Source organism: Lachnoanaerobaculum orale (assembly GCF_003862485.1).
GTDB lineage: Bacteria > Bacillota > Clostridia > Lachnospirales > Lachnospiraceae > Lachnoanaerobaculum > Lachnoanaerobaculum orale.
Window position 1 is genome coordinate 964,280 of record NZ_RRCM01000001.1, and the last position, 115,343, is coordinate 1,079,622.

Annotated in this window: 103 protein-coding genes, 5 tRNA genes, 3 rRNA genes and 3 pseudogenes (1 of these 114 cut by a window edge); 104 read left to right on the forward strand and 10 right to left on the reverse strand. The window is 37.9% G+C overall.

Annotation, left to right across the window (positions count from 1 at the left end):
- Window positions 1–38 precede the first annotated feature (38 nt).
- Complete coding sequence (locus EHW90_RS04710) at window positions 39–1,796, reverse strand: IS1634 family transposase (RefSeq protein ID WP_124951402.1); 1,758 nt, start codon at window positions 1,794–1,796, stop codon at window positions 39–41.
- Window positions 1,797–2,233: 437 nt separating this feature from the next.
- Here EHW90_RS04710 and EHW90_RS04715 point away from each other — a divergent pair, with 437 nt between their 5' ends.
- From EHW90_RS04715 to EHW90_RS04755, 9 genes are all read left to right on the forward strand, one after another.
- Entirely contained in the window at window positions 2,234–3,115 is an 882-nt protein-coding gene (locus tag EHW90_RS04715) for an Rpn family recombination-promoting nuclease/putative transposase (protein WP_124951628.1), read from the forward strand.
- 225 nt (window positions 3,116–3,340) lie between these two features.
- A complete protein-coding gene (locus EHW90_RS04720; RefSeq protein ID WP_124951630.1) occupies window positions 3,341–4,792 on the forward strand; it encodes an acyl-CoA carboxylase subunit beta in 1,452 nt (483 codons plus the stop codon).
- A 9-nt stretch (window positions 4,793–4,801) separates the two neighbouring features.
- On the forward strand, window positions 4,802–5,533 hold the full coding sequence (locus EHW90_RS04725; protein WP_124951632.1) for an OadG family protein: 732 nt from the start codon (window positions 4,802–4,804) through the stop codon (window positions 5,531–5,533).
- Between the two features lie 11 nt (window positions 5,534–5,544).
- On the forward strand, window positions 5,545–5,904 hold the full coding sequence (locus tag EHW90_RS04730) for a biotin/lipoyl-containing protein (RefSeq protein WP_124951634.1): 360 nt from the start codon (window positions 5,545–5,547) through the stop codon (window positions 5,902–5,904).
- Window positions 5,905–5,920: 16 nt separating this feature from the next.
- On the forward strand, window positions 5,921–7,072 hold the full coding sequence (locus EHW90_RS04735; RefSeq protein WP_124951636.1) for a sodium ion-translocating decarboxylase subunit beta: 1,152 nt from the start codon (window positions 5,921–5,923) through the stop codon (window positions 7,070–7,072).
- Window positions 7,073–7,081: 9 nt separating this feature from the next.
- Window positions 7,082–8,497 (forward strand): oxaloacetate decarboxylase subunit alpha, encoded by a 1,416-nt coding sequence (locus tag EHW90_RS04740; RefSeq protein ID WP_124951638.1) that lies wholly within the window; start codon window positions 7,082–7,084, stop codon window positions 8,495–8,497.
- A 56-nt stretch (window positions 8,498–8,553) separates the two neighbouring features.
- Window positions 8,554–9,894, forward strand: coding sequence for a TrkH family potassium uptake protein (locus EHW90_RS04745; RefSeq protein ID WP_124951640.1), 1,341 nt, complete (start codon window positions 8,554–8,556; stop codon window positions 9,892–9,894).
- Between the two features lie 73 nt (window positions 9,895–9,967).
- Window positions 9,968–10,654 (forward strand): potassium channel family protein, encoded by a 687-nt coding sequence (locus EHW90_RS04750; RefSeq protein WP_124951642.1) that lies wholly within the window; start codon window positions 9,968–9,970, stop codon window positions 10,652–10,654.
- Window positions 10,644–11,219: a GNAT family N-acetyltransferase gene (locus EHW90_RS04755; RefSeq protein ID WP_124951644.1), complete on the forward strand. Its 576-nt coding sequence runs from the start codon at window positions 10,644–10,646 to the stop codon at window positions 11,217–11,219. The genes EHW90_RS04750 and EHW90_RS04755 overlap by 11 nt, the downstream gene beginning before the upstream one ends.
- 37 nt (window positions 11,220–11,256) lie before the next feature.
- On the opposite strand, the gene EHW90_RS04760 is transcribed toward EHW90_RS04755, so the two are convergent.
- Window positions 11,257–12,474 carry an LL-diaminopimelate aminotransferase gene (locus tag EHW90_RS04760; RefSeq protein ID WP_124951646.1) on the reverse strand — a complete coding sequence of 406 codons (1,218 nt, stop codon included), beginning with the start codon at window positions 12,472–12,474 and terminating at the stop codon, window positions 11,257–11,259.
- A 214-nt stretch (window positions 12,475–12,688) separates the two neighbouring features.
- Here EHW90_RS04760 and EHW90_RS04765 point away from each other — a divergent pair, with 214 nt between their 5' ends.
- From EHW90_RS04765 to murQ, 7 genes are all read left to right on the forward strand, one after another.
- Complete coding sequence (locus tag EHW90_RS04765; protein ID WP_124951648.1) at window positions 12,689–14,776, forward strand: glutamine synthetase III family protein; 2,088 nt, start codon at window positions 12,689–12,691, stop codon at window positions 14,774–14,776.
- A 48-nt stretch (window positions 14,777–14,824) separates the two neighbouring features.
- Window positions 14,825–19,354: a glutamate synthase large subunit gene (gene gltB, locus EHW90_RS04770; protein ID WP_124951650.1), complete on the forward strand. Its 4,530-nt coding sequence runs from the start codon at window positions 14,825–14,827 to the stop codon at window positions 19,352–19,354.
- A 12-nt stretch (window positions 19,355–19,366) separates the two neighbouring features.
- Window positions 19,367–20,872, forward strand: coding sequence for a glutamate synthase subunit beta (locus EHW90_RS04775; protein ID WP_124951652.1), 1,506 nt, complete (start codon window positions 19,367–19,369; stop codon window positions 20,870–20,872).
- A 189-nt stretch (window positions 20,873–21,061) separates the two neighbouring features.
- Window positions 21,062–21,415 (forward strand): PTS lactose/cellobiose transporter subunit IIA, encoded by a 354-nt coding sequence (locus EHW90_RS04780; RefSeq protein ID WP_060931579.1) that lies wholly within the window; start codon window positions 21,062–21,064, stop codon window positions 21,413–21,415.
- A gap of 26 nt (window positions 21,416–21,441) precedes the next feature.
- On the forward strand, window positions 21,442–22,284 hold the full coding sequence (locus tag EHW90_RS04785; protein ID WP_060931580.1) for a MurR/RpiR family transcriptional regulator: 843 nt from the start codon (window positions 21,442–21,444) through the stop codon (window positions 22,282–22,284).
- 21 nt (window positions 22,285–22,305) lie between these two features.
- Window positions 22,306–23,751 (forward strand): glycoside hydrolase family 1 protein, encoded by a 1,446-nt coding sequence (locus EHW90_RS04790; protein ID WP_124951654.1) that lies wholly within the window; start codon window positions 22,306–22,308, stop codon window positions 23,749–23,751.
- The gene (gene murQ / locus EHW90_RS04795; RefSeq protein ID WP_124951656.1) at window positions 23,738–24,652 is read left to right on the forward strand and encodes an N-acetylmuramic acid 6-phosphate etherase; all 915 of its coding nucleotides are present in this window, start codon (window positions 23,738–23,740) and stop codon (window positions 24,650–24,652) included. Before EHW90_RS04790 ends, murQ begins: the two co-directional genes overlap by 14 nt.
- A gap of 143 nt (window positions 24,653–24,795) precedes the next feature.
- On the opposite strand, the gene EHW90_RS04800 is transcribed toward murQ, so the two are convergent.
- Window positions 24,796–26,511: an IS1634 family transposase gene (locus tag EHW90_RS04800; RefSeq protein WP_124951658.1), complete on the reverse strand. Its 1,716-nt coding sequence runs from the start codon at window positions 26,509–26,511 to the stop codon at window positions 24,796–24,798.
- A gap of 300 nt (window positions 26,512–26,811) precedes the next feature.
- Here EHW90_RS04800 and EHW90_RS04805 point away from each other — a divergent pair, with 300 nt between their 5' ends.
- The 32 genes and pseudogenes from EHW90_RS04805 to EHW90_RS04960 all read left to right on the forward strand — a co-directional run bounded on the left by EHW90_RS04805 (window position 26,812) and on the right by EHW90_RS04960 (window position 56,763).
- A complete protein-coding gene (locus tag EHW90_RS04805) occupies window positions 26,812–27,123 on the forward strand; it encodes a PTS sugar transporter subunit IIB (RefSeq protein WP_009445530.1) in 312 nt (103 codons plus the stop codon).
- A gap of 1 nt (window position 27,124) precedes the next feature.
- Entirely contained in the window at window positions 27,125–28,474 is a 1,350-nt protein-coding gene (locus EHW90_RS04810; RefSeq protein ID WP_124951660.1) for a PTS sugar transporter subunit IIC, read from the forward strand.
- Window positions 28,475–28,497: 23 nt separating this feature from the next.
- Window positions 28,498–29,601 (forward strand): DUF871 domain-containing protein, encoded by a 1,104-nt coding sequence (locus EHW90_RS04815; RefSeq protein WP_124951662.1) that lies wholly within the window; start codon window positions 28,498–28,500, stop codon window positions 29,599–29,601.
- Window positions 29,601–30,470 carry an N-acetylglucosamine kinase gene (locus EHW90_RS04820; protein WP_124951664.1) on the forward strand — a complete coding sequence of 290 codons (870 nt, stop codon included), beginning with the start codon at window positions 29,601–29,603 and terminating at the stop codon, window positions 30,468–30,470. Before EHW90_RS04815 ends, EHW90_RS04820 begins: the two co-directional genes overlap by 1 nt.
- Before the next feature lie 66 nt (window positions 30,471–30,536).
- Complete coding sequence (locus tag EHW90_RS04825; RefSeq protein WP_124951666.1) at window positions 30,537–31,565, forward strand: RNA ligase family protein; 1,029 nt, start codon at window positions 30,537–30,539, stop codon at window positions 31,563–31,565.
- Window positions 31,566–32,214: 649 nt separating this feature from the next.
- A 16S ribosomal RNA gene (locus tag EHW90_RS04830) occupies window positions 32,215–33,746 on the forward strand.
- A gap of 225 nt (window positions 33,747–33,971) precedes the next feature.
- Window positions 33,972–34,089 (forward strand): 5S ribosomal RNA (gene rrf, locus EHW90_RS04835).
- Between the two features lie 96 nt (window positions 34,090–34,185).
- A tRNA-Ala gene (locus EHW90_RS04840) sits at window positions 34,186–34,258 on the forward strand.
- Between the two features lie 314 nt (window positions 34,259–34,572).
- Window positions 34,573–37,457: ribosomal RNA gene (locus EHW90_RS04845) — 23S ribosomal RNA — on the forward strand.
- Together the 16S, 23S and 5S rRNA genes with 4 tRNA genes alongside form the textbook arrangement of a ribosomal RNA operon.
- A gap of 214 nt (window positions 37,458–37,671) precedes the next feature.
- Window positions 37,672–37,744 (forward strand) — tRNA-Asn (locus EHW90_RS04850).
- Between the two features lie 21 nt (window positions 37,745–37,765).
- Window positions 37,766–37,836 (forward strand) — tRNA-Cys (locus tag EHW90_RS04855).
- 22 nt (window positions 37,837–37,858) lie between these two features.
- A tRNA-Leu gene (locus tag EHW90_RS04860) sits at window positions 37,859–37,942 on the forward strand.
- Window positions 37,943–38,217: 275 nt separating this feature from the next.
- Window positions 38,218–40,281 carry a C40 family peptidase gene (locus tag EHW90_RS04865; RefSeq protein WP_124951668.1) on the forward strand — a complete coding sequence of 688 codons (2,064 nt, stop codon included), beginning with the start codon at window positions 38,218–38,220 and terminating at the stop codon, window positions 40,279–40,281.
- Between the two features lie 117 nt (window positions 40,282–40,398).
- A complete protein-coding gene (locus EHW90_RS04870) occupies window positions 40,399–42,039 on the forward strand; it encodes an ABC transporter substrate-binding protein (RefSeq protein WP_124951670.1) in 1,641 nt (546 codons plus the stop codon).
- An 80-nt stretch (window positions 42,040–42,119) separates the two neighbouring features.
- Entirely contained in the window at window positions 42,120–43,043 is a 924-nt protein-coding gene (locus EHW90_RS04875) for an ABC transporter permease (protein ID WP_124951672.1), read from the forward strand.
- A gap of 7 nt (window positions 43,044–43,050) precedes the next feature.
- A complete protein-coding gene (locus tag EHW90_RS04880) occupies window positions 43,051–43,950 on the forward strand; it encodes an ABC transporter permease (protein ID WP_124951674.1) in 900 nt (299 codons plus the stop codon).
- 1 nt (window position 43,951) lies between these two features.
- Complete coding sequence (locus EHW90_RS04885) at window positions 43,952–44,959, forward strand: ABC transporter ATP-binding protein (RefSeq protein ID WP_124951676.1); 1,008 nt, start codon at window positions 43,952–43,954, stop codon at window positions 44,957–44,959.
- On the forward strand, window positions 44,922–45,872 hold the full coding sequence (locus tag EHW90_RS04890) for an ABC transporter ATP-binding protein (RefSeq protein WP_124951678.1): 951 nt from the start codon (window positions 44,922–44,924) through the stop codon (window positions 45,870–45,872). Before EHW90_RS04885 ends, EHW90_RS04890 begins: the two co-directional genes overlap by 38 nt.
- 14 nt (window positions 45,873–45,886) lie before the next feature.
- Window positions 45,887–46,747, forward strand: a pseudogene (locus EHW90_RS04895) (YitT family protein).
- Window positions 46,748–46,869: 122 nt separating this feature from the next.
- The gene (locus EHW90_RS04900) at window positions 46,870–47,664 is read left to right on the forward strand and encodes an Rpn family recombination-promoting nuclease/putative transposase (RefSeq protein WP_124951680.1); all 795 of its coding nucleotides are present in this window, start codon (window positions 46,870–46,872) and stop codon (window positions 47,662–47,664) included.
- Between the two features lie 146 nt (window positions 47,665–47,810).
- On the forward strand, window positions 47,811–48,173 hold the full coding sequence (locus EHW90_RS04905; RefSeq protein ID WP_124952640.1) for an SMI1/KNR4 family protein: 363 nt from the start codon (window positions 47,811–47,813) through the stop codon (window positions 48,171–48,173).
- Window positions 48,163–48,705 (forward strand): RNA 2'-phosphotransferase, encoded by a 543-nt coding sequence (locus EHW90_RS04910; protein ID WP_124951682.1) that lies wholly within the window; start codon window positions 48,163–48,165, stop codon window positions 48,703–48,705. Before EHW90_RS04905 ends, EHW90_RS04910 begins: the two co-directional genes overlap by 11 nt.
- Window positions 48,706–48,741: 36 nt before the next feature.
- Window positions 48,742–49,205, forward strand: a pseudogene (locus EHW90_RS13780) (hypothetical protein).
- Window positions 49,206–49,247: 42 nt separating this feature from the next.
- On the forward strand, window positions 49,248–49,715 hold the full coding sequence (locus EHW90_RS04920) for a hypothetical protein (protein WP_124951684.1): 468 nt from the start codon (window positions 49,248–49,250) through the stop codon (window positions 49,713–49,715).
- A gap of 64 nt (window positions 49,716–49,779) precedes the next feature.
- A complete protein-coding gene (locus EHW90_RS04925; protein WP_124951686.1) occupies window positions 49,780–50,256 on the forward strand; it encodes a hypothetical protein in 477 nt (158 codons plus the stop codon).
- A 27-nt stretch (window positions 50,257–50,283) separates the two neighbouring features.
- Window positions 50,284–50,775, forward strand: a complete 492-nt coding sequence (locus EHW90_RS04930) for a hypothetical protein (protein ID WP_124951688.1) — start codon at window positions 50,284–50,286, stop codon at window positions 50,773–50,775.
- A gap of 123 nt (window positions 50,776–50,898) precedes the next feature.
- Window positions 50,899–51,105 carry a 50S ribosomal protein L31 gene (rpmE, locus tag EHW90_RS04935; protein WP_009447101.1) on the forward strand — a complete coding sequence of 69 codons (207 nt, stop codon included), beginning with the start codon at window positions 50,899–50,901 and terminating at the stop codon, window positions 51,103–51,105.
- A gap of 75 nt (window positions 51,106–51,180) precedes the next feature.
- Window positions 51,181–52,107: a DUF1385 domain-containing protein gene (locus tag EHW90_RS04940; RefSeq protein WP_124951690.1), complete on the forward strand. Its 927-nt coding sequence runs from the start codon at window positions 51,181–51,183 to the stop codon at window positions 52,105–52,107.
- Between the two features lies 1 nt (window position 52,108).
- Window positions 52,109–52,948: a peptide chain release factor N(5)-glutamine methyltransferase gene (gene prmC, locus EHW90_RS04945; protein ID WP_124951692.1), complete on the forward strand. Its 840-nt coding sequence runs from the start codon at window positions 52,109–52,111 to the stop codon at window positions 52,946–52,948.
- 14 nt (window positions 52,949–52,962) lie between these two features.
- Window positions 52,963–54,033, forward strand: a complete 1,071-nt coding sequence (gene prfA / locus EHW90_RS04950) for a peptide chain release factor 1 (RefSeq protein WP_009447104.1) — start codon at window positions 52,963–52,965, stop codon at window positions 54,031–54,033.
- A gap of 12 nt (window positions 54,034–54,045) precedes the next feature.
- Entirely contained in the window at window positions 54,046–55,071 is a 1,026-nt protein-coding gene (locus EHW90_RS04955) for a branched-chain amino acid aminotransferase (RefSeq protein WP_124951694.1), read from the forward strand.
- 57 nt (window positions 55,072–55,128) lie between these two features.
- Complete coding sequence (locus EHW90_RS04960; protein WP_124951696.1) at window positions 55,129–56,763, forward strand: nucleoside kinase; 1,635 nt, start codon at window positions 55,129–55,131, stop codon at window positions 56,761–56,763.
- Window positions 56,764–56,807: 44 nt separating this feature from the next.
- Here EHW90_RS04960 and EHW90_RS04965 read toward each other — a convergent pair whose 3' ends face one another.
- The 3 genes from EHW90_RS04965 to EHW90_RS13455 form a co-directional block, all read right to left on the reverse strand.
- Complete coding sequence (locus tag EHW90_RS04965; RefSeq protein ID WP_124951698.1) at window positions 56,808–57,983, reverse strand: ribose-phosphate pyrophosphokinase; 1,176 nt, start codon at window positions 57,981–57,983, stop codon at window positions 56,808–56,810.
- 183 nt (window positions 57,984–58,166) lie between these two features.
- Window positions 58,167–58,427, reverse strand: a complete 261-nt coding sequence (locus tag EHW90_RS13785) for a helix-turn-helix domain-containing protein (protein WP_314611121.1) — start codon at window positions 58,425–58,427, stop codon at window positions 58,167–58,169.
- A complete protein-coding gene (locus tag EHW90_RS13455; RefSeq protein ID WP_243113916.1) occupies window positions 58,372–58,725 on the reverse strand; it encodes a hypothetical protein in 354 nt (117 codons plus the stop codon). Before EHW90_RS13455 ends, EHW90_RS13785 begins: the two co-directional genes overlap by 56 nt.
- Before the next feature lie 155 nt (window positions 58,726–58,880).
- Between EHW90_RS13455 and EHW90_RS04975 the strand changes: the two genes are divergently transcribed.
- The 16 genes from EHW90_RS04975 to mgtA all read left to right on the forward strand — a co-directional run bounded on the left by EHW90_RS04975 (window position 58,881) and on the right by mgtA (window position 79,945).
- A complete protein-coding gene (locus EHW90_RS04975) occupies window positions 58,881–60,344 on the forward strand; it encodes an MFS transporter (protein WP_124951700.1) in 1,464 nt (487 codons plus the stop codon).
- A gap of 28 nt (window positions 60,345–60,372) precedes the next feature.
- Entirely contained in the window at window positions 60,373–62,661 is a 2,289-nt protein-coding gene (locus tag EHW90_RS04980; protein WP_243113917.1) for a glycoside hydrolase family 2 protein, read from the forward strand.
- Window positions 62,662–62,907: 246 nt separating this feature from the next.
- The gene (locus tag EHW90_RS04985) at window positions 62,908–64,233 is read left to right on the forward strand and encodes an ABC transporter substrate-binding protein (RefSeq protein WP_124951704.1); all 1,326 of its coding nucleotides are present in this window, start codon (window positions 62,908–62,910) and stop codon (window positions 64,231–64,233) included.
- Window positions 64,234–64,307: 74 nt separating this feature from the next.
- Window positions 64,308–65,201, forward strand: coding sequence for a carbohydrate ABC transporter permease (locus EHW90_RS04990; protein ID WP_124951706.1), 894 nt, complete (start codon window positions 64,308–64,310; stop codon window positions 65,199–65,201).
- 11 nt (window positions 65,202–65,212) lie between these two features.
- The gene (locus EHW90_RS04995) at window positions 65,213–66,073 is read left to right on the forward strand and encodes a carbohydrate ABC transporter permease (RefSeq protein ID WP_124951708.1); all 861 of its coding nucleotides are present in this window, start codon (window positions 65,213–65,215) and stop codon (window positions 66,071–66,073) included.
- 24 nt (window positions 66,074–66,097) lie between these two features.
- Complete coding sequence (locus EHW90_RS05000) at window positions 66,098–67,069, forward strand: metallophosphoesterase family protein (protein ID WP_124951710.1); 972 nt, start codon at window positions 66,098–66,100, stop codon at window positions 67,067–67,069.
- 40 nt (window positions 67,070–67,109) lie between these two features.
- On the forward strand, window positions 67,110–67,799 hold the full coding sequence (locus tag EHW90_RS05005) for an MBL fold metallo-hydrolase (protein WP_124951712.1): 690 nt from the start codon (window positions 67,110–67,112) through the stop codon (window positions 67,797–67,799).
- Between the two features lie 25 nt (window positions 67,800–67,824).
- Window positions 67,825–68,655, forward strand: coding sequence for a glycerophosphodiester phosphodiesterase family protein (locus EHW90_RS05010; RefSeq protein ID WP_124951714.1), 831 nt, complete (start codon window positions 67,825–67,827; stop codon window positions 68,653–68,655).
- 29 nt (window positions 68,656–68,684) lie between these two features.
- Window positions 68,685–70,868, forward strand: coding sequence for an extracellular solute-binding protein (locus EHW90_RS05015; RefSeq protein ID WP_124951716.1), 2,184 nt, complete (start codon window positions 68,685–68,687; stop codon window positions 70,866–70,868).
- A gap of 20 nt (window positions 70,869–70,888) precedes the next feature.
- The gene (locus EHW90_RS05020; protein ID WP_124951718.1) at window positions 70,889–71,950 is read left to right on the forward strand and encodes a hypothetical protein; all 1,062 of its coding nucleotides are present in this window, start codon (window positions 70,889–70,891) and stop codon (window positions 71,948–71,950) included.
- Between the two features lie 17 nt (window positions 71,951–71,967).
- Entirely contained in the window at window positions 71,968–72,645 is a 678-nt protein-coding gene (locus EHW90_RS05025) for an MgtC/SapB family protein (RefSeq protein ID WP_124951720.1), read from the forward strand.
- A gap of 280 nt (window positions 72,646–72,925) precedes the next feature.
- Window positions 72,926–74,296 carry a DUF512 domain-containing protein gene (locus EHW90_RS05030; RefSeq protein ID WP_124951722.1) on the forward strand — a complete coding sequence of 457 codons (1,371 nt, stop codon included), beginning with the start codon at window positions 72,926–72,928 and terminating at the stop codon, window positions 74,294–74,296.
- Window positions 74,289–75,620 (forward strand): ribosome biogenesis GTPase Der, encoded by a 1,332-nt coding sequence (gene der, locus EHW90_RS05035; protein WP_124951724.1) that lies wholly within the window; start codon window positions 74,289–74,291, stop codon window positions 75,618–75,620. Before EHW90_RS05030 ends, der begins: the two co-directional genes overlap by 8 nt.
- Entirely contained in the window at window positions 75,620–76,258 is a 639-nt protein-coding gene (plsY, locus tag EHW90_RS05040; RefSeq protein ID WP_124951726.1) for a glycerol-3-phosphate 1-O-acyltransferase PlsY, read from the forward strand. Before der ends, plsY begins: the two co-directional genes overlap by 1 nt.
- On the forward strand, window positions 76,255–77,250 hold the full coding sequence (locus EHW90_RS05045) for an NAD(P)H-dependent glycerol-3-phosphate dehydrogenase (RefSeq protein ID WP_124951728.1): 996 nt from the start codon (window positions 76,255–76,257) through the stop codon (window positions 77,248–77,250). Before plsY ends, EHW90_RS05045 begins: the two co-directional genes overlap by 4 nt.
- 1 nt (window position 77,251) lies before the next feature.
- Complete coding sequence (gene mgtA, locus EHW90_RS05050) at window positions 77,252–79,945, forward strand: magnesium-translocating P-type ATPase (protein WP_124951730.1); 2,694 nt, start codon at window positions 77,252–77,254, stop codon at window positions 79,943–79,945.
- Between the two features lie 22 nt (window positions 79,946–79,967).
- On the opposite strand, the gene EHW90_RS05055 is transcribed toward mgtA, so the two are convergent.
- The gene (locus EHW90_RS05055; protein WP_124951732.1) at window positions 79,968–81,710 is read right to left on the reverse strand and encodes an Rqc2 family fibronectin-binding protein; all 1,743 of its coding nucleotides are present in this window, start codon (window positions 81,708–81,710) and stop codon (window positions 79,968–79,970) included.
- A gap of 285 nt (window positions 81,711–81,995) precedes the next feature.
- Between EHW90_RS05055 and alaS the strand changes: the two genes are divergently transcribed.
- From alaS to EHW90_RS05145, 18 genes are all read left to right on the forward strand, one after another.
- The gene (gene alaS, locus EHW90_RS05060; protein ID WP_124951734.1) at window positions 81,996–84,653 is read left to right on the forward strand and encodes an alanine--tRNA ligase; all 2,658 of its coding nucleotides are present in this window, start codon (window positions 81,996–81,998) and stop codon (window positions 84,651–84,653) included.
- 9 nt (window positions 84,654–84,662) lie between these two features.
- Window positions 84,663–85,388, forward strand: coding sequence for a glucosamine-6-phosphate deaminase (gene nagB / locus EHW90_RS05065; protein WP_124951736.1), 726 nt, complete (start codon window positions 84,663–84,665; stop codon window positions 85,386–85,388).
- Entirely contained in the window at window positions 85,379–86,530 is a 1,152-nt protein-coding gene (gene nagA, locus EHW90_RS05070; protein ID WP_124951738.1) for an N-acetylglucosamine-6-phosphate deacetylase, read from the forward strand. Before nagB ends, nagA begins: the two co-directional genes overlap by 10 nt.
- A gap of 245 nt (window positions 86,531–86,775) precedes the next feature.
- Window positions 86,776–87,561, forward strand: coding sequence for a GTP-sensing pleiotropic transcriptional regulator CodY (gene codY, locus EHW90_RS05075; RefSeq protein WP_009447173.1), 786 nt, complete (start codon window positions 86,776–86,778; stop codon window positions 87,559–87,561).
- A gap of 111 nt (window positions 87,562–87,672) precedes the next feature.
- A complete protein-coding gene (locus EHW90_RS05080) occupies window positions 87,673–87,990 on the forward strand; it encodes a hypothetical protein (RefSeq protein WP_124951740.1) in 318 nt (105 codons plus the stop codon).
- Window positions 87,991–88,022: 32 nt separating this feature from the next.
- Entirely contained in the window at window positions 88,023–88,475 is a 453-nt protein-coding gene (locus tag EHW90_RS05085; RefSeq protein WP_124951742.1) for a hypothetical protein, read from the forward strand.
- Between the two features lie 16 nt (window positions 88,476–88,491).
- Window positions 88,492–88,827 carry a hypothetical protein gene (locus tag EHW90_RS05090; RefSeq protein WP_124951744.1) on the forward strand — a complete coding sequence of 112 codons (336 nt, stop codon included), beginning with the start codon at window positions 88,492–88,494 and terminating at the stop codon, window positions 88,825–88,827.
- 17 nt (window positions 88,828–88,844) lie between these two features.
- A complete protein-coding gene (locus EHW90_RS05095) occupies window positions 88,845–89,696 on the forward strand; it encodes a CbrC family protein (RefSeq protein ID WP_124951746.1) in 852 nt (283 codons plus the stop codon).
- 32 nt (window positions 89,697–89,728) lie between these two features.
- A complete protein-coding gene (locus tag EHW90_RS05100; protein WP_124951748.1) occupies window positions 89,729–90,178 on the forward strand; it encodes a hypothetical protein in 450 nt (149 codons plus the stop codon).
- A gap of 19 nt (window positions 90,179–90,197) precedes the next feature.
- Window positions 90,198–90,746 carry a hypothetical protein gene (locus tag EHW90_RS05105; protein WP_124951750.1) on the forward strand — a complete coding sequence of 183 codons (549 nt, stop codon included), beginning with the start codon at window positions 90,198–90,200 and terminating at the stop codon, window positions 90,744–90,746.
- Entirely contained in the window at window positions 90,746–91,603 is an 858-nt protein-coding gene (locus EHW90_RS05110; protein WP_124951752.1) for a DUF2262 domain-containing protein, read from the forward strand. Before EHW90_RS05105 ends, EHW90_RS05110 begins: the two co-directional genes overlap by 1 nt.
- Before the next feature lie 18 nt (window positions 91,604–91,621).
- The gene (locus EHW90_RS05115) at window positions 91,622–92,062 is read left to right on the forward strand and encodes a GNAT family N-acetyltransferase (protein WP_124951754.1); all 441 of its coding nucleotides are present in this window, start codon (window positions 91,622–91,624) and stop codon (window positions 92,060–92,062) included.
- Between the two features lie 13 nt (window positions 92,063–92,075).
- Window positions 92,076–92,579, forward strand: a complete 504-nt coding sequence (locus EHW90_RS05120; RefSeq protein ID WP_124951756.1) for a YfbM family protein — start codon at window positions 92,076–92,078, stop codon at window positions 92,577–92,579.
- Window positions 92,557–93,117, forward strand: coding sequence for a hypothetical protein (locus tag EHW90_RS05125; RefSeq protein ID WP_124951758.1), 561 nt, complete (start codon window positions 92,557–92,559; stop codon window positions 93,115–93,117). The genes EHW90_RS05120 and EHW90_RS05125 overlap by 23 nt, the downstream gene beginning before the upstream one ends.
- A 10-nt stretch (window positions 93,118–93,127) precedes the next feature.
- Entirely contained in the window at window positions 93,128–93,481 is a 354-nt protein-coding gene (locus EHW90_RS05130; RefSeq protein WP_124951760.1) for a hypothetical protein, read from the forward strand.
- Window position 93,482: 1 nt separating this feature from the next.
- Window positions 93,483–93,713, forward strand: coding sequence for a phosphohydrolase (locus EHW90_RS05135; protein ID WP_124951762.1), 231 nt, complete (start codon window positions 93,483–93,485; stop codon window positions 93,711–93,713).
- A 19-nt stretch (window positions 93,714–93,732) separates the two neighbouring features.
- Window positions 93,733–94,221, forward strand: a complete 489-nt coding sequence (locus EHW90_RS05140; protein WP_124951764.1) for an SF0329 family protein — start codon at window positions 93,733–93,735, stop codon at window positions 94,219–94,221.
- A gap of 2 nt (window positions 94,222–94,223) precedes the next feature.
- The gene (locus EHW90_RS05145) at window positions 94,224–94,634 is read left to right on the forward strand and encodes a hypothetical protein (RefSeq protein ID WP_124951766.1); all 411 of its coding nucleotides are present in this window, start codon (window positions 94,224–94,226) and stop codon (window positions 94,632–94,634) included.
- Between the two features lie 28 nt (window positions 94,635–94,662).
- Here EHW90_RS05145 and EHW90_RS05150 read toward each other — a convergent pair whose 3' ends face one another.
- Complete coding sequence (locus EHW90_RS05150) at window positions 94,663–96,009, reverse strand: MATE family efflux transporter (protein WP_124951768.1); 1,347 nt, start codon at window positions 96,007–96,009, stop codon at window positions 94,663–94,665.
- Between the two features lie 162 nt (window positions 96,010–96,171).
- On the opposite strand from EHW90_RS05150, the gene EHW90_RS05155 reads away from it, so the two are divergent.
- The 15 genes and pseudogenes from EHW90_RS05155 to EHW90_RS05225 all read left to right on the forward strand — a co-directional run bounded on the left by EHW90_RS05155 (window position 96,172) and on the right by EHW90_RS05225 (window position 109,989).
- Window positions 96,172–96,245: transfer RNA gene (locus EHW90_RS05155), tRNA-Arg, on the forward strand.
- Window positions 96,246–96,308: 63 nt separating this feature from the next.
- A complete protein-coding gene (locus EHW90_RS05160) occupies window positions 96,309–97,163 on the forward strand; it encodes an energy-coupling factor transporter ATPase (protein WP_124951770.1) in 855 nt (284 codons plus the stop codon).
- 18 nt (window positions 97,164–97,181) lie between these two features.
- Window positions 97,182–98,066 carry an energy-coupling factor transporter ATPase gene (locus EHW90_RS05165; protein WP_124951772.1) on the forward strand — a complete coding sequence of 295 codons (885 nt, stop codon included), beginning with the start codon at window positions 97,182–97,184 and terminating at the stop codon, window positions 98,064–98,066.
- The gene (locus tag EHW90_RS05170; RefSeq protein ID WP_124951774.1) at window positions 98,059–98,865 is read left to right on the forward strand and encodes an energy-coupling factor transporter transmembrane component T family protein; all 807 of its coding nucleotides are present in this window, start codon (window positions 98,059–98,061) and stop codon (window positions 98,863–98,865) included. The genes EHW90_RS05165 and EHW90_RS05170 overlap by 8 nt, the downstream gene beginning before the upstream one ends.
- Window positions 98,866–98,869: 4 nt before the next feature.
- Window positions 98,870–99,607 carry a tRNA pseudouridine(38-40) synthase TruA gene (gene truA / locus EHW90_RS05175; protein WP_124951776.1) on the forward strand — a complete coding sequence of 246 codons (738 nt, stop codon included), beginning with the start codon at window positions 98,870–98,872 and terminating at the stop codon, window positions 99,605–99,607.
- A gap of 253 nt (window positions 99,608–99,860) precedes the next feature.
- Window positions 99,861–100,424: an alkyl hydroperoxide reductase subunit C gene (ahpC, locus tag EHW90_RS05180; RefSeq protein ID WP_007592352.1), complete on the forward strand. Its 564-nt coding sequence runs from the start codon at window positions 99,861–99,863 to the stop codon at window positions 100,422–100,424.
- Between the two features lie 14 nt (window positions 100,425–100,438).
- Window positions 100,439–102,049 (forward strand): FAD-dependent oxidoreductase, encoded by a 1,611-nt coding sequence (locus tag EHW90_RS05185; protein WP_124951778.1) that lies wholly within the window; start codon window positions 100,439–100,441, stop codon window positions 102,047–102,049.
- A 191-nt stretch (window positions 102,050–102,240) separates the two neighbouring features.
- Window positions 102,241–103,851 carry a mannitol dehydrogenase family protein gene (locus EHW90_RS05190; protein ID WP_124951780.1) on the forward strand — a complete coding sequence of 537 codons (1,611 nt, stop codon included), beginning with the start codon at window positions 102,241–102,243 and terminating at the stop codon, window positions 103,849–103,851.
- 53 nt (window positions 103,852–103,904) lie between these two features.
- Complete coding sequence (gene uxuA, locus EHW90_RS05195; protein WP_009445254.1) at window positions 103,905–104,972, forward strand: mannonate dehydratase; 1,068 nt, start codon at window positions 103,905–103,907, stop codon at window positions 104,970–104,972.
- A gap of 175 nt (window positions 104,973–105,147) precedes the next feature.
- Window positions 105,148–105,468, forward strand: coding sequence for an SdpI family protein (locus EHW90_RS05200; protein ID WP_243113918.1), 321 nt, complete (start codon window positions 105,148–105,150; stop codon window positions 105,466–105,468).
- A gap of 136 nt (window positions 105,469–105,604) precedes the next feature.
- Window positions 105,605–105,718: pseudogene (locus EHW90_RS13790) on the forward strand (mannonate dehydratase); the annotation flags it as partial.
- 251 nt (window positions 105,719–105,969) lie between these two features.
- On the forward strand, window positions 105,970–106,599 hold the full coding sequence (locus EHW90_RS05210; RefSeq protein WP_124951784.1) for a cell wall-binding protein: 630 nt from the start codon (window positions 105,970–105,972) through the stop codon (window positions 106,597–106,599).
- Between the two features lie 204 nt (window positions 106,600–106,803).
- The gene (locus tag EHW90_RS05215; RefSeq protein WP_124951786.1) at window positions 106,804–108,351 is read left to right on the forward strand and encodes a carbohydrate-binding domain-containing protein; all 1,548 of its coding nucleotides are present in this window, start codon (window positions 106,804–106,806) and stop codon (window positions 108,349–108,351) included.
- 82 nt (window positions 108,352–108,433) lie between these two features.
- Window positions 108,434–109,360: a tRNA dihydrouridine synthase gene (locus EHW90_RS05220; RefSeq protein ID WP_124951788.1), complete on the forward strand. Its 927-nt coding sequence runs from the start codon at window positions 108,434–108,436 to the stop codon at window positions 109,358–109,360.
- Window positions 109,361–109,509: 149 nt separating this feature from the next.
- Window positions 109,510–109,989, forward strand: coding sequence for a DUF5684 domain-containing protein (locus EHW90_RS05225; RefSeq protein WP_124951790.1), 480 nt, complete (start codon window positions 109,510–109,512; stop codon window positions 109,987–109,989).
- 34 nt (window positions 109,990–110,023) lie between these two features.
- Here EHW90_RS05225 and ymfI read toward each other — a convergent pair whose 3' ends face one another.
- Window positions 110,024–110,743, reverse strand: a complete 720-nt coding sequence (gene ymfI / locus EHW90_RS05230; RefSeq protein ID WP_124951792.1) for an elongation factor P 5-aminopentanone reductase — start codon at window positions 110,741–110,743, stop codon at window positions 110,024–110,026.
- A 696-nt stretch (window positions 110,744–111,439) separates the two neighbouring features.
- On the opposite strand from ymfI, the gene EHW90_RS05235 reads away from it, so the two are divergent.
- Window positions 111,440–111,706, forward strand: coding sequence for a hypothetical protein (locus EHW90_RS05235; protein WP_124951794.1), 267 nt, complete (start codon window positions 111,440–111,442; stop codon window positions 111,704–111,706).
- Window positions 111,707–111,720: 14 nt separating this feature from the next.
- Entirely contained in the window at window positions 111,721–111,987 is a 267-nt protein-coding gene (locus EHW90_RS05240) for a hypothetical protein (protein ID WP_124951796.1), read from the forward strand.
- A 45-nt stretch (window positions 111,988–112,032) separates the two neighbouring features.
- Here the strand turns inward: EHW90_RS05240 and EHW90_RS05245 are convergent, their stop codons facing one another.
- Entirely contained in the window at window positions 112,033–112,473 is a 441-nt protein-coding gene (locus tag EHW90_RS05245) for an RrF2 family transcriptional regulator (RefSeq protein ID WP_060931221.1), read from the reverse strand.
- A gap of 193 nt (window positions 112,474–112,666) precedes the next feature.
- On the opposite strand from EHW90_RS05245, the gene EHW90_RS05250 reads away from it, so the two are divergent.
- The 5 genes from EHW90_RS05250 to obgE form a co-directional block, all read left to right on the forward strand.
- Window positions 112,667–113,074 (forward strand): GerW family sporulation protein, encoded by a 408-nt coding sequence (locus EHW90_RS05250; protein WP_040457927.1) that lies wholly within the window; start codon window positions 112,667–112,669, stop codon window positions 113,072–113,074.
- Window positions 113,075–113,183: 109 nt separating this feature from the next.
- A complete protein-coding gene (gene rplU / locus EHW90_RS05255; RefSeq protein WP_040457918.1) occupies window positions 113,184–113,492 on the forward strand; it encodes a 50S ribosomal protein L21 in 309 nt (102 codons plus the stop codon).
- 5 nt (window positions 113,493–113,497) lie between these two features.
- The gene (locus tag EHW90_RS05260) at window positions 113,498–113,815 is read left to right on the forward strand and encodes a ribosomal-processing cysteine protease Prp (protein ID WP_124951798.1); all 318 of its coding nucleotides are present in this window, start codon (window positions 113,498–113,500) and stop codon (window positions 113,813–113,815) included.
- Window positions 113,816–114,106, forward strand: coding sequence for a 50S ribosomal protein L27 (rpmA, locus tag EHW90_RS05265; protein ID WP_008751601.1), 291 nt, complete (start codon window positions 113,816–113,818; stop codon window positions 114,104–114,106). It begins immediately after the preceding gene.
- A 105-nt stretch (window positions 114,107–114,211) separates the two neighbouring features.
- A protein-coding gene (gene obgE, locus EHW90_RS05270; protein ID WP_009445240.1) for a GTPase ObgE crosses the window boundary here: on the forward strand, window positions 114,212–115,343 show its 5' portion. The gene runs 146 nt beyond the window's last position; the window shows 1,132 of its 1,278 coding nt (coding positions 1–1,132); its start codon is at window positions 114,212–114,214; its stop codon lies beyond the right edge, outside the window.

Sequence of the window (115,343 nt, forward strand, 5' to 3'; positions counted from 1 at the left end):
TTACCTGACTTCCGTCGTTTCTCTCAAAACCTAGTACTCTAGGTATCCAAGAGCATGCAGTTTTGAAAGAAATTGTCGACTTCAGCTTTTGTTAAATAGAGAGCATCAAGGTTACTAAAGCCAACCAATTTTTTAACCTTTTCGTTAACAGATTGGTTTCTTGATATATTGATATATGTATTGTCACCTTTATTTACTACCCTAAAATCACGCATAAAGTTGATCAAGTCATAAGAGCTTATTTTATTTTTGAAGCACTTGATTTCTAATACTCTTAAAAGAAACAAGCTAAGGTAGCATATCAAAAAATGCCCATAGATTGTTTCTTTTTTCTGTAAATAAACAGGCCTAGCATCCAGGTATGATTTTGTAAGTCTAAAAGATTCCTCGATTTTCCATAGGCTATGGTATGTTTTATATACCTGTAATGGCTCCATATCTATTTCGGATGTCACTAAAAGATTATATCCTGCATATTTAAGATCTTCATCAATCTTAGATTTATTTAAATCTATTATAGGCTTTATTGTCTTGCCTGTACTATCTTTAGTTATAATGTCTACATATTTAGCACAATCTCCAAGTTCATCTTTAGCGATATTTTTGTATGTAGAAAACTTTGAAGCTTTATCGACCATTTTCATTATTTCAAGCCTTTGTTTCTTTGCAAGGTTAGGATTATAAGAGACGATACGCTTTTCTTTTACAGAAAACCTTGTAACACTCTCTTTTCCTGTTTCCGGATCAATCTCTTTAAAACTGTAATCAAAGCTGTCAATACATGATTTAAGACGAAAAGATATATTACCTCTTTCATCAGTGTAATTAGAAAAGACATTTGTATCATTCTCAAGTAGAACCCATTTCTTTTCCTTTTCACTTAGATTCTTACCATGTATTGATTTTGAAAATATATAGCCGTCACTAGCTTCTTTAACTGCAGCATAAATATTTCTTGCACAATTAAGTCCTTTATCAGCCACCTGAATTGTCTTGCCTGATACGTTATGTCGTTGCTTCATTTCTTCAATAACTTTTCTAATATATGGCTTTTCCGATTCATTTCCGGGATACATTTGCATGGAGACAGGTACTAGATCAGCATCTAAAAGTAAAGCTTGCCCTATTATCGGAGAGTGCCTGTTCTCTTTTGAAGGTCCCTTTTGCTTGTCATCGCCGGGGATATCAATTTCAAAGTAATAATTAGTACAATCGAAAAATACATTGCTTAAATCTCTTTTAAAATACTTTTCATAAGAGTGATTAAACAAATCAATGTACTTTTTATAGGACTCTCCTATGAAAGAACACCCGTCATATACTTGGTCTTCAGAGATGATTGAACTGCCATAAAGGTATGGAAATACATGAGAGGCCGTCTTTGACTTAGAGCATGGAGATATAACCCTTGCATAAATAAGTTGCGTAATTAAATCAAATACAGAGAACTGAAAACGCATTTGAGAGGCAAGTATATCAATAGTTTCCTTAACATCAAGCTCATCAATCAATGAGTAGAGCAAGAAGTGTCCTATATTAAGTTCAACAGGATTGGAAAATGCACGAGGACGTGACTCTTCAGAAAGAGCTTTTGTTCTATTCTCATTTTGCTCTTTTACATAATCGCTATAAAATTTAATCGGATCCGGAATCTCATCTGAAGTCAGATCTTCAACGTAACCAAAAGATTTTACATTTCTTGTTCTTGGTTGCTTTTTATCCTTATCCCAAAATGATTCATACATCTGAAGATAAGTACCTTTTTTCTTCTTTTCTTTTCTCAAAAAATAAGCCATAAACACCTCTAAATCTAAAGTACTATGAAGTACTATGATTATAACATACTATAAAATTTTTTTCAAATTTTTTGAAATATTTTTTATGTGAGAAAAGCCTTTAAAATAAAGGATCTAAAAGAATTGCATAAAATTAAATAGTTTGCTAAAAATTTGAAACGTCGGAAATTTCATAGTACTTCGACGGAAGACGGGAAAAAATATAATAAAGAATATGTAAAAAGGAGGCTGCGAGCCTCCTTTTTGTTTGTATTACGGTGTAGATTTAAATAGATTATGTACGGTATTTATATGTTTAGGTAATATTTAATAATATGATTGAAAAACTGATTATTTTATCATAGAATAATATTATATACATGGCATTTTTATATATTTCTAATTTTAAATTATATTTCAGAAGCAGTTTTATGGGACGTAAATGTAGAGGGAAAATTATGAGAACAAGTAATAAGGTAAGGAGTAACACTAAAAGAAGCAATGTAAAAGATATTACTCAAAAGACACTTGAAAGATATAATGATGTGTTTGCAGATATTATAAATGTACTCTTATTTAAGGGAGAAAATGTGGTTTTGGAAGATTCCTTGATTGATGCACTGCCGATGAGTACACTGAAGATGGAAGGGAAAATAAAATCACAGTATAGAGATATTGCAAAATATTGGAATAACAGTAAAATAAATGTATCAATGTTTGGGCTGGAGAATCAAAGCAAACCGGAAAAGTTTATGCCGTTTAGAATTTTTGGATATGACGGAGCGGAGTATGTAAGACAATCCAAAAAAGAGAATAAGAAAGAAGCCAAGTATCCGGTGATTACATTAGTGTTATACTTTGGATATAACGGAAGATGGAATCAGCCAAGGAGCTTGTTTGAACTTTTAGATATAGATGAGAAAATCAAGCCATATGTAAATGATTTTAAAATGAATCTTTTTGAGATAGCGTACCTGGAGAGGGAGACAATAGATAAGTTCAAGAGTGATTTTTGGATATTGGCTGATTATTTGTATCAGATGCGTGTAAATAATGATTATATAGCAGGTGATACAGTAATAAAACATGTAGATGAGCTTTTGATGCTAATGTCTGCAATGACAAAGGATGACAGATTTGAAGAAACAATAAATGAGCTTAGCAGAAAGGAGAGTGTAACAATGTGTGAGGTACTTGATAAGGTGGAAGCAAGAGGCAGAAAAGAAGGTGTGATAAGTGTGCTTATCTCCTTGGTAAAGGACGGTATATTAAGTATATCTGAAGCTGCGAAAAGGGCGGATATGAGTGAAGAAAGTTTTAAGCAGTATCTAAAGTCTTAATTATTATTGATTTAAATAAAAACTCACGGAAAATGAAAGTTTCAGGTTCTGTGAGTTTTATTATTGTGTATATGTCGTGGCTTTATATGAAGGTAAAGATTTTGATAGAAATGAATATTATTTCAATGCTTTTGCCCTTGTCTTTTTAGTGAATTCATTATAAAATAATAAAAGATTGTTTTGTATTTAACAATATAATTATACTGAGGTAATGGAGGTTAGTATATGGCTCAAACAGGCGTTTTGCCTATGAAACGAATTGAAGAATTGCTGGATACCGGAAGTTTTGTGGAAATTGGCTCATATATAAGCGCAAGGAACACAGATTTTAACCTGTCACATAAAGATACCCCGAAGGACGGAGTGTATACAGGTTACGGTACGATTGACAGTAAGTTGGTATATATATACAGTCAGGATGCCGCGGTGCTTGGCGGCTCTATAGGAGAGATGCACGCAAAGAAGATAGTTTCACTATATGATATGGCTATGAAGACGGGAGCACCGGTTATAGGACTTATCGACTGTGCGGGACTTAGACTTGAAGAGTCCTTTGACGCTTTGGATGCATTCGGACAGATATATGCGGCACAGACAAAGGCAAGCGGAGTGATACCGCAAATTCAGGCGGTCTTCGGTCTTAGCGGCGGCGGAATGGCCCTAAGCAACGGACTGAGCGATTTTGTATTTATGGAGCAGGATAAGGCAAGAGTATTTGTGAATTCACCGAATGCGATTGATAACAACTCTCAGGATAAAAACGACTATTCAAGTGCAAAGTTTCAGTCTGAGGCGACAGCACTTATAGATTTTATCGGAAATGAGAGTGAAATACTTTCAGGTATCAGAGAACTTATATCCATACTCCCTGCAAACAATGAAGACGATATGTCATATATTGAGTGCAATGATGATTTAAACAGAGTTACACCTGAGCTTGAAGCAAGTATAAAAGACCCTGCTGTTGCGGCAAAGATAATTTCAGACAGTTTCTATCTGCTTGAAGTAAAGAAAAATTTTGCAAAAGATATGTTTACCGGATTTATCAGACTCAACGGAAATACTGTAGGTGTTGTTGCAAACAGAAGAGCTTTGTTTGATGAAAAAGGTGAGACTTTACAGGAATTTGACAATGTATTGTCACATCAGGGAGCGGATAAGGCTGCCGAGTTTATAAACTTTTGCGACGCCTTCAATATACCTCTTTTGACATTGGTGGATGTGAAGGGATACAGAGCCACAAAGTGTACTGAAAAGAGAATACCTAAGGCCGGAGCAAGGCTTACATATGCATATGCAAATGCAACAGTTCCTAAGGTAAGTCTGATAGTAGGCGATGCAATAGGCAGCGCTTCACTTTCAATGAACTCAAAGTCAATCGGTGCGGATATGGTATTTGCATGGGAAAATGCAAAGATGGGCATGATGAATGCAAGTGAAGCTGTAAAGATCATGTATTCAGAAGAGATTGATGCAAGTGACGATGCGGTTGCAACTATTGAGGAAAAGACTAGGGAGTATGAGAATCTGCAAAACTCTGTGGTATATGCCGCAAGAAGAGGATATGTAGACGATATTATCACTGTAGCAGATACAAGAAAGAGAATTTTAGCCGCATTTGAGATGCTTTTCACAAAGAAGGAAGAAAATCCATATAAGAAGCACGGATCATTTTAGAGGTGAATCATGAAGAGAATGAAAAGATTTTTATATTTATGTCTGTTTGTGATTGCAATGCTTACGCTTGGTGCCTGCGGAAAGAAAAGTAACGGTGATACACAAATTCCCGATCAACTTAATGAACAGCTTAAGCAACAAGGTGAGGGGCTTTTAACCCAGCTCTATCAGATGGATGAGAAACAGCTTGCTCAGGTAATAGACAGTGCACAAAAAAGTGATCAGGCCGCATTCATAGAGGGACTTAAAAGCTTTGAAGCAAGTAAAGAGACGGTAGGAGCCTTAAAGGAAATTGATGATACCAAGGTTACACTTTCTGACGGTAACTATGTTGTTAAGATAAAGTATACCGGAGACAAGAGAAAGTCGGAGATGACACTTGGATTTGATTCAAAGACCAATAATGTATCCGTATTTTCAATTACACCTAAGTACAGTGTGGTTGAAAATATGGAAAAGGCAGCATTAAACACCGTACTTGGAATGGGAACGGTATTTGTTATACTTATTTTCATATCATTCCTTATAAGTTTGTTTAAGCATATCAATAAATTTGAAAATAAGTTAAAGTCAAAAGCGACAAAAGAGCCTGTAAAAGAAGTAGTCGATGTAAAAACTGAAAGTGAGAATCTTTGTGACGATTTGGAATTGGTGGCGGTGATTACGGCGGCTATAGCCGAGTTTAGCGGAAACGATGCATCAAGCTTAATTGTTCGCTCAATAAAGAGAGTTAAGAGATAGTGGAGGTTAAAATGAAAAATTATACTATTACTGTAAACGGTAAATCATATGAAGTATCTGTAGAAGAAAGAGGGGGGGCAGCAGCTCCTGTTACAACCGCGTCAGCACCTGTGGCGCCTGTAGTTAAGGCGGCACCTGCATCAAGCGGCAGTGAAGGCAGAGTAAAGGTGGTTGCACCTATGAGCGGTAAAATCCTCGGAGTAAAGGTAAGTGTGGGACAAGCGGTTAAAAAAGGTGAAGTGGTAGCCGTTTTGGAGGCTATGAAGATGGAAAATGATATAGTGGCACTTGAGGACGGCACTATTGCAAGTATAAATGTAAATGTTGGAGACAGCGTTGAGACCAATCAAACTCTTGTAACAATCAACTAGTAACCGGAGGAGAAAAATGGATTATATATTAAATACATTATCCAATTTGATTGCTCAGACTGCATTCATGAATCTTACCTTCGGCAATCTTATAATGATTTTTGTTGCCTTTATATTCCTTTATTTGGCAATCAAAAAGGGATTTGAGCCGCTTTTGTTGGTTCCTATTGCCTTCGGTATGTTACTTGTAAATATCTATCCGGATATAATGATAAAGCCTGAGAATTCTACAAATGGAGTGGGAGGCCTGCTTCATTACTTCTATGTTTTGGACGAGTGGAGTATATTGCCTTCACTGATATTCATGGGTGTAGGAGCGCAGACGGATTTCGGTCCGCTGATTGCAAATCCCAAGTCGTTCTTACTTGGTGCGGCGGCACAGTTCGGAATCTATGCGGCTTACTTTATAGCAATACTTATGGGATTTAATGATAAGGCCGCAGCGGCCATATCCATCATAGGCGGTGCAGACGGACCTACTTCAATATTCCTTGCAGGTAAGCTCGGACAGACAGAGTACCTCGGACCTATTGCGGTGGCTGCATATTCATATATGGCTTTGGTACCTATCATTCAGCCGCCAATTATGAAGTTCTTTACCACAGATGAGGAGAAGAGAATCAAGATGGAGCAGCTTCGTCCCGTATCACAGCTTGAGAAGATTCTTTTCCCTATAATAGTTACGGTAGTGGTATGTCTTATACTTCCTACTACGGCTCCGCTTGTAGGTATGCTTATGCTCGGTAATCTTTTCAAAGAGAGCGGTGTTGTAAAGCAGCTTACAGAAACTGCAGCGAACGCAATGATGTATATTGTGGTTATCTTACTTGGAACCAGTGTAGGTGCTACAACAAGTGCCGAGGCGTTCCTTAAAGTTACAACATTAAAGATTGTGGCGCTCGGACTTATAGCATTTGCCTTCGGTACCTGGGCGGGTGTAGTATTCGGTAAGCTTATGTGCAAGCTTACAGGCGGCAAGGTAAATCCGCTTATAGGTTCGGCAGGCGTATCTGCGGTGCCGATGGCGGCAAGAGTTTCACAAAAGGTAGGTGCGGAGTATGACCCTACAAACTTCCTTTTGATGCATGCTATGGGACCTAACGTTGCAGGTGTTATCGGTACGGCTGTAGCGGCGGGAACATTTATGGCAATATTTGGAATAGTATAAGGAGGGATTATGGCAGAAATTAAGAAAAAGCCTGTTCAGATAGTTGAGACCGTGCTTCGTGACGCACATCAGTCTTTGGTAGCTACCAGAATGACTACGGAACAGATGCTTCCTATAATAGATAAGATGGATAAAGTCGGCTACAGAGCTGTAGAATGCTGGGGTGGAGCTACATTTGACGCTTCACTGAGATTCTTACATGAAGATCCTTGGGAGAGACTTCGTAAGTTTAAAGACGGATTTAAAAATACCAAGCTTCAGATGCTCTTTAGAGGACAGAATATCCTCGGATACAATCACTATGCAGATGATGTTGTAGAATACTTTGTTCAAAAATCTGTTGCAAACGGTATTGATATTATCCGTATATTTGATGCGCTCAATGATATCAGAAACTTAAAGACGGCTGTAAATGCCGCAAACAAGGAAAAGAATGCGGAAGTTCAGATAGCTCTTTGCTATACTTTGGGTGATGCATACACTCTTGATTATTGGAAGGATATTGCAAAGAGAATAGAGGATATGGGTGCGGACTCACTCTGTGTTAAGGATATGGCAGGTCTTTTGACACCTTATGCGGCGCAGGAACTTATAGGAAGCCTTAAGGAATCCACCAAGCTGCCTATAGAACTTCACACTCACTATACGGCAGGTCTTGCATCAATGTCACTTTTAAAGGCTGTAGAGTCGGGATGCGATATCATTGATACTGCAATTTCACCTTTTGCACTTGGTACTTCACAGCCTGCTACAGAGGTTATGGTTGAGACATTTAAGGGAACACCTTATGATACAGGTCTTGACATCAATCTTTTATCCGAGATTGCAGACTACTTCAGACCGATAAGAGAAGAGTTTTTAAAGAGCGGACTTCTAAATCCTAAGGTACTCGGTGTGAATATCAACACATTAAAGTATCAGGTTCCGGGAGGTATGCTTTCAAACCTTATCAATCAGCTTAAAGAAGCAGGAAAAGAAGATAAGTATAGAGAGGTTTTGGAAGAAATCCCGAGAGTAAGAAAAGACTTCGGTGAGCCGCCTCTTGTTACACCTTCATCACAGATAGTGGGTACACAGGCTGTTATGAATGTACTTTCAGGCGAGAGGTATAAGATAGTTCCGAAGGAATCAAAGAAGATAATGCTTGGAGAGTTCGGACAGACTATCAAGCCGTTTAATAAAGAAGTACAAAAGAAGATAATAGGCGATGAGAAGCCTATTACCTGCAGACCGGCAGACCTTATTCCGCCACAGCTTCCTGAATTTGAGAAAAAGGTTGCAAAGTGGAAAGAGCAGGATGAGGATGTGCTTACATATGCACTTTTCCCTAAGGTTGCTGAAGAGTTCTTTGAGTACAGAGCGGCACAAAAGACAAAGGTGGATATGACTAAGGCAGACAAGGATGCAGGGGCATATCCGGTATAAAATATAAAAAATCCCTTACATAGTGTAAGGGATTTTTGAGTGAGTATATTTATAAAATGAAAGAATTAAAGAAACACATATTAAAATATTTTACAAGCGCAAGAGTTATTTTGTTCGGATTTATTATTATGATATTTCTTGGCGCTGCAGTTTTGAGTTTACCGATTTCATCAAGAACCGGAGAATGGACTCCGTTTATTGATACTTTATTTACGGCAACAAGTGCAAGTTGTGTTACAGGTCTTGTTGTGTATGATACGGCAACACATTGGTCAGTTATAGGAAAAATTATAATAATTGCTATGATTCAATGTGGAGGCTTGGGTGTTGTAACTATGTTGACAATATTTAGCAGGGTTACAGGTAAAAAAATTGGGCTTAGAGACAGAGCTACTTTACAAAGCGCATTGTCAACACCTCAAATAGGTGGAATTGTAAGACTGACAAGCTTTATATTTAAAGGCACAATAATCATAGAGATGATAGGTGCTTTGGTTATGTTCCCTGTTTTTTTGAAAGATTTCGGAGTTATGAAGGGCATATATTATTCAATATTTCATTCCATATCGGCATTTTGTAATGCAGGATTTGATCTTATGGGTGACGTGAGTGAATTTTCATCTGTTACAATGTATCAGTCTGATATAGCAATAAATGTTTCGATAATTATGCTTATTTTGGTAGGAGGTCTGGGATTTTTGGTATGGCAGGATATAGCTGAGCATAAATTTAGGGTGTCCGGATATTCCACTCAAACCAAAGTTGTTTTGACTATGAGTCTTATTCTAATATTATTCCCAAGTGTCATATTCTTCTTTACGGAATTTAAAGGACTCGACTTTAAAACAAGACTTTTATCCAGTGTTTTTCAAGCGGTTACTCCGAGAACGGCAGGTTTTAATACGGCAGATTATTCAAAATTCAGTGACAACGGAATTGCCATAACTATAATTTTGATGTTGATAGGAGGCGGTTCCGGTTCTACGGCAGGCGGTATAAAGATGAGTACTGTTTTTATTTTGTTTGCAACATTGTTCTCAGTATTTAAGCAAGATAAAGAAGTTGCCATATATAATAGGAGAATAGAACCTGATATAATAAAGAATGCAATCAGTGTCTTTGTATTGGACATAGTTCTTTTTATTGTGGGAGCAATGATTATAAGCGGAATAGAAGGATTTTCATTAAAGGAGACTATGTTTGAGAGTGCATCTGCAGTAGCAACAGTTGGACTTACATTGGGAATAACTCCACATCTGGGTGTTATATCAAAGATTTTATTGATAATTATGATGTATATAGGAAGAGTTGGAGGAATAACACTGATATTTGCTGCTGTTTCACCTAAGAAAAACGGAAATGCAAGATATCCGAAGGATCAGATAGCGGTAGGATAAAGAGAAAAAGTCATATCAAATACAGAAAGGCGGTGTAGTGGTTTAAATTAAGAAATCACTGATGACAGGTAATATGAAAAGTTTTTTAGTAATAGGAGTGGGCAGATTCGGTCGACATGTTTGTAAGAAGTTGTTTGAATTGGGATATGATGTAATGGCAGTAGACAGAAATGAAGAATGTATAGAGCGAGTATTGCCATATACCGTCAATTCCATAATAGGAGACAGTACAAATGGAGATTTTATAAAGTCAATAGGTGTAGGAAATTTCGACACTTGCTTTGTGGCAATAGGTGATGATTTTCAAACTTCACTTGAAACAACATCACTGCTTAGTGAGTGTGGAGCAAAGTATGTAGTATCCAGAGCATCCAGAGATACGCAAGCAAAATTTCTTTTAAGAAACGGTGCCGATGAGGTTGTTTATCCTGAAAGACAACTTGCTGAATGGAGTGCTATAAGATACAGCTCAAATAATATTTCAAATTATATTGAATTGCCGGGAGATAACTCTATATTTGAATTTAAAGTGCCTAAGGACTGGATAGGTAAGAGTATATTGGAGTTGGAAATAAGAAAAAAATATAATTTGAATATAATGGCAATAAAACTGGACGGTAATTGGAATATGAGAATTAATCCGAGTATCATATTTGAGGATGAACAAAGTATATTGGTGTATGGAGAAAATAAAGATCTTGAAAAATTCTTTGAGGTTGAGTCACGTAATTTAAATAACGGGGGTAAAGATCGTGGATAATGTCATATGTATAAGAGAGGCAAGTATATATGATACGGAGAAGTTGCTTGATATATATTCATATTATGTAGAGAAAACGGCAATTTCTTTTGAAACAAAGGTTCCATGTTATGAAGATTTTAAGGGCAGAGTAGAAAAAACATTGCAAAATTATCCGTATTTTGTAGCCGTAGAAGATAAAGAGATACTCGGATATGCATATCTCAGTCCTTTTGTAGGAAGAAGCGCCTATGATCTTAGTGCGGAGACCACCATATATTTAAAACACGGCAACAGTAATAAGGGCATAGGTAAGGCACTTTACTCCAAAATAGAAAAAGCTGCAAAGAAGCAGAATATAACCAATCTTTATTCATGTATAGGATATACGGATAATGAGGATGAATATTTGACCAATAACAGTGCAAGTTTTCATGAACATATGGGCTATAAACTTATAGGAAAGTTCACTAACTGCGGTCATAAGTTCGGTAGATGGTATCATATGGTGTGGATGGAGAAGATAATAGGAGAGCATAAAGAGATTAAAGAGTTTTTAAAATATTCGGATATAAAAAGTTTTTAAAAAAATCGCCTCCATATAATGTGGAGGCGAAAAAATATTAAAGTACATTTCGTATTCTTTTTACAGCTTCAACGGTATTCTCATGTTTTCCGAATGCTGTAAGTCTGAAGTAGCCGTTTCCGCCGGGACCGAATCCTTCTCCCGGAGTTCCTACAACATTTGCCTTTTCAAGCAGAAAATCAAAGAAATCCCATCCTGTCATATTGTCAGGTGTCTTCAACCAAATATAAGGAGCGTTGATACCTCCGAAGAGTTTAAGGTTTGTATCCTTTAATCCGTTCAATATGGTGTCACAGTTTTGCATATAGTAGTTGACCAATCCTTTAACTTCCTCTTGGCCTTGTGCAGAGTAAACCGCTTCACCGGCTCTTTGTACAATATAAGGCGCACCGTTATATTTTGTACCGTGACGTCTTGCCCACATATCATGAAGTGAACAGCCGTCCATAATCAAATCCTTAGGAACCACCGCATATCCGAGACGCAAACCTGTAAAACCTGCAGTCTTTGAGAAAGAGCGAAGTTCAATAGCACAGGTCTTTGCACCGCTACATTCATAGATTGAATGCGGAACGTCGTCTTCTCTTATATATGCCTCGTATGCGGCGTCATATATAATCACAGACTTGCTTGCATTGGCTGCATCAACCCATTTTTGGAGTTCACTTTTTTTCATAGTTGCACCGGTAGGATTGTTCGGGAAGCAAAGATAGATAATATCAGGCATGATATACGGCAACTTCGGAGCAAAGTTGTTTTCGGCACTGCACAGCATATATGTGATATTTGAAAACTTACTCAAATCTGCGATATAGTCGCCTGCACGACCTGCCATAACATTGGAGTCAACATATACGGGGTATACAGGGTCACATACACCTACAGTGTTGTCAAGGGAAAAAAGTTCCTGAATATTTCCCGAATCGCATTTTGCACCGTCGGATACAAAGATTTCGTCAGCCGAAATATCGCAGCCGCGTTTTTCAAAGTCGTTCTTTGCAATAGCTTCACGAAGGAAGCTATAACCGAGGTCGGGAGCGTAGCCGCGAAAAGTTTCCTCATGTGCCATCTCGTCAACTGAAGTATGAAGCGCATCTATAACACTTTTTGTAAGCGGTCTTGTAACATCACCGATACCGAGGCGAATAATATCCTTGTCAGGATTTGCATTTTTATAATTTTCTATTTTCTTTGCAATGGCGGAAAACAAATAACTGCCGGGAAGTTTCTGAAAATTCGTATTGATTTTTAACATTTATTGCTCCTTTATATTGAAGTTTATGACTTTTTAAGTCTGTACTTTAAATCTAAATTTTTGGAATGTCAATAAGAATTTAAAAAATTGCATTTAAAAAATCTGAAAGAAGAGGTTGACAAATGCTGTTTGTGAGGATAGAATGTAGCACATATTTGCAAAGGTGCAACGGAATTATTTTCTGTTGCACCTTTTTTCATTGGAGGATAGCAATATGATAGTACCCGATATTTATGGTAGCTCAGTTTTTAACGATAGTGTAATGAGATCAAAGTTGCCGAAGGATATTTACAAGGCATTGAAAAAGACAATTGAAAATAATACACATTTGGAACTTGACGTAGCTAATGCGGTTGCGGTTGCTATGAAGGAGTGGGCGGTTGATCACGGTGCAACACATTATACACACTGGTTTCAGCCTCTTACAGGTTCAACAGCTGAAAAACATGACAGCTTTATTTCTCCGATGGAGAACGGAGAAGTACTTATGGGATTTTCAGGTAAGGAGCTTATAAAGGGTGAACCCGATGCATCATCATTCCCTTCAGGAGGGCTGCGTGCAACCTGTGAGGCAAGAGGATATACAGCATGGGATCCGACATCTCCGGCATTCATAAAGGACGGAACACTTTGCATTCCGACAGCATTTTGCTCATACAGCGGTGAGGCTCTGGATACAAAAACTCCGCTGCTTCGCTCAATGGATGCTCTTAACAAGCAGGCTGTCAGAGTATTGCACGCAATAGGACTTAGTGACGTCAATCATATAATAACGACAGTAGGAGCCGAACAGGAGTATTTTTTGATTGATGAAAACGATTATAAGAAAAGAAAAGACCTTATATTTACAGGAAGAACACTCCTTGGAGCAGGTGCGCCGAAGGGGCAGGAAATGGATGATCACTATTTCGGTACATTAAAGCCGAGAGTATCTGCTTATATGCATGACTTGGACACGGAACTTTGGAAACTTGGAATACCTGCAAAGACAAAACACAACGAGGTTGCACCATGCCAACATGAGCTTGCTCCTGTATTTGATACTTGTAATGTTGCGGTTGACAGGAATCAACTTACAATGGAGATGATGAAAAAGGTTGCTAAAAAGCACGGATATGTCTGCTTATTGCACGAGAAGCCTTTTGAAGGAATCAACGGTTCGGGAAAGCACGACAACTGGTCACTGTGTACCGATACAGGTATAAATTTGCTGGATCCGGGAAAGACACCGGGAGATAATATAAAGTTTTTGGTATTTTTAGCAGCGGTTGTTAATGCTGTGGATGAATACGCCGACCTGATGAGATTTTCGGTTGCAAGTGCGGGAAACGACCACAGACTGGGAGCAAATGAAGCACCTCCCGCAATCATTTCAATATTCCTTGGAGATGAGTTAAAGTCAGTGGTGGATGCGATAGAAAACGATGAGTTCTTCGGAAAAGTTGAAAAGGTAAAGATGGAGATGGGAGCTGCCGTTATACCTCATTTTACAAGAGATAATACGGACAGAAACAGAACATCACCGTTTGCATTTACCGGAAATAAATTTGAGTTCAGATCCCTAGGTTCATCCGCATCTGTTGCAGAACCGAATATTGTGCTCAATACGGCTGTTGCGGAAATTTTAAAGAGATTTGCAGACAGATTGGAAAGTGTAGAAGGAGATAAGAGCGATGCAATCCATGAGTTGATTAGGGAAACATTTAAAAAGCACAGCAGAGTAATATTCAACGGAAACGGTTATTCGGATGAGTGGATAGAAGAAGCGACAAAAAGAGGTCTTTATAATTATAAGTCAACACCTGATGTACTGCCTGTATTCCTTGCGGATAAGAACAGAAAGCTTTTTAACGATCACGGAGTATACAGTGACGGAGAGCTTGAATCAAGATATGAAATAAAAGTGGAAACCTATTGTAAGACATTGCATATAGAAGCAAGAACATTGGTAGATATGCTTATTCATGATATTTTACCTTCCATCTCAAAGTACACCGACAGTATAGCCGACAGTATAATAAAGAGAAGACAGGTATCGGATATACCTACAGAGTCTGATGAGCTTAGAATGAGAAAGCTGGTTGTAGGATATGAGACCTTGTCAAAGCTTTGTGATAAGCTGAAAGAAGAAATAAAGGTGGCGGATGCGACAGCGGATTTGCTTGCTCAGGCAAAATATTATCACGAAAATATCTTGGCGGTAATGGATGATATTCGTATGTTAAGTGATAAGATTGAAGAAGAGATGCCTAAGGAATTCATTTCATATCCGACATATGCAGATATGTTGTTTTATGTGTAATAAATAAAATCTTCATATAATAATGAAGTATAGTTTGGAGGAAATATTTTGAATTGTAACAAAGGATTATACAGAGCCGAATTTGAGCATGACAACTGCGGTATCGGTGCTGTTGTAAATATTAAAGGAAATCAGACACACGCTCTTGTGGATGACGCCTTGAAAATAGTAGAAAATCTTGAGCATAGAGCCGGAAAAGATGCAGATGAAAAGACAGGTGACGGTGTCGGAATTTTGACTCAGATTCCACATGATTTTTTTAAGAAGGTATGTGCTTTTGAAAAAATTGAGCTTGGTGAGGCAAGAAGCTATGCTGTAGGTATGTTCTTCTTTCCGCAAAACGAGCTTCAAAAAAGACAGTCTCAAAAGATGTTTGAGGTTATTACAAAAAAAGCCGGTCTGAAATTTTTGGGATGGAGAAAGGTTCCGGTTGTTAAGGCGGTACTTGGAAATAAGGCATTGGAGAGTATGCCTGAAATCTGTCAGGGATTTATAGAGAGACCTAAAAAAGCAAAGGAAGATATAGATTTTGACCGTATGCTCTATATAGTTCGCCGTGAGTTTGAACAGAGCAGTACACATACATATGTGCTTTCACTTTCTTGCAGAACTATTGTATACAAGGGAATGTTCTTAGTAGGTCAGCTTAGAACATTCTTTGAAGATTTGCAGGATAAGGACTACAAGTCTGCAATTGCAATGGTGCATTCAAGATTCTCTACAAATACAAATCCAAGCTGGGAGAGAGCACATCCGAACAGGATGCTTGTTCACAACGGTGAGATCAACACTATCAAAGGAAATGTTGATAAGATGCTTGCAAGGGAGGAGACAATGTCAAGTGTAAACTTCTCGGATGAAGCAATGACAAGTGTACTTCCTGTAATATCTTCAGAGGGTTCGGACTCGGCAATGCTTGACAACACACTTGAATTTTTGGTTATGTCCGGGATGGAGTTGCCTTTTGCAGCAAGTATCCTGATTCCGGAGCCTTGGGCACATAATGATACGATTTCACAGGAGGTGCGTGATTTCTATCAGTATTATGCAACAATGATGGAGCCTTGGGACGGTCCTGCATCAATACTTTATTCGGACGGTGATGTAATGGGGGCAATACTTGACAGAAACGGACTTAGGCCGTCACGTTACTATCTGACAAATGATGACAGACTTATTCTCAGCTCCGAAGTGGGTGTTTTGCCGATTGATGAAAGCAAGATAATAAAGAAAGAAAGACTCCATCCGGGAAAAATTCTTCTTATAGATACAAAGAAAAAAAGACTCTTTACAGATGAAGAACTGAAAGAAAGATATGCTACTAAAGAGCCTTACGGTGAGTGGCTTGATATGAATCTGCTCACAATGGATAAAATCAAGATGCCTAATGCAAAGGTAAAACATTTTGAAGATGAGGATTTTAAAAGATTGTTGAAATCCTTCGGATATAACTATGAGGAGTACACTGAAGAGATTGAAGCAATGGCAAGGACCGGTAATGAGCTTGTAGGTGCAATGGGTGTGGATACTCCGCTTGCGGTACTTTCAAAGGAGTATCAGCCTTTATTCAGTTACTTTAAACAGCTTTTTGCGCAGGTTACAAATCCGCCTATTGATTCTATCAGAGAGAAGATAGTTACTTCAATGTCCGTATATCTCGGAAAAAACGGAAATCTTTTATGTGAGCAGCCGAAAAACTGTAATGTATTAAAACTTGACAATCCGATACTTTCAGACCTTGATTTATTGCGTATCAGGAATATAAAAACTCCGGGATTTAAGGTGGCACAGGTACCGATTACCTATTATAAGAGTACTCCGATGGAGAGAGTACTTGATCATCTCTTTGTCGAGGTGGATAAGGTTTACAGAGAAGGAGCAAATATACTTATTCTCTCAGACAGAGGAGTGGATGAAAACCATGTCGCTATTCCGTCACTTTTGGCTGTAGCGGCGGTGCACGGACATCTTGTAAGGACAAAGAAAGCAACTGCAATGTCAATCATATTGGAGTCCGGAGAGCCGAGAGTGGTTCATCACTTTGCAACATTGCTCGGATTCGGTGCAAGTGCGGTCAATCCGTATTTGGCACATGCAGCTATCGAAAAGCTTTGTGCAAGTGATTTGCTTGAAAAAGATTATTATGCGGCTGTAAGTGACTATGATATGGCGGTTTCCACAGGTATTGTAAAGATTGCTTCAAAGATGGGAATTTCAACAATACAGTCATATCAGGGCAGTAAGATGTTTGAAGCTATAGGTATATCCAAGGATGTTATTGACAAATACTTTACAGGAGTTGTAAGTCCGGTAGACGGAATTACACTTGAGGATATTGAAAGAGCAACCGATGAGCAACACTCAAAGGCGTTTGATCCGCTCGGTTTGAATACGGATTTGACTATTGCAAGCAGAGGAATGCACAAGATGCGTTCAGGCGGAGAGGAACACAGATATAATCCTGCTACAATCCATATGTTGCAAAAGGCAACAAGAGACGGAAATTATGAAGAATTTAAGCAGTACACACAGATGGTTGACAAGGAAGAGACCGGATATCTTCGCAGCTTAATGGATTTTGTTTACCCTGAAAAAGGAGTAAAGCTTGAAGAAGTTGAGAGTGTGGACAGTATAGTAAGAAGATTTAAGACAGGTGCGATGTCTTACGGCTCCATTTCACAGGAGGCTCATGAGGCAATGGCCGTTGCCATGAACCGTCTTAAAGGAAAATCAAATTCCGGTGAGGGAGGAGAGTCTGATGAAAGACTTGAATCGGCAGGCACTAAAAATGACAGAAGCTCAGCCATTAAGCAGGTAGCGTCAGGTCGTTTCGGAGTTACAAGCAGATATTTAACTTCCGCAAAGGAAATTCAGATTAAGCTGGCACAGGGAGCAAAGCCGGGTGAAGGCGGACATCTTCCTGCAAAGAAGGTTTATCCGTGGGTTGCAAAGACAAGACATTCAACACCGGGTGTAAGTCTGATTTCACCGCCACCACACCATGATATTTATTCAATTGAGGATTTGGCACAGCTTATATATGACTTAAAGAATGCCAATAACAGAGCAAGGATTTCCGTAAAGCTTGTAAGTGAGGCAGGTGTAGGAACCATAGCTGCCGGAGTTGCAAAGGCAGGCGCACAGGTAGTGCTTATATCAGGATATGACGGAGGAACAGGTGCAGCACCGCTCAGTTCAATTCACAATGCAGGTTTGCCTTGGGAGCTTGGACTTGCCGAGACACATCAGACACTGATAAAAAACGGACTGAGAAAAAGAGTTATTATTGAAACTGACGGAAAGCTTATGTCGGGCAGGGATGTGGCTATTGCGGCAATACTCGGTGCGGAGGAGTTCGGTTTTGCAACAGCTCCTCTTGTTACTTTAGGATGTGTAATGATGAGGGTTTGTAATCTTGATACCTGTCCTATGGGCGTAGCAACACAGAACCCTACTCTTAGAAAAAGATTTATCGGAAAGCCTGAGTATGTTGAGAACTTTATGCGTTTTATTGCGATGGAACTTCGTGAGTACATGGCAAAGCTTGGAGTAAGAACCGTAGATGAGCTTGTAGGAAGAACGGACTTGTTAAAGAAAAAGAGTGAACTTACAGGTAAGGCTGCAAGAATTGATTTGAGCGGTATTTTATATAAGGAAACGGATGAAAATATAACATTTGATCCGGGTGCCGAGTATGATTTTAAACTTAATACAACAAAGGATGAAACTGTACTGCTAAAGAACAAATCAATCCTGGAGGCGATTGAAAAGGGAAAAAAGACAAAGCTTTCTATAGATGTAACAAATACCGACAGAACATTTGCAACTCTGCTCGGAGCACAACTTACAAGAGTTCACCACGATGGTCTTAGCGATGATACTATAACTATAGAGTGTAACGGAGCAGGAGGACAAAGTTTCGGTGCATTCATTCCGAAGGGGCTTACATTAAAGATTACAGGCGATGCAAACGACTATCTCGGAAAAGGACTTTCCGGAGGAAAGATTGTAGTCAAAGCACCAGGCAATGCAGGTTATGATCCGCATGAGAATATCATTGTAGGAAATGTTGCCTTTTACGGTGCAACTTCAGGTGAGGCTTATATCGCAGGTATGGCAGGTGAGAGATTCTGTGTAAGAAATTCAGGTGCAGTTGCGGTTGTTGAAGGTGTAGGTGAGCACGGATGTGAGTATATGACAGGCGGTAGAGCGGTTATACTTGGAAGTACAGGTAAGAACTTTGCCGCAGGTATGAGCGGAGGTATCGCTTATGTATATGATGAGGACAATAAGCTCTACAGAAATCTTAACAAAGGTATGGTTTTGATGGAGAAGGTGGAAAATAAGACCGACAGAGAAGAATTAAAGGCTATCATAGAAAAGCATTTTGAATATACAGGCTCAAAGAAGGCGGAGAGTATTTTGGCAAATTTTGATGAGAATTTGTCAAAGTTTAAGAAGATTATTCCTGAAGATTATAAAAAACTGATGGGACTTACCGTTATGTATGAGGAGCAGGGTATGAGCCGTGAAGATGCACAGATTGAGGCGTTCTATGCCGCAACCGGTAATAATTAAGAAAGGGTAATTATGGGAAAGACAACAGGATTTTTGGAATATAAGCGCAGGAACGGTGAGAGTATTCCTGCAGATAAAAGAATAAAAAACTTTGATGAGTTCCATGGCACTCTTTCACTTGAGGAGCAGAAAGAACAGGGAGCAAGATGTATGGCCTGCGGTGTTCCTTTCTGTCAGTACGGAGAGGCGATTGCGGGGATGACCTCAGGTTGTCCTCTACACAATCTTGTGCCTGAGTTTAATGACCTTGTGTACAGAGGCAGATGGGAGCAGGCATATGAAAGGCTTGCAAAGACTCACGGACTTGCAGAGTTTACATGTAAGGTATGTCCGGCTCTTTGTGAGAAGGCCTGTACCTGCAGTTTAAACGGTGAGCCGGTTTCAACTAAAGAAAATGAGAGAGCGATTATAGAATATGCTTTTGACAATGATTTGGTAAAAGAGCCTGTACCGAGTGTACGTACAGGTAAGAAAATAGCAATAATCGGAAGCGGACCTGCAGGGCTTGCAGCGGCACAGAGATTAAATCGCAGAGGTCATTTTGTAACTGTATTTGAACGCAATGACAGAGTCGGAGGATTGCTTAGATACGGTATTCCGAATATGAAGCTTGATAAGAGAATCATTGACAGAAGAGTAAAGCTTTTGGAAGATGCCGGAGTTGAGTTTATTTGTAATACAAATGTAGGAGTAGATATAAGCGCCAAGGAGTTGGAGCAAAAGTTTGACAGGGTTATACTTTGCTGCGGTGCTTCACAGCCGAGAGATTTAGCCGTTAAAGGCAGAGATGCAAAGGGTATATATTTTGCGGTGGACTTCTTATCTGAAGTAAGTAAAAAGCTTATGGATTTAAACTATGACAGTAAAAGGCTTATTGCAAGTAATGATTTCAGCTTTCAAAGCCTGAAGGATAAGAATGTTGTTATTGTAGGCGGCGGAGATACAGGTAATGACTGTGTAGGAACAAGTATCAGACTGGGTGCGGCAAGTGTTGTACAGCTTGAGATGATGCCGAAGCCTGAAAAACAAAGAAGTGCAAGCAATCCTTGGCCTGAGTGGCCGAAAGTCTTTAATGTGGATTACGGACAGGAAGAGGCAATCGCAAAATTCGGTAATGACCCGAGAGTTTATACTACTACAATAAAGGAAATTTTATCGGATGATAAGGGCCATGTGAAGTCGGTTATCACTGTTTTACTACAGCAGCAAAAGGATGAAAAGACCGGAAGAATGAATATGGTTGCGGTTGAAGGCAGTGAAAAGGAGCTTAAAGCGGATTTGGTGTTGATTGCGGCAGGATTTACAGGTGCACAGGATTATGTAAAGAAGGCATTTGATGCGGAGTCCGATGCAAGAGGTAATGTAAAGGCGGACAACACAAATTATGAGACATCAAGGCCGAATATTTTTGCGGCAGGAGATGTAAGAAGAGGTCAATCACTTGTTGTATGGGCAATGGCTGAAGGAAGAGCCGTGGCAAAGGCTGTAGACAAGTCATTGATGGGATATACAAACTGATTATTTGTCACTTATGTTATGAGTTACTCATAACATAGGTGACTTTTTTATTTAAATATATTTTAATAAAAGATTATATAATATATTGACATCTAAACAGGATTGTGATTAAATACACTTAGAAATAATATTTCTTTAAATAAAATATTTTTTGAAACAATATTTTATTTTGGAATGGTAGGAGATTTTATGAGAGAAGAAGATTATCAGGTTTCTTTTGAAATAATTGCTACTGCAGGTGACAGCAAGGGATATTCAATGGATGCGATATGTGATGCAAGAGACGGCAAGTTTGACTCGGCAAATGAAAAAATCAATGAGGCGAACAAAAGACTTCTAAAAGCACATGAGCTTCAGACCGATATGATTGCACAGGAAGCAGGTGGAGATCCTGTTCCTGTAAACATTATTCTTATACATTCACAGGATCACTTGACTATGGCGAATGTAGCCGAAGAGTTGGCCGAGGAAATGGTTTCACTTTATAAAACGATATATGATATGAAGGCTGAGATCGAGGAGCTGAAGAAAAAGATAAAATAACTATATTCTATAATTGGGGGTAGTACGTGGACATAGTATTGCGAATAAAAGAGGAATATAGGAAACTTACAAAGTCTGAAAAGAAAGTGGCTGATTATTTTATAGAGAATTATAAGGATGCTATAAATGAGAGCACGCAGTCTATAGCGGTTGCTACAGATACTTCTCCGGCTACCGTAATCAGATTTGTAAAAACATTGAAGTTTGACGGACTTCAACAGCTTAAGCTTGCGATTGCGGCGGATATGGACTCACAAAAGCCGGATATTACGGATGAGATAATACATCAAAAGGACGGACTAAGTGAGATAGTTGAAAAGAATAAGAGAAATCTGATAAACAGTATCGAAAGGCTGTACGCACTTATGGATTTGGAGCTTATAGAAAAGAGTGTGGACGCCATAGACTCCGCAAAAAAAGTGTATCTTTTCGGAGTCGGTGCAAGCGGTATTGTTTGTTATGATATCAATTATAAGCTTTCAAGGATCGGTAAGGATGTAGTCTTTAACAACGACATACATTTGCAATTGGTAAACTTAAACTTCATAACGAAGGAAGATGCCTGTGTCTGTGTAAGCTACAGCGGCAATACAAAGGAGACCGTACTTGTTGCCGAGATTGCAAAAAAAGCCGGTGCAAAGACGGTAGGTATATGTTGTTACGGAAGAAACGAGCTTTCAAAGATTTGTGATATCACCTTGAGAGTTCCGCATGATGAGAGAGAATTAAGACTCGGTGCTATTTCAAGCCGTAATACAACACTTACACTTTTGGATACCATTTATCTGGCTATAACACACAGACATTATCCGGATGTGCTTAATGATATCGAATCTACAAGAGATTTGATTAAGAAACTTAGAGACTGATTTTATAAAGGAAGTGAAAAAATGAGAATGCTTTGGGGAGGTGCAAGCGCCTCAAGTCAATATGAGGGCGGATTTGATCTTTTTAATAAAGGTATTGATACACAGGACTGCAGAAGATATGTAAAAAGAACGGACAACGCAACCACATCTACAAGACTTTTAACAAAGGCCGATATAGAGAGGGCAAAACATCCTTTGGAGGGAGACTTTTTCCCGGGAAGAAAGGGCAGTGAGGGACTCTCACATATAGATGAAGATATAGAGTACCTCAGTGAGCTCGGAATAGATATATACAGAATTTCAATTGCGTGGTCAAGAATATTTCCTACAGGTGAGGAGGAGACACCGAATGAAGATGCTCTTAAGATGTACGGAGATATTTTAAAGAAACTTAAGTCAAAGGGAATCAAGATATATCTGAGTCTTACACATTATGCGCTTCCTCTTGCTTTGGTGGAAAAATACGGCGGATGGAAAAACAGAAAACTTGTTGATTTGTACCTTAAGTACGCGAAGGTTATATTTGAAAAGTTCGGAGAGTATCTTGATTTTGTAGTACCTTTCAATGAGATAAATACAGGTTTTTTCAGTCCTTTTAACGGTCTCGGACTTCTAAGAGACGAAAACTTGGGCGGCAGCGGATATGATTTGAACGATATATTTGCAGGACTTCACAATCAGTTTATAGCTTCCGCAAAGGTGATAGAACTTGGAAGAAAGATGCTTAATGTTAAATTCGGATGTATGGCGGCATGCTTTTGCTACTACGGTTACTCATGTAATCCGCTTGACCAGTTAAAGACATTACAGTATGAACAGGTAAATCAGTGGTTCTTTACAGATGTTTTGGCGGCAGGCGAGTATCCTTACTATATGAAGAAGTACTTTAGAGATAACAATGTAAAGGTGGAGTTTTTACCGGGAGATGAAGAACTTCTGAAAAACAATACAGCAGATTTTGTGGGATTTTCATACTATCAGTCAAATGTGTGCGCATCCGAGGAAATGGAAAAGACTGCAGGTAATCTTGTGGTAAGTACAAAGAATCCGTATCTGAAAGCAAATGAGTGGGGATGGCAGATTGACCCTGTGGGCATGAGAATTTCCATGAACAAGATTTATGACAGATATAAAAAGCCTGTAATGATTACAGAGAACAGCTTCGGATACAATGATGTATTGGAAGAGGGCAATATCATAAATGACGACTACAGAATACAGTATTTAAACGACCACTTTGAGCAGATAAAGCTTGCCATAGATGACGGTGTGGAATGTCTGGCATATTTACTTTGGGGTATTGTCGATATAGTATCTGCCGGTTCACTTGAGATGACAAAGAGATACGGAGTGGTATATGTGGACGCCGACAACCTCGGTAACGGTACATATAAAAGATATAAAAAGAAGAGTTTTAAATTCTACAAGGATTTTATAGAAAAGGAGAAAAACAGTGTTAAGTCTTGACAGTTTGGATACAGAGAGAAGAAATATTAACACGATGAATCTTGACGAACTTTCCGCTGTAGAAATTATTGAAAAGATAAATCAAGAGGATGAAAAGATAGCCGACTGTGTAAAACCTGCCATTCCTGAGATAGGAAAGGCGGTAGAGTTTGCGGTTGACAGTATAAAAAGAGGCGGAAGGCTTATTTATATAGGTGCAGGCACCTCCGGAAGACTTGGTATACTTGATGCAAGTGAATGTCCTCCGACATACGGTGTACCGTTTGATATGGTAATAGGTATTATGGCGGGCGGAGATAAGGCGATGAGAAAGGCTGTAGAGGGTGCAGAGGACTCAAAAGAACTTGCCGTAAATGATTTAAAGGAACTGGGACTTTGTGAAAAAGATACTTTGGTAGGACTTGCGGCAAGCGGCAGGACACCATATGTAATAGGCGGTTTGGAATATGCCAAAAGTCTCGGAGCAAAAACTGTAGCTGTAAGTTGTGTAAAGAATGCAAAAATATCGGCACTTGCAGATGCTCCTATAGAGGTGGTTGTAGGTGCCGAAGCTGTGACAGGTTCTACAAGGATGAAAGCCGGAACGGCACAGAAGATGGTGTTAAATATGATTTCCACCACAACTATGGTAAAAATCGGCAAGGTATACCAAAATCTTATGGTAGATGTTGCGACAACCAATGAAAAGCTTAGAGTCAGAGCGCTCAATATAGTAAGTGAAGCTACAGGCATAGATAAGGAAAACTCAAAAAGACTTTTGGAGGAATCCGGATACGATGTAAAGGTGGCCATAGTGATGGGACTTGCAGGTGTGGATGCCATAAAGGCAAGACAGACACTTTCGGATAATGAGTTGAATGTCAGTGCCACAATAAAGAAGTTACTGAAAGCTAATAAATAGTTTGAAAATGATTTAAAATATTTTAGTAAATTCTTATGATCCCGTCTTTGACAGTTTTGAAAGATAAAATACCCTTCAAACCCTTTGTTTTAGCGGCTTTGGAGGGTATTTACATTTCGTTTTGAAACTAAAAAAATAGTATTTTATTTTCCCTTACTTTGTTTTTTAATTGTTCTCATTTGACTTTTTGTTATAAATTCAAAATCTGTATTAAAATGACAAATCTCATGTAGCTTATCTGTAAGCTCCGTTCTTTTATATAGCGGTATAAAACCTTGCTCTTTTACATACGCAAAATTAAAATCCTTTAAGGTTTTTAGAATCTCTTCACATGTATATTTGTGTTCTAAAGCTTTCTCAAGATATCTGTAAATAATCAATGCTAAAAAACAAGTTAAGAAGTGAGCCGTAATTCTGTCAACTCTTTGTAAGTACACAGGCCTTGCCTCAAACTCGGTTTTCATAATTCTAAAGCACTCTTCGATTTGCCATCTCTTTTCACTTATACTTAGTATTTCACTTACATTATCGTCAAGTAGGTCTGTTGAGACAGCATACATACCGTCATACTTAGTTTCTTCATCTATTTTATCTGTATTAAGAAAGTTATGTACATTTGCCTTTTCTCCATCATCAGTCACCGCAAGGCTACTAATAAACCTGGCAGGGTCATTAGGATTTCGCCTTTCTTTTTTGATGCTACCTTTTTCAAGCATTAGCTTAGCTCTGTCAACTTGTTTTTCTCTAATAGTTTTTTGGTATTTGGCATATTTAGGTGAATATGTGATGATAAGTCTCTGAGATAAATCTTTAGGCGTATACGGAGCATCTTTGTAATATATAGCCTCATCATCCCTTGATATTTCTGATAAATCTACTACTTTATCATCAGACAAACGTTTAAATCCTTTAGTGTCTAAAGCCCATTGTCTATCTTGTGCATTAAGCTTTTTTATAGATTGTGTAACGACAAAGGCTCTTTCGCCCATATGATTGTATTTTCTTATTTTTTCCGAACCGAGTCCTGCATCGCTACAGTAAATAAACTTTTGACAGTCAAACTCGTTTAAAATCTTTTCTTCAAGAGGTTTAATAGAAGTTTGCTCATTAGCATTACCCGGAAATAGAGAAAAAGCAAGAGGAATGCTGTCACCATCCATAAACATCCCCATTTGTACTATAGGGTTTGGTCTGTGTTCCTTACTTTTGCCATATTTCTTAATTCCGTCTTCATCTTCAATCTCAAAATAATAATTGGTGCAATCATAAAAAAGAATCTTATCATTGCGTTTTCCTAATAAGTGGCTGTTTTTATAAGTTTCAGATTGTATAAGGTCACATTCTTTAGCAAGTACATTTAAAGAACGGTACACGTCATGTAGTTGGTAAGACGGCAGCTCCAAAAAGTCCAGTGCACATTTATAACTTGAGCGTTTACTGGAAGGTTCAAGTATTCTTGAGTAAATCAAATCTGATAATATCGAGTTGATATCAAACTTGAAGCTATATTTATCCCTTATTTTTCTGCAAACTTTATCCAAGCCAAGTTTATAATAAAAGTATTGCAAAAACAGATATCCCCCACGATAGAAGACTTGTTGTTGAGGTTGAAGTCTTTTATTGGAGTTAAAAGAAATATTTACTGTTTTTTCTTCTTTATATTTTTGTGTTTCAAGTCTTGCCTCAGCACGAGCCCATTCCATTACATCATCTCTGGTAGGTCCGTGCTTTTTTAATAAATCAGCAAGCGTACCAAGTTTGCGTACATTAACAGAGGTGCTAACACCTTTGTCATTAATGAAACTTTTAGAAATATAGAATGACTCAGCATTTTTTGATTTTGATGTAGTAACTTTCATAGGGAACCTCCAACCCCTATTATACCACACAATACTATAAAATACTATATAATAAAACGAAAATTTTGACAAATTTTTCAACTAAGAAATATAGGCTATATGCGGGTTGTGAGACTTTTTTGAAGCTTATTTATGTAAACAAACTGTCAAAGACCCGGTTACTGAAAGCTAATAAATAGTTTGAAAATGATTTAAAATATTTTAGTAAATTCTTATGATATGTGGTAAAATATTTTACATTAAAAACATAAAATCTGATATAAAAAGAAAGCAAAATCAGATTTGGAAAGAAGGAGATATATGAAGGTATTATTTGTTTGTTCAGGCGGTATGTCATCAACAATCGCTGTAAACGCTTTGAAAAAAGAGGCTGCAAAGCATGGTGAGGACATTGATGTTCTTGCAATCGGCACTCAGGCTGTTGATGATGAGGTAAAGAACGGTTGGAATTGTGTAATGGTTGCACCGCAGATTCGTCACAGATTTGACAACATCAAGGCTGCAGCTGATGCACAGAATATTCCGTGTGCACTTATTGAACCTATGGCTTATTCACCGCTTGGTGGACCTAAGCTTTATACACAAATGAAAGGGTTAACAGGAGGAAACTAAAATGTTTGACAAAATTGCTGCATTCTTAGATAAAAATCTAAGTACACCAATGGCAAAGCTCAGTGAGCAAAGGCACTTAAGAGCTATAAGGGACGGTATTATCGCCACTTTGCCTATCGTAGTAGTAAGTTCACTTTTCCTTGTAATTGCGTTCTTACCTAACCAGATGCCGGCAAGCTGGGGTATTGCACAGTTCATAAAGGCAAATGCAGGCAGAATTCTGCTTCCATATCGTATGGCGATGTATATTATGACATTGTATGCCGTATTCGGAATCGGATTTTCACTGGCAAAGAGCTATGATTTGGACGGACTTTCAGGTGCCATTCTTTCAGAGCTTGCATTTCTTTTGACAGTTGTACCTGTATCATTGCCTGAGGCAACTGATGAAATTACAAACCTGGCTGCAAACAATCAGGCTTTGGCGGATTATATCAAGGCTGTTCCTGAAGGATGGCACCTGGGTATGTCGTATATCGGTTCAGACGGTATGTTTGTAGGTATTATTTCAGCATTTATCGCTGTAGAAATCTACAGATTCACACAGAAGTCAGGCTTTAAAATCAGAATGCCTGAGCAGGTTCCTGCATCGGTTGCAAGAAGTTTTGAGGCACTTACACCTACAGTTATCATTCTTCTTCTTTTCTCAACAGTCACAATGTGGCTCGGTATAAAGGTTCATGATATCGTAGGTTCTATTATCAGACCTATAGTAAATGTTGCAGATACACTACCTTCAGTATTGCTTCTTACATTCCTTGACTCATTCTTCTGGTGTTTCGGTATACACGGAAGCAGTGTAGTAGGAAGCCTTACAAGACCTGTTTGGCTTATGCTTCTTGAGCAGAACTCAAATGCATTTGCAGCAGGAGCAGCTATTCCTAATATCGCTCCGGAGCCTTTCTATCAGTGGTTTATTTACATCGGAGGTTCAGGAACAACTATCGGACTTGCAATTTTACTGCTTTTAAAATCAAGATCACAGTATGGCAAGACACTCGGTAAGGTAGCATTTGTACCTGCATTGTTTAACATCAACGAGCCGATGATTTTCGGTTGCCCGATCATTCTAAACCCTGTACTTTTGATACCTTTCGTACTCAATCCTATTATCTGTGCCGTAATCGCATGGATTGCAACAGAGCTTGGACTTGTAAACAGGGTTGTGGCTTCAGTGCCGTGGACTTTGCCGGGACCTATAGGTGCGTTCCTTGCAACAAACGGAGATATCAGAGCGTTGATATTGAATGTACTGTTGATAATATTGTCAATACTCATTTACCTTCCTTTCTTCAATAAGTATGATGCGGATTTGAAGAAGCAGGAGGACAGCGGAGAAGTTTCCGCATAAAAAAGATAGGGATAAGGAGAGTTATGCGTAGACTTGGAATATCGATTTATCCTGAAAAAGACAGTGTGGAAAATATTGTTGAATACATTAAGAAAGCCGGATCTTCCGGCTTTTCTCGTATTTTCTCATGCCTTTTATCGGTGAATAAATCAAAAGAAGAGATAATAAATGATTTTAGAGAGATTAACCTGTATGCAAAAAGATTGGGATTTGAAATAATAGTCGATGTATCACCGGCTGTTTTTGATAAGCTTGATATTTCTTATAAGGATCTGAGATTTTTTAAGGAGATAGGTGCGGACGGTCTGAGACTTGATATAGGCTTTACAGGACTTGAAGAGTCTTTGATGACTTTCAATGAATATGATCTTAAGATAGAGATAAATATGTCAAATGATGTGTCAACTATAGATACCATAATGAATTATGAGCCGAACAGGTACAATCTCTACGGATGTCACAACTTTTATCCGCATAATTACAGCGGACTCGGACTGGACTTTTTTAAGAGTTGTACAGGCAGATTTAAAAAATACGGGCTTAATACTGCAGCATTTATAACTACGAGGAATACAGGTTCATTCGGACCTTGGCCTACCGATTTCGGCCTGCCAAGTCTTGAGATGCATAGAAATATGGGCATTGACAAGCAGCTTAAGCATATGATTGCCCTTGGAGATATTGACGATATAATCATATCAAACTGCTATCCGAGCGATGAGGAACTTGAGAAGATTAAATGTATACCTCTTGACAGAGTATGCTTTGATGTAGAGTTATTGCCGGAACTTCCAAAACTTGAAAGGACTATAGTACTTAAAGAGATGCATTTTAATAGAGGCGATAAATCTGAGAATTTTATAAGGTCAACCGCCTCCAGAGTAAAGTATAAGGGCGAAAAGTTTGAGGTGATAAATCCGGCACCTATAAAAAGAGGTGATATTATAATAGAGAGTTCTCTCTACGGCCATTATGCAGGTGAGTTGCAGATTGCTCTAAGCGATATGGAAAATTCAGGTATGAGCTCGGTAGTGGGTCATATTGATAAGGATGAGTTGTTCCTTTTGGATTATATCAGACCGTGGCAGAAGTTTGCGATGAAGGAAGCAAAGATAGAGGAAGTATAATGACAAAAACTTATTATATAGGGATAGACGGCGGCGGAACAAAGACAAAGTTTGACCTCTTTGACTCTGATAAGAACAGTATTGCATCAATCACTATGGCTACAATTCATCCGGCACAGACAAGCTTTAAAGAAGCCGTATCTGTTCTTAACACAGCTAAAGAAAAATTACTTGCGAATATAAATGACAGGGATTATGTTTTGAAAGTCGGGGCGGGGCTTGGCGGATACGGTATAAACGCCGATTACAGAAAAAAACTGGAAGATGAATTCAGTACGGTTTTTGATGAGTTTAAGCTTTATTCGGATGCATATGCGGCAATGCTTGGTGCTCTTGCCGGAGAAGACGGTATTCTTATGATTGCAGGTACAGGGAGCATTGCTTTGGCTAAGGTAGGTGATGAGACCTTCAGGTGTGGAGGATTTGGCTACAGATACGGTGACGAGGGCAGTGCCTACAGCATAGGAAAGGCGCTTATATCAAGAGCGTTAAAGGAAGCTGACGGCAGGTTGGATAAGAGTATAATATCAGATCTTGTGGCGGATTATTTTGATAATATCGGCATTAATATAATAGCTACATCAGACTTTAGAAGAGATAAAATTGCAGGGCTGGCAGCGGCCGCATCAAAGTATGTAGAGAACAGTGAGAGTGTGAGAGATATTTTTTTGGCTGCGGCCAAAGAGATTTCTTTGCATATAAAGGCAATAGGCAAAAACTTTGAATCAGGCAAAAGAATAAAGTTAAGCTATATAGGCGGAGTCTTTAGATCGGAGTACATATTAGAATGTATAAAGAAAATGAATCAAGGTATTGAGCTTGTTGCACCGATATATCCGCCTGAAAAGGGGAGTATACTACAGGTATAATGTAAAGCGGATTGATTTTTGTTATAATGAGTATAAAGAAAAAGTTTTATTTTGTTGAGGTGAAAAATGGGAAAAAGAAAATTGGCCTCCATACAGTATGTACATAATATCACGCCTATAGAAGGCGCCGAAAAGATAGAATGTGTACATGTATTGGGATGGCAATGTGTTGCAAACAAAGATCAATTCAGCATAGGCGATAAATGTGTATACATGGAAGTGGATTCGTTTCTTCCCGTATGTGAACGCTTTGAATTCCTCCGGGCAAGCAGCTTTAAAGAGAATGAAATAATGGGAGAGGGATTCAGACTGAAGACCATGAAATTCAGAGGACAGATTTCACAGGGTCTGGTACAACCTTTAGAAATACTTCCTGAAGGTGAATATGAAATAGGAGATGATGTAACTGAGCTTCTTGGAATAAGAAAATGGGAGATAGAGGAGAGAGTAAGTAATGACGGTACAGTTATTGCGGAGTTTCCAAGTGAAATCTCAAAAACCGATGAACTTAGAGTACAGTCATATCCGGAGTTGATAGAAGAGTTTAAAGCTGTAAAGGGATACTATATAAGTACCAAAATGGACGGCTGCAGTGTAACTATGTACAAAAGAGGTGAACATTTCGGCGTATGCGGCAGAAATTATGAATATGCAGATGATGATAAATGTGCTATGTGGAAATATGCCCATAAGCATAGAATAGAAGAGAGATTAAAGGAAAATAATCTTGACAACATAGCTATTCAAGGTGAATTTTGCGGACCGGGCATTCAAAAAAACAGGTTGAAGCTGACCGAACCGGAGTGGTATGTATTTACAGTAACGGATATGAACACAAATAAAAGGCTTTCCCTATATAAGACCGAGGAGATATGTAAAGTGCTTGGCTTAAATATGGTTCCGATAGAGGAAGTGGAAGAAGAGTTTAAGTATAAAAACGTTGATGAACTTTTGGAAAGAGCAAAGGGAAAGTACGCTTCAGGTAAGAATAAGGAAGGTATTGTAATAAGACCTATAGAGGCGGTGTATTCAAATACCATAGCAGGCCCGCTGTCTATGAAAGTCCTTAATAACGATTATCTTTTGAAAGAGTAGTAAATTACTTTTTATATGGCTGCAGCGTTGGATATAAAAGTAATATCTAAGCTGCAGTCAAATTTTATTTAGGGTATGTCAGGACTTTATAATATAGGGCCTATAATTTTGCTTATAAGTTTTACAATTAATTTTAAATATAGCTTGACTTTGAAATAGGAAAACCGTATAATTAACACACTGCTTTTGCAGATGACTCAATTCGAATATCTGAACAATTTAAAAATAAATTAAATTGTTGTTGACAAGATATTGAATAGGTGGTATTATATCAGAGTTGTTTGAAAAGAGCAGCACAAACTTCAAATAATCTGAAAAAACTTTAAAAAAGTTATTGACAAGATAAAATGAGTTTGATATAATAATTAAGCTGTTTGAGACAGTGAAACAATGATCCATGATAATTTAAGATTAAACAGTACACACAACCCTGAAAATTCACATATTTTTCTTGGCGAGAACGAGCGAAGCGAAGTTCGAGTTTAGAAAAATAGTGCACCTCGTCGAGCGTAGCGAGACGATGGTGTTACATATGATTATGTAATGAGGTTTCAGAAAACAACGTTTAGATTCGAACAGAATTTAAAACCTTAAAAAACAGTAGATCTGTGAAAACAGATGCAAGCTAGCGACAGGCTAGATTAAACTTTTATATGAGAGTTTGATCCTGGCTCAGGATGAACGCTGGCGGCGTGCTTAACACATGCAAGTCGAACGAAGCTGCTAAAAGGAAGCCTTCGGGTGGAATTTTGGTAGACTTAGTGGCGGACGGGTGAGTAACGCGTGGATAACCTGCCTTATACAGGGGGATAACGGAGAGAAATTTCCGCTAAGACCGCATAAGACCACAGCACCGCATGGTGCAGGGGTAAAATATTTATAGGTATAAGATGGATCCGCGTCCGATTAGCTAGTTGGTGAGGTAGAGGCTCACCAAGGCGACGATCGGTAGCCGGCCTGAGAGGGTGAACGGCCACATTGGGACTGAGACACGGCCCAAACTCCTACGGGAGGCAGCAGTGGGGAATATTGGACAATGGGGGAAACCCTGATCCAGCGACGCCGCGTGAGTGAAGAAGTATTTCGGTATGTAAAGCTCTATCAGCAGGGAAGAAAATGACGGTACCTGACTAAGAAGCCCCGGCTAACTACGTGCCAGCAGCCGCGGTAATACGTAGGGGGCAAGCGTTATCCGGATTTACTGGGTGTAAAGGGAGCGCAGACGGCGAAGCAAGTCTGAAGTGAAATGCATGGGCTCAACCCATGAATTGCTTTGGAAACTGTTTGGCTTGAGTGTCGGAGGGGTAAGCGGAATTCCTAGTGTAGCGGTGAAATGCGTAGATATTAGGAGGAACACCGGAGGCGAAGGCGGCTTACTGGACGACAACTGACGTTGAGGCTCGAAGGCGTGGGGAGCAAACAGGATTAGATACCCTGGTAGTCCACGCAGTAAACGATGAATACTTGGTGTCGGGGAGGTAAACTCTTCGGTGCCGCAAGCAAACGCATTAAGTATTCCACCTGGGGAGTACGTTCGCAAGAATGAAACTCAAAGGAATTGACGGGGACCCGCACAAGCGGTGGAGCATGTGGTTTAATTCGAAGCAACGCGAAGAACCTTACCAAATCTTGACATACTCTTGAATAGTTTTGTAATGAAGCTAGTCCTTCGGGACAAGGGATACAGGTGGTGCATGGTTGTCGTCAGCTCGTGTCGTGAGATGTTGGGTTAAGTCCCGCAACGAGCGCAACCCTTGTCGTCAGTAGCCAGCAGTAAGATGGGCACTCTGACGAGACAGCCGGAGATAATCCGGAGGAAGGTGGGGATGACGTCAAATCATCATGCCCCTTATGATTTGGGCTACACACGTGCTACAATGGCGTAAACAAAGTGAAGCGAAGCCGCGAGGCCAAGCAAATCACAAAAATAACGTCTCAGTTCGGATTGTAGTCTGCAACTCGACTATATGAAGCTGGAATCGCTAGTAATCGCAGATCAGAATGCTGCGGTGAATACGTTCCCGGGTCTTGTACACACCGCCCGTCACACCATGGGAGTCATCAATGCCCGAAGTCAGTGACCTAACCGTAAGGAAGGAGCTGCCGAAGGCAGGGAGGATAACTGGGGTGAAGTCGTAACAAGGTAGCCGTATCGGAAGGTGCGGCTGGATCACCTCCTTTCTATACATTTTTCACTTAATGAAAACGAGCCGAAGGCGAAGTTTGAATTCTAGTGAAAAAGTAGTTCTTCATACGAACGAAGTGAGTATGATAGAACTTCCTATCATCTAAGAAGATAGTGTTACCACTCATCGAATAAGATGATGGTGTTACCTAATGAAGGTTTAAGTAAGGGTTGTGAGTACTGTTTAGTACTAAATTAAAATGGTACTAAAATCAAACATTATTGGTGTCGATGCGTCTAGGGGAAACACCCGTTCCCATTCCGAACACGATGGTTAAGACCTGGTCGGCCGATGGTACTATACTGGAGACGGTATGGGAGAGTAGGTGGATGCCAATGCATTTTTCACTTGATGAAAGCGAGCGAAGCGAAGCTTGAATCTTAGTGAAAAAGTACACCTCATCGAGCGAAGCGAGATGATGGTGTTACAACACCGGGGGTGTAGCTCAGTTGGGAGAGCACCTGCCTTGCAAGCAGGGGGTCAAGAGTTCGAATCTCTCCATCTCCATTGCCAGAGAACTTAACGAAAGCGAGTGTAAACGAAGCTTGAGTTTAGTCGTAGGCATGTCGATGCTGTTAGTGAAAACGAGCGTGAGCGAAGTTTGAACTTACAAATCGACTCGCCAGAGAATATCTTTGGCTCAAATGTACCTTGAAAACTGCATACCAAACGAGAAATTATATAAATATTTTATAATTAGACATCCGAGGTATTAATTGCTGTAAGTAATTAATATTTTAAATAACAAAAATAAATTTTTAAACATAGTGTATGATACACGCTAGTGTCATACATAAACACTAAATCTATATGATTTAAGAGGTTAAACATAAAGAGCGTAGGGTGGATGCCTAGGCACTGACAGCCGAAGAAAGACGTGACAAGCTGCGAAAAGCTGCGGGGAGAAGCACATATTCAGTGATCCGCAGATGTCTGAATGGGGAAAACCACTTGGAAGAACTCCAAGTATCTGTACGCCAATACATAACGTACAGAGGGGAACCCGGTGAACTGAAACATCTAAGTAGCCGGAGGAAAAGAAAACAACAGTGATTGCGAAAGTAGCGGCGAGCGAAATCGTAAGAGCCCAAACCGTGGTGCGTGCACTGCGGGGTAGAGGACTGCAATACGAGTAAGATATATTACCTGAACCGTTTTGGAAAAGCGGGCCAAAGAGCGTGAGAGCCGTGTAAGGGAAAATATATTGAATCCAGCAGTATCCGGAGTACCACGAGACACGAGAAACCTTGTGGGAAGCAGGGGGGACCACCCCCCAAGGCTAAATACTAGTCAGTGACCGATAGCGTATAGTACTGTGAAGGAAAGGTGAAAAGAACCCCGGGAGGGGAGTGAAAAAGAACCTGAAACCCTATGTTTACAAACTGTGGAACACCGAAAGGTGAACCGCGTACTTTTTGTAGAACGGTCCGGCGAGTTACATGTACAGGCGAGGTTAAGTATTAAAGATACGGAGCCGAAGGGAAACCAAGTCTTAATAGGGCGATGAAGTCAGTATGTGTAGACCCGAAACCGGGTGATCTATCCATGTCCAGGTTGAAGTTCGCGTAAAAGTGAATGGAGGACCGAACGCACATCCGTTGAAAAGGGTGGCGATGAGGTGTGGATAGGGGAGAAATTCCAATCGAACCCGGAGATAGCTGGTTCTCCTCGAAATAGTTTTAGGACTAGCCTCGTTATAGTCTACCGGAGGTAGAGCACTGAATTTTTGCGGGGGCGTCAAAGCCTACCAAGAGATATCAAACTCCGAATGCCGGCTAGATGATTGACGGGAGTCAGACTACACGAGATAAGTTGGGTAGTCAAAAGGGAAAGAGCCCAGACCTACGGCTAAGGTCCCAAAGTGTGTGTTAAGTGGAAAAGGATGTGGGATTTCGAAGACAGCTAGGATGTTGGCTTAGAAGCAGCCATACATTAAAAGAGTGCGTAACAGCTCACTAGTCGAGAGGTCCTGCGCCGAAAATGTCCGGGGCTAAACACAACACCGAAGCCTGGGAATGTAGTAATACATTGGTAGAGGAGCATTCTTAGAAGCGTAGAAGTCATACTGTAAGGAATGGTGGAGTAATAAGAAGAGAGAATGCCGGAATGAGTAGCGAGAAAGAGGTGAGAATCCTCTTGGCCGAATATCTAAGGTTTCCTGAGTAAAGCTGATCTACTCAGGGTAAGTCGGGGCCTAAGGCAAGGTCGAAAGACGTAGTCGATGGATAACAGGTACAGATTCCTGTACTACATATAATCAGAACTGTGGGGACACGGAGACTAAAACCGAACCCGGGAGGACAAAAACCGGGGCAAGCGAAGTACCTGTATGGGAGGAAAACCCACCATACAAGGGGAAATCGTGATGCGTACCGAAAATTAGTAGGGAAGTCGGTTAGGGAGCCGTCAAGAAAAGCCGCTATTGTGTTATATGTACCCGTACCGCAAACCGACACAGGTAGATGAGGAGAGAATCCTAAGGCCGGCGGGAGAAGCATTGTTAAGGAACTCGGCAAAATGACCCCGTAACTTCGGGAGAAGGGGTGCCACTGGAAACAGTGGTCGCAGAAAAAAGGCTCAAGCAACTGTTTAGCAAAAACACAGGTCTATGCGAAACCGCAAGGTGAAGTATATGGGCTGACGCCTGCCCGGTGCCGGAAGGTTAAGAGGAGAAGTCAGGAAACGAAGCTTTGAATTGAAGCCCCGGTAAACGGCGGCCGTAACTATAACGGTCCTAAGGTAGCGAAATTCCTTGTCGGGTAAGTTCCGACCCGCACGAAAGGCGTAATGATTTGAGCGCTGTCTCAACAATGCACCCGGTGAAATTGAAGTACCAGTGAAGATGCTGGTTACCTGCGCCAGGACGGAAAGACCCCATGGAGCTTTACTCCAGTTTGGTACTGGGATTCGGTAATACTCGTACAGGATAGGTGGGAGACTAAGAAGCATGGACGCCAGTTTATGCAGAGTCGCCGTTGGGATACCACCCCTGTATTGCTGGATTTCTAACCTGCGGCCGTTATCCGGCCGGGGGACAATGCCAGACGGGGAGTTTGACTGGGGCGGTCGCCTCCGAAAGAGTATCGGAGGCGCTCGAAGGTTCCCTCAGAATGGTCGGAAACCATTCAAAGAGTGCAAAGGCAGAAGGGAGCTTGACTGCGACACCGACGGGTGGAGCAGGTACGAAAGTAGGACTTAGTGATCCGGTGGCATAAAGTGGGATTGCCATCGCTCAACGGATAAAAGCTACCCTGGGGATAACAGGCTTATCACTCCCAAGAGTTCACATCGACGGAGTGGTTTGGCACCTCGATGTCGGCTCATCGCATCCTGGGGCTGTAGCAGGTCCCAAGGGTTGGGCTGTTCGCCCATTAAAGCGGTACGCGAGCTGGGTTCAGAACGTCGTGAGACAGTTCGGTCCCTATCCGGCGTGGGCGTAAGATATTTGAGAGGAGCCGTCCTTAGTACGAGAGGACCGGGACGGACTGACCGCTGGTGTACCTGTTGGAGAGTAACTCCATGGCAGGGTAGCTATGTCGGGAAGGGATAAACGCTGAAGGCATCTAAGCGTGAAGCCCCCCTCAAGATGGGATATCTCATGTGAAAACAGTAAGACCCCTTGAAGACTACGAGGTAGATAGGGCCAAGATGTAAGTACAGTAATGTACTGAGTTGATGGTTACTAATAGGTCGAGGGTTTAACCAAAAGATAGGAAAATTTATGATTTGATATTCATATAATCGGAAGCATTTGGTAGGCAGTTTTGAAGGTGCATTTTCTTCTTAACGAAAACAAACGAAGTGCAGTTTGAGTTTTAGAAGAAAAGTACACTTGGCTTTACGAAGTAAAGTCATAGTGCTACCTTTTAAAAAAAGTGCTTGCATAATCAGTTAATATCTGATATAGTATATGAGTACTTGCCCTGATAGCTCAGTAGGTAGAGCATGCGGCTGTTAACCGCAGTGTCACAGGTTCGAGCCCTGTTCAGGGCGTTGTCCGAAAGCATGGACAACGGCGACATAGCCAAGCGGTAAGGCGTGGGTCTGCAACACCCTGATCACCAGTTCAAATCTGGTTGTCGCCTTGATTAGAAAATCTAATCACTTGCGGGAATGCTGGAATTGGCAGACAGGCAAGACTAAGGATCTTGTGTCTGTATAGACGTGAGGGTTCAAGTCCCTTTTCCCGCACTTTAAAAGAGCAACTGATGTTGCTCTTTTTTTATGCTCAAAAAGAGTTACTGTTTCAACCGAATATTATTAATGGCATGAAAAAACTTACAACTAAATTAAAATATAGTTAAAAAATAGGATATAATTGCCGTAACTTTAATAAAAGATATTTATGACTATGACTGTAATTAAATGTTTAATATATTGTAATATTTCAACGGGTGTAAAGCAATTGTTCAATCTATAAAACTTTGGTATAATTTAAGTACTCTAAATAAAGTAAGGAGTGCTCAATGAAAAAGAAATTTTTAACATTAGCATCAGCTCTAACCTTTGTTTCACTATACAGTTTTAATGCATATGCAGATATGGATTTGGAGACAAGTAACGCAGTCTCAGGAATAGCCGTAGCTCTAAACAATTATAAGGCAAGTTCCATATCGCCGCAGACAGCATTAGGAGAGTCGCTAAAGACTGCGACAACAAATACAATAGAGATAACAGGAGTTGACGATGCGCGCAACAGGCTTGTAAAGGATGTGGTCAAGTATGAGGGACCGTCGATTCAGGACAGGCTGAAAGAAGAGGTAATGAAGGATGACCTTGCGGTGGCAAAGAACAAAAAGGATACTGTAGTACACGCAGATCCGAAAGAGACCGGCGAAGAAGTGGGAAGCATTTCATACAGTTCAGTAGCTACCGTCGTAGGTTCTGAGATCAACGAGACCGGAGAATGGGTTAAGATAAATTCCGGAAACGTAGAGGGCTATGTCAAAGCCTCAGATTTGGCAACCGGAAATAAAGCGAAGAAAATGGCAAAAGATTCTGTCGTGACCTACGGTACGGTAGTAGACATTGACAATGTCAGACTGCGAAAGACACCGGATATAACTTCAAATACACTCACGATGCTTGAGGGTGGAGAGAAGTATGTTGTAGTAGGTCAGGACAAAAACTTTTTAAAGGTTCAGGTGGATGATGACTTGACAGGATATGTATACAAGGATTTTATAAAGACAGATGTATCATATAAGACTGCCAAGACTAAGGAAGAGTCCACTATCGAAGCTTTGAACAAGGCAAAGCTGGAAACTGAGGCTAAAGAAGCGATGGCCATATATGAAAACATGGTGGTTGCAGACGATCAGACAACAGCTAAGAGTAAGGAAACTACTGCAAAGGCTGAAACAACTACAGCTGCAAAGAAAACTCCGGATAAAGCTCCTACACCTAAGGCGAGTGAGGAAGCAAAGACAATCAAGTCTCCTGCAGCTGAAAAGAGAGAGACACCTGCAAGCAAGGAAGTAGAGATTAAGGTTCCGGATACTACAAAGGGATCTACCAAGCCTGTTGAAACAACCACAAAGGATAACGGGCAGACAGAGACTACAAAGCAGAAGGTAGAGACAGTGCCGGAGACAAGAACCGAGGCGGAGACCATCAAGGCAATAGAGGATACAAAGCCTGCCGAGACAAAGCAAAAAGTCGAGACTGTGAAAGAGTCAGGTAAGGCTGAAGAAACCGTTTCATCACCTTCCAAGGTAAAGATAGAAACAGTCAACGGCCCTGAGGCAAGTGAGACCGCAAAGGAAACAACTAAAGCAAGTGTAGAGCCGGAGACAAGCAAGGCTGTAGAGACAGTAAAAGAGACTCCGACAGCAACAACACAGGCTGAAACTATAAGCGCCGTTGAAGATACTACAAAGCAGACTGAGTCTACTACACAGGCTCCAAAGCAGACTGAGTCTACTACACAGGCTCCGAAACAGACAGAGGCGACTACAGAGGCTACAAAACCTGCAGAAACCACAAAACCTGCAGAGACAACAGCTCCTTACGGACCGGGCGGAAGTACTGAAAAGCCTAATGAAACACAGAAGGCTAAGCCTCAAAAAGAGACCACAGTTGTTACAGGCGAAAAGGGCGGACCGGGTGTAAGCAAGAAAAAGGAAACTACAAAGGCTGAGACAGAGGCTACAAAGGCGGCTAAGGAAAAAGTATCAAGAGATGCGGTAGTAGCTTATGCTAAGCAATTTGTCGGTAATCCGTATGTGTACGGAGGAACATCACTGACAAAGGGTGCCGATTGTTCCGGATTTGTAATGAGAGTATATGAGAAGTTCGGAATAAGTACTTCAAGAGTCTCAAGGGACCAGGCAAACAACGGTACTGAGATACCTGTATCGCAGATAAAACCGGGAGATTTGGTATTCTATTCTTCAGGCGGAGAGATAAACCATGTTGCGATATATATCGGTGACGGACAGATTGTACATGCCGCAAATAAGCAGCTTGGAATCAGAATAGGAAGTTTGAACCATCGTACTCCTGTAAAGGCGGTAAGATTGATAAAATAATTAAAAAAGTCAGGTGATTACAGCCTGACTTTTTTTAATGAAGTATTATAAAAAATATTTGGCAAGCCATAAAAAAAGTATTATAATTACAATAGTAATAAGAAATGGGAGAAGAATATGAAAAAAAAATTTATATTGTTGGGTGTACTTTTGGCACTCTCTCTTAGTGCATGCGGATCAAAAGGTACTGAAAAGGCGGATGATAAGACTGCCAAAACAGACAGTAAGGCAAAGACAAGTATTGATACTACAGGATTTTTGGTAACTTCTATCAATGCGGATATCCAGACTGCAGACCCGGATAAGACATCTAAGGACTATATGGTACCTCTTAATATCTTTGACAGGTTGGTTGAGGTTGAGGTCAAGGATGACGGTTCAAGTGAATTGGTACCTTCACTTGCAAAGAGTTGGGATATATCTGAGGACGGAAAGGTATATACATTGCATTTGCAAGAGGGAGTGAAGTTCTCAAACGGTGCGGACTTCAAGTCTGATGATGTTGTATATTCACTTACAAGAATGCTTGGAGTAACAGGTGCTGTAAACGGTGACTTTGTAAGCCAGATAGAAGGAGCGGATAAAGTCATGGACGGAAGCAGTAAGGAGCTTAGCGGAGTCAAGGCTATAGATGATTATACTGTGGAGATAACACTTTCAGAGCCTTATGCAGGTTTCTTGGCTTGCCTTTCAGCGTCACCAGTATGTATGCTTGATAAGGATACCACAGAGGCTGCCGGAGACAAATTCGGTATCGACCCTTCGGTTACAGTCGGAACAGGCGCATTTAAGATGGCGGAGTGGACTGTAAACGACTCTATAGTACTTACAAAGAATGATACATATTGGGGCGGTGATGTATCGCTTCCGGGAGTACTTATAAGAGTAATACCTGATTCCGAGACAAGAAATATGATGTTTAAGAACGGTGAGCTTGATATACTTGACTTTGATTTTATGATTGACTATATCGACACATACAAAAAAGAGATGCCTGATGTGCTTCATCACACACCGAGAGTCGGCGTGACATATTTTACATTTAATGAGAATATAGAACCTCTAAACAATGTAAAAGTAAGGGAAGCTGTATGTAAGGCAATCAATCGTCAGGAAATCATAGATTCACTGATGAACGGTGTAGCAACAATTGAAAACGGTATATTCCCAAGAGGTCTTATAGGCTATGACAGTTCACTTCCTGAGATTAAGTATGATCCTGACGGTGCAAAGGCACTGCTTGCAGAGGCAGGCTATCCTAACGGATTTGATATGGAGATTTCGGTAGATTCTTCATCATCGGATACTACAAAGACAGTGCTTGAGGTAATAGCATCACAGCTTAATGAAGTAGGTATCAATGCAACCATAAAGAATTATGACGAGTCGACATGGCTTGCAACAAGAAAAGACGGTACACTGGGTTCATTTATGTCTACATGGACTGCAGATTACAATGATCCTGACAACTTTATTTATACATTCTTCGGAAATGAGAAAAATACAAAGCAGAGATCGCTTAATTATCCTGACAAGGCCGTAATGGACAGAGTAAGCGCTGCAAGAACTATTGTAAATGCGGATGAGAGAATGGCTGAGTACGATGAACTTGAGAAGAAGATTGTAACGGAAGATTTCGCGTGGCTTCCTATGTTCTCAAAGGAGCATTATTACGGTGTAAGTAAGAATATCGAAGGATTCAAGCCGAATTGGGCCGGAATATCCGATATGAGATTTGTCGGATTTTCAAAAAAATAGATATGGAACTTAAAAAAGATAATTGCTATAATGGAGCGTGAACCGCTCCATTTTTTTTTGGAGTATTTTGGGAGGTAGACTTGGTTAAAAATATTTTAAAAAGAATTTTGATATCCATACCGGTTTTGATAGGTGTGGTTTTGATTATATTTATAATGCTTAGAGTAGTACCGGGAGATCCTGTAACCACAATGCTCGGTGAGCATGTCAATCAAACTGTAATTGATAAAATAAGCAAGGAGATGGGGCTTGATAAACCTCTGTATATACAGTTTTTTACATATATTTCACATGCAATCAGAGGTGACTTCGGTACAAGCTATCGAATGAACAGAAATGTTACAGGTATTATTTTGGATGCATTTCCAAATACTGTGAGACTTGCCGTATGTGCGGCGGTTGTTTCGTGGATAGTAGGTATTGCAGCGGGTATATTTGCAGCGGTAAATAAAAACAATATTTTAGACAGATTATTTATGGGCGGAGCATTGCTTGGCGTATCCATGCCTGTATTTATGATTGCACTTGTTTTGCAGTATCTTTTTGCATACAAGTTAAAAATTTTTCCTGTATCGGGATATGAAACTGCGGCATCTATGGTATTGCCGTCAATAGTACTCGGATGGAACTCGGCAGGAAGTATTGCCAGGATGACAAGATCAAATATCTTGGAGGTAATGCAGGAAGACTATATAAGGACTGCCAGAGCAAAGGGACTTTTAGAGTTTGCCGTAATGAAGTCACATGCACTGAAGAATGCTATGCTTCCTGTAGTTACAATGATGGCGCTCCAGATATCGTCAATGCTTTCAGGTGCGGTTATTACAGAGAACATATTCGGAATACCCGGTATAGGCAGACTTGCGGTCAATGCGATAGAGACCAGAGATATGCCGCTTTTACAGGGAACGGTTATTTTTACAACTATATTGGTAATATTCGGAAATTTGATAGCAGATTCATTGTATTCTATTCTTGATCCGAGAATTAGAAAGGAAATATAAGAAATCAATGAATAAAGATACTAAACAGACAGAGCAAAGTTTCGGCTCTGAGATTGGAACGGAAGAGAGCTTATTTGAAAAATGTAAAAATATAATAAAGCATAATAAGCTTGCATTTTTTTCTTTGATTGTAATTATACTGATTATACTATGTGCAATTTTTGCAAATGTTGTATGCAGGTATAATCCTTATACGCAGAGTTTAAAGGACAGACTTTTGGCCCCTTCATTTGCACATCCGCTGGGTACGGATGAACTTGGAAGAGACACACTCACCAGAGTAATATTCGGAGCGAGGGTATCACTGACAATAGGACTGATACCTACACTTATTTCGATGATTATAGGTACAATACTCGGACTTATTGCAGGGTATTTCGGAGGTAAAATAGATTTTGCAATAATGAGACTGGCAGATATAATGCTTGCATTTCCTTCACTACTTCTTGCAATGGTTGTAATGTATACAATGGGCGGAGGATTGATAAATATATTTATAGCATTGTCATTAGTCAACTGGGCGTCCACATCCAGAGTTGTACGCTCGGAGACACTTTCACTGTCAAAAAAAGAGTATGTGGAAGCAGCTAAAAGTATGGGTGTCGGTAATGCTACGATTATTTTCAGACATATATTACCGAACTGCATACCTACTTTGGTGGTATTATTTACCTTAAGCATACCGTCTGCGATACTTTCAGAGAGTTCGCTAAGTTTCCTGGGTGTCGGTGCACAGCCTCCTACAGCAAGCTGGGGACTTATGGTTGTCAGTGCAAAGAAATATCTGTTTACACAGCCTGTACTTGTACTGTCACCTGCCATAGCGATAATGATAGTGGTTTTGGCATTCAATTTTTTGGGTGACGGTCTGAGAGATATTTTGGATCCGTACCTTAAGGAGCAATGATATGGACAATATTTTGACTATAAGAGATTTGAAGGTTGCATTTCAAGTCAGAGGAAGAGATGCCTATGCACTTGACGGCATAAATATAGATATTCCCAAGGGAAAGATAGTTGGAATAGTCGGAGAGAGCGGATGCGGAAAGTCTATGACGGCTATGAGTATTATGGGACTTATAAAAAGCCCGGGCAGGATAGTTGGAGGAAGTATTGATTTTTGCGGAAATGAGCTTACAAAGATGGGGATAAGGGAGTATGCAAATATCAGAGGTAAGGATATATCCATGATATTTCAGGAGCCTATGACCTCACTCAATCCTGTTGTAAAGGTCGGCAAACAGGTCATGGAAGCTATTATTTTACATGAACATATATCCAAGGCGGAGGCAAAGCAAAGAGTAATAGAAATATTTAATGAAGTCGGAATACCTGAAGCCGAAAAAAGATTCAATTCATATCCGCATGAGCTTTCAGGCGGTCTTAGGCAGAGAGTGATGATCGGTATGGCAATGATTTGTAAGCCTAAGCTTTTGATTGCCGATGAGCCTACTACAGCACTTGATGTTACTATAGAGGCTCAGATTCTAAGGCTTATGAAAAGACTTTGTGAGGAGAGCGGTACTTCTATAATGATGATTACACACAACATGGGTGTCGTTGCTGAAATATGTGACTATGTTTATGTAATGTATGCAGGAAGGGTGGTGGAGTCTGCACCTACAAAGATTCTTTTTAATGAAACTGCACATCCTTATACAAGCGGACTTTTAAAGTCAATACCTACTATCGGCAAAAAACAGAAAAGACTTTATACCATAAAGGGTAATGTTCCGAATATCTTAAATTTACCGAAGGGTTGCAGATTTGCAGACAGATGTGATCTGACTCAAAATATTTGTCTAAGTGACAGACCGAAGGATGATTATATTACGGACAGCCATATGGTTTCATGTTTCTTACATAAAAGGATTGAAGATGAGAGAAGTTGTATTAAGATTAAAAAATATAGTTAAGGAATTTCCTACATCAAAGAAGAATAAAAAAGTTCATGCGGTAAGCGATATAAGTCTTGATATATATGAGAATGAGACTTTGGCACTTGTGGGAGAAAGCGGATGCGGCAAATCCACACTGGGTAAATGTGCAATAGGTCTTATATCACCTGATAAAGGTGAGAGTATTTTTCTGGGTGAAAATATTTACAATAAAAGCGGCAATGAGCTGAAGGAGATAAAGAAAAATCTTCAAATTATATTTCAGGATCCTTATGCCTCACTTAATCCGAGAATGACTGTAGGTGAGATTATTGCTGAACCTCTTATCACACATGAAAAGAGGCTTAGCAAAGCACAGGTAAAAGAAAAGGTGCTTGAGCTGATGGAAGATGTGGGAATCAGGAAAGAGTATTACAACAGGTACCCGCACCAGTTTTCAGGAGGACAGAGGCAAAGAATAGGAATAGCCAGAGCAATAGCACTGAATCCTAAGCTTATTGTATGTGATGAGCCGGTGTCTGCACTTGATGTGTCCATACAGTCACAGGTTTTAAATCTCCTTAAGGATATTCAGGAGAAAAAAAGAGCTTCGTATCTGTTTATTTCACATGATCTGTCTGTTGTCAATTTCATTGCGGACAGAGTTTGCGTGATGTTTCTCGGTAAGGTTTGTGAGATAGGTGATACAGATGATATTTTTGAAAAGCCGCTTCATCCGTATACAAGGCTTTTGCTTGATGCAATTCCAAGTATTGAAAATGCAGGCAAACAAAAGGAAATATTAAAGGGAGATATACCAAGCCCGATAGATGTTCCTACCGGATGCAGATTTCATACCAGATGCCCTTATTGCAGTGAAATTTGCAGAACAAAGGAGCCTGATTTAAGGCAAGCAAACGGCAGATATGTGGCTTGTCATATAGTAAAATAATTTGTGAGATAGTTATGAAATTTGATTTAAAAGAAGATTTAAAGAGATTTATTGTTATTACATTTGCGGCTGTACTGATGGCTGTCAATATAAAGACTTTTGTAAGGACCGGAGACCTTTTTCCGGGAGGTGCTACAGGTATTACTTTGCTTATAACCAGATCGGCGGATATGTTTTTTCATGTAAAACTGCCGTATACGGTTGTAAATATTTTACTTAATGCAATACCTGTTTATATCGGATTTAGGTATATCGGAAAGAAGTTTACACTGTATTCATGTTGGGTAATATTGCTGAACGGTTTTATTATTGATATTATTCCGGGATATGTGATAACTTAGGATATTTTGCTTATAACTATTTTCGGAGGAATGATAAACGGTCTGGTTATCAGTATTTGTCTGTTGATGAATGCAACTACCGGAGGAACCGACTTTATATCTATCTTTCTGTCTGAGAGAAAGGGTTTTGACGCCTTTAATATTATTTTGGGCGCAAATGCGGTGGTTCTTGTGGTTGCCGGACTTTTGTTCGGATGGGACAGAGCGCTGTACTCTATTATTTTCCAGTATGTTACCACAATGGTTATACATACTTTGTATAGAAAATATCAGCAGATTACTCTATTCATCGTCACAGATCATCCTGACGAGATATGCGATCTGATTTCAAATATCAGCCACCATGGTGCGACAACTTGGAAGGCACAGGGATATTATAATCACACTGACAGAACTTTGGTGTATTCTATAGTATCAAGTGCCGAAGCAAACAAGGTGGTAAAAGCAATCAAAGAAATTGATAAGTCAGCCTTTATAAATCTTATAAAGACTCAGCAGCTTCTTGGCAGGTTCTATAGGAGAAGAGAGGAATAATCTCAAGCGTGGCTTTGGCTACGCTTTTTTGTATATAGAAAGATTAAAATGCAATAAATTTATTATATATGCTATAATAGACCTATGGGGACTATGTTAACTACGACAAAAAGGAGTGTCATATGTCTGTAAAGGCAAAAATTCGTGAGTATGCAAAGGCTCTTAATCCTATGGATGATACCATGTTTTGCAAAATGGCTGAGGAGAAGGAGTTTTGTGAAGAAGTATTGAGAGTTATATTAGGCGATAACAAGCTGACAGTGCTTGAGAGTATGCCTCAGTGGGTAGGAAAAAATTTACAGGGACGTTCTGTAATACTTGATACTAAATGTATGACAGGAGACGGCAGACAAATCAATATAGAAGTTCAAAAGGCTGATGATGATAACCATCAAAAGAGAGTGCGTTATAACGGAGCTGTTATTACAACAAATATTGCGGATCCAGGAATAAAATTTGAATTTGTGCCTGATGTATGTGTAGTATTTATATCAAGGTTTGATATATTTAAAGGGAAACTGCCGCTATATCATGTTGACAGAGTAATACGAGAGACAGGTGAAGTAATAAATAACGGATTTGAAGAGGTTTATGTAAATTCTGTAGTAGATAACGGCTCAGATGTTTCACAGTTGATGAAGGTGTTTACTGAAGGCGATTGCTACAATGATAAATTTCCTAAGACAAGCAGCATAAAAAGGAGATATAAAGAAACAGAAGGAGGAATCAGGGAAATGAGCGGACTTATAGAGCAGTTAAAGCTTGAATGGATTAGTGAAGGAGAAAAACGTGGAGAAGAGCGCGGAGAAGAGAAGGGAAAGATAAATATTGCTCAAAGCATGAAGAAAAAGGGATTTGATATAAACATTATAATGGAACTTACAGGGTTATCAAGGGATAAGATTGTGTCACTATAGTTTTAATTAATCAAGTCAAAGAAACAAGCTAAGGCAGCATACAAAAAATGCTCTTAGATTGTTTCTTTTTTCTATAAATAAACAGTTCTTGAGTCAAGTTATATTTTATATACCTGTTAAAATGTTTAAAGGAGGAAAGCGTGGAATTGAAATTATTAGATGTTGGCAGTATATATAAAGGATTTGAATATCCTAAAGAATTTTTAAAAATTGTTCATTTGGGGCTAACGGATTTTGATTTTTGGTATTTGATGGATTATGAACAGGCTGTGTGGAGAATAAAGGGATTGCAAGAAAGATACCCCGACAGAAAGTTGGTACCCTTTGCAAGAAGAGGTGACAATGATGATATAGTTTGCTTTGATATCGACAGAGGCGGAAGGGTGCAAAAAATCCACGATTTTGCAAGTGCAGGATGGGAACAGAGAAAGGATTATGAAAGCTTTTGGGATTGGTTTAGAGAAGCGATAGACGAGATGATAGAAGAAGGGGAATGCGATGAAATATGAAGAATTAAGTAAGGAAGTTTCATACGCACTTCGACATGCACCGTGGGAGTATGAACTTGAGATGGACGAAGAAGGCTGGGTAAGTATTGAACAGCTTTTGAATGCGCTGAATACAGAAGGTAAGTTTGGAAATATAACAAGAAACGATTTGGCTGTTATGATTGATAAGTCTGAAAAGAAAAGACATGAAATAAAGGCAGGAAAAATAAGAGCTATGTACGGGCATTCCATACCGATGCATATAGTAAAGGAAGAGAAGACTCCGCCTAATAAATTATATCATGGTACTGCAAGGAGATTTATTGAGAGCATAAAAAAGAACGGACTTTTACCTATGAGCAGACAATATGTACATCTGTCAGCTGATATAGATACAGCAAAAAAAGTAGGTCTTAGGCGTGACAAGAGTCCATGTATATTGGAAATTGATTCTAAGAGAGCATATGAGGATGGAGTGGTATTTTATCATGGAAATGAAAAAGTATGGCTTGCAGATAAAATATCGCCTTGCTATATAAGGGAATTAAATTGATAAATAGATTTGAGGAGATAAAGGAGATTTTTTATAATGTGGTGCACAGGTATATTAAGAAAAAGAATAACAGCTGATAAAAAAGACATGGAAAAAGTTATAAACATTTTAATGTCAATGGGATATACACATTGTTCGATTCATGACTCAAATGATCATTACTGGTTGTCCGCAAGTATACTTGAAGACGATGATGAAAGTAATATAAAAAAAGAGTTTATAATATGCATTTAAGTATGTTCCTAGTGGAGAGAGATAGAGAAGGGGTGTATAAGTTTTTTTATCCAAGAGAAAATTGCTATTATTATGCATATATTTACTTTGATGACATTAAAGGAACAGAATTGATAATATCAGAGTTTTTATATAGATATTTTAAATTCTTTCCTGAGGATATTTTCTTAAATGAGTCCGGATATGTTTATAGAAAAGAAGACATTGAAAAAGTATACTGTAATAAAGACTCAAATTGGATATACAGCAGTCCGGATGCTTTGTAAAAAAGCTCTCTTGTGGCAGCAGTATAAGAAGGGGATGTATATATGATATGTGAGGGAAGAATATTGGAAAAATTTGAGGGCAGAAATATATTTGTTGATGACAGGATACAAGAAATACTTGATGCTATGAACTACCATAGAATAGTGACAATATATAAAAGCGATTGTAGTCTTATACTGTCTAAAGAAGATAATGAATACGATTTTTTTGATGAAGAAGATCCCACACCAATGATTCAAATTTATGCTTATTTAGATATAAAGGAGGTTTTCACAAGAAAATCAAGAAAAAATGAGCTTGTTACCTTCTTTCGCTTTCCGGATATGATTGGAAAAGAACTCATCATATTGGAAATAGTACACAGATATATGGAAAAATACCCAAATACCGCATTCTATATTGATAACGGTTATACATTCAGAAAACATCATATTGATGCAATATATAATATGCCTGAGCCTGATGCAGAGTGGATTTATAAAAGCCCAGATATGTATAAAAAAGGATGATATAGATAAGTTATATGCTTAATAGGACTATTTTGTGGCAGCAGTATAAAATGGAGATTTATATATGATATGTGAGGGAAGAATATTACAAAAATCTGAGGGTAGAAAAACATCTATCGGTGTCAGGATGTGGAAAATACTTGATGCTATGAACTACAATAGAAGATTGATGATAGGTAAAAGAGATTATGATATTATACTGTCTAAAGAAGACAGTGAATATGATTTTTTTGATAAAAAAGATCCTGCACCAATGATTCAGATTTATTCTTATGTAGATATAAAAGAGATTTTCTTAAGAAAATCAAGGAAACAGGGGCTTGAGACCTTCTTTCGTTTTCCGGATATGATTGGAAAAGAACTTATCATATTGGAAATAGTACACAGATATATGGAGGAATATCCAAATACCGCATTCTATGTTGATAACGGTTATACATTCAGGAAACATAATATTGACGCAATATATAATATGCCTGAGCCTGATGTAGGTTGGATTTACAAAAATCCGGATAAATACAAAAAGGAGAGTAAACACTAAAAAATAATTTAGGGAGTACATTAAGATATGGGAGTATCGGCATCGCTGTTTAGAAAAGGTGAATATCCAACGGAAAAAGACTTGGATATAATAATTGATATATTTAAAAAGATGAAGTTTTATGGAGGTGGTAAAGAAATAGAAAAATTAAGTACAGGCGAAAGTTTCAGTATCAGCTTTACTAATGATCATTGGAGAAGAAGATGGGATGATGACGATTATCAATGGGATTCGCTGGATGATAATGATCATATTATAATTTATTTTTTTCCGAAGCCGAAGGAATCACATGAATACTATATTCCAAGTATTGGAGAAACAGTACCAAGTTTTATTATTTTTGATGATATTTCAGGTAGAGAAAGACTTTTGCTGGAATTTTTTCATAGATATTTTAAGCTGTTTCCTGAGGATGTATTTATGGAGGAGTACCTTTATACAAAGGATGATATAGATAAGTTATATGCAAAAGTACCATGGAATGAGATATGGGTGTATGAAGACCCTAAGACATTCTAAATTAAGACCCTAAGACATTCTAAATTACACTCTTGCAATTTACCTTCATTTATGCTATTCTAAGATGTACTTTGTAACGAGTCTACTTTATGTAACCGTTAAATTTTTTAAAGAGGTGAAATTATGAAACAGGGAATACATCCAAATTATTATCAGGCAACAGTAACTTGCAACTGTGGTAACACATTTGTTACAGGTTCAACAAAGGAAGATATCCACGTAGAAATTTGTTCTAAGTGCCATTCTTTCTATACAGGTCAGCAGAAGTCAGCTCAGGCACGTGGCCGTATTGAGCAGTTCAACCGTAAGTATGGTGTTAAGGCTGAATAATAAGATTAAGATATACGATTTATTAGGGGGAGTCAGGCAGGTGTCTGACTCTTTTTTAAGATTACAGGAGAGAATATGAAATATTCAGGAATAGGCGGACAGGCTGTGATAGAGGGCATCATGATGAAAAACGGTGACAGATACTCTACAGCGGTAAGAAAGCCGGATAAAACAATTGCAGTTATGGAGGATAAGTATGAGAGTCTTACTACAAAGATTCCCGTGCTTGGACTTCCGTTCCTTAGAGGAATATTTGCATTTGTAGATTCATTGGTATTGGGAATGAAGACATTGGCATATTCAGCAAGCTTTTTTGAAGATGATGAAGATTCAAAGCCGTCAAAGTTTGAAGAGAAGCTGACAGCAATTTTCGGAGATAAGCTTGACAAGGTAATAATGGGTGTCACAATGTTTATTTCAATATTGGCATCTGTAGCAATCTTTATGGTATTGCCGATGTTGCTCAGCAATATCATCAAAGCTAAAATTGATAACTACTATGTTATTGCCATATTTGAGGGCGTAATAAGAATTGCGATATTTATCTTCTATATAAAGATGATCTCAAGGATGGAAGATATAAAGAGAACCTTTATGTACCATGGTGCAGAGCATAAATGCATCAACTGTATAGAACACGGTCTTGAGCTGAATGTCGAAAATGTAATGAAAAGCTCAAAAGAGCATAAAAGATGCGGTACAAGTTTTATTATCATAGTAATGATGATAAGTATACTATTCTTTATGGTAATAAGAGTTGATAACCTTTGGCTGAGGGCCGTATCAAGAGTTGTATTGGTACCTGCCATAGCCGGTGTAAGCTACGAATTTTTAAGAATTGCAGGCAGAAGCGACTTTTGGCTTGTAAATATTCTCAGCAAGCCGGGACTTTGGATGCAGGGACTTACCACCAAGGAGCCGACTCCTGACATGGTGGAAGTTGCAATTGCGGCGGTAGAGAAGGTATTTGACTGGAGAAAATATCTTAAGGAAAATTTCTGATATGAAATATATAGAAGTTTTTGAAAAATATGTAAAGGCTTTAGATGAAAAAGGCTTTAAGGATGCAAAAAGTGATGTCTTATTATTAATATATGAGGTGTTTGACTTTGATTTTTCAAAGTGGACAATGTTTAAATATGATGAGATAAAAGATATCAAAAAGCTTGATATAATAGAAAGCTATGTGGCAAAAAGACTTGAAAATATGCCTATACAGTACATCTTAAATAAGGCATATTTTTGCGGACTGCCTTTTTTTGTAAATGAGAATGTACTTATTCCGAGGTTTGATACGGAAGTTTTGGTAGAGGAAGTATTAAAACTTGCCGATGGTGATAAAAGTAAAAAAATACTTGATATGTGCACAGGTTCGGGAGCTATAGCCATAGCATTGAAAAGCCTTGGAGGATTTGAAAAAGTGGATGCGCTTGATATATCTGATGGTGCATTGGAAGTTGCAAAAAAGAATGCACAAAGCTTAGGCTGCGATATCAATTTTTTAAAAAGCGATATGTTTTCCGGCTTAACATCTGAAAATAAATATGATATCATAGTATCCAATCCGCCATATATAAAGAGTCATGTTGTTGACAGCCTTGAGAGTGAAGTGAAAGACTTTGAGCCGAGGCTTGCACTTGACGGCGATATAGACGGTATGAAGTTTTATAAGATAATCAGAGATGAATTTATAAAATATTTGAATCCGGAAGGGATTTTGGCACTTGAGATAGGATGTGATGAGGCTGCAGATATCAAGGCGCTTTTTGAAGGCTTTGATGTAATTATAAAAAAGGATTTGGCAAATCTTGACAGGGTGGCGGTCATATCAAAAATAAATTAACATAAGAGGAAAAGATGTTTGATAATTTAGAGGACATAGTAGTACATTATGATGAAATAATGGCGGAGCTTGCCGGCGGTGATGTGGCAAACGATCAGAACAGATTCAGAAAGCTCATGAAGGAGCAATCTGACTTGGCACCGCTTGTAGAGACCTATGGTGAATATAAAAAAGCTAAGCAACTTCAAGAAGATGCGCTTGAAATGCTTGAGATGAATGATGAAGAGATGAAGGAGATGGCAAAGGAAGAACTTGCCGAGGGAAAGAGACTTGAAGAGGAACTTTCCGAAAAGTTAAAGATTTTACTCTTGCCAAAAGATCCTAATGACGATAAGAATATAATGCTTGAAATAAGAGCGGGAGCAGGCGGCGATGAGGCGGCACTCTTTGCTATGCAGCTGTATCGTATGTACACCCATTATGCGGAGTCTCAAAACTGGAAGGTCGAGATGATTGATGTTAATGAGAACGGTATAGGCGGATATAAGGAAGTTGTAGCAATGGTAAGCGGCAAGGGTGCTTACTCCAAGCTTAAGTATGAGTCCGGTGTGCATAGAGTACAAAGAGTTCCTGAGACCGAGTCGGGCGGAAGAATACATACCTCTACAGCATCTGTTGCGGTAATGCCTGAGGCCGAGGAAGTTGACGTTCAGATTGATATGAATGATGTCAGAATAGACGTTATGAGAGCCAGCGGTAACGGCGGACAGTGTGTCAACACTACAGACTCCGCTGTGCGTCTTACACACTATCCTACAGGAATAGTTATCTATTCACAGACTGAAAAGAGTCAGTTGCAGAACAAGGAAAAGGCTTTTGCACTTTTACGATCAAAGCTGTATGAGATTGAGCTTGAGAAAAAGCAAAGTGCCGAGGCGGCGGACAGAAGAAGTCAGATAGGTACCGGAGACAGATCCGAAAAGATCAGAACTTACAATTTCCCACAGGGAAGAGTTACAGATCACAGAATAAATCTGACATTATATAAGCTTGATAAGATAATGAATGGAGACATTCAGGAACTTATAGATGGCTGTATTGCAGCCGATCAGGCGGCAAAACTTGCTAAACTCAATGAACAATAGGAGGCAATAATCATGGAAACAAAGGATTTGGATTGGGGAAATATAGGATTCAACTACAGAATTACCGATTACAGATACATCAGCAATTTTAAAGACGGAAAATGGGATGACGGAGAGCTTTCAACCGACTCAAATGTTACTATAAACGAGTCTGCAGGTATTTTGCAGTACTGTCAGGAGGTCTTTGAAGGACTTAAGGCGTACAGGACAAAGGAAGGACATATCGTCACATTCAGACCGGACCTTAACGCAAAGAGAATGTATGATTCGGCAAAGAGACTTGAGATGCCTCCTTTCCCTGAAGAGAGATTCCTTGAGGCTGTTGATAAGGTAGTACTTGCAAATGAAGCTTGGGTACCTCCTTTCGGTTCGGGAGCCACACTTTATATAAGACCTTATATGTTCGCTTCATCACCTGTAATCGGTGTAAAGCCTGCTGCGGAGTACCAGTTCAGAATGTTTACAACACCTGTCGGACCTTACTTTAAAGGCGGTGCAAAGCCTATCACTATTACGGTAAGTGATTTTGACAGAGCCGCACCTAGAGGAACAGGACATATCAAAGCCGGACTTAACTATGCTATGAGTATTCATCCTCTTATGGAGGCTCATAGAAACGGATTTGATGAAAATATGTACCTTGACGCCGCTACAAGAACATATGTAGAGGAGACAGGCGGAGCCAACTTTATCTTTATTACAAAGGACAAAAAGGTGGTTACACCTAAGTCAAATTCGATACTGCCTTCTATTACAAGAAGGTCACTTCTATATGTTGCAGAGCATTACCTCGGATTAAAGACAGAGGAGAGACCTGTTGCATTTGATGAGGTAAAGGATTTTGCAGAGGTAGGACTTTGCGGTACCGCTGCGGTTATCTCACCTGTAGGCAGAATATGTAGAGGTGAAACAGTGATAAACATACCGTCAGGAATGGAAGGTATGGGAGAGATTACCAAGAAGCTTTATGATACACTTACAGGAATACAGATGGGTGAGCTTGAAGCGCCGGAAGGTTGGATAAGAAAAATCAAATAAATTTTCAAAGGAAAGGCTGAGTATTCAGTCTTTTCTTTTCATAGGAAGGAGAATGAAATGAAAAAGTTTAAAGTAAAGATAGGAGATGAAACTTACTTATACGAGGAAGGTACAAGTTATTTTGATATTGTAACGGAGCAAAAGAAAAAAGCTCTGCTTGTCAAAGTAAACGGTAAGCTTCAGGAATTGCATAAGTGCGTAAATGGTGATATTGCCCTTGAGTTTGTCACATTGAGTGATGCCATAGGCAGAGCAATATATGAGAGAAGTGCGATACTGATACTTTTAAAAGCTATAGACGATATTTACGGTAGGAGTATAAGTCCGAGAGTGGAGTTTTCCACAGGTAACGGACTTTTTATCAGACTCGGCAGTGAACAAGACTATGATGTGGAGAAGATAAGTAATCGTATGAGAGAACTTGTTGATGAAAACATCAGAATCGAAAAGACTAATGTACACACGGATTTGGCGCTGAAGATGTTTCACGATGCCGGATTTTTTGAAAAGGAGAAGCTTTTCAGATTTAGAAGAGTATCAAGAGTGAATATATATAAGCTTGAAGACTATATAGACTATAATTACGGATACATGGTCTACTCTACAGGGTTTATAGATAAATTTTCTCTTACAAAGTATAAGGACGGAATAGTTCTTGTTATACCCAGAAAAGAAAATCCTGAGGTTGTGGAAGAGTTTGTACCTGAAGAAAAGATTTTTAATGAACTGAACAATGCAAGTATCAGTGCTATGGAAATGGGAGTATCCGATGTAGGTTCACTCAATGAGATGATTTCAAACGGTATGACCAATGAGATGATTCTTATCTCTGAAGCATATATGGAAAAGAAAATAGGAGATATTGCCGAGGATATTATAAAGAGGGGGAATGTAAAGCTTGTAATGATTGCAGGACCTTCTTCATCGGGAAAGACTACATTTTCACACAGGCTCAGCATACAACTTATGGCACACGGTATAAAGCCTCATCCGCTTGAGGTGGATAATTACTTTAAAAACAGAGAAGATACACCAAGAGATGAGAAGGGTGAGCTTGACTTTGAAAGTCTTGACGCTATGGATATTGAACAGTTCAATGCGGATATGTCGGCTCTTTTAAACGGCGAAAAAGTGGAACTTCCAAGCTTTAACTTTAAAACAGGTCAAAGAGAGTATAACGGAAACTTCTTAAAACTTGAAAAGGATGATATACTGGTCATTGAGGGTATCCATTGCCTTAACGACAAGCTATCTTATAAATTGCCTAAAGACAGCAGATATAAAATATATATAAGCGCATTGACACAGCTTAATATTGATGAACACAATCGTATACCTACTACAGACGGAAGACTTCTTAGAAGGATGATCAGAGACGTCAGAAAGAGAGGAATTTCCCCAACAAAAACTCTTGCTATGTGGGATTCGGTCAGAAGAGGTGAGGAGAGAAATATTTTTCCATATCAAAGCAGTGCGGATGCGACATTTAACTCCGCTCTAAACTATGAAATTGCGGTATTAAAGCAGTATGTCGAACCGGTTTTATTCAGTGTAAAAAAAGACTCTAAGGAGTATCCAGAGGCAAAAAGGCTTCTTAAGTTTTTGGATTATTTCCTTGGAGTACCAAGTGACAATGTACCTTCCAACTCTATATTGAGGGAATTTATAGGCGGAAGTGCATTCCATGTTTAATATTAAAAGGTCGCCCTTAAGCTTTGTAAAGGCGACCTTTTTCTTTATTTGAATTTTGATACGAATTTCTGTATTTTTGTGGTTGGTGACAAGCTCTTGCTGATTGAAACATCGTGGTTATATGAGTTTATAATAGCTGCAAGATACTTTGTCATGTCGGCTTCAAGATACCAAGGTCTTGTTAAAAGTTCAGGATTTCTGTAGTGTACATTGGTTGTGCATACATAGTCGATAATTCCCTGATTGTGGAATTCATCGAACTTTTCAAGCCCGTTTGTAAACAGACCGAATGTGGCGCAGATAATAATTCTCTTTGCATTTCTTTTCTTAAGCTCTTTTGCAGTATCAAGCATACTTTCACCTGAAGAAATCATATCGTCCATAATAATGACATCCTTACCTGCCACACTGCTGCCCAAAAACTCATGTGCAACTATAGGGTTTCTGCCGTCTACAACTCTTGAATAGTCACGTCTTTTATAGAACATACCCATATCCACACCGAGGTTGTTTGCAAGGTATACGGCTCTGTTCATAGCTCCCTCATCAGGGCTTATAATCATCATATCATCCTTGCTTACTTTCATATCGGAGATATTTGTAAACATTGCCTTGACAAACTGGTATGTAGGCATGAAGTTGTCAAATCCAGTAAGAGGAATGGAGTTTTGTACTCTCGGGTCATGTGCGTCAAATGTAATTATATTGCTGACACCCATGCTTACAAGCTCTTCAAGTGCCAGTGCACAGTCAAGAGATTCTCTCTTTGTCTTTTTATGCTGTCTGCTTTCATATAAGAAAGGCATGATAACGTTTACTCTTTTTGCATTTGCAACGCAGGCGCTGATAATTCTTTTTAGATCCTGATAGTGGTCATCAGGTGACATATAGTTTGTAAAGCCGTTCAGTTTGTAGCTGAGAGAGTGATTGAGTACATCTACCATTACAAATACATCTGTACCGCGAACAGACTCTTTGATAACACCCTTTGCTTCGCCTGAGCCGAACCTCGGACAGGCAATATCAAGCAGGTAGTTGTCACAGTCATAGCCTCTGTAGTGCAAATCCGCCTGACAGTTCATAAGCTCAGTAGTATCATTCCTTCTGAATTCAACTATATAGTCATTGACTCCCTTTGCAAAGTCATAACAACTCTCAAGCGCGGCAATCTTTAGCGGTGCTACCGGCAATTGGTCTTTAAATACGAAATCGTTTGGCATTTCTTTCTCCTAGGTGATTAAGATTATAGACAGTTCGGATGAACCGTCACGAATATTTACTTACGAAGATACTATACACTATGGAAAATGTGAAGTCAATAATATGGATTTTAATCTCTTAAGTCTAAAAATTAGATTCAGATATGAAATTTATTTAAAAATTGGCAATATTATATGTGAATTTTATTTGTTAAATAAATTGTTTCTGTACTGCCTTGGAGATATTTTGTATCGTCTTTTAAATACCCGACAAAAGTAATTGCTGTCATCATATCCGCAGACTATGGAAATATCATTTATCGGAAGTTTTGTGGAATTCAAAAGAAATATAGCCTTATCCATCCTGACTTCATGTATGAACTCCGTAACTGTTTTACCCAGTTGTTTTTTAAAGACGGCACTTAGATAGTTTTTGGTTACATGAAGATTTGAGTTTGGTATTATTTATATCAATTGCCATCTCATTAGATACACTGTCAAGATAGTACGGATGGACTTTATTTCTGTGTTGCAAAGTTTTTCTGCACAGTGTTCCCAAAACTATTGCCAGATACTTGGCATCCTGATATGAATCCATATTTCTTCCGTCCAGTTTCATTGAACACAAAGCATTATAGGCACTCATTGCCTTTGAATAGTCACCGGATGAGAGCATATTTAAAAAATTCTCTTCAATTTCATATCTTTCCTCAATATTTTTTATCTCAAGTATTTCTCGGTCTTTATATTCCTGATGATCCATGTTTTTCTCCAATAGCAGTTCAAAACTCGTCTATACTACAATGATACCATAATATTATGCTACTTTAAAGATAATGATTCACTTCCTAAATAGGTAAATTTAAGATAATATTAAGTAAATATAATATCTTGGTAAACTAAGAACGGAGGTAATTTATGAATCAGAACGGAGTTCATAGAGCTAAGTTATGGCAGATAGCCGGATTTGCCTTAAATAACACAGCTACAAATTTGTATCTATTTTTTATGAATTTTATCAGTTATTATCTGGTAGGATTCGTAGGCGTAGGAGTTGTATTGGCTTCCACTATCATTATGAACATGAGAATTTGGGACGGTGTTACAGATCCTTTTATAGGATATGTGGTTGACAAGACAGATTCCAAATTCGGAAAAAACAGACCTTTTATGCTGATAGGAAATATCATATTGGCGGTATTTTCATTTTTGATAGTTCATGTAACACATATTGTACCTGAGAAAAGCAGACTTTTGGTATTTATTGTTTTATATATGATTTATATCATAGGGTATACTTTCCAATGTGTTGTTACAAAGTCGGCACAGACCTGTCTTACAAACGATCCGAAGCAAAGACCTATGTTTACAATATTTGACGGTATTTACAACACCATACTCTTTGCGGCGATACCTGTTTTGGTATTCCAGAATCTTATACCGAAGTATGGAAAATTCACAGAAGAATTTTACCATGAGTTTTGGCTTATAACCGCAGTTATATCAGGTATATTTACAATTATTGCAATAATTGCAATATCGGGAAAGGACAGAACCGAATTCTTCGGACTTGGAAAACCTACAAAGATCAGGCTCAGAGATTACTGGGAGGTTTTATCAAAGAACAGAGCAATACAGATGCTTGTGGTATCCGCATCTACAGATAAGCTTGCGATTACCACACAGACCAATGCGGTTGTTGTAATTATGGTTTACTCAATAGTTTGCGGAAATACCGCAGCAGGCGGTCAGGTTGCCGCTTATACCGCAATACCTACTGCACTTATGTTGTTCTTCGGTGTAGGTTATATTGCAAAATATCTCGGACAGAGAAAGGCAATGCTCTTCGGTTCTATAGGCGGACTTATAACATGTATCCTTTCGATAGCATCATTTTATGTTTTCGATCCTACAACTTTGAGATTCCCGGGAGAGGGCTTTACAGGTTGGAACATATTTACAATAGTATTTCTTGTATTATTCCTGCTTATGAAGGGCTTCACAGGAGTATCGGGAAATATAGTAATACCTATGACTGCAGATTGTGCTGACTATGAGGTATATCGCTCAGGTAAGTATGTGCCGGGTCTTATGGGAACACTTTTTTCATTTGTAGATAAGCTTATTTCATCACTTGGAGCCACTATTGTCGGACTTTGCTGTGCGGCTATAGGATTTAAGGATGCTCTTCCGACTGTGGACACACCGATGTCTCCGGCAATCAAAGCAGTCGCAATGTTTTGTATGTACGGACTTCTTATAATAGGACTGGTTTGTAATCTTATTGCTATGAAATTCTATCCTTTAACAAAGGAGAAGATGGAAAGCATCCAGGCTGAAATAGCTGAAATAAAGAAAAAGTCACAGAATGAAGCCGTATAACAAAACGGATATTTTTAGGAGAGAAAATATGAGAACAGTTGATGATTTGAATGACGGTTGGCTTTTTAAAAAGAATACTGAAGTAAATGATACATTAGTTGTAGATGAGAGCTTTGATATGATAAATCTTCCTCATACCTATAACAGTTTTGACGGACAGAACGGAGGAAATGACTATTATAAAGGAAAAGCTGTATATATAAAGAAGCTAATAAGACCTTTTGTATCACCTGAGAGTGATTTTATCTTAAATTTTGAAGGCGTAAATTCGGTAGCAAGAATATATATTGATGGTGAGTTCGTGAAGGAGCATAGAGGCGGATACTCAAGATTTAGAGTTAATATTACAAGATTTTTTGAGAAAAAAGATTCTGTTATGCTTGCTGTAGAAGTTGATAATGCCAATCATTCCGATGTATACCCTCAAATGGCCGATTTTACATTCTATGGAGGTATCTACAGAAACGTAAGCCTTATTTCAGTACCTAAGACAAGATTTGATATAGAGTATTATGCAGGCAGCGGAGTAGCCGTTACATCAAAAATATACGGTGAGGATGCAATAATAGATATTACCGCTTATGTAAAAGACCCACTGGAATCAGATATGGTTATGGTCGAGGTAAGAGACGGTGACAGCTATGAAGATATCGGGTCGGTTTTTGCACCTGCAAGGAATATAACAAAACTGAGTCTTAAGATAGATAATGTACATCTTTGGAACGGTGTGAAAGATCCGTTTCTATATGGTTTGAGCATAAAGCTTATAAGACATAATGAAGTACTTGATAATGTAGAGCTAAATCACGGTATCAGAGAGTACTATGTAGATCCGGATAGGGGATTTTTCTTAAACGGAAAGAGCTTTCCTTTAAGAGGTGTGAGCAGACATCAGGACAGACTTGGCAAGGGTAATGCACTTGAAAAGCTTGATCATTTTGACGATCTTGATTTGATAACGGATGTAGGTGCAAACAGTGTAAGACTTGCTCATTATCAGCAGGATGATTATTTTTATGAGCTTTGTGACAGATACGGACTTATAGTATGGGCGGAGATTCCTTTTATATCCAGAATGAATAAGGATCCGAAGGCACATGAGAATGCTATGGAGCAGATGAAAGAGCTTATTTATCAAAACTACAATCATAGCAGTATATGCTTTTGGGGAATTTCAAACGAAATAACGATTGCGGGAGATGTTCCGGGACTTGCAGATAATTTAAGAGAGCTTGATGAACTTGTAAAGAGTATTGATAAAACAAGACTTACAACAATGGCTCAGGTATCAATGCTTCCAATGGATTCAGAACACAATCAGATCACAGATATACTGGCATACAATCTATACTTTGGATGGTATGGCGGAAAGTATACAGATAATGAAGTATGGTTTGATAAGTTTAGAGCCATGCATCCAAACAGAGCGGTAGGACTTTCAGAGTATGGTTGTGATGGTATTATAAGTTGGCATTCAAATACACCTGAATGTAAGGATTATACAGAGGAGTATCAGGCTGAGTATCATGAGCATATGGCAAAGCTTCTTGCTGAAAGACCTGAGATATGGGGCTCATATGTTTGGAATATGTTTGACTTTGGCTGTGATATGAGAGATGAAGGCGGTGTTAAGGGTAGAAACAACAAAGGTCTTGTAACAATAGACAGAAAAATAAAGAAAGACGCTTTCTATGTATATAAGGCATATTGGTCAGATGAGAAATTTGTTCATATCGCAAGTAAGAGATTTGCCATTAGAAGTGATGAAAAGATAAATATAAAAATCTATTCAAATATGGAAAAGGTAAGATTATTTGTAAACGGCACTGACCTTGGCGAAAAGAAAGGTGGAAAGATTTTTGTATTTGAGAATGTAAGCCTTAATATGGGAGCAAATTATATAAAGGCGGTAGGCATAAGTGATGATGAAGAAATATCTGACAGAACCACATTTATCAGAGAGGAGAAGCCTTTTGCCGGATATGTAAGACCTGCGGATGAAGAGGAAGCAGAAGGAGTTAAGAACCGGTTTGAGGATATGGACAAGGAGAGTCTTGAAGCAGAAAAGCTTGAATTTAACCCTGAATTCTTCAGCATAAAAGATACAGTGGAAGATGTATTCAGAAATGATGAAGCAGGAGATATATTAGTATCTATTGTAAATCAGTTTGGAATAATGAAGGTTAAAAAGAGTATGCTTGGAATAATGGGTGGCATGCTTGTAGAAGAAATGTCTTCATTCTTCAGCCCTGATAAGGCGGATAGTGAGAAGGTCTTTGCACTTTTGAATAGGAAGTTACAGGAAATTAAGAAATAAGATATTAAGTAAAATTATGATTATTTAAAAGATAATCTATTTAAAAGCATCAAACCGGGGCTTTTTTTATTTGCATTATATTCGAAAGAAGTGTTGGTTTTATAGCTGTAGATTACTAAGCCTATTAAGGACGCATAAGCGAATAATATAAAGCTTTCATAGAAGTTAAAAATATTGACACGTTTCAATTTAAACGTTATAATAAAATTACTAAAAAGAGAACCTTGATTTTATAGGAGGAAAATTATGAGAAAATTGTTGGCAGCTGCATTATCGGTAGCAATGGGAATGTCACTGGCAGCTTGTGGTGGTGGATCATCTAAGCCTGCAGAGGAGACTACAAAGTCTGCAGAATCAGGTGCAGATAAGGCAGAAAGTGGTGATACAAAACTAAACGCAGACATTGAGTATTGGTCAAGTTGGAGTGAAACTGAAGCTCAAGCAGATGCATTAAGGGAAGCAGCAGATGAATTTATGAAAGCTAATCCGGGTGTCAAAATTAATTTTACATTTAACGGTCGTGATAACAGAAACCTGGTTGGCTCAGCAGTATCGGCAGGAACAAAGGTTACAATGATGGATGCTAATGCTGATAATATTAAGTCTATGTGGTCTGAAATGACAATGGATCTTACACCTTATTTTGAAGAGTCATATGAATCAACAGGTGGAGAGAAGTATGTTGATAGAATTATGCCAAGTATGTCGGGATTGTCTGCTAAGCTTTTTGATGGAAAGTATTCATATTTTCCTTACGCACCGCAGGCATTTATGATTTTCTGCAATAAAAACATATTTGATGATTGCGGGATAACAAAATATCCTGAAACCTGGACAGAATTTATGGATGCTTGCGAAAAAATCAAAGCAAAAGGATATACTCCGGTTACTACAGACAGCAATTATGCTACAAGCTGGGTTGGATATTATATGAGCCGCTTAATGGGTAATGATGAGGTCACAAAATTGAGCAATGATCCGTCAGCATGGAGTAATCCGAAGGTATTAGAGGCGGCTAAAGCTATTGAGGATATGGCAAAGAAGGGATACTTTGATCCGGTTATAGAAACCAATACATATCCGAATGCACAGCAAAGTATGGTTATAAATGAAAAAATAGCAATGTACATCAATGGAACATGGCTTCCTAACGAAGTAAAAGAGTCAACACCGGATGATTTCAAATGGGGTTCTTTTGCATTCCCAACTGTAGAAGGCGGAGTTGATGATCAGACATCAGGATGCTACAGCAGCTATGGTATTGCAATCAATAAGGATGCAACAGAGGAAGAAGCTAAGGCGGCAGCAGCTTTTGGAGTTTATGTAACTACAGCGTTTGACCAGAAATTTTCAGATATGGCAAATGCTATTCCTGTCAGTGTTGACGGTGTATGGCCGGATAGTTTAAAAGATGCACAACAAGTTATGTCAAAGTATACAAACAGATATCCGTCACAGACAGCGCTTATCCTAAATAGTAACAGTAAGCAGATTATTGCAGATGCTTGTTTAAAGCTGATGGGTGGAAGTATCACCGCAGAAGAATTTGTTGAAATGGCATCTAAGTTCTAGTATATATCAGTGATAAAATCATTGCTAAAATGTAAAGGCATTTTGCCTTTACATTTTTTCATAAGGAGGATTTTATGAAACAGACGAAAAGATCAATTATTACGTTTATGTTACCGGCTGTAGTACTTATGGTAGTTATATTTTTATATCCGACATTAAGAACTATTGCCATGAGTTTGTTTAAGGTAAAGAGTGTAACTACTCCGTTAGTGGACTGGAAATTTGTCGGTTTTGGAAATTTTTTTAAGTTATTTAAAACACCTTTATTTGTCAGATCCATGGTAAATATTCTAAAAATATGGATTTACAACGGTATTGCTACAATGGTTTTATCTATGTTGTTTGCACTGGCTTTCACAAAGGATATTCGATTCAAAAAGTTTTTTAGAACTATAGTTTACCTTCCAAATGTAATTGCAGCTATTGCAGTAGGTTATATGTGGTTACTTTACGTATACAATAGCAGATTTGGACTTCTTACAACTATGTTTGCAAGACTTGGATTAAAAGCTTTAGCAGATTATCAATGGCTAAATTCAGATCATATGTTTTTCTCAATGTGTATTGCAAATGTATTCGGTAATGTAGGATACTTTATGATGATGTTCATAGCAGGAATTGAAAAGATACCGCAAGATTACTTTGAAGCGGCATCATTAGAGGGAATTACAGGATTTCAACGTTTTAGACATATTATTTTTCCTTTGACAAAAGGTGTTTTAAGAACTGCGATAGTGTTATGGACAACAAGAACTATGGGATTCTTTGCCTTATCACAAGTTTTCTCAGGTGTAAATACATATACACCTATGCTATTTACATATCAGACTTTGTTTGGAACGGAAGTAGCCTCAGAGTCGGTAAATGCAGGAATGGCTGCCGCTGCGGCAGTGCTAATGACAGTTATCGTAGTTATTGTGTCAATGATTTTAAATCATGCAATTAAAGATGATAACTATGAGATATAGGAGGTGAAGTGATGAAGAATAATAAAAGAAAGTCCGACTTCAGATGGAGAAAAGAAATTACTTTATTACCTAGTTACATTATTGGAGTTATTTGGGCCTTTTTTACAATATTTATGATTGGCTGGATTATTGCAGCTTCACTGTCATCAACAAAAGAGGTTTTTACAGGAAATGTATTATCTACAGGATTACATTTTGAAAATTATACTAAAGCTTTCTTTAGAAATAAGGCATTGATGAATCTTTTAAATTCAGTGATTTATACAGTACCGTCATGTATCCTTACTATTATAGTGAGTGCACCTGCAGCATACTGCCTTACCAGATTTAAGTTTAAATTTAACGGTTTGATTAAAAAGAGTATTATTACAGCACTTGGAATCCCGGGTATTATGATTGTTATGCCGCTATTTTCAATTGTCAGTACATTAAAATTGAGTGGAACACATTTGACTTTGATCTTTATATATACGGCAACTTCAGTACCATACACAACTTTCTTTCTAATGGCATTTTTCCAGGGGATATCTGATGTGTATGAAGAAGCGGCGGCAATAGACGGATGTGGTCCGATACAATGCTTTTGGAGAATCATGTTTCCATTGGCACAACCTGCAATTGTGACAGTAACAATTTTTAACTTTATAAGCAGATGGAATGAATATTTTATGGCATTGATTTTTGCCAATAAATCTGAACTTCGCCCTGTAGGTGTAGGTCTTTATCAGACTGTACAATCAATGATGCAATCAGGTGATTGGGCCGGAATGTTTGCATCTGTAGTAATTGTATTTATGCCAACTGTAATTATATACCTATTCCTTTCCGATAAAATTGTGGCAGGGGTGACGTCAGGTGGTGTTAAGGGTTAATTTAATAATAATTGAGGTGGCAAAATGCATTATAGTAATGTGAAATTTGGGATTTTTACTGATTTACATCTTGATATTATGCATGATGGAAGAATACGACTGGATACATTCATAGAACAAATGAAGAAAGAAGATGTTGACTTTATCATTCAACTGGGAGATTTTTGTTACCCGGAGGATACAAGTAAATGCCTATGTTCAGAAAAGAATATGCCTATAAATCTTAAAAATGCGATGAGAGTACCGGCTGATGTACCTAAAATTGAACTGTTGGAGAAATTTAATAAATTTTTCAAACCACATTATCATGTACTTGGAAACCATGAGTTCGATTTTTGCTCAAAGGAACAGGCGATGAAGCTCTATGGAATGGATAAGAGATATTACTCTTTCATATGTAAAGGTTGGAAATTCTTAGTGCTTGACGGTAATAATTTTAAAACAAAGACCGGAGAACTTAAAGATTATTATTATGGGGATTATTTTGATTCTGAAGATTTACCATATATTGATTCGGAACAAATGGAATGGATTGAAAAAGAACTGTTGGAATCTGATATGCCTATAATAATATTTTCACATCAACCTCTAAATGAAGGCCACAGAGGCATAAAAAATGCTGACGAACTTTCAAATTTATTCATAAAGGCAAATAGAAGCGGTAAAAAAGTTAGACTTTGTATAAACGGACATATACATGTAGATAGATTGGAATGTGATAAAGGAGTGTATTACTATACTCTAAACAGTATGTCAAATCATTGGATCGGTACAAAGTTTGCAAAACATAGATTTTCAGATGAAATAGAAGCGGCTTTTCCAAATCTTCAGTATACATTTCCATATAAGAGCCCGTTGTATGCAGTAGTAGAATTAAATAGCAAAGGGGCTTATATTAAAGGAAAATCGGGAGAGTTTATAAAGCCAAGTCCGTTGGATATGGGGTGTGATGAGGATTTGAGTGCATCTGTACAAGATAGAGAAATCTTATGGTGATTTATATAAAAATTTTATTATAGTAAAATAAGGAGATAAAATGGAATTAAAATTCACCGGAATAGGAGCGGCATATTATCCGGTACTGGGAAGTAATTGTGCATTTTTTGAGCATGATAACTGTCTATACTTAATAGACTGTGGAGAGAGTACTTTTAAAGCTATGTTTTCACGTAATGAAATATATGATTATGATAATATAGTTGTACTGCTTACACACCTTCATGCTGATCATATCGGTAGTCTGGGATCTTTTCTTTCTTTTTGTAAAAATGTACTTGATAAAAAAGTATTATTGGCAGCTGAGGAAGATACCATTGTAAATATATTGGCTCAAAGTGGAGTTCACACTGATAAATATAATTTCACAACAGATTTTAAAGAATGCGAAGCGAACGGATTATCTATTTATGTGAAGAGAGAAAGCCATGCTACAGATATGTTATGTTGCGGATTTATTTTTGAATGTAATGGAGAAAAGATATACTACAGTGGTGATACAAGTAATATTCCGTCTGATATTTTAAATGCCTTTCTATCAGGAGAAATAAAGACTATGTATCAAGAATGTACATTCCTAGATACAGACAGTACATCACATTTTTCTCTTAAGAAATTATGTGAGATTATTCCTTATGAAGAAAGACAACGTGTTTATTGCATGCATTTAGGAGATGATATTGATGATGATATTGTTAAAGCAGGATTTCGTGTTCCGAAAGTAGTATAAATTGGAATGCCGGAGGTAAGTTAGAATGAAAAATACACTTCATTTATACAATAATGATAATGTACAGATTGTTGCTCATCGTGGAGCGGCAGGTTCCAATATTCCTTGTAATACAATACCTGCATTTGATATCGCTCTAAAAGGCGGTGCTTCAATTTTAGAGATGGATCTTTTTAAAAGTACTGATGGTAAAATATTTATTTTTCATACAGGTAAAGAACCGTATCAACTTAATAAAAACATTGATCTTACAAAACTGGACAGTGAAGAGATAAAAAAACTTCGCCTTATCAATGTTGATTTTAATCCTACACAATGGGGAATAAATTCTTTTGATGACATATTAGAGCATTTTAAAGGTCGTTGTATTTTAAATCTTGATCGTATTGGGGAATGTATACCCGATGTCATAAAAGCAGTTGAAAGACATAACATGAAAGATCAGGTTTTACTTAAGCATGCCCCGATTCCAAGTGTTTTAAAGATAATTGAAGATGTGGCACCTGATTATATGTTTATGCCGATATATATGGAAGAAGATAATGCTTCAGAAATAATTGAAAAAATGAATATAAATTATATCGGTGCTGAACTTGTGTTTAAAACAGAAGAGTCCCCTGTGATACAACCTGAATATATAGAGAGTATGAAGAAGAGGGGCAAGACTTTATGGGGGAATGCAGTATTATACAGTTATAAAGTACCTCTTTCAGCCGGGCATACGGATGATGTCTCAATGATTGATGATCCGGATAAAGGATGGGGGTGGTTAGTTGACCATGGCTTTGATATAATTCAAACTGATTGGACATATCAATGCTGTAAGTATTTAAAGGATAGAGGAATAAACCATTAATACTTACAAATCAGATTGGAGTATAGAAAATGGCAACTATAAAAGATATAGCCAAGGTGGCAAAAGTATCGCAGGCAACCGTTTCAAATGTTTTAAACGGGAAAGATAATGTAAGCAGTGATAAAATACGTAGAGTAATGAAAGCAGTTGAGGATATGGGCTATGTTATAAATGAAAAGGCTCAAAACCTCAGAAAGGGTACTGCAAAGATTTTAGCAGTTGTAGTTCCAAATTTATATGATAAAACATACATAGATTTTTTTTCCAGTTTTAAAGATTATGCGGAAAGAAAAGAATATACAGTAGATTTATACATTACAAATGACGATGATGATTATGAGAGGAAGCAGATTCAGAAAATAAAATCCAGAATGACGGAGGGAGTAGCTGTTTTTACATCCATATCAGATGGAAGTGAGGCTTACTATGAAGCAGGATTTTCAAATGAAGATGTTGTTTTTATATCTAATAAACAGCCATACAGTTGTAAGTTTATCGGATATGATAATATAGAGGCCGGAAAAGAGATCGCAAAAAAAATATTGCAAGGCAATTATGAAAAAGTCGCTCTTTTAACAGGACCTCTTACATATTCAGGGAAAATGGACTTTCGTAATTCATTTTTAGAGAGTATTGTAAAATCAGATAAGATCTCAGAAGTATATGAGAGAGTTACTACTGAGCAGTGCAAATATCAGAATGTAGTGAGAGTTTTTACTCATATGCAACCTGATGCAGTCGTTACTGACAGTATATCATTGGCTCAAACAGTAAAAAGTGTATATCAAAACTTCTATAGAAATAGGCCGGTAGATATCGTTTCACTTTCTCCTGTATATACTATTCCTGAAAGAGATATCATTAGATATGAAATAGACTATAGAAAAATGGGTATAGATGCCGCTTCATATCTAATAAACCGTAACTGGGAAAATAGAAATGAACTGATTATAGAATCAAAAGGGTTTTCAGATTGGCCAAAAATAAATTCAAAAAATGAAGAAAATGTATTGAATATTTTATCGATTGCAAGCCCTACTACACGAGCACTTAAGACAGTGGTAAATTTGTATGAATTTAATACCGGAATAAAGATACGAATAATAGAATCAGATTATGAAAGTATGTATAAACTGGTAAAAAACCGAGGGGCGGAACTTCCATATGATATAGTTCGTATGGATAAGGATTGGTTTCCGGTTTTAGCTAAATCGGTATTTGAGCCACTTACAAATATAGAATCCAATATCGGTAACAGCTTAGACGGTTTTTTGCCTAATGCATTAAAAAATTATTCTTATCTTGATGGTGATATTTATGCATTACCGGGAACACCAAGTATTCAATTACTGTTTTATAGAAAGGATTTGTTTGAAGATACAAGATTAAAAAGATTATATTATGAGATGTACAAGAAATCATTAGAGGTTCCAAAGACCTTTGAAGAGTATAATCGTATTGCGTATTTTTTTACAAATGAATTTAACAATGAATCTCCGATTAAGTATGGTTGTAGCTTTACATCAGGAGAACACGGAACTGTCGGTGTTGAATTTTTGATGCGATATTTTAGTCATTCAAAAAGATTATTTGATGAAAATGGAAATATTCTTTTAAATACTGAGGCAGCAAGAGATGCATTAAGAGAAACTAAAGACTCTTGGAATTGTTCCTCAAAAATAGAGCACAATTGGTGGACAGATTCAGCTCAGGAGTTTGCGGAAGGTGATACGGCAATGGGTATTTATATGATAAACCATGTTAGTGGATTTGTCGGACCCGACTCAAAGATTAGAGGGAAAATAGGGTGGTCTATTGTACCCGGAGATAATCCTATGCTTGGTGGTAGTGTTCTTGGTATTTCTAAATATTCAAAAAATAAGGATATTGCTTTAGACTTTTTGAAATGGATTAGTCGAGATGATATAGGTACAGCTACTGTATTACTTGGCGGTATGTCTGCAAAAAAAACGGCATATGATGATGCTGAAGTAAATGATGCTTATCCATGGCTTGATTATGCAAAAAAATGTTTTAAAAATGCTCAGACCAACTACTATCCTATAGTAGATGGAGATAATATTGGATTAAAAGAGTTGCAGAATTTACTAGGTGTGGCAATAAAAAAAGGTATAATGGAGCATTTAGATATTGATGAAATACTTGAAACTGCTATGACTGATTATGAAAATTTGAAAAAGAAAAAACTTTAATATGCAGAGGGAGGCTTTAAATGTCTGATTTTCCTTATAAATCAAGTAAATATAGATATACAGCAATAAGATTTATTAAAAGTAAAAAAGGTATATTTGGAATACCGAAGATTAATATAAGTGCAGATTTTGAATGTGAGATTACAAAAGAAAACGGTTTATATTATGAAACAGATGGAGAAATTGTAATTTATATAAAGCATTTTATCTTAAAGGATGCTTGCTTGATTTCTATATACGTAGAAGACAGTGAAGAATATGAAATAAAGTATATATTATGTGAAGGCAAATATATAGCATTTGATCACAGTAATAACAAATATATATTTCAAATTGAAATTAGTGGACTTCTTGGTCCGACAAGAACATTATATGCACATAGTATTTTAAGAGAAGACGGCATTACTCTTAGAGTTGAAGAGAACGATATTGGAAGGTGTGCGGGAAAATATGATAAAGATACATATCCGCAAACTCAAATCGATGCTTCGGTTCACTATACATTTGCGGCAAGAGAAGTCTTAAGGCATATGGGTATAGGAAAATATTTGCATGACAATCATCTCGGATATATATTGCTTCTTGGATTTGAAACTTGTAATGAGTTACACCCTGATTATCCACCGCATTGGCATTTGATATTCAGATGGCCATATTTTTGTGGCTCACAGGCACCTCATATATACATTGATAAAGAAGGAAAGATGGAGTCAAATGTAACTTATATTGACGGCATAAGTGGAGTATGCAGAAAGTATCAGACTCTAGAATGGTGCAAGATGGTTGATATGTACGGTGCGGATGTAATTGCTTTTAGACTGGTAGAAGATGGAGGTATGGAGCTTACTTCTCCAGGTGGAAATACCTATAAAATTGCCCCTTATATTAGGGAAGACGGTGTAAAAGTATATTGTGATGAAAGGTATATTGGTAATATTACCGTAAAAAATGACACTGATAACGGACAGATTAAGTTATTATGGAATAACAGCGATTGTATTCAAGATTCTTATAAAGAGATTATCGAATATGATCAATATACGGGAAACATCAAAAAAGTTGAATGTGTCGATAGTATATAAATATAAGGAGATGCTAAATGGAAAAATATGTAATTAATGATAGTATTTTTTTATTTCAGCTTATATGTGCCGGACTTTGTGGTACAGCTTTAGGAGTGGAACGACAGAGTAGAATGAAGTCTGCCGGAGTAAGAACACATTTCATAGTATCCGTAGCATCTGCACTTATGATGATTGTATCAAAATACGGTTTTTTAGATGTTATCTCGATTGAAGGTGCAAGTGTGGATATATCCAGAGTTGCAGCAGGAATTATATCAGGCATAGGCATACTTGGAGGAGGATTGATTTTCATCAGCAAACAAGGGCTTGTTCGAGGTATGACAACAGCTGCCGGAATATGGATGACAGTAGGCATTGGTATGGCTATAGGTGCAAGAATGTATGTACTGGGTTTTGAAGGTACAATCCTTATACTTTTTATGCAGTGCTTATTCCATAGAAAACTCGAAATACTAAAAGATCCGTTAAGAGCAAAGGTAATGTTTTCAATTGGAGACAGAAAAGAAGATGTAGAAACAGTAGTTCATAAGCTTGAGGCTATGGGTATTGAAGTAAGTATGATAAAGGTTGAAAGAAAGGGAGATAAAAACTTTCAAATGAAATGTGAAACTGTACTTCCAAGAAATATGGAAAGAGGCAATTTTACAAAAAAAATTGTGGGAATAGAAAATTTGTTGTCATATGAGGTTTAGAAACAAAAATCTTTAATGATGTAATAGATGTTATAGGATTACAGAAAATGAAAAAATAAGATGTTGAAATCTAAAATTTAATATGTTAGACTGAAAGAGGCAAATGAAGTTAAGATATGTAGTCGTAACAGTGCTACAGCGAAAAAGCCACGAGCTCGTATCTCGTGGCTTTTTCTTTTCCGTTTTGGCAAGGTGGCTTAAACCTTAGAATTGTCATTGATATAAGAAATTGTATATTATTGTTGCACTTTATTTGCTATTTACAAATGAATGGAGTAAAATGAATTTTCATATAATAAAAAGCATTGCCAAAGGATCTATAGCCGAGGAGCTGGAAATAGAGCCGGGAGATAAGCTTATATCTATCGACGGCAATGAAATAAAAGATGTATTAGATTATAGATATTATATAAATGCCGAAGAGTTCACCATGGTGATTGAAAAGGCAAATGGTGAAGAGTGGGAGCTGGATATTGAAAATGACTATGAAGATATAGGGCTTGAATTTGATGATGGACTTATGAGTGATTATAAGTCCTGTACCAACAACTGTATTTTTTGCTTTATAGATCAGATGCCGAAAGGAATGAGAGAGACACTTTATTTTAAGGATGACGACTCAAGATTATCATTTTTACAGGGCAATTATGTAACACTCACAAATATGAAGGATGCGGATATAGACAGAATAATAAGATTTAATCTGGCACCTATAAATATATCCGTACATACTACAAACCCAGAACTTAGAAAAAAGATGCTTCACAACCGCTTTGCAGGTGAGTCTCTAAAGTATATAGATAAGCTTTATGAGAAGAATGTACCTATGAACGGGCAGGTGGTTATGTGTCCGGGGTATAATGACGGTGAAGAGCTTAGGCGTACACTTAATGATTTATTAAAATATGCCCCTACAATGGAGAGCGTATCCGTAGTGCCGGTAGGTATTACAAAGTTTAGAGACGATTTACCGAGACTGACCTTGGTAGATAAGGAAAAGGCCAAAGAGACTATCAATATAATAGAAGAAATCCAACAAAAGGCGATAAAAAAGTGCGGAATGCATTTTGCACAGGCAAGTGATGAGTTTTATCTGATAGCAGGAAGGCAGATGCCATCTGAAGATACTTATGACGGCTATATACAGCTTGAAAACGGTGTAGGTATGTTAAGACTTCTAAGTGAAGAGGTAAGAGATGCTGTAGAGACATTGAAAGTTTCGAAAGCCGATATAAAAAAAGAAGAAGTTATAAGTATTGCCACGGCCATATTGCCGGCGCACTCTATGGAAGAACTTTTAAAGGAGATAGAAGAAAAATTTCCAAGCAAAAAGATCAATCTCTATGTTATAAGGAATGATTTTTTCGGTGAGAGAATTACAGTGGCCGGGCTTTTGACAGGAGTTGATATCATAAATCAGCTGAAAGGTAAAGAACTTGGTGACAGACTTTTGTTATCTGTAAATATGTTCAGAAGCGGTGAAGAAGTATTGCTTGACGATTTGACAAGAAGTGATATCGAAAGAGAGCTGGACACAAAGACGGTAATAGTAGGTCAGTCAGGCTATGACCTTGTAAATGCCATAGTATCTGATAATTATATAGAAGAAAATGCCTATAAGGCATATGAAAAAGGAGTTAAAAATGAGTAAACCCGTAGTTGCCATCATAGGTAGACCGAATGTAGGAAAGTCTACATTGTTTAACGCCATAGCAGGGGAGCCGATTTCCATAGTTAAGGATACCCCGGGAGTAACCAGAGACAGGATTTATGCGGATTGTACATGGCTTAATATGAATTTTACATTGATTGATACAGGCGGAATCGAGCCTGACAGCAGTGATGTTATACTTTCACAGATGAGAGAACAGGCCGAGATAGCTATTGAGACGGCGGATGTGATTGTATTTATTACAGATGTGCGCCAAGGTCTTGTGGATTCGGATTCCAAAGTCTGTGATATGCTAAGAAAGTCAAGAAAACCTGTTGTACTTGCGGTAAACAAGGTTGACTCCATGGCTAAGTTCGGAAATGATGTGTACGAATTTTACAACTTAGGTATCGGAGACCCGATACCTGTATCTGCAGCGTCAAGGCTTGGAATTGGTGATTTGCTTGAGGCTGTGGCTTCACACTTTAAAAATAAGGACACCGAAGATGAGGAAGATGATGACAGACCTAGAATTGCAATAGTCGGAAAGCCGAATGTAGGTAAATCATCTATTATCAACAGACTTACAGGTCAAAACAGAGTAATAGTATCCGATATTGCAGGTACAACGAGAGATGCTATAGATACTGTAGTTGTAAATAACAAGCAGGAATATGTATTTATTGATACGGCAGGTCTTAGAAGAAAATCAAAGGTAAAAGAGGATATTGAAAGATATTCAATAATCAGAACTGTAACTGCTGTAGACAGAGCGGATGTTGTAGTACTTGTTATTGATGCAAGTGAAGGTGTTACCGAACAGGATGCAAAGATTGCAGGTATTGCACATGACAGAGGCAAGGGCATAATAGTTGCGGTAAATAAGTGGGATTTGATTGAAAAAAATAATAAGACTATTTATGAATATACCAATGACATAAAGAGAATACTTTCATTTATGCCATATGCGGAGTTTATCTTTATATCGGCGTTAAGCGGTCAAAGACTGCAAAAGCTCTTTGAGCTTATTGATATTGTAAGAGAGAATCAGACTCTCAGAATACAGACAGGTGTGTTAAACGAGATTATCTCCGAAGCTACGGTAATGCAGCAGCCGCCTTCAGACAAGGGCAAGAGATTAAAGATTTTCTATGCTACACAGGTAGCTGTAAAGCCGCCTACATTTGTTATATTTGTCAATATAAAGCAGCTTATGCATTTCTCATATCAAAGATATTTGGAAAACAAGATAAGAGAGGCATTTGGATTTAAGGGTACATCTATCAGATTTATTATCAGAGAGAGAAAAGAGGACAACAAGTAATGCTTAGGATTCTGCTTTTAATAATTGGATATTTTATAGGAAATATTGAAACCGGATATATATTTGGTAAAATACATAAAATGGATATCAGAAACTACGGCTCGGGAAATGCCGGAGCGACAAATACACTCAGAGTGCTGGGAGCCAAAGCCGGCTTGGTTGTATTTTTGGGAGATTTTTGTAAGTCACTGATACCATGTTTGGTTGTAAGGTTTATCTTCAGAGATAATGTAAGCTTAAGCTATATCTATATGTTATATATCGGGCTTGGTGTGGTACTTGGGCATAACTTTCCTTTCTATCTTGGTTTTAAAGGCGGAAAGGGTGTGGCGTCTACGGCAGGCATAATAATGGCACTGGATATCAGGATAGCCGTTGTATGTCTGATAGTATTTATAATTACAGTTGCAATTACAAGATATGTTTCACTCGGCTCTATATTTGTAATGATTATTTTGATAGGAATGTCACATTTCCTTGTCAAATTCAGCTATGGATTCGGAGAGGGAGCATCTCCTATGGAGTTTAGACTTTTGACAGCCGCTGTAGGACTTCTTTCTATATTTATGCACAGAGCAAATATAAAGAGGCTACTTGGCGGAACTGAGAATAAAATAGGGAAAAAGGTGGAAAAATGAAAACAGCTGTTATTGGTTCAGGTACTTGGGGTATGGCCCTTGCCAGACTTTTATTTGACAACGGTCATGAAGTTAAGGTGTGGTCAGCTATTGAGAGCGAATTAAAGGAACTTAGAGAAAAACGTACGCATAAAAATCTGCCCGGGATTATCTTTGATGAGGGGATAGTGTTTGAAGGTAATTTAGAGAAAGCTATGGAGAATGCAGATATCTGTGTGCTTTCAGTTCCTTCTATTTTCACAAGAGCTACAGCAAAGAAAATGGCACCGTTTTATAAAGAAGATCAAATCATTGTAAATGTTGCAAAGGGTATTGAAGAAAATACTCTTGAAATACTTACAGAGCAGATTTTGGATGAGATAAAGAATGCCAATGTTGCGGTACTTTCAGGCCCTAGCCATGCCGAGGAGGTTGTAAGGCTTCTTCCTACCACATGTGTGGCAGGTGCAAAGGATATGGAGACCGCAAAACTTATCCAGTCAACATTTATGAGTCCGGTGTTCAGAGTCTATACTTCTACAGATATGCTTGGAATAGAGCTTGGAGGTTCGCTAAAGAATGTCATAGCACTGGCGGCAGGTATATCTGACGGACTCGGATATGGAGATAATGCCAAAGCGGCACTTATTACCAGAGGAATAGTGGAAATAAGCAGGCTGGGCATTGCAATGGGTGCAAATATAGAGACATTCTACGGGCTTTCAGGTATCGGAGATTTGATAGTGACCTGTGCAAGTAAGCACAGCAGAAACAGAAAAGCCGGTATGCTTATGGGACAGGGAATGAGTATGGATGAGGCCATGAAGGAAGTTGCCATGGTGGTTGAGGGCGTTTATTCGGCCAAGGCAGCCAAGGCTCTTGCAAATAAATATAATATCTGTATGCCTATAGTGGATGAGGTAAATGCCGTACTCTTTGAGAACAAAGATCCGAAACAGGCGGTGGATGCTCTGATGCTTAGGGATAAGGCAGTAGAAAAGATTGGAATATAATATGAACACAAATATTGAATATATGGCCACTCACAAGGTTGAGGACATAAAAGAATATTTGAATATAAATTTAAATGGACTGACTGAAGAAGAGGTGGATGAGAGCAGAGATAAATACGGCTCAAATAAGGTAAAAAAAGAGAAGAAAAAATCCATTGTGGAAAGATTGGCCGAGGCATTTATAAATCCTTTTACGGTGGTGCTTATATGCCTTGCTGTAGTTTCCACAGTTACAGATATTATATTTCCTATACTTCATATGTTCGGAAATACAAAAAAGGACTTCAATCCTGTAACGGTTATTATAATACTGACAATGGTATTTGTATCGGGTGTGTTAAGGTTTATTCAGGAGAGCAGAAGCGGTGATGCTGCAGCTAAGCTTTTAGCTATGATTACCACCACCTGTACGGTTACAAGACAGAATAAAAGTCATATAGAGATACCGCTTGATGAAGTGGTGGTAGGGGATATTGTATATCTTTCAGCCGGAGATATGATACCTGCAGATGTTAGGATAATAGAAGCAAAGGATTTATTTGTAAGCCAGTCAAGTCTTAGCGGTGAGAGTGAGCCTATTGAAAAGCTGGCAGCCGTATGTGAGAAAAAAGACAATATCACAGAGTATACAAATATAGCTTTTATGGGCAGCAATGTCATATCGGGAAGTGCTGCTGCGATAGTTGTATCTGTAGGAGACAACACACTTTTCGGTTCTATGACATCGGCAATAGCCACGGAGTCTGTGGAGACCAACTTTACAAAGGGCGTAAATGCCGTTTCATGGGTACTTATAAGATTTATGCTTGTAATGGTGCCTTTAGTGTTTGTAATTAACGGTGTTACAAAAGGAAACTGGATTTCGGCATTTTTGTTTGCAATATCCATTGCAGTGGGGCTTACTCCTGAGATGCTTCCTATGATTGTAACAAGCTGTCTTGCAAAAGGTGCTGTATCAATGAGCAAGAAGCAGACTATTGTAAAGAATTTGAATTCAATACAAAATTTCGGTGCTATGGATATTTTGTGTACGGATAAGACCGGGACCTTGACACAGGACAGAGTGGTACTTGAATATCACCTTAATATAAAAGGAGATGAGGACTCAAGAGTACTTAGATACGGTTATCTTAACAGCTATTTTCAGACAGGTTATAAAAATCTTATGGACCTTGCCATCATTCAAAGGACTGAGGAAGAGGAGGCAAACGACTCACAGCTTCTTGACTTGTCTGAAAACTATAAAAAGATTGACGAGATACCGTTTGACTTTGGTAGAAGAAGACTTACAACAGTGGTACAAAATCACGCAGGCACAATAAAGATGGTTACAAAGGGTGCTGTTGAAGAGATGCTTGCCGTATGCTCATATGCCGAGTACAACGGAAATGTGGAACCTATTACAAACGACTTCAGAAAAAAGATCCTTGATACGGTGGATGATCTTAATGTAAAGGGATTCCGTGTACTTGCGATTGCAAGAAAAGATATAGAAAAACAAAGCTGCAGTGTGGATGATGAATGTGAGATGATACTTATGGGGTATCTTGCATTTTTGGATCCGCCGAAGGAGTCGGCTGCAGGTGCAATAAAGGCATTAAGAGAACATGGTGTCAGAACAAAGATTCTTACAGGAGATAATGAAAAGGTTACAAAAACCATATGTAATCAGGTAGGTCTTGAAGTAAAAAATATGCTGCTTGGCGGTGATATCGAAAAGATGGATGATGAGGAGCTTAAGAAAGTGGCCGAGGTAACGGACGTCTTTGCAAAGCTCACTCCAAGTCAGAAATCAAGAGTGGTATCGGTACTTAGAGAAAACGGACATACTGTAGGATTTATGGGTGACGGTATCAATGATGCTGCGGCTATGAAAGTGGCGGATATAGGTATCTCTGTAGATACTGCAGTGGATGTGGCCAAGGAGTCTGCAGATATTATACTTCTTGAAAAAGACCTTATGGTCTTGGAGTCGGGAATCATAGAGGGACGAAAGACCTTTGCAAATATGATAAAGTATATCAAGATGACCGCATCGTCAAACTTTGGAAATATGTTTTCCGTGCTGGGTGCTTCAGCACTTTTACCTTTCCTGCCTATGGAGAGTATGCACCTTATTTTGCTGAATCTTATATATGATTCATGTTGCAGTGCAATTCCTTGGGACAATGTGGACGAGGAGTTTATCAAGTTGCCGAAGAAGTGGGACGCTTCAAGTATCGGTAAGTTTATGGTATGGATAGGGCCTACAAGTTCAATTTTTGACTTTATGACATTTGCATTTATGTACTTTGTGTTCTGCCCTCATTTTGTAAGTCACGGAGTTACATATAATAATCTTGCCGGTCATTTTAGCGGTGATGAACTCAACCGTATAAGAGCTTCCTATGTGGCAATGTTTCAGGCAGGCTGGTTTGTCGAGTCCATGTGGAGCCAATCACTGGTTATACATATGATTCGTACTATGAAGTTACCTTTTATACAAAGTAGAGCATCGGCTCCGCTTACAATGCTTAATTTCTTCGGAATCATAGTCATTACAATAATACCGTTTACTGTGTTAGGTAAGGCGATAGGGTTTGTTTCATTGCCTTTATCATTCTTTTTATATCTTATACCATGTGTATTAGCATATATGATACTTGTTACGGCGGTAAAAAAGGCTTATATTCGCTACCACAAAGAGTGGCTGTAGCAGTGAATAAAGCCCATATAATTTATTTTTGTTGCAGATTCGCCTTCGGTGTGGCTACCATTGACCAGTTGGAGTGGTAGATTACAAATCCGGGAGCGGCACCTGCAACTTTTTTTATATTTTTCTTTTGGATGTAGTCAACTTCCACCTTATCCGCATCCTTTGCCTTGGAATAAAAGGCTGCAAGGGCGGCGGCTTCTTCATAAGCTCTGTCAGGAAGTTCTTCTTCATTGTTTGACTTTAAAATAACATGTGAACCGGGTATTCCCTTGGCGTGAAACCACCAGTCATTTCCTGTAGCCACCTTAAAGGTAAGTTCTTCATTTTGGTAATTGTTCTTACCTACATATATATCATATCCGTCACTTGAGATGTAGTGATAAGGATGTGAGGTAATCTTTTGCTTTTTGGCTGAGGAGTGTTTTTTGATATATCCGAAATCCACAAGCTCCTGACGAATCTGAGAAAGGCTCTCATCATCACTTGAAACCTCCAAGGCGGTTTGAATGGATTGCAGATGTTCCATATCATTTTTTGTCTTTAAAATCTCTTCGCTGAGAGCTTTTGTGGTTCTGCTGAGTTTTGCATACTTGTCATAGTATTTCTTGGCGTTTTCCTTTGCAGATTTATTTTTATCAAGCGGTATGGTGATTTCCTTATTGTCATCGTAGAAATTTTCGGTGGTAAAGGAGCTTTCACCTCCCTTTAGGCTGTAGCCGTAGGTATTTAAAAGATCACCGTACACTCTGTATATATCCTTTTTGTCGGCATCCTGAAGCTGCTTTTCCTGAAGGTCATACTTTTTGCTTGCTCTTTCAAGTGCCGTATTTACAATACGTCGTAAATCCGAACTTTTCTGTCTGTTAAGTACAAATGCTTCTCTGGATGAATAAAAATCATAAAGCATCTTGCTTACTGAGTCAAAAGATTCTTTTTTGTACTCTTTACCTTCATATGAATAAAGACTTATTGAAGAGAACTCAATCGCCTCTTCACCTTTATATATTATATTCGGAGTAAAGTTGTGAGTATTTATATCTTCAAGGAGATTTTGTATTGTATGAAACAGGTGAGTGTACTCAAGTTCACCAAGAGATGTGGAAGGAGCCTGTGATAAAAGCGATGCTCTTAAGATTATTTCCTCAGCTATAAGCGGACTTATACCTGCAAAATTCATGTATATCGACTTTACAAGAGGGTATTCCTTTGATTTTAAAATCTCTATAAACTCTTCAAGTTCCGTATTTAACAGATCTTTTTTCTTAAGTTCTTCAGGCAGAAAATATTCTCTTCCCGGAAGTACCTCTCTTAGAGAGCTCATATTTGCGGAGATTCTTTTTATTGAATCTATTATTTTATTGTTTTCGTCTGTAAATATAATATTTGAGTGCTTACCCATTATTTCAATATACATTCGCTTGTGGCTGAGATCGCCAAGCTCGTTTAAATGTTCAAGTTCAAAGCAAAGTATTCTCTCAAGGCCCATCTGAAATATATTGTTTATCTTTGCCGTGCCTATATATTTTCTAAGCAACATCAAAAACGCCGGAGCCACCTTAGGAGCAGGTTTATTGACATCGGTAAGATAGACAAGCGGCAGTGAAGCGCTTGCAGATACCAAAAGCCTGTAAGTCTTTGCATTGTTCTTTATTGTAAAAATAAGCTCATTATCCTCAGGCATGGAAATCTTTGATATTCTTCCGCCCACAAGGTTTGTATTAAGCTCATATGTCAAGTTTGATATGACTATACCGTCAAAAGCCATTTTGTACCTCTATTCTAAAAATAAATATAATTATCTGTAGAACAGTATAACCTAGGAAATATAGTTCATGCAAGTTGAGTTTTAACGTCAACTGTGATATTATAAAAACAGTTTGTCTATAATTATAAGGCATTGCCTAAGAATAAGAGAGGTGTATTATGGCAGTTTTTTTATCAACATTAGTAGGAAGCGTAATTAAGGCTATTATTTTTGGAATATTAGCACTAATAGGCATCAAATTGGGCAAAAAAGCAAGTGATATGAGAAAAGGAAAGTAACAGATATATGAGTAACAAAAGTGTAAACAGTGAAAACGGAGTAAACCAGATAAGAAGAAAATTCTTGGAGTTCTTTGAAAGCAAAGGTCATTTGGCTATGAAGAGCTTTTCTTTGGTTCCGCACAACGACAATTCACTACTGCTAATCAACTCAGGTATGGCACCGCTTAAGCCGTACTTTACAGGTCAGGAGATACCGCCGAGAAGAAGAGTATGTACATGTCAGAAATGTATTCGTACAGGAGATATCGAGAATGTAGGAAAGACTGCAAGACATGGTACATTCTTTGAGATGCTCGGTAATTTCTCATTCGGAGACTACTTTAAGCATGAGGCTATCGCATGGACTTGGGAGTTTTTGACAGAAGTGGCGGGTCTTGATGTGAACAGACTTTATCCTTCAGTGTATTTGGAGGATGATGAGGCGTTTGAAATTTGGAATAAAGAGATAGGTATTCCGGCTGAAAGAATATTTAAGTTCGGAAAAGAAGATAACTTCTGGGAGCACGGAGAAGGACCTTGCGGACCTTGTTCAGAGGTCTATTATGACAGAGGAGAAAAATACGGCTGTGGAAAGCCTACCTGTACGGTAGGTTGTGACTGTGACAGATATATGGAAATCTGGAACAATGTATTCTCACAGTTCAATTCTGACGGCAAGGGACATTATACGGATCTTATACAGAAGAATATAGATACAGGTATGGGACTTGAAAGACTTGCGGTAGCACTTCAGGATGTGGAATCAATATTTGAAGTGGATACTATCAAGGCACTTCTTGACAGAGTGGCTGAACTTGCAAATACTTCATACAAAGAAGATGCAGGCAAGGATGTTTCACTTCGTCTTATCACAGACCATATCAGATCATGTACTTTCATGATTTCAGACGGAATCATGCCGAGTAATGAGGGTAGAGGTTATGTACTTAGAAGACTTTTAAGAAGAGCTGCAAGACATGGAAGAATGCTGGGTATCAAGGACACATTCCTTGCAAATCTTGCAAATACAGTTATTGAACTTTCTAAGGACGGCTATCCTGAGCTTGAAGAAAAGAAAGAGATGATTTTGAAGGTTCTTACAGAAGAGGAGAACAAATTCAATAAGACTATCGATCAGGGACTTTCAATACTCGCCGATATAGAAGAAAAGCTTGCAGAAAATAAAGAGAAGATAATATCAGGTGAGGATGCCTTCAGATTGTATGATACATACGGTTTCCCTCTTGACCTTACAAAGGAGATAATAGAGGAAAAGGGCTTTAGTGTAGATGAAGACGGCTTTAACAAAGCTATGGAGGCTCAGAGAAAGCAGGCAAGAGCTGCAAGAAAAGCTACCAACTACATGGGCGCAGATGTGACAATATACCAGTCACTTGATCCTAAGCTTGAATCAGTATTTGAAGGCTATAACAGTCTTACAGACAGCGGAAAGATTATCGCGCTGACTACTGAAGATGAGATAGTTGAGGCTATTGCGGAGGGAGATCACGGAACGATTTTCCTTGATAAGACTTCATTCTATGCTACCATGGGCGGTCAGAATGCCGATATCGGTGTTATAAAGACAGAGGACTCGGTATTTAATGTAGTGGATGTTATAAAACTTGGCGGCAACAAGATAGGTCATGTAGGCTATGTAAGTCAGGGAATGTTCAAGCTTAACGACATGGTGGAAACTGTTGTAGATGAAAAGAACAGAAGAAAGACCGCTGCGAATCATTCCGCAACCCACCTTTTACATAAGGCATTAAGAGAAGTGCTCGGAAACCATGTTGAGCAGGCCGGAAGCTATGTGGATGCCGAAAGACTCAGATTTGACTTTACACATTTTAAGAGCCTTTCAAAAGAGGAACTTGAGAATGTAGAGGCACTTGTAAACAGAGAGATAAATAAGGCATTACCTGTTGTTACAGATATAATGGATGTGGAGTCGGCTAAAAAGAGCGGTGCTATGGCACTCTTCGGCGAAAAATATCAGGGTGATGTAAGAGTTGTAAGTATGGGAGACTTCTCAAAGGAGCTTTGCGGAGGTACTCATGTACATAATACATCCGATATAAAGCTCTTTAAGATACTTTCAGAGAACGGTATTGCTGCAGGTGTAAGAAGAATAGAAGCTCTTACAGGTGACGGCGTTATCGAGTTCTATCAGGACATCGAAAGCAGAATGCAAAAAGTGGCCGAGCTTTTAAAGACAAACGAGAGTGAACTTGTATCAAAGACAGAGAGCGTTTTGGATGAGATGAAGGCTCTTAAGTCCGAGAATGAGAAGCTTAAAGCAAAGCTTGCAAGTGAAGCGCTTGGAGACAGTGAGGAAAGTATCGAAGAGATTGGCGGAGTCAAGTTCATTGCAATGCAGGTAAGCGGTGTTGAGATGAATGAGCTTAGAAATCTCGGAGACAAGTTAAAAGAAGATGTAGACGGCGGAGTGGTAGTTCTTGCATCGGATGTGGACGGTAAGGTTAACTTACTGTGTATGGCAGGCGATAAGGCACTGTCTTTGGGTGCACATGCCGGAAATATTATAAAAGGCATTGCCGCAATTGTAGGCGGTGGCGGCGGCGGAAGACCGAATATCGCACAGGCAGGAGGAAAGAATCCTGCAGGTATTAAGGACGCACTTGATAAAGCAAGAGAAGTATTCAAATCACAGTTGAATTAGGGGGCTATTATGCGAATTTTAAAAGCAAAAGATTATAAAGAGATGAGTGAGATGGCGGCAGACATTATAGGCGCACAGGTTTTATTAAAACCTGACGCCGTACTTGGTCTTGCCACAGGTTCCACACCTATCGGAACCTATGAAGAATTGGTAAAAAGATATGAGTCGGGCCGACTTGACTTTAGCAAGACTAAGACTGTAAACCTTGACGAGTACAGAGGACTTACAAAGGACAACGATCAGAGCTATTACTACTTCATGCATTCACATCTTTTTGACCATATCAATATAGATAAGTCCAATACAAATGTGCCTGACGGTATGGAGCCTGATGCGATTAAAGCGGGAGAGGACTATGAGAACATCATAAGTAACTTCGGCGGTATCGACTTACAGCTCTTAGGACTTGGAAATAACGGTCATATAGGATTTAATGAGCCTTGTGACGAGTTTATTGATAAGACCCATGTGGTGGATTTGACACAGAGCACAATAGAGGCCAATAAGAGATTCTTTGAAAGCATTGATGATGTTCCTAAGCAGGCATATACTATGGGAATAGGAAGCATTATGAGAGCAAAGCGAGTACTTATGCTTGTAAGCGGCAAGGGAAAGGCTCAGATAGTAAAGGATGCATTCTTCGGACCTGTGACACCTAAGGTGCCGGCATCGGTGCTGCAGCTTCACAATGATTTTATCTTGATAGGTGATGCGGAGGCTCTGTCATGCTTATAAAAAATGCTATTGTATTTGACCCTGACAAGGTATTTAGAAACAGAGAGATAAATATTTCAGGAGAAAAATTCGTAGAACCGTCTTTTATGAATCTGGGATTTTCGCCGGACAGTGATAAAAAACAGATAGATGCTACAGGACTCTACGCAATCCCGGGACTTGTAGATATACATTTCCACGGCTGTATGGGCGATGATTTCTGTGATGCAAATGATGACACTATAAAGAATATAGCGAAATATGAGGCAAGGTCGGGAATTACAAGTATTTGTCCTGCAACCATGACCATCTCAAAGGATGAACTTAGAGAAATCATGAAAAAGGCCGCCGCATATGATAATGAAGAGGGTGCAAAGCTTGTAGGCATAAATATGGAAGGACCTTTTATAAGTGAAGCAAAAAAAGGCGCACAGTCATCAAAGTATATCTTGAAATGTGATGCAAAGCTTTTTGATGAACTCAACAATTTATCAGGCAATATCATAAAGCTTGTAGATATCGCTCCTGAAAATGACGGTGCTATGGAGTTCATAAAAGAGGTAAAGGACAGAGTGATAGTTTCTATTGCACATACAATGGCGGACTATGACACCGCAAGCAAAGCTTTTGAAGAGGGAGCATCTCATGTGACTCATCTTTACAATGCTATGCCTCCGTTTACACACAGAGCTCCGGGAGTTATAGGTGCGGCTGTTGATAATGATACTGTATGCGTGGAGCTTATATGTGACGGTATACATATTCATCCGGCAGTTGTAAGAGCCACATTCAAGATGTTTGGAAATGAGAGAGTTATACTTATCAGTGACAGCATGAGAGCTTGCGGACTTGAAGACGGAGAGTACACTCTGGGCGGTCAAAAAGTCTTTGTTACAGGCAGAAAGGCTATACTTGAAGACGGTACTATAGCCGGTTCGGTTACAAACCTTTTTGAATGTATGAAAAGAGCCGTACAGGATATGCATATCAGACTTGAAGACGCTATAGCTGCGGCTACAATAAATCCGGCAAGGCAGATAGGAATATTTGATAAAGTTGGAAGCATTGAGGACGGAAAGTATGCAGATCTTGTATTGATGGACAAGTCACTCCACATAAAGGCTGTATATGTACACGGTAAAGAAATATATAGTGAATTATAAATTGTATGAGGTAGAGCAAAAACTCTACCTCTTTTTTATTTGTTATCAGATTATATATAATTTTGTGCATATTATTCTGATATTTTCAAAAATATAAATAATGTATCATTTGCCTTTAATAGGATTAGATAAGCAAATAATAATAATTATCACATAAAAAAGTTGTACATTTATTCAAATTGTGCTAAAATTTAAGTGTGAGCTTTATTGAAAATACATTGTTTTCTAAGGGGAGGTTTTCTTGAATGAGTGTACAATTATTGGATAAGACTAGAAAGATTAACAAGTTATTACACAATAATAATTCACAAAAAGTGGTATTTAATGATATATGTGATGTATTATCAGAAATACTCGAGGCAAACAGTCTTGTTATTAGTAAAAAGGGTAAGGTATTAGGAGTTGGAACACATAATGGTACATCTGAAATCACAGAGTTGATTGCCGACAAAGTCGGAGGATTTATAGATGAAATGCTGAATGAAAGACTGCTCTCAATATTGTCCACCAAAGAAAATGTTAATCTTGCAACACTTGGATTTGACGAGGAAAATGTAAACAGATATCAGGCTATTATAAGCCCGATTGATATTGCAGGTTCAAGACTGGGTACCGTATTCATTTACAAAGAGGAAAAGGGCTTTGATATAGATGACATAATATTAAGCGAATATGGTACAACAGTGGTAGGACTTGAAATGATGAGAAGTGTAAATGAGGAGAATGCGGAGGAAAACAGAAAGATTTCTATTGTGAAATCCGCCATATCAACATTAAGCTTTTCAGAACTGGAAGCTATAATACATATCTTTGAAGAGCTTAACGGCAACGAAGGTGTACTTGTAGCAAGTAAGATAGCTGACAGAGTAGGGATCACAAGATCGGTGATAGTAAACGCACTAAGAAAATTTGAAAGTGCAGGAGTAATAGAAAGCAGGTCATCCGGCATGAAGGGTACTTACATCAAGGTAATAAATGATGTGGTATTTGCAGAGCTGGAAGAGGTAAAGAAGGATCAGGGTATCAAATAAAGTTAACATACTAAGGACCGGCACTGCCGGTTCTTTTTTTATAAAAAGTACAGTAGATACAGATTGTATGTTAATGATATAGTAGAGTAGATATGTGTGAGGTGAATGTATATGAAATATGATGAACTTGATTTTTTTGAATTTTTTGAAAGTGAGCCTTCCTATCTTTTTGAAAAAGAGGCGGGAATTTGCAGTTATTCATATGAAAAAGATAGTTTTAAAATATATGTGTCTTTATCATATTATGAAGACTATATGAGTATAGATATTTCATATAAAAGTGGTACAGTTTATAGCGGTGAGATAACAAATATAGAAGAAATAAAGAAGTTTGATACAGATATACTTAAAGTAGTAACAGATAAAAACTGGATATTTCTAAAAAAATGGCCATGTATCGGGGTTACTTTTGATGAAAGGTTAGAATAGAAATCATATAATAAATTTAAAAGGAGTACAAAATGTTAAAGATAGGTGAAAAGTATCGTTTTGAAGATGATTTAAGTGACAGACAGAGTTGCCTTATATTTGATAAAGATAACGGCTTGTGGTCTGTAGATATAGGTTTTAAAGAGGGGAACTTTCGTGGTGAATTAGCAGCTCCGTCTATTTGTATAAACAGTATAGATTCAAACAAAAGCAGTGCAAAAGATCTTGTAGGAGAAACTTTTAGTGTAAATACATTGGAAGAATGTGATGAAAGAGAAGATACATTTTATATTTATGAGTCGGAACCTATGGTCTCATATAGGCTTGAAATTATAGAGATAAAAGATGATAATGCTCATATAAGATGCACCGGAGTATTGATTGTTGACGGTTATGCCGACCCTATTGAAAAAGAATATTTTGAAATTGACAGTCTGATACCGATAATAGAATCAGTAGATGATTGGGAAAAGTTCGAACTATAAAATATGAGGTGATACTATGGATAATATAAATTTTAATCTTCCAAAAATGTATGAAAAGTTTTTAAAAGAAATAAGAGGAAGTGAAGGATTTTCAGTAGGCGATACAGGTGTGATACTTTATGAAGAAGAAGATTTGCCGGAAAGAAATCTGACATATGAAGTTTTTGAATATGAGCCTGATTTTTTTATGATAGGTCAAGATGGAGATTTGGCTTTTTTTATAAAAAAGGACTCGGACGATACCATATATAAAAATGATTTAGGAGCACTGGGATCATGTGAAATGGAAGAGGTATCTAAAGATATATACGAGTTTATAGAGTATGTAAAAGAACATTATGAGATGCTTTGATTATATAAGGATGAAACATGAACGAATTTTTAAAAGAATATATCAGCTTAAAAGAAAACTTTGTAAAGTATCATGAAAATGAGGCAAGTGTATTGGCATTATATGAATTTGCAGACAGACTGAAAGAAAGAACCGAAAAAGAAGCCATAGAAGTATTGGTAGATGTCTATCAACAGCTGTATATGATGGAGAGTGCATATAAACTGTATGAGAGTATATATGATAAAACGGACAGAAAACAGATTAAAAAGTTTTTAGGTTTAAAAGATTTAAATGAGAGCCATGGTGACAGATTTGCAACACCAAGGCCGCTAAATAAAAAAGAAAGGCTAAAAAGGCAAGAACGTAAAAAATTATTGCCGAAATTCAGATATCACCCCGATCCTTTGGAAACAGGTTCATTTATAGAAGGTGAAGCAAAAGTATGCCCTTGTTGCGGTAATGAAAGCAGTGTTTACTATGTAAAAAGTCCATATGCTGTAGATGATGTTGATTATCTTTGCCCTGTATGTATTTCAAACGGAGAAGCCGCAAAAAAGTTTGATGCCGAATTTGTTCAGGATGCCGAATGGAATTTTGAAGAGGATAAAGAAAAGAATGAGGAACTTTTCTATAGAACCCCCGGGTATTTGAGCTGGCAGGGTGAATATTGGCTTTCCTGTTGTAATGATTACTGTGCATATCTTGGCAGCGTAGGAACAAACGAATTAAATGAAATGGGAATTGCAGAAGAAGTCTTTGAAGAGTACAATAAACGTAATGAATTTGCGGATGTAGAAAAATATCTGGTAAAGGACGGACATATTTGCGGATACTTATTCAGATGCTTACATTGCAAAAAATATCATCTTTATGTAGATGCGGACTAAACAAAATAAATACTATGTAAGGGATTATAAAAATGGAAAACCTTGAAATTTTTGAAAATGCCTGTAAATACTTTTCGGATAATATAGTCAAATTTAAGGATATATTGACAGAAAAGGTAGATGCACTGAAGGATAAGAATTGGGAATTTGATAAGGGCAGTACAAAAGTATTTAAAGCTGATGAAACCGGAAGAAAGAAAAGGTGCAAGGTCAGTATCGGATACTGTCTAAAGGTGGAAATTACAAAAGCGAATGCACTAACCACTTGGGATGAATTTAATATGTTTTTCAAGGAAACATATGTAGCAGATATTGAAAGAATTTCAAATAATGAAGAACTGGGAAGATATGAGTTTATTGCAAAAAATACTTTAGGTGATGAAGTCAGATGCAGCATCTATCTTGCAAATGAATGGAATATAGCTCAGATTTGTATTTTAGGATATGTTTCCGGAAGATATAAAAAAGCGGATTTAAGATAGGAGTGAAAGAAAAAAAAATATGGATTGGGGTAATATGCGAACCGGACTTGAGGCATTATATTTTCTTGACAATGCCTTGACTGACCCGTCTGAGGAATATCTTCGAATAATCGATAAAGAAGAAAATGAAACTTATTTAAAGTATATTGTTGATAACGGCTCAGGCGATACTCTATATGTTATTTTTACAGAAGATATTGTCTTAATAAAGGGATTTTCACATGAAAGCAGTTTAAGTCAGTTTGTTAAGAAAGAATTTGACAAAAGTGTTATACAAAAGATATATGAAGGTGTTGATGAAAAATATATTTCTCTCTTTGATGACCGGGAAATAGATGAAACAACATTTTTCATTTGGTATGACGGGAAAATTCATCAAAATAAATTGTCTGATGATGACGGAAGTAAATGGATGATGGGATATATATGTGAAACATATGATGATTTCAAGGAATTTGTAACAGACTATTATGAAATGGATTTTGATGAAAATTTGCTTGAAAAGTTATATACTGACGGTAGGCTTGATGAGAATGAATTATCAGAGCTTATAGGGGGTGAATCTTAATGGAACTCATAGATTATATGAGAAAAAGAAACCAAATGACTGAGAACGAATGGGAAAACTCTTTTGATAAAAAAGAACAGGAAATTCTTGTACTTAGGCATGAAGGTGATGTTACGAGTAAGAGAAACGGATTTTGGGAAGTGGCGGTTTGCTGCCTGGGCTATATAGATTGTGAAACCGGAGAGCTACATAAAGAAGAATGTAGATTTGTATTTGCAGCAAGTGAAAAAGAGTATGAAAATCATTTGATACCGGAATTTGATGAAGAAACTGTTTATCATTTAAAAGTACGGAAGAAACTACCTGAAGAACTGCCGGAGATTATGATAAAAAGAATTGATTTTCTTTTAGTGGATGTAATAGAAAAAAATGTACAAAGTCCGGAGCTTGAAGAAATTCTTACAGAGTATAAAAAGCCAATAATCATAGAGGATGATATATTGGGTGAGCTTTTGTATGATAAAACTATAAACAGCTTTGAAGGGCATATTCCTTGGCTTGACAAAAAAATTGATATTTCTTTGGATGTTGATAAAGACAACAAATCAGGAATCACAAAGGCAAGAAAAGCTATAAAAGAAATGTACTTGAGTGCTGAAAAATGGGATGCGAATATGAGAAAATTTGCAGCAGAAAATCTTATAGATCTTGCAAGAGATTGGTGTGAATCCGAGGAAGAAGCCTTAAAAATCACGGAAGAGAGCTTTGCCGATAGAATAGGTATTGAGTCGATTTCTATGACATCCGGCGGTTTATTTAGTGCATATTTTAGAGATGATGATATTTTTGCAGGACATTGTATTATTGTGAACGGAAGCTTGAAAAAGGGTATTCAGTATGCAAGAATGGGTGGTTGAGAGGATAGTTTAACATATATGATAAGAGAAATAAATATATCCGATGCAAAGGAAATACAAAAAATATGCAAAACATCTCTGGGGTATGATGTTGATATAAGTACGGTTGAGAATCAGATAAAGAAATTGTCATGTGATAATAAAAATCATATTATTGCAGTATATGAAGATGAGAATACAAAGAAGGTTATCGGATTTGTTCATGCACAGGTGTATGAAAGTGTGTATAGTGATACCGGACTTAATATATTGGGGTTGGCTGTTGATCCTGATTTCAAGGGCAATGGATTCGGTAAAAAATTAATGTGTTATATCGAAAAATATGCTATTGATAACGGTATTTCATTTATCAGACTGAATTCGGCCAATCATCGTGTAGAAGCACATAAATTCTATGAGAATATAGGATACAAATGTGATAAGCTGCAAAAAAGATTTATAAAATATTTTAATATTTAAGGAGAAAATAAAAATGGGACTTAGAGCAAACTATCAATATTTAGGTGATAAAGAGTTGGAAGCACTTAAAAAATTTGACAATGAGGAAGATATCTTTGAAACGGTGGAAGACTGGAATGAAGAGGCGGAGATACTTCTTGATATAGATAAGAACTGGGATCTGCTTCACTATATGCTGACAGGAGTAAGTGCATCAGATCCTATATGGGAAGATCCTCTCAGTGAAGCTGTGGTGGGTGTAACTTCGATAGAAAAAATAGAAGATTTTATAGCCTATACAAAAAAGGACAGAGTTAAGGATATATTAAAAGCACTTGAAGATTTTGATATGGAAAGTGCTTTGGAAAGCTTTGGTTTGGAAGAAGGTAAAGAGGCGGATTTATACCCTAATATTTGGGACTATGAAGAGGAAGAAGATGAAATAAAAGAAGATCTTCTTGACTGTTTTGAAAGAATGAAAGAATTTTATAAGGAAATTTTGGAGGCGGACGGAAATGTCCTGGTTACAATCTGTTAAGGATTTGAAATATTTATTATTATTGCTTGTACCTGTGGGAATATATCTGATGGTTATCGGCATTAAAAAGGCAAGCGGATTTGCCAAGGCTAAGATGATATATGAAATGCCTGTAAGCTTAATAGACGGAAGCTTTAGACTTGAGGATGGAGGTAAATATGATATATGGCTTTGTGGAAAAAAGTATTCAGTATCTCCTATATATAATCTGGATATTAAACTTAAAAATAACGCTACAGGAAAGTTTGTAATATTATATCCGGATTTTTTTAGGACTACGGCAAGCAGTTTTAAGGATGTAAGAGTTAAGCTGTATACATTTGGTGCGGAGAGCGGAAGTTATAATATCTCATTAACGGATAGAGCGGAAGAAAGAGAGAATATTATAAATAACAGAGGTATTGATTACCGTAAGTTTTCCATACAGATTCGTGAAAACGTTAGAGGTATAACTATATTCTTGGGTGTTTTGAGTATTATACTGGGATTTATGGCTATTGATGTGGGATTGGTATTCCCTCTTTTATATAAATTTTAAGGAGAAGAGTATGCAAATAAAAGTCTATATGGGCAGGAGCAGTATGTGCATGGGAGATGATGTAAACGCACCTAATCCAGATACATTTATTTTGCCGGATACCTTGGCAGAGTTTGTAAATATTGTGCATGATAAGTTGCCTTTTGGAAGGTGGGATTGCTATTTGGGAAGCTATATAAAGACCGATTCACCTGATTCAGGGCTTGAGGACGGAATATTGGTTTGGAAAATAAAATCCGGAGAGAGAGCACCGATAGTTGCAAGGTGTTATGATGAAAATGGAAAGGTTATAATAAAGCATGATGATAACTGGCATGAAGAGATTGTAAACTACCCATATTTATATTTTTATAAGAGGGACTGACATGGAGGCAGGTAAGGCTTATATTGTCAAAAAGAATATTTTTAAACTTAGTGTCGGTCAGATATTGACTCTAAAAAGATGCGGTTATCAGGCTTACTACGGTGAGCATAATTATGTTTTTACGGATAATGAGAATAAAAGTATATGTATTGTCTTAAGAGATGATGTAGATGAGGATATGAAGATATATCATCATTTGGATGAATATTTTGAAAAGTCAGACAGTGTATAGTTTATGATTTGGAGGAAAAATGTCAACTTGGAGCGGTATTAGAAAAAGAATGGAAAGCGAATATCTGGCAGAAAGTTTAAAGGGTGATATCAGCTACTTTGCAACATCCTACAGCAGGTCTCCGGATCATGAAGGTAGGGCAGCTATAAGATATAAAGGTAAAGAGATTATAAAGGGTTGTTATTATTATAATTGGACAAAAGCGGCGTCTTTTCCAAAAGATGAAAAGTATGAAAGACGTATGAGAGAAGAATTTGCCTATATTGACGATACCGCCATAAAGCTTGGAGTTTTCGATCAGAGGTGCTTTTATAGGGCATTTGATGAGTTTGACAACCAAAGCATTGAAAAGAGTCTATACAGTGAAAATATGCTTGTAAGAATATTTGCTGTTTTGGACAGAAGAGTCGGTAAAAGAAAACTTATATCCATGAAAGAAACTATAGAAAACGAAGACGATACATTTAAAGAGTTCTTTGCTATCAGAATGAATGCGGAGGGGATATAGAAATGGATTTTATAATAGCCGAAGAGGGTGTGCCTGTAAGTGTAGGTGCATATGGAGCAGAAATCGCATATTATGGAAGTGAGATTGTATTAAACTATGAGACTGAGCCACCGATGGGGGATTTTATTTTTTCAGCAAAGCTTCCACTGTTAGATAAAGAACTACCGTTTTGGATGTATGGAAGAAATCTTGTATTCTTAGATGCATATTATGTAATTGTAGAGAGTGTTAAAAAGAAAACCTGGGATCCCATAACTACTGTAGTCGTTGATATTCACAGAGGAAAATATGCAAGTCTTAATCATTGGTATAGTGATATATCGGTAGAAGATGAAGTTGTACTTAAAAACAGGTTTGAAAAGAGTACACTGATATTAAAGGATGTAGACGGATTGGAATGGATACAATTATAATTATAAGGGGCGATTATCGCCCCTTATTTTAAAAATCTCTTGTAATATTTTTCAGCCATTTATAACTCTTATAATGTTTATAAACAAATGGAATCTTTACAAACTCATCGGTACATATGAGGAAATATACCCACATTGGCGGAAGCTTAAGAACAAAAGCAGATATAAAGCCAAGCGGAACGGCATATCCCCACATATCAATCACATCGCAGATAAATCCCCATTTTGAATCTCCTCCTGAACGGAAAATTCCGCATATAAAGGCTGTGTTCAGAGCCTGTCCCCAGATGTAGTACATACTTATATAAAGCATTATACTCAGGTAATCTCTTGCTGTCGGAGTCAATGTTGCCATATTGAAAAACACAGGTCTTAAAACAAATATAACAATACTTCCAAGTAAAGCCGACAGTGCGGTTATTTTTAAGAAATGAGAAGAATCTGCTTTTACAGTGTCACTATTTCCTGAGCCTATAGATTTACCAAGTATTATTGCACCTGCATTTGCAATACCGAAACATACGACAGTTCCGAAGTTTCTGGCCACAACTACAACAGCATTTGCGGCAACTATATCACCTCCAAGATGTCCCATTATTACAGAATACATTGAAAACGCAATTCCCCAAACTATTTCATTGCCGAAGGCAGGCATGGAGTATTTTAAAAAGTCTAAAAACAGAACTTTATTTGTATTAAAGACTGTCTTTATACGGAAGTGTATAGACTTAGGTATGAAGTTGTCGATTATGCATATGGTAAGCTCTATAGCTCTTGCAATAACTGTTGCAAGTGCCACTCCTATGATACCCAGTTTCGGAAGACCGAAAAATCCGAATATAAAAGTTGCATTCAGAATAATATTGAGTAAAAATGCCACCGTATATGCGGCGGTAGAGAAGTTTACCCTTTCGACACTTCTCATAGTACAAAGGTAAACCTGTGAAAAGCTCATCAGCAGGTATGAAAAGCTTACAACTCTTAAGTACGGTATACCTGAGACTATCAAATTGGTATCGTTTGTGAAAATATTCATCAAAAATCCGGGGAAAAAGAATGCAAGTATAAAGAACACACTTGATATGGCAACTGAAAGCTGCATTGCGATACCCATTATATTTTCAATAGTCTTTGTATCATTTTTGCCCCAATACTGTGCCGCCAGCATAATGACACCGGATGCAATGCCTGCATATACCAGGTTTAAAATAAACATTATCTGATTTGCAAGTGAGCCTGCAGCAAGTGCATCTTGTCCTACAAAGCCAAGCATTATAACATCCGCCGAACCTACAGCGGTTGTAACAATATTTTGTATGACTATAGGTATTGCAAGTCTTACTATATCTTTATTAAAAGAAGAGTTGTTATGCATATCAATCCTCCGTATCAAATTATCCGAAAATTAAGTGTTTCGGGTGATTGTTCCATTATATGTGGAACAGAAAGTCAAGTCAAATAAAAAATAGAAAGTCAAGTCAAATAAAAAATTCTCTTGACAAATACATACCGTTCATGTAGAATACATACTTGCAATGTGTGTGTAGCTCAGCTGGATAGAGCACTTGGCTACGGACCAAGGTGTCGGGAGTTCGAATCTTCTCACGCACGTTATTAGAACCTCAGCAACCTTGCTGAGGTTTTTGTTTTATAAAAAGTAAGTAAAAGGAAAATATGGGAATAGTAAAAGCAACAAAGCTTATATTTGATTATATAACAAGAGATGAAGCGGACAATGTAGAGGATGTAAAAAGAGCCATCAATAATTTAAATATTGACATCACTCAAGGTGATTTTGTGGCGATTTTAGGACATAACGGCTCGGGAAAATCTACATTTGCAAAACATTTAAACGGTATATTATTACCTACAGAAGGTACTGTATTTATCTCTGATTTGGATACGGCAAATGATGAAACACTTCTTGATTTGAGAAAGATGGTGGGAATGGTATTCCAAAATCCGGATAATCAGATCATAGGAAATGTGGTGGAAGAAGATGTGGCATTCGGGCCTGAAAATATCGGTATTCCGACAGATGATATGTGGAAGAGAGTTGATACCGCACTGGAGGCGGTAGGAATGACCGCTTACAGATACAAATCTCCGAACAAACTTTCAGGAGGACAAAAGCAAAGAGTGGCTATAGCGGGTATTATGGCAATGAAGCCTAAATGTATTGTACTTGACGAGCCTACCGCGATGCTTGATCCGAACGGAAGAAAAGAAGTTATAAAGACGGTTCTTGAGCTTAATAAAAAGGAAAATATTACTGTAATACTTATCACACACTATATGGAAGAGGTTATAGAAGCCGACAGAGTTATAGTAATGGATGAGGGTAAGATAGTAATGGACGGAACACCGAAAGAAGTCTTTTCTCACGTCGATGAACTTAAGAAGCTGAGGCTTGATGTTCCGAGTACAACCGAACTGGCATATGAATTGAAGCAGGCAGGATTAAAATTGCCTGACGGTATACTTACATTGGATGAGCTTGTAGATAACCTTTTACCTATACTAAAATAAACACATTTGGAGAAGAAAATGCAAGAAAATGTGCAAGATATTCAAATAGAAGCAAAGAAATTAAACTTTATATATGGAGAAGGAACTGCTTTTGAACAGTATGCCATCAAAGATGTCTCGTTCAAGATAAGAAGGGGAGAGTTCGTAGGTATTATTGGACATACAGGCTCGGGTAAATCCACTTTGATACAGCATCTGAACGGACTGATTAAGGCGACCTCAGGAGAGCTTTTCTTTAACGGTGAAAATATATATGCTCCAAAATATGACCTAAGACTCTTAAGACAGAAGGTAGGACTTGTTTTCCAGTATCCTGAGCATCAGCTTTTTGAGGTGGACGTACTTTCAGATGTGGAATTCGGACCGAGAAATCAAAAGCTTCCGGAAACTGAGGTGGAAGCCAGAGCAAAGGAAAGTTTGGAACTTGTTGGGCTTGACGAAAGCTTTTATAAGAAGTCACCTTTTGAACTTTCCGGAGGACAAAAAAGAAGAGTAGCCATAGCCGGAGTTTTGGCAATGAATCCTGAAGTACTTATTTTAGATGAGCCTACAGCAGGACTTGACCCGAAGGGAAGAGATGAGCTCTTTGATGAAATCATTGAGCTTAAGAAAAAAAGAAATATGACCGTTATCCTTGTTTCACACAGTATGGAGGACGTAGCAAAGTATGTCGACAGGTTGCTTGTTATGAATAAGGGTGAACTTGTCTTAGACGGTACGCCGAAGGAAGTTTTCAAACAGTATAAATTCCTTGAAAGTATAGGACTCAGCGCTCCCGGAATAACATATATAGTGGAGAGACTTAAAAAAGAAGGTGTAGACCTGGGGGACGATATTACTACAATAGAAGAAGCCAGGGATAAAATATTAGAATATATTAAGAGAAAGGATAAAAATGCTTAGAGAGATTACATTGGGACAGTACTATCCTGTAGATTCTTTTGTACACAGACTTGACCCGAGAACAAAACTTTTCGGAACTATGGTTTTTATTATTTCTCTTTTCTTGGCAAACTCATGGCCGGGTTACGGACTTGCAACACTTTTTTTGGTAATTGCGATAGGACTGTCAAAGGTTCCTGTAAAGTTTATGCTGAAGGGACTTAAGGCGGTACTTGTTCTGCTTATAATAAGTGTAAGTTTTAATCTGTTTTTGACTGATGGAGAAGTGGTTTTTAAGCTTTGGATATTTAAGATAACAAGAGAAGGTATCAGAATATCGCTGTTTATGGGAATGCGACTGATTTTCCTTATAGTAGGTTCTTCGGTAATGACACTTACCACAACTCCGAATGCACTTACAGACGGTCTTGAAAAAAGCATGGGATTTTTGAAAGTTATAAAGATACCGGTGCATGAGATATCAATGATGATGTCGATTGCACTTAGATTTATTCCCATATTGATAGAGGAAACTGATAAAATAATGAAGGCTCAGATGGCAAGAGGTGCCGATTTTGAGTCGGGAAATATAATACAAAAAGCAAAGGCAATGGTTCCGCTTTTGGTTCCGCTTTTCATTTCTGCAATGAGGAGAGCTACAGATCTTGCTATGGCGATGGAAGCCAGATGTTATCACGGCGGTGAGGGCAGAACTAAGCTCAAACCTTTAAAATATAAGAAGATTGATATAATTGCATATTTATATTATTTGATATATATGCTTATATGTATTGCTTTGGTTTTTATTTTTAGGAAGTAGGGTAATGAGAAGAATAAGACTTATAGTATCCTATGACGGTACAAATTATTGCGGCTGGCAAAAGCAGCCTAACGGAATAACTATAGAAGAAGTATTAAATAATGCCATTTCAAAACTTACAGGTGAGGAGATAGAGGTTATAGGAGCTTCAAGAACAGACTCGGGAGTACATGCCTATGGAAATGTGGCCGTATTTGATACCAATGCAAGAATGGCGGCAGATAAGTTTGCATTTGCAATAAATCAAAGACTTCCGGATGATATCAGAATACAATATTCCGACGAGGTGGAAGCAGGTTGGCATCCGAGAAAGAATGACTGTATAAAGACCTATACCTATAGAATTTTGAATCGAAAGATTGATATACCTACAGAAAGACTTTATGCACATTTTTGCTATTTCAATCTGGATGTTGAAAAGATGAGAGAGGCAAGCGGGTACTTTATAGGAACACATGATTTTACAAGCTTTTGCTCACAGAAATCTCAGGCCTCATCACCTGTAAGAACCATCTTTTCTCTGGAAATATTACAGGATGAAGATATGATTACAATTGTGGTAAGAGGTGACGGTTTCCTCTACAATATGATTCGTATTATAGCAGGCACTCTGATAAAGGTTGGTATGGGCGTTTATCCGCCAAGTTATATAACAGAGATAATGAAAGCAAGAGATAGAAAATTTGCAGGGCAGACAATGCCGGCAAAGGGACTGACATTAGTTGAAATTGAATATATTTAAGCAGGATGCGAGATGATCGCATCCTTTTTTATAACAAAGATATTGTTTGCTTTTTAGTGTAAAATAATTCATAATAATAGGAATTATTATTAGTTAAAACGACGAAATTACAAAAATGCTATTGTGTATACAATAATTTTATGTTAAATATAATAATAACAGGTTAGGAAAACCTATCAATTACCTTTTGAGTAAAGATATTTCCTATACTGATTTAGAACAAAAAATATTTTATTTATATAAGGAGGCAGTTATGTCATTAATTAACAAGGAAGTTGGAGAGTTTAGCGTACAGGGATTTCATAAGGGAGATTTCGTTGAGGTATCTAAGAAGGATATCTTAGGAAAGTGGAGTGTGTTCTTCTTCTATCCTGCAGATTTCACATTTGTATGTCCTACAGAGTTGGAGGATTTACAGAAGAACTATAAGGAGTTTAAAGAGGCAGGATGTGAGATCTATTCAGTTTCAACAGATACACATTTCACACATAAGGCATGGCATGATCATTCAGAGCGTATCTCAAAGATTGAGTATCCGATGCTTGCAGATCCTACACATGTACTTTCAAGAGATTTTGAAGTATATATCGAGGAGAACGGTTTGGCAGAGAGAGGTTCTTTCATCATCAATCCTGACGGAAAGATCGTTTCTTATGAAGTAAACGCAGGTGGCGTAGGAAGAAATGCGGAAGAGCTTTTAAGAAAGCTTCGTGCTTGCCAGTTCGTTCATGAGCATGGCGATCAGGTTTGCCCTGCTAAGTGGCAGCCGGGTGCTGAGACATTAAAGCCAAGTCTTGATCTTGTAGGTCAGTTATAATATTAGGGGACATTATGAGTAAAAACATGTATGATGCAGTCATTGTGGGCGGAGGTCCTGCAGGTCTGACAGCGGCTATTTATTTAGCCAGAGCATATTATCGTGTACTTGTTATAGAAAAAGAAAAATTTGGCGGTCAGATTACTCTGACCGCTGAAGTTGTAAATTATCCGGGTATAGAGCATATCTCAGGAGCCAAACTCGGAGAGCAGATGAGAAAACAGGCGGAAAACTTCGGTGCCGAATTCTTACTTGCTACAGTTGACTCCATTGATATGGACGGCGATATCAAGAAGGTCCATACATCAAAGGGAGATATCGAGTGCTTCGGAGTAGTACTTGCAACAGGTGCATCACCCAGAATGATCGGATTTGAAGGTGAGGCAAAGTTTAAGGGTCATGGTGTTGCATATTGTGCTACATGTGATGGAGAATTCTTTAAAGGAAAGGAAGTCTTTGTTGTAGGAGGAGGCTTTGCGGCTGCGGAAGAAAGCGTATTCCTGACAAAGTATGCAAAGCATGTAACCATTCTTATCAGAGAGCCTGACTTTACCTGTGCAAAAACAACAGCACAACATGCATATGATAATGAGAAAATTACCGTACTTACACATACCGAGGTGGTGAAAGTTGAAGGTGGAGACGTCCTTGAGAGAATTGTTTATAAGAACAATGAAACAGGTAAAGAAGAAGTATTTGAAGACAAGGAAGGCTTCGGTGTATTCGTATTTGCAGGATATGAGCCGGCAACCTCTTTGGTAAAGGACTTCGGAATGCTTGATGAAAGAGGATATGTAATTACAGACGCATCAAAGAAAACTGCAATTGACGGTCTTTATGCGGCCGGAGATGTTTGTATAAAGCCGCTCAGACAGGTTGTAACAACTGTCGGAGATGCAGGTATTGCAGCAACGGAACTTGAAAAGTATATCTCTGTAATGCATAAAAAGACAGGTATCAAGCCGGTAGTTCCTATAAGGCAATCAGGAGCCGGAAAGGGAAGTTTGCCGAAAGAAGAAGTTAAGGAAGAAGGATTATTCTCATCTGATATGCTTGCACAGTTAAATACCGTATTCGGTAAGATGGAAAAAGATATCTTACTTAAGGTATTTGTGAAGGATGATGATGTATCAAAAGAATTGCTTTCATATATGACCGAGCTTGGTAAACTTACAGACAAGATATCTGTTGAAGAGATAAAAGATGAAGCAAAGGCGCCTGTTGTAGAAATACATAGAGACGGAGAGTTCAGCGGATTAGCTTTCCACGGCGTTCCGGGAGGACATGAATTTACTTCATTTATTCTTGGTATATACAATGTATCAGGTCCGGGACAGGGATTAAGTGATGATATAAGAGAAAAGATACTAAAAATAAAGGATAAAGTGTCATTTAAGATTTTAGTATCACTCAGTTGTACAATGTGTCCTGACCTTGTTGTAGCGGTACAAAGAATTGCTTCTCTAAATCCGAATATTGATGCACAAGTTTATGATATAAATCATTTCGGGGATCTCAGAGAAAAATATCATGTAATGAGTGTGCCATGTTTGGTAATGAATGAAGACAAGGTATTCTTCGGTAAGAAGAGCATAGAAGAAGTCCTTGAGTATATAAACAATTAAATATTGAATTCGGTAGGCTGAACAGTGTTATAAAAGTGAAGTTTTGTAACGGTTCAGCCTTGCTTTTTATATGGAAAAAATGATAAAATATTGAATGTCTGACAAAGTAAATTGTAATATATTTTAAGGTCGGAGTCGTGGCTTATAAATATCGTTTATAAGTTTTTTAGGTCAAAATGAGGAGAAGAATAATGAAACTCAATCAAAGAAGTATTTTAGAAAATGCAGCAGCTTGGGAAAAACTCGGATACTCTCTACCAAAGTATGACAGAGAGCAGGTGAAAAAGAATACACTTGCAAATCCGAACTGGATACATTTCGGTGCAGGAAACATTTTCAGAGCATTTCAGGCAAATGTTTTAAACAATCTTTTGAATGAAAAGAAAACCGATATAGGTCTTCTCGTTGCTGAAGGATTCGACTACGAAATAATAGATAAGGCATTCAAGTCATTTGACGATCTGACAATATATATGAAACTTTGCTGTAACGGAACGGTTGAGAAGAATATTGTAGGCTCTGTAGTAGAGTCTTTGAGAGTGGATCCGGAAAATTCAGACTACGAAACTTTAAAGGAGTTATTTAGAAAGCCTTCACTTCAAATGGTAAGTTTTACAATAACCGAAAAAGGTTATGCAGTAGTTGACGGAAACGGAAACACTCCTGCAGGCATAGAGGCGGACTTTAAGGTGGGTCCTGATAAAGCCACAAGTTACATGGGTAAGGTATGTGCCATGCTTTATGAGAGATTTAAGGCAGGTGCTCTTCCTGTAGCTATGGTGAGCATGGATAACTGTTCACATAACGGTGACAAACTTAAGGCTGCTGTGGTAGCATTTGCAAAAAACTGGTGTGATAACAATGTCTGTGATAAAGGCTTTTTAGCATATGTGGAAGATGAAAAAAAGGTAAGTTTCCCTTGGTCTATGATTGATAAAATAACACCGAGACCTGCCGACTCCGTAATGGATATGCTTGTTAAAGACGGAATAGAGGATGTAGACTTTGTAAAGACAAGCAAGAACACATTCGTGGCACCTTTTGTAAATGCGGAAGAGGCGGAATACCTTGTAATAGAGGACAGCTTCCCAAACGGCAGACCGAAGCTTGAAGAAGGGGGAGTAATGTTTACAAAGCGTGAAGTTGTAGATATGGTGGAGAGAATGAAGGTATGCACCTGTCTTAATCCTCTTCATACTGCACTTGCAATATACGGTTGTCTCTTGGGATATGAAAAAATCAGCGATGAGATGAAAGACAGTGAGCTTACAAAACTTATAAAAACTATAGGATATAAAGAGGGGCTTCCGGTAGTTACAGATCCGGGAATCATCAATCCTAAAGAGTTCATAGATACTGTAGTAGAAGTAAGACTTCCAAATCCGTTTATGCCTGATACACCGCAAAGAATTGCCTGTGATACATCACAAAAGCTTGCAATAAGATTCGGTGAGACAATAAAGGCATATGAAAAGAGTGAAAACTTAAAAGTATCAGATTTGAAGCTTATACCTCTTGTATTTGCAGGTTGGGCAAGATATCTGATGGGAATAGATGACAATTTAAATAAATTTGAACTAAGTCCGGATCCTTTACTTGAAAAGGTGGTCCCGATGGTGGAAGATATAAAGATTGGAGACAGCGATGTACATTCAAAGCTTGAGAAGTTGTTTGGCGATGCTTCCATATTCGGAGTAAACTTATATGAAGCAGGACTTGGAGAGCTTGCAGAAAAATACTTTGTTGAACTTATAGCAGGAAAGGGAGCTGTAAGGGAGACATTGAAGAAATATGTGGGATAATATCAGTGACTTAGGTTACTTATATTTATAGATACTATAGTAAGGAGAAATTTATGCAAATGACTTGGCGATGGTACGGAGAAGGAAATGACTCCGTTACCTTAAAGCAAATCAAGCAGATTCCCGGTGTTGAAGGCATTGTTTGGGCATTGCACAACAAGGCTGCAGGAGAAGTTTGGGAAGTGGCCGAAATCGAAGAAGTAAGAAAGCAACTGGAACCATATGGCTTTAATATGGATGTGGTTGAATCTGTAAATGTTCACGATGATATAAAGATAGGTTTACCTACAAGAGATGCACTTATAGAAAACTATAAAACAACTCTAAGAAATCTTGCAAAATTCGGTGTAAAGGTTGTATGTTACAACTTTATGCCGGTATTTGACTGGACCAGAACTGATTTACATCATGAGTTGCCTGACGGATCAAATGCACTTTTCTATGAAAAGAAAGTTATCAGAGAAGATCCTATTGAGATGGCAAGATATATCATAGAAGGATCAAAGGGATACACAATGCCGGGTTGGGAACCTGAAAGACTTGAGCATCTGAAGGAACTCTTTGAGGCATATAAGCCTGTTACCAAAGAAAAACTTTGGGAAAACTTAAAGTATTTCCTTGAAGCGATAATGCCTACTTGTGAGGAATGTAATATCAAGATGGCTATTCACCAGGATGATCCGCCATGGGATATTTTCGGACTTCCAAGACTTTTGGTTGATGAAGCCGCAATTGACAAGTTTTTAAAGCTTGTAGATAATCCTTATTCAGGACTTACACTTTGTTCAGGTTCACTTGGTGCAAATGAACATAACAGAGTTGCAGACATAGTCAGAAAGCACTGTGACAGAATCTACTTTGCACATATAAGAAATGTAAAGCATTATGAGGGAGGAGATTTCTCGGAAGTTTCACATAGAGATTGTGACGGAGATGTAGGAATCTTAGATATAATCAAAGCTTATCACGACTGCGGATATACAGGATATATTCGTCCTGACCACGGAAGACATATATGGGATGAGAAGTGTAGACCGGGATACGGTTTGTATGACAGAGCACTTGGTGTAATGTATATACTAGGTGTATGGGATGCACTTGAAAAGTTCGATAATAAATAAAAATTTTAAGTGATGTTGGAGTGCAGATGAATGTATGATAAGTATAAAAATGATAAAAAATATTTGAAATATAAGAAAGCAGCGTTCATTTGTTCAATATTGGATACATGTAGTAAATTAGAACAATTAGGAGTAATTAGGCAGGTAGAGGTAATTTAGTATGAAATATTTTTTTATGATTGTTGATTATATTATACCTATTCTAATGATTATTTCACCTCCATGGTGGAAAAAAATAGCCAATGGTGGTATTAACAGGTATTCAGGAATGAGGACTTCTTTGTCAATGAAAAACGAAGAAAACTGGAAGAAAGCCAATTTGCTATGTGGAAAATATTATTTTAGAGTAGGGATAGTTTTATTTATTTTGGTTTTTTTAATAAGATACATTAAAGTAGTTCCTATGGAATGGAATTCTCTGATTACTACATCTATTTGTATTGTTAGTATGATTGCATTAACGGTGTTTGTAGATAATAAGATTAAAGAAGGGTAGTTTTGTATTAAATGTGATTACTGACTTAAAAGCAAAACAAATTAAAAAGAAGTGCAGATTTCAAAAGAAAAATAGAAAAAGGTGGAGTATTTGAAGCCTTTGAAAGAAAAATACAGGTAGGCAGGAAGATACAAATATTCGTCCTGACCACGGAAGACATATCTGGGATGAGAAGTGTAGACCGGGATACGGTTTGTATGACAGAGCGCTTGGTGTATGTGATGCACTTGAAAAGTTTGATAGAAAATAATAAAAATATCTATATAATAAGATTTTTTTAGGGAAGATTTGTATCTTCCCTTTTGTTATTTTAAATAAGAATATATAAATTAACAATACGCTCTTTTTGTGTTGATAATAATATATATTTTTATATACTGTTTTTGCGATGTAAGAATTTTGTAATCTTTTAGAAAGATAATTTACATTGAATTATTTTAGTAACGGTGGTATCATCCTACTGTTTGGTTAAGAAAGTTTTAATAATAAATGGAGGGATATATGAAACGTGTATTAACAACATTAGCATTAGGATTTGGATTGACAGTAGGTGCTGTATTTGCAGCAAATGCAGCTCCGTCAGTAGTAATAACACCGGGTGCTCATACAGTTGTGGCAACATCATCTGTAGCAGCTCCGTCAGTAGTAATAACACCGGGTGCTCATACAGTTGTGGCAACATCATCTGTAGCAACACCTTCAGTGCCTAGAGCAACAGGCTCAAATTCACATGGACATGGACATGGCGGTTCTTCAGGCGGCGGTTCAGGATCAAGTAACAGAAGAAGCAGCTCAGTATCAACTTTAAGCTCTTCAGCGGGTACATGGGTGAAGGATGCTCATGGCTGGTGGTTAAACTATGGTGCAGGAAATTATGCAAAGAATACTTGGGTATTCAAGGATTCTAAATGGTATTATTTCAATGCAGACGGTTATATGTATACTTCATGGTTACATATCAATAACAACTGGTACTACTTACATGACGACGGACATATGAACATCGGATGGCTTTTGACAGAGAATACACATAAGTGGTATTACTTTGATGCTAACGGTGCTATGTGGTACAATGCAACAACTCCTGACGGATACTATGTAAATAACGACGGAGTTTATGTAGCAAGATAATTTAATAAAGCTGATTAAGCGGATAGGTTGTTGCCTATCCGCTTTTTTTGAATCTGTAAATCGGCTTATCATAATTGCTATAACAGAAATAAAATTGATGTAATAAGAACACAAACTTTACACTTGGAGCACACATTTTGAACATGATTTCATCAGATAATATATTTCATAAACAAAAACCCCATTTTAGAAACGAGGTGCAATATGAAAAAGAATAAAAAGAAAATGTGTGCATGGCTTATCACTGTGGCGCTTGGACTTGCAATAGCAGGATGTTCAAATGCAAAGATGACAACCACAACAGAAACTACTGTGCAGCAGAGTGAGACTACAGCGGCAAACACTTCAAGCAGTACGACTAAAGGTGCATATTCGGATGAAGATCTTAATACTTCATACTCGGATTCGGATACAAAGATAGAACTTAGCAACCAAAGTGCCGATATTACAGGTGACGGTGCTACATTTGAAAATGGAAATGTAAAGATTACAAAAGCCGGTACATATGTACTGAGCGGTGAATTTGACGGACAGATAATTACGGAAGTAGGAGATGAAGACGTGGTACACCTGGTATTTAACGGTGTAAATATTACAAATACAAAATCTGCAGCTGTCAATGCAGCTACCGGAAAGAAAGTTGTAATAACACTTGTAGACGGAACAACCAATACCTTAAGCGACGGTACAAGTTATGAGTATGCTGACGGTGAGGATGAGCCTGATGCAACACTTTTTGTAAAGAATAATTTGACCATAAACGGAACCGGCAGCTTAAATATCGATTCAAATTATGCTACAGCGATAAAGGCAAAGGATAACCTTATTATACTGGACAGCAAGATAAATATTGATTCTGTAGGTAAGGCGATAAAGGGAAAAGATTCTGTAACTGTAGAGAATGCAAATATCACTATAAATGCTGAAGATGACGGCATAACTACAGACGGTGCGCTGGTAATAAACAGCGGAAATATCAATATAGAAAAGGCGGGAGAAGGTCTTGAAGGTGTCACCATTGATATTAACGGCGGAAATATTGATATTGTTGCAACAGATGACGGTATAAATGCAAGAGGTCTTATCGATGACAGTGCTACAGATGCCGAGAAGGAAGCTTACGGTGAGGAAAATCAGGCCGATACATATCTGAGAATCACAGGCGGAGTTGTAAATGTAAATGCAAGCGCTGACGGTATAGATTCAAACGGTCAGGTATATATTGACGGCGGAACAGTAATTGTATCAAGTGCAACTTCAGGTCCTGATGTGGCACTTGACTACAACGGAAAGGCCGTTATCACAGGAGGAACATTTGTAAGTACAGGTATGCAGGAGATGGCGCAGACATTTGACAGCAGTTCTACACAAAACTTTATAACCGTATACTATGACAGTGCGGTTGTGGCAGGCAGTGAGATAAAGGTAACCGATAAAGACGGCAACACTGTATTAAGCTATAATGCGGATAAAGAATTTACATTTGCGGTTATATCTTCAGATAAGCTTTCTACAGGTGAAACATATACTGTAACTGCAGGAGATAACAGCAATGAAGTAACTATAACTGCAGGCGGAAGTACTATAGGTGAGAGAAGCGCAGGCGGACCGGGCGGTTCTAACGGAAACGGAGGTCCGGGAGGAAATCCTCCTACAGGAGAGCCGCCACAAAAGCCTACAGATGCAAACGGAAATGAGCTTGAAATGCCGGAGCCACAAAGCAGTGGTGCATCACAGACTGAAAAAAATTAAAAATATATTTGATAAATGCATATAAAATGATAAACTTAGATAGAGGGTTGGTTGCCCTCTATCTTTTGATTTGAGGAGATTTATGGAGATATACATGGCACCTATGGAGGGTGTGACAAATTATGTTTTCAGAAAGGCATATATAAAGCATTTTAGCGGAGTGGACAAGTTCTTTACACCTTTTATTACACCGCATATGAAAAAAGGATTTTCAAGATCCGAGCGTATGGAACTTGATAAAGACTATAATAAAGGGCAGAATCTTATTGTGCAGATACTTACAAACAGTGCGGGAGATTTTTTGAGGCTGTCCGATGAGATAAAAGAAATGGGGTATAGTGAATTTAATATAAACTTAGGATGCCCCTCAGGTACCGTGACTTCAAAGGGCAGAGGTTCGGGCTTTTTGCAGGATACAAAAGCACTGGACAGATTTTTTTATGAGATATTTGAAAAAAGTACGGGTATAAAAATATCCGTAAAGACCAGAATAGGATTTTGTGACTATGATGAGTGGGATGCTCTGCTTAGGGTATATGAAAAATACGACTTTAATGAAATCATTATACATCCGAGACTGAGGAGCGATTTTTATAAAAATAATGTTTATATGCAGGCATTTACGCAGGCTTGTAAAACTTTAAAAGTAAAAATTGTATACAACGGTGATATAAATACTCAAAAAGGCTTTAAGATATTAAATGAAGAGTTAAGAAAAAACGGAGTTGATGCTGTAATGATCGGAAGAGGGTTGGTAAGAAATCCTCTATTGCCTGAGGCTATAAAAACCGGTGTGGATATGACTGATTTAAAAAAGACGGTAGAGTTTTTGGATGATATAAAAGAAGAGTATTTGTTACTTGATTTTGGAGAAAGGAACACTTTATTTAAACTAAAGGAGCTTTGGGGAATGGTATTATCGGATGAAATATATGCCAAGACCTTAAAGAAGATAAGGAAAGCCGATACAATAAATGAGTACAATAAGCATATAGAAGAACTCAAATAATATAACAATAAATATATCGTTATAAAAAATTAAGAAATTAGTTTATTCCAACTTGTTGCAAGATAATAAAAAATACTATATACTTTATGAAGTATCGGTAAAAATTTGATATATTTTTACCGACAATAAGACATTTGAGGAGGCAAATTATGGGAGCAACATTTTTTGCAGCAATAGCAGCATTTGCAGTCGGTATTATTTGTTTTTCAGCTATTATTTACATTATCAGCGTTATAGGAATGTTCAAGATTTTCGAAAAATGCGGATTGGAAGGATGGAAGGCAATAATTCCTTTCTACAATGACTACGTTTTTTCGGAAAAAGTTTGGGTACCTAAGTATGTACTGTATTTTTGGATTGCCTGGATTGTTAATTTGGTCATTGTTTCGCCTATATCACATTCAGGAGGATTCATAGGAATACTGTTTTCTTTGGTAGGATTTATACTCTGGCTTTTCTTTATAGTTGTGAGAGGAAGATTCTGCTATTGGATAGCAAAATCATTCGGATATGATGTCGGATTTGCAGTAGGGTTATTTTTCCTGCCGTTTGTATTCTACTTAATCTTAGGTTTTGGAGATGCACAGTATCGTGGAAATGTATTCTTAGAGAGCGGATCACAGTATTAAAAGATAAATTGAGGAAGGCGAAAGCCTTCCTTTTTTATGTCCATCCGCCGTCTATTGTGATAATCTGTCCTGTAATATAGTCCGACATTGCTATTTTATATATAAGTTTTGCCACTTCACTCGGGCTTCCGGCTCTGCCCATGGGGATTTCTTCAAAGATTGCATCCAATTCATCTTTTTCAAATACCTTGTTCATATCTGTATCTATAAATCCCGGAGATATGGCGTTTACTGAAATATTACTTGGAGCCAGTTCTTTTGCCAGTGCTTTTGTAAATGAATTGATGCCGCCTTTTGATGCGGAGTAGGCAACCTCCATAGATGCACCGATATTTCCCCAGACAGAAGATATATTTATTATATGACCGCTTTGTTTTTTTAACATTTCGGGAATAACATATTTTGACATCAGAAATGCAGATGTAAGATTGTTATTAAGTACTTTATTCCAATCCTCAAGCGACATATCCTGAATCAGTCCGATATATGATATACCTGCATTGTTTATAAGTATATCTGTTTTACCGATTGCTTTTGCAGAATCCGATATAAACTTTTTTACTGAGTCTTCGTTTGTAACATCACAAAGACCTATATAGCAGGAAACACCTTCGTTTTCAACAAGCCGCTTTGTGTTTTGTAAGCCTTCAAGATCTGATTTTGAACATATGGCAATATTATGATTGTTTTTTGCAAATTCAATTGCAACGGCTCTTCCGATACCTCTTGAAGCGCCGGTTATAAGTATATTCATTCTTACCTCCTTTTAAAATCATTATAGTTTAAATATACTTAAATAAAAAGCTGTAGTTTGTACCGCAAAAACTGCTGTTTATACCTTTTATGTATATATCATAGATAAGCTGATATAATGGCAATCGTTAGAGAAATCAGATGAACAGAGTGATATGGGAGTTCCATCCGATTATAGAGTGATAAAAAGTGATATAGGTTTAAAGAGGATATAGGACCCCTGTAAAAAAGCTGTCGTTATGACGGCTTTTTTGCATTAATAAAAAAATAAAGAATAATTAAATTGTCGTTCATACCTTAAAAACTGCTGTTTATACTTTTTTTATTAAAAAGTATATTTTAATGATATAATCATAATTGTCAAAGCTAAGGAATGTTTGAGGAATCAAACTTTCAGTAATATCAATGTGTAAGTTTTAGAGTGATTGTTACAGTGATATAGTGAAGACAGTGATATCGGGAGTGTTTAATGGTGATTAAGGAGTTTGTTATATAGTTAGAGCGTATAACAAGGTTGGAGTGATTTTTTAGAGTGATATTTACAAAGGTTTAGAGTGATAAAATGTTAGAGTAAGGTAAAAGGTATGGTGAAGCAAGACACCATACCTTTTATTTTAAGTATATTGTAATAACCCAGGTGGAATATATGGCCTGTAAATGATATAATATGGACATCAGATACGATGAAGGAGAAAACATGAAGAGGGTACTATCCTGCATTTTCGGAGCAATTTGGTGTGTTTGTATTATATTACTTACTTTAAACAGTTCTACCGAAACGGTAAAATTAAGTGATAAAGCTTTTGAATTTGTTGTTTTTTTGATGACGGTCGGAATATTCGGAACAATGGTGTTTGCAAATATTATGAAAGGCAAATTTAAATTCAGAGCTGCAAGAATCGCCTGTATAATATTGTCGGGTATGCTTTCGGTGCTTTCTCTTTATACATTTTTAACAAGGTAAAATGGAGGTGGGTTATGAGAAAGGTATTGTGTAATATATGCAGTACAATATCTGTAGCTTGTGCCGTAGTATTGCTTTTATGCCACACTACAAAGCTGTTTGCACTTGATGAAAAGCATGCAGTATTGTTAAATTTGATTCAGTGTTTGGGAATGCTTGGCTACATATTGCTTTCAGAACATTGTAAAGACTCTAAGAATAAGCGTATTTTAAGGATATCACTTATAGTTTTGCTGATTTTTGTAACATTATTTACGCTGTATATATTTATCAGAACATGATAAAAGGTTGCCATATATCACTTATGTGATTTTATGGCAACCTTTTTATTTGGATAAAAGTTCTTTTTCGCGTCTTCTTATATCAAGTTCATCATCGACTAAATCCTGCAAAGATATATTGTCGACCACATTGTTGATGGCATCCTCCACCTTTTTGAAAAGATTTTGCGTCACACAAAAATCGGAGTGCACACAATTTCCGTTGCCGTCAAGGCAGTCAACCGGAGAGAGTGAGCCTTCGGTCAGTCTTAATATTTCACCTACAGTATATTCTTTGACAGGCTTTATAAGTAAATATCCGCCTTGAGCACCGCGGATACTTTTTACAAGTTTTGCCTTTGAAAGTATGGAGACTATCTGTTCCAAGTACTTTTCGGAAATACCGTATGATTTTGAAACTTGATTTATCTTTGTGGGTGTTTCAGAGTTTATGGCAAACTCCACCATCATTTTCAGTGCATATCTACCTCTAGTAGAAATTTTCATTTGAATCCTCTTTTCTATATAAACCGTTATTGATATACCGGCTTTTATTCAATGTCTAGTATCTGACTAGGAATTGACATTATCATATCAAATATAGAAATAAATGTAAACAATATGGCTGATATAATTAAAATGTGTTATAATGAAGTCTTTAAGAGAGTATATATGATTATCTTATATGGAAAGGAAAAAGATGGAGAAGAATAATCATTTTTTAGATAATGCAGGGGCTATTTTTGACGGTATGAACACTTTTCTTACAACCAAGACCGTTGTGGGAGAGCCTATTGTTGTAGGTGATACTACGATAATACCGTTGGTTGATGTAAGCTGCGGTATGGCGGCAGGTACCTTTGACAACACTTCAAAATCAAACGGCGGAGGCGGAATGAGCGCAAAACTTTCACCTACCGCAATGCTTATAATACAGGACGGCAGGACAAAGGTTGTAAATGTAAAAAATCAGGATGCAATCAGCAAGATACTTGATATGGTTCCGGACCTTATAAATAAGATAACCAACAAGTCCGATGTAGACAAGGAAACAACAAAAAAGGCTGAAACCATGTTAAATGAAAGTGAAAGTAAATATATTGATTGACATAGGGTGACTGTTTAGTGTATACTAAGACAGTATGCCGCTCAATGTTGGTTTCAAGCTTGATTTTAAGCACCAATTTTGGCGAGTAATGATAATAGGAGGTATCCTTATGTACGCAATTATTGCTACAGGTGGTAAGCAGTATAAGGTTTCAGAAGGAGATATCATTAGAGTAGAGAAACTTGGAAAAGCAGACGGTGAGGCTGTTACATTTGATCAGGTTCTTGCACTAAACGATGGAGAACTCAAAGTTGGAACACCTACTGTAACAGGAGCAACTGTAAGTGCATCAGTTCTTAGAGAAGGTAAGGCTAAGAAGGTTATTGTATACAAGTACAAGCCTAAAAAAGGTCACCACAAGAAGAACGGTCACAGACAGCAGTTTACAGAAGTTAAGATTGAAAAGATTAATGCATAATCTTTATGATTAACGTTGTTGCATTTGCCGAAAACGGCAAATATACCGGTTTGAAAGTTTCGGGGCATGCAGGTTTTGATGAAGAAGGTAAGGATATAGTTTGTGCGGCGGTTTCAGTGCTTACGTTGAATCTGGCAAACTCTATAGAACACTTTTGTGATGACGAATTTATTGTCGATTGCAGCGAAGGTTTCTTTCATCTGACATTGCAGGACAGAAGCGAAAAATCGGGGCTATTACTGGATTCATGTATTCTTGGTCTTATGGACATAGGAGAAGAGTACAGTGATTTTATCAATATCAATTTACAGGAGGTCAAGTAAATGTTTAAAATGAACCTTCAGCTTTTCGCTCATAAAAAGGGAGTTGGATCTACAAAGAACGGTCGTGACTCTGAGTCAAAAAGACTTGGTGCTAAGAGAGCAGACGGACAGTTTGTTTTAGCAGGAAATATACTATACAGACAGAGAGGAACAAAGATTCATCCGGGACTTAATGTAGGTCGTGGCGGTGATGATACATTGTTTGCTACTGTTGACGGTGTAGTTCGTTTTGAAAGAAAAGGCAGAGACAAAAAGCAGGTTTCTGTTTATCCAAGAGCTATTGCTGAATAAGAGTCATGAGGCTTCATACGGATGTATGAGGCCTTATTTACTATTGTAGGGACGTTAAGAATTTGTATAAGCAGGTGTATCCTGTTTTATTAAAATGAGGTATTTATGTTTGCTGACAGTGCAAAAATTTTTATAAAGTCGGGCAAAGGCGGAGACGGACATGTGAGCTTTAGAAGAGAGCTTTTTGTGGCGGCCGGCGGTCCTGACGGCGGAGACGGAGGAAAAGGCGGAGATATCATCTTTGAAGTGGATGAAGGCCTTAATACCCTCACCGATTTCAGAATGAAGAGAAAGTATGTGGCAGGTGACGGCGAGCCGGGCGGCAAGAGAAGATGCCACGGCGCAGATGCCAAGAACCTGATTATAAAGGTGCCTGAGGGTACTGTAATAAAAGACTTTGAATCCGGCAAGGTCATAGCCGATATGTCCGGAGAAAACAGGAGAGAGGTAATACTTAGAGGCGGTAAAGGCGGTTTCGGAAATATGAACTTTGCTACAGCCACCATGCAGGTACCGAAGTTTGCAAAACCGGGTCAGCCCGGAAAAGAGATGTTTGTCCTTTTAGAGCTTAAGGTGATTGCGGATGTCGGCCTTGTAGGCTTTCCGAATGTAGGAAAGTCCACGCTTTTATCCAGAGTAAGCAATGCAAAACCTAAAATTGCAAATTATCATTTCACCACGCTTGATCCGCATCTTGGAGTCGTGGATGTAAAAGGCGCAGGCGGCTTCGTAATGGCGGATATTCCGGGACTTATAGAAGGTGCAAGCGAGGGAGTCGGTCTCGGACATGATTTCCTTAGGCATATTGAGAGAACCAAGGTGCTTGTGCACGTGGTGGATGCCGCATCTACAGAAGGAAGAGATCCTGTAGAGGATATAAAGACTATCATGAACGAGCTTAAGGGTTATGACGAGAGCTTGCTTGACAGGCCGCAGGTGATAGCCGCAAACAAGATAGATGCAATCTATGATGAAGAAAACGACAATATAAAGAGAATAAGAGAGGCTTTTCCGGATATTAAGGTATTCCCTATATCGGGTGTCAGCGGAAAGGGTATACCTGAGCTTTTGTATGAGCTTGTAAATATCCTTTCAACTATCGACAGGACTCCTACAGTCTTTGAAAAAGAATTTGAAATAGATTATTCAAGTGATAAGAATCTTCCGTTTACAGTGGAGATAGATGAGGACGGAGTATTTGTGGTTGAGGGACCGAGAATTGAGAAAATGCTCGGAT

Coding starts and splice junctions, on each gene's coding strand:
- EHW90_RS04710 (WP_124951402.1), bottom strand. CDS start 1,796: ATGGCTTATTTTTTGAGAAAAGAAAAGAAGAAAAAAGGTACTTATCTT.
- EHW90_RS04715 (WP_124951628.1), top strand. CDS start 2,234: ATGAGAACAAGTAATAAGGTAAGGAGTAACACTAAAAGAAGCAATGTA.
- EHW90_RS04720 (WP_124951630.1), top strand. CDS start 3,341: ATGGCTCAAACAGGCGTTTTGCCTATGAAACGAATTGAAGAATTGCTG.
- EHW90_RS04725 (WP_124951632.1), top strand. CDS start 4,802: ATGAAGAGAATGAAAAGATTTTTATATTTATGTCTGTTTGTGATTGCA.
- EHW90_RS04730 (WP_124951634.1), top strand. CDS start 5,545: ATGAAAAATTATACTATTACTGTAAACGGTAAATCATATGAAGTATCT.
- EHW90_RS04735 (WP_124951636.1), top strand. CDS start 5,921: ATGGATTATATATTAAATACATTATCCAATTTGATTGCTCAGACTGCA.
- EHW90_RS04740 (WP_124951638.1), top strand. CDS start 7,082: ATGGCAGAAATTAAGAAAAAGCCTGTTCAGATAGTTGAGACCGTGCTT.
- EHW90_RS04745 (WP_124951640.1), top strand. CDS start 8,554: ATGAAAGAATTAAAGAAACACATATTAAAATATTTTACAAGCGCAAGA.
- EHW90_RS04750 (WP_124951642.1), top strand. CDS start 9,968: ATGAAAAGTTTTTTAGTAATAGGAGTGGGCAGATTCGGTCGACATGTT.
- EHW90_RS04760 (WP_124951646.1), bottom strand. CDS start 12,474: ATGTTAAAAATCAATACGAATTTTCAGAAACTTCCCGGCAGTTATTTG.
- EHW90_RS04765 (WP_124951648.1), top strand. CDS start 12,689: ATGATAGTACCCGATATTTATGGTAGCTCAGTTTTTAACGATAGTGTA.
- EHW90_RS04775 (WP_124951652.1), top strand. CDS start 19,367: ATGGGAAAGACAACAGGATTTTTGGAATATAAGCGCAGGAACGGTGAG.
- EHW90_RS04780 (WP_060931579.1), top strand. CDS start 21,062: ATGAGAGAAGAAGATTATCAGGTTTCTTTTGAAATAATTGCTACTGCA.
- EHW90_RS04790 (WP_124951654.1), top strand. CDS start 22,306: ATGAGAATGCTTTGGGGAGGTGCAAGCGCCTCAAGTCAATATGAGGGC.
- EHW90_RS04800 (WP_124951658.1), bottom strand. CDS start 26,511: ATGAAAGTTACTACATCAAAATCAAAAAATGCTGAGTCATTCTATATT.
- EHW90_RS04805 (WP_009445530.1), top strand. CDS start 26,812: ATGAAGGTATTATTTGTTTGTTCAGGCGGTATGTCATCAACAATCGCT.
- EHW90_RS04810 (WP_124951660.1), top strand. CDS start 27,125: ATGTTTGACAAAATTGCTGCATTCTTAGATAAAAATCTAAGTACACCA.
- EHW90_RS04815 (WP_124951662.1), top strand. CDS start 28,498: ATGCGTAGACTTGGAATATCGATTTATCCTGAAAAAGACAGTGTGGAA.
- EHW90_RS04820 (WP_124951664.1), top strand. CDS start 29,601: ATGACAAAAACTTATTATATAGGGATAGACGGCGGCGGAACAAAGACA.
- EHW90_RS04825 (WP_124951666.1), top strand. CDS start 30,537: ATGGGAAAAAGAAAATTGGCCTCCATACAGTATGTACATAATATCACG.
- EHW90_RS04865 (WP_124951668.1), top strand. CDS start 38,218: ATGAAAAAGAAATTTTTAACATTAGCATCAGCTCTAACCTTTGTTTCA.
- EHW90_RS04870 (WP_124951670.1), top strand. CDS start 40,399: ATGAAAAAAAAATTTATATTGTTGGGTGTACTTTTGGCACTCTCTCTT.
- EHW90_RS04880 (WP_124951674.1), top strand. CDS start 43,051: ATGAATAAAGATACTAAACAGACAGAGCAAAGTTTCGGCTCTGAGATT.
- EHW90_RS04885 (WP_124951676.1), top strand. CDS start 43,952: ATGGACAATATTTTGACTATAAGAGATTTGAAGGTTGCATTTCAAGTC.
- EHW90_RS04890 (WP_124951678.1), top strand. CDS start 44,922: ATGAGAGAAGTTGTATTAAGATTAAAAAATATAGTTAAGGAATTTCCT.
- EHW90_RS04900 (WP_124951680.1), top strand. CDS start 46,870: ATGTCTGTAAAGGCAAAAATTCGTGAGTATGCAAAGGCTCTTAATCCT.
- EHW90_RS04910 (WP_124951682.1), top strand. CDS start 48,163: ATGAAATATGAAGAATTAAGTAAGGAAGTTTCATACGCACTTCGACAT.
- EHW90_RS04920 (WP_124951684.1), top strand. CDS start 49,248: ATGATATGTGAGGGAAGAATATTGGAAAAATTTGAGGGCAGAAATATA.
- EHW90_RS04925 (WP_124951686.1), top strand. CDS start 49,780: ATGATATGTGAGGGAAGAATATTACAAAAATCTGAGGGTAGAAAAACA.
- EHW90_RS04930 (WP_124951688.1), top strand. CDS start 50,284: ATGGGAGTATCGGCATCGCTGTTTAGAAAAGGTGAATATCCAACGGAA.
- rpmE (WP_009447101.1), top strand. CDS start 50,899: ATGAAACAGGGAATACATCCAAATTATTATCAGGCAACAGTAACTTGC.
- EHW90_RS04940 (WP_124951690.1), top strand. CDS start 51,181: ATGAAATATTCAGGAATAGGCGGACAGGCTGTGATAGAGGGCATCATG.
- prmC (WP_124951692.1), top strand. CDS start 52,109: ATGAAATATATAGAAGTTTTTGAAAAATATGTAAAGGCTTTAGATGAA.
- prfA (WP_009447104.1), top strand. CDS start 52,963: ATGTTTGATAATTTAGAGGACATAGTAGTACATTATGATGAAATAATG.
- EHW90_RS04955 (WP_124951694.1), top strand. CDS start 54,046: ATGGAAACAAAGGATTTGGATTGGGGAAATATAGGATTCAACTACAGA.
- EHW90_RS04960 (WP_124951696.1), top strand. CDS start 55,129: ATGAAAAAGTTTAAAGTAAAGATAGGAGATGAAACTTACTTATACGAG.
- EHW90_RS04965 (WP_124951698.1), bottom strand. CDS start 57,983: ATGCCAAACGATTTCGTATTTAAAGACCAATTGCCGGTAGCACCGCTA.
- EHW90_RS13455 (WP_243113916.1), bottom strand. CDS start 58,725: ATGGATCATCAGGAATATAAAGACCGAGAAATACTTGAGATAAAAAAT.
- EHW90_RS04975 (WP_124951700.1), top strand. CDS start 58,881: ATGAATCAGAACGGAGTTCATAGAGCTAAGTTATGGCAGATAGCCGGA.
- EHW90_RS04980 (WP_243113917.1), top strand. CDS start 60,373: ATGAGAACAGTTGATGATTTGAATGACGGTTGGCTTTTTAAAAAGAAT.
- EHW90_RS04985 (WP_124951704.1), top strand. CDS start 62,908: ATGAGAAAATTGTTGGCAGCTGCATTATCGGTAGCAATGGGAATGTCA.
- EHW90_RS04990 (WP_124951706.1), top strand. CDS start 64,308: ATGAAACAGACGAAAAGATCAATTATTACGTTTATGTTACCGGCTGTA.
- EHW90_RS04995 (WP_124951708.1), top strand. CDS start 65,213: ATGAAGAATAATAAAAGAAAGTCCGACTTCAGATGGAGAAAAGAAATT.
- EHW90_RS05000 (WP_124951710.1), top strand. CDS start 66,098: ATGCATTATAGTAATGTGAAATTTGGGATTTTTACTGATTTACATCTT.
- EHW90_RS05005 (WP_124951712.1), top strand. CDS start 67,110: ATGGAATTAAAATTCACCGGAATAGGAGCGGCATATTATCCGGTACTG.
- EHW90_RS05010 (WP_124951714.1), top strand. CDS start 67,825: ATGAAAAATACACTTCATTTATACAATAATGATAATGTACAGATTGTT.
- EHW90_RS05015 (WP_124951716.1), top strand. CDS start 68,685: ATGGCAACTATAAAAGATATAGCCAAGGTGGCAAAAGTATCGCAGGCA.
- EHW90_RS05020 (WP_124951718.1), top strand. CDS start 70,889: ATGTCTGATTTTCCTTATAAATCAAGTAAATATAGATATACAGCAATA.
- EHW90_RS05025 (WP_124951720.1), top strand. CDS start 71,968: ATGGAAAAATATGTAATTAATGATAGTATTTTTTTATTTCAGCTTATA.
- EHW90_RS05030 (WP_124951722.1), top strand. CDS start 72,926: ATGAATTTTCATATAATAAAAAGCATTGCCAAAGGATCTATAGCCGAG.
- der (WP_124951724.1), top strand. CDS start 74,289: ATGAGTAAACCCGTAGTTGCCATCATAGGTAGACCGAATGTAGGAAAG.
- plsY (WP_124951726.1), top strand. CDS start 75,620: ATGCTTAGGATTCTGCTTTTAATAATTGGATATTTTATAGGAAATATT.
- EHW90_RS05045 (WP_124951728.1), top strand. CDS start 76,255: ATGAAAACAGCTGTTATTGGTTCAGGTACTTGGGGTATGGCCCTTGCC.
- mgtA (WP_124951730.1), top strand. CDS start 77,252: ATGAACACAAATATTGAATATATGGCCACTCACAAGGTTGAGGACATA.
- EHW90_RS05055 (WP_124951732.1), bottom strand. CDS start 81,710: ATGGCTTTTGACGGTATAGTCATATCAAACTTGACATATGAGCTTAAT.
- alaS (WP_124951734.1), top strand. CDS start 81,996: ATGAGTAACAAAAGTGTAAACAGTGAAAACGGAGTAAACCAGATAAGA.
- nagB (WP_124951736.1), top strand. CDS start 84,663: ATGCGAATTTTAAAAGCAAAAGATTATAAAGAGATGAGTGAGATGGCG.
- nagA (WP_124951738.1), top strand. CDS start 85,379: ATGCTTATAAAAAATGCTATTGTATTTGACCCTGACAAGGTATTTAGA.
- codY (WP_009447173.1), top strand. CDS start 86,776: ATGAGTGTACAATTATTGGATAAGACTAGAAAGATTAACAAGTTATTA.
- EHW90_RS05080 (WP_124951740.1), top strand. CDS start 87,673: ATGAAATATGATGAACTTGATTTTTTTGAATTTTTTGAAAGTGAGCCT.
- EHW90_RS05085 (WP_124951742.1), top strand. CDS start 88,023: ATGTTAAAGATAGGTGAAAAGTATCGTTTTGAAGATGATTTAAGTGAC.
- EHW90_RS05090 (WP_124951744.1), top strand. CDS start 88,492: ATGGATAATATAAATTTTAATCTTCCAAAAATGTATGAAAAGTTTTTA.
- EHW90_RS05095 (WP_124951746.1), top strand. CDS start 88,845: ATGAACGAATTTTTAAAAGAATATATCAGCTTAAAAGAAAACTTTGTA.
- EHW90_RS05100 (WP_124951748.1), top strand. CDS start 89,729: ATGGAAAACCTTGAAATTTTTGAAAATGCCTGTAAATACTTTTCGGAT.
- EHW90_RS05105 (WP_124951750.1), top strand. CDS start 90,198: ATGGATTGGGGTAATATGCGAACCGGACTTGAGGCATTATATTTTCTT.
- EHW90_RS05110 (WP_124951752.1), top strand. CDS start 90,746: ATGGAACTCATAGATTATATGAGAAAAAGAAACCAAATGACTGAGAAC.
- EHW90_RS05115 (WP_124951754.1), top strand. CDS start 91,622: ATGATAAGAGAAATAAATATATCCGATGCAAAGGAAATACAAAAAATA.
- EHW90_RS05120 (WP_124951756.1), top strand. CDS start 92,076: ATGGGACTTAGAGCAAACTATCAATATTTAGGTGATAAAGAGTTGGAA.
- EHW90_RS05125 (WP_124951758.1), top strand. CDS start 92,557: ATGTCCTGGTTACAATCTGTTAAGGATTTGAAATATTTATTATTATTG.
- EHW90_RS05130 (WP_124951760.1), top strand. CDS start 93,128: ATGCAAATAAAAGTCTATATGGGCAGGAGCAGTATGTGCATGGGAGAT.
- EHW90_RS05135 (WP_124951762.1), top strand. CDS start 93,483: ATGGAGGCAGGTAAGGCTTATATTGTCAAAAAGAATATTTTTAAACTT.
- EHW90_RS05140 (WP_124951764.1), top strand. CDS start 93,733: ATGTCAACTTGGAGCGGTATTAGAAAAAGAATGGAAAGCGAATATCTG.
- EHW90_RS05145 (WP_124951766.1), top strand. CDS start 94,224: ATGGATTTTATAATAGCCGAAGAGGGTGTGCCTGTAAGTGTAGGTGCA.
- EHW90_RS05150 (WP_124951768.1), bottom strand. CDS start 96,009: ATGCATAACAACTCTTCTTTTAATAAAGATATAGTAAGACTTGCAATA.
- EHW90_RS05160 (WP_124951770.1), top strand. CDS start 96,309: ATGGGAATAGTAAAAGCAACAAAGCTTATATTTGATTATATAACAAGA.
- EHW90_RS05165 (WP_124951772.1), top strand. CDS start 97,182: ATGCAAGAAAATGTGCAAGATATTCAAATAGAAGCAAAGAAATTAAAC.
- EHW90_RS05170 (WP_124951774.1), top strand. CDS start 98,059: ATGCTTAGAGAGATTACATTGGGACAGTACTATCCTGTAGATTCTTTT.
- truA (WP_124951776.1), top strand. CDS start 98,870: ATGAGAAGAATAAGACTTATAGTATCCTATGACGGTACAAATTATTGC.
- ahpC (WP_007592352.1), top strand. CDS start 99,861: ATGTCATTAATTAACAAGGAAGTTGGAGAGTTTAGCGTACAGGGATTT.
- EHW90_RS05185 (WP_124951778.1), top strand. CDS start 100,439: ATGAGTAAAAACATGTATGATGCAGTCATTGTGGGCGGAGGTCCTGCA.
- EHW90_RS05190 (WP_124951780.1), top strand. CDS start 102,241: ATGAAACTCAATCAAAGAAGTATTTTAGAAAATGCAGCAGCTTGGGAA.
- uxuA (WP_009445254.1), top strand. CDS start 103,905: ATGCAAATGACTTGGCGATGGTACGGAGAAGGAAATGACTCCGTTACC.
- EHW90_RS05200 (WP_243113918.1), top strand. CDS start 105,148: ATGATTGTTGATTATATTATACCTATTCTAATGATTATTTCACCTCCA.
- EHW90_RS05210 (WP_124951784.1), top strand. CDS start 105,970: ATGAAACGTGTATTAACAACATTAGCATTAGGATTTGGATTGACAGTA.
- EHW90_RS05215 (WP_124951786.1), top strand. CDS start 106,804: ATGAAAAAGAATAAAAAGAAAATGTGTGCATGGCTTATCACTGTGGCG.
- EHW90_RS05220 (WP_124951788.1), top strand. CDS start 108,434: ATGGAGATATACATGGCACCTATGGAGGGTGTGACAAATTATGTTTTC.
- EHW90_RS05225 (WP_124951790.1), top strand. CDS start 109,510: ATGGGAGCAACATTTTTTGCAGCAATAGCAGCATTTGCAGTCGGTATT.
- ymfI (WP_124951792.1), bottom strand. CDS start 110,743: ATGAATATACTTATAACCGGCGCTTCAAGAGGTATCGGAAGAGCCGTT.
- EHW90_RS05235 (WP_124951794.1), top strand. CDS start 111,440: ATGAAGAGGGTACTATCCTGCATTTTCGGAGCAATTTGGTGTGTTTGT.
- EHW90_RS05240 (WP_124951796.1), top strand. CDS start 111,721: ATGAGAAAGGTATTGTGTAATATATGCAGTACAATATCTGTAGCTTGT.
- EHW90_RS05245 (WP_060931221.1), bottom strand. CDS start 112,473: ATGAAAATTTCTACTAGAGGTAGATATGCACTGAAAATGATGGTGGAG.
- EHW90_RS05250 (WP_040457927.1), top strand. CDS start 112,667: ATGGAGAAGAATAATCATTTTTTAGATAATGCAGGGGCTATTTTTGAC.
- rplU (WP_040457918.1), top strand. CDS start 113,184: ATGTACGCAATTATTGCTACAGGTGGTAAGCAGTATAAGGTTTCAGAA.
- EHW90_RS05260 (WP_124951798.1), top strand. CDS start 113,498: ATGATTAACGTTGTTGCATTTGCCGAAAACGGCAAATATACCGGTTTG.
- rpmA (WP_008751601.1), top strand. CDS start 113,816: ATGTTTAAAATGAACCTTCAGCTTTTCGCTCATAAAAAGGGAGTTGGA.